Source organism: Halobacterium sp. NMX12-1 (assembly GCF_040435975.1).
GTDB classification, from domain to species: Archaea; Halobacteriota; Halobacteria; order Halobacteriales; family Halobacteriaceae; genus Halobacterium; species Halobacterium hubeiense.
Map to the genome: position 1 here is coordinate 1,037,491 of NZ_CP159204.1, position 106,831 is coordinate 1,144,321.

General features: G+C 70.1%; 119 protein-coding genes (2 of these 119 running past the window's edge). 61 read left to right on the forward strand and 58 right to left on the reverse strand.

Going from position 1 to position 106,831, the window contains the following annotated elements:
- Positions 1–1,711 carry the 3' portion of a DUF2070 family protein gene (locus ABSL23_RS06895; RefSeq protein WP_353635147.1) on the forward strand. The gene continues 155 nt to the left of window position 1, outside the view, so the window shows 1,711 of its 1,866 coding nt (coding positions 156–1,866); its start codon lies off the left edge, out of view; its stop codon occupies positions 1,709–1,711.
- A 56-nt stretch (positions 1,712–1,767) separates the two neighbouring features.
- On the opposite strand, the gene ABSL23_RS06900 is transcribed toward ABSL23_RS06895, so the two are convergent.
- The 6 genes from ABSL23_RS06900 to ABSL23_RS06925 form a co-directional block, all read right to left on the reverse strand.
- Entirely contained in the window at positions 1,768–2,019 is a 252-nt protein-coding gene (locus tag ABSL23_RS06900) for a DUF3194 domain-containing protein (protein ID WP_059055680.1), read from the reverse strand.
- A gap of 3 nt (positions 2,020–2,022) precedes the next feature.
- The gene (locus ABSL23_RS06905; protein ID WP_059055682.1) at positions 2,023–2,403 is read right to left on the reverse strand and encodes a prefoldin subunit beta; all 381 of its coding nucleotides are present in this window, start codon (positions 2,401–2,403) and stop codon (positions 2,023–2,025) included.
- Between the two features lie 85 nt (positions 2,404–2,488).
- The gene (locus ABSL23_RS06910) at positions 2,489–2,743 is read right to left on the reverse strand and encodes a KEOPS complex subunit Pcc1 (protein ID WP_059055684.1); all 255 of its coding nucleotides are present in this window, start codon (positions 2,741–2,743) and stop codon (positions 2,489–2,491) included.
- Between the two features lie 4 nt (positions 2,744–2,747).
- On the reverse strand, positions 2,748–2,882 hold the full coding sequence (locus ABSL23_RS06915; protein WP_059055686.1) for a DNA-directed RNA polymerase subunit P: 135 nt from the start codon (positions 2,880–2,882) through the stop codon (positions 2,748–2,750).
- Positions 2,882–3,196, reverse strand: a complete 315-nt coding sequence (locus ABSL23_RS06920; RefSeq protein WP_082687147.1) for a 50S ribosomal protein L37ae — start codon at positions 3,194–3,196, stop codon at positions 2,882–2,884. The genes ABSL23_RS06915 and ABSL23_RS06920 overlap by 1 nt, the downstream gene beginning before the upstream one ends.
- 169 nt (positions 3,197–3,365) lie before the next feature.
- Positions 3,366–4,088: a DUF2103 domain-containing protein gene (locus ABSL23_RS06925; RefSeq protein WP_059055690.1), complete on the reverse strand. Its 723-nt coding sequence runs from the start codon at positions 4,086–4,088 to the stop codon at positions 3,366–3,368.
- Between the two features lie 107 nt (positions 4,089–4,195).
- Between ABSL23_RS06925 and ABSL23_RS06930 the strand changes: the two genes are divergently transcribed.
- A complete protein-coding gene (locus tag ABSL23_RS06930; protein ID WP_353635148.1) occupies positions 4,196–4,528 on the forward strand; it encodes a hypothetical protein in 333 nt (110 codons plus the stop codon).
- Between the two features lies 1 nt (position 4,529).
- Here ABSL23_RS06930 and truD read toward each other — a convergent pair whose 3' ends face one another.
- A complete protein-coding gene (gene truD / locus ABSL23_RS06935) occupies positions 4,530–5,834 on the reverse strand; it encodes a tRNA pseudouridine(13) synthase TruD (RefSeq protein WP_353635149.1) in 1,305 nt (434 codons plus the stop codon).
- A 2-nt stretch (positions 5,835–5,836) separates the two neighbouring features.
- Positions 5,837–6,175 (reverse strand): peptidyl-tRNA hydrolase Pth2, encoded by a 339-nt coding sequence (gene pth2 / locus ABSL23_RS06940; protein WP_353635150.1) that lies wholly within the window; start codon positions 6,173–6,175, stop codon positions 5,837–5,839.
- Between the two features lie 90 nt (positions 6,176–6,265).
- On the opposite strand from pth2, the gene ABSL23_RS06945 reads away from it, so the two are divergent.
- The 3 genes from ABSL23_RS06945 to ABSL23_RS06955 are packed head-to-tail and all read left to right on the forward strand — an operon-like array spanning position 6,266 to position 8,400.
- Positions 6,266–6,880, forward strand: coding sequence for a YIP1 family protein (locus ABSL23_RS06945; protein WP_353635151.1), 615 nt, complete (start codon positions 6,266–6,268; stop codon positions 6,878–6,880).
- A 33-nt stretch (positions 6,881–6,913) separates the two neighbouring features.
- On the forward strand, positions 6,914–7,501 hold the full coding sequence (dcd, locus tag ABSL23_RS06950; protein ID WP_353635152.1) for a dCTP deaminase: 588 nt from the start codon (positions 6,914–6,916) through the stop codon (positions 7,499–7,501).
- Complete coding sequence (locus tag ABSL23_RS06955) at positions 7,498–8,400, forward strand: thiamine-phosphate synthase family protein (protein WP_353635153.1); 903 nt, start codon at positions 7,498–7,500, stop codon at positions 8,398–8,400. The genes dcd and ABSL23_RS06955 overlap by 4 nt, the downstream gene beginning before the upstream one ends.
- Here the strand turns inward: ABSL23_RS06955 and ABSL23_RS06960 are convergent.
- The 3 genes from ABSL23_RS06960 to ABSL23_RS06970 form a co-directional block, all read right to left on the reverse strand.
- Entirely contained in the window at positions 8,392–9,156 is a 765-nt protein-coding gene (locus tag ABSL23_RS06960) for a hypothetical protein (protein ID WP_353635154.1), read from the reverse strand. The genes ABSL23_RS06955 and ABSL23_RS06960 overlap by 9 nt on opposite strands.
- Positions 9,157–9,252: 96 nt before the next feature.
- Entirely contained in the window at positions 9,253–9,996 is a 744-nt protein-coding gene (locus ABSL23_RS06965) for a 4-phosphopantoate--beta-alanine ligase (protein WP_353635155.1), read from the reverse strand.
- A gap of 72 nt (positions 9,997–10,068) precedes the next feature.
- Positions 10,069–10,905 carry a pantoate kinase gene (locus ABSL23_RS06970; protein WP_353635156.1) on the reverse strand — a complete coding sequence of 279 codons (837 nt, stop codon included), beginning with the start codon at positions 10,903–10,905 and terminating at the stop codon, positions 10,069–10,071.
- A gap of 89 nt (positions 10,906–10,994) precedes the next feature.
- Between ABSL23_RS06970 and ABSL23_RS06975 the strand changes: the two genes are divergently transcribed.
- Both ABSL23_RS06975 and ABSL23_RS06980 read left to right on the forward strand, forming a co-directional pair.
- A complete protein-coding gene (locus tag ABSL23_RS06975; protein ID WP_059055713.1) occupies positions 10,995–11,297 on the forward strand; it encodes a UPF0175 family protein in 303 nt (100 codons plus the stop codon).
- Positions 11,294–11,812 carry a hypothetical protein gene (locus ABSL23_RS06980; protein WP_353635157.1) on the forward strand — a complete coding sequence of 173 codons (519 nt, stop codon included), beginning with the start codon at positions 11,294–11,296 and terminating at the stop codon, positions 11,810–11,812. Before ABSL23_RS06975 ends, ABSL23_RS06980 begins: the two co-directional genes overlap by 4 nt.
- A 43-nt stretch (positions 11,813–11,855) precedes the next feature.
- On the opposite strand, the gene aspS is transcribed toward ABSL23_RS06980, so the two are convergent.
- The 3 genes from aspS to ABSL23_RS06995 all read right to left on the reverse strand — a co-directional run bounded on the left by aspS (position 11,856) and on the right by ABSL23_RS06995 (position 15,013).
- Positions 11,856–13,160, reverse strand: coding sequence for an aspartate--tRNA(Asn) ligase (aspS, locus tag ABSL23_RS06985; RefSeq protein WP_353635158.1), 1,305 nt, complete (start codon positions 13,158–13,160; stop codon positions 11,856–11,858).
- Between the two features lie 81 nt (positions 13,161–13,241).
- Entirely contained in the window at positions 13,242–13,946 is a 705-nt protein-coding gene (locus tag ABSL23_RS06990) for a phosphoglycerol geranylgeranyltransferase (RefSeq protein ID WP_353635159.1), read from the reverse strand.
- 104 nt (positions 13,947–14,050) lie between these two features.
- The gene (locus tag ABSL23_RS06995; protein ID WP_058981163.1) at positions 14,051–15,013 is read right to left on the reverse strand and encodes a transcription initiation factor IIB; all 963 of its coding nucleotides are present in this window, start codon (positions 15,011–15,013) and stop codon (positions 14,051–14,053) included.
- A gap of 179 nt (positions 15,014–15,192) precedes the next feature.
- Here ABSL23_RS06995 and rnhA point away from each other — a divergent pair, with 179 nt between their 5' ends.
- Together rnhA and ABSL23_RS07005 are read left to right on the forward strand one after the other, a co-directional pair.
- A complete protein-coding gene (gene rnhA, locus ABSL23_RS07000) occupies positions 15,193–15,789 on the forward strand; it encodes a ribonuclease HI (RefSeq protein ID WP_353635160.1) in 597 nt (198 codons plus the stop codon).
- The gene (locus ABSL23_RS07005) at positions 15,782–16,363 is read left to right on the forward strand and encodes a rnhA operon protein (RefSeq protein ID WP_353635161.1); all 582 of its coding nucleotides are present in this window, start codon (positions 15,782–15,784) and stop codon (positions 16,361–16,363) included. The genes rnhA and ABSL23_RS07005 overlap by 8 nt, the downstream gene beginning before the upstream one ends.
- A gap of 54 nt (positions 16,364–16,417) precedes the next feature.
- On the opposite strand, the gene ABSL23_RS07010 is transcribed toward ABSL23_RS07005, so the two are convergent.
- A complete protein-coding gene (locus ABSL23_RS07010; RefSeq protein WP_059055725.1) occupies positions 16,418–16,768 on the reverse strand; it encodes a PadR family transcriptional regulator in 351 nt (116 codons plus the stop codon).
- A 106-nt stretch (positions 16,769–16,874) separates the two neighbouring features.
- On the opposite strand from ABSL23_RS07010, the gene ABSL23_RS07015 reads away from it, so the two are divergent.
- The 4 genes from ABSL23_RS07015 to ABSL23_RS07030 all read left to right on the forward strand — a co-directional run bounded on the left by ABSL23_RS07015 (position 16,875) and on the right by ABSL23_RS07030 (position 20,272).
- Positions 16,875–17,408, forward strand: coding sequence for an inorganic diphosphatase (locus ABSL23_RS07015; RefSeq protein ID WP_059055726.1), 534 nt, complete (start codon positions 16,875–16,877; stop codon positions 17,406–17,408).
- 134 nt (positions 17,409–17,542) lie between these two features.
- Positions 17,543–17,668 (forward strand): hypothetical protein, encoded by a 126-nt coding sequence (locus ABSL23_RS07020; protein ID WP_256943869.1) that lies wholly within the window; start codon positions 17,543–17,545, stop codon positions 17,666–17,668.
- A gap of 60 nt (positions 17,669–17,728) precedes the next feature.
- Complete coding sequence (locus ABSL23_RS07025) at positions 17,729–18,838, forward strand: bifunctional oligoribonuclease/PAP phosphatase NrnA (protein ID WP_353635162.1); 1,110 nt, start codon at positions 17,729–17,731, stop codon at positions 18,836–18,838.
- Positions 18,839–18,925: 87 nt separating this feature from the next.
- Positions 18,926–20,272 (forward strand): alkaline phosphatase family protein, encoded by a 1,347-nt coding sequence (locus ABSL23_RS07030; protein ID WP_353635163.1) that lies wholly within the window; start codon positions 18,926–18,928, stop codon positions 20,270–20,272.
- Here ABSL23_RS07030 and ABSL23_RS07035 read toward each other — a convergent pair.
- On the reverse strand, positions 20,269–21,342 hold the full coding sequence (locus tag ABSL23_RS07035; RefSeq protein ID WP_353635164.1) for a tubulin/FtsZ family protein: 1,074 nt from the start codon (positions 21,340–21,342) through the stop codon (positions 20,269–20,271). The genes ABSL23_RS07030 and ABSL23_RS07035 overlap by 4 nt on opposite strands.
- 79 nt (positions 21,343–21,421) lie before the next feature.
- On the opposite strand from ABSL23_RS07035, the gene ABSL23_RS07040 reads away from it, so the two are divergent.
- Genes ABSL23_RS07040 through ABSL23_RS07110 form a run of 15 tightly spaced genes read left to right on the forward strand, consistent with a single transcriptional unit; the run spans position 21,422 to position 35,952 of the window.
- Positions 21,422–21,895 (forward strand): hypothetical protein, encoded by a 474-nt coding sequence (locus ABSL23_RS07040; protein ID WP_353635165.1) that lies wholly within the window; start codon positions 21,422–21,424, stop codon positions 21,893–21,895.
- Positions 21,892–22,380 (forward strand): hypothetical protein, encoded by a 489-nt coding sequence (locus ABSL23_RS07045; protein ID WP_353635166.1) that lies wholly within the window; start codon positions 21,892–21,894, stop codon positions 22,378–22,380. The genes ABSL23_RS07040 and ABSL23_RS07045 overlap by 4 nt, the downstream gene beginning before the upstream one ends.
- A complete protein-coding gene (locus tag ABSL23_RS07050; protein ID WP_353635167.1) occupies positions 22,328–24,124 on the forward strand; it encodes a type II/IV secretion system ATPase subunit in 1,797 nt (598 codons plus the stop codon). Before ABSL23_RS07045 ends, ABSL23_RS07050 begins: the two co-directional genes overlap by 53 nt.
- Positions 24,117–25,694 carry a type II secretion system protein gene (locus ABSL23_RS07055; RefSeq protein ID WP_353635168.1) on the forward strand — a complete coding sequence of 526 codons (1,578 nt, stop codon included), beginning with the start codon at positions 24,117–24,119 and terminating at the stop codon, positions 25,692–25,694. The genes ABSL23_RS07050 and ABSL23_RS07055 overlap by 8 nt, the downstream gene beginning before the upstream one ends.
- 32 nt (positions 25,695–25,726) lie before the next feature.
- Positions 25,727–26,197 carry a hypothetical protein gene (locus ABSL23_RS07060; protein ID WP_353635169.1) on the forward strand — a complete coding sequence of 157 codons (471 nt, stop codon included), beginning with the start codon at positions 25,727–25,729 and terminating at the stop codon, positions 26,195–26,197.
- A complete protein-coding gene (locus ABSL23_RS07065; RefSeq protein WP_353635170.1) occupies positions 26,175–26,567 on the forward strand; it encodes a hypothetical protein in 393 nt (130 codons plus the stop codon). Before ABSL23_RS07060 ends, ABSL23_RS07065 begins: the two co-directional genes overlap by 23 nt.
- On the forward strand, positions 26,558–27,022 hold the full coding sequence (locus ABSL23_RS07070; protein ID WP_353635171.1) for a hypothetical protein: 465 nt from the start codon (positions 26,558–26,560) through the stop codon (positions 27,020–27,022). Before ABSL23_RS07065 ends, ABSL23_RS07070 begins: the two co-directional genes overlap by 10 nt.
- Complete coding sequence (locus ABSL23_RS07075; RefSeq protein WP_353635172.1) at positions 27,019–29,979, forward strand: hypothetical protein; 2,961 nt, start codon at positions 27,019–27,021, stop codon at positions 29,977–29,979. Before ABSL23_RS07070 ends, ABSL23_RS07075 begins: the two co-directional genes overlap by 4 nt.
- A gap of 51 nt (positions 29,980–30,030) precedes the next feature.
- Complete coding sequence (locus ABSL23_RS07080; protein ID WP_353635173.1) at positions 30,031–30,462, forward strand: DUF5791 family protein; 432 nt, start codon at positions 30,031–30,033, stop codon at positions 30,460–30,462.
- Entirely contained in the window at positions 30,462–31,364 is a 903-nt protein-coding gene (locus tag ABSL23_RS07085; RefSeq protein WP_353635174.1) for an SDR family oxidoreductase, read from the forward strand. Before ABSL23_RS07080 ends, ABSL23_RS07085 begins: the two co-directional genes overlap by 1 nt.
- 20 nt (positions 31,365–31,384) lie before the next feature.
- A complete protein-coding gene (locus tag ABSL23_RS07090; RefSeq protein WP_353635175.1) occupies positions 31,385–32,473 on the forward strand; it encodes an aldo/keto reductase in 1,089 nt (362 codons plus the stop codon).
- Positions 32,474–32,512: 39 nt separating this feature from the next.
- The gene (locus tag ABSL23_RS07095) at positions 32,513–33,712 is read left to right on the forward strand and encodes an MFS transporter (RefSeq protein WP_353635176.1); all 1,200 of its coding nucleotides are present in this window, start codon (positions 32,513–32,515) and stop codon (positions 33,710–33,712) included.
- Positions 33,713–33,738: 26 nt separating this feature from the next.
- Entirely contained in the window at positions 33,739–34,875 is a 1,137-nt protein-coding gene (locus tag ABSL23_RS07100) for a glycosyl transferase family 2 (RefSeq protein ID WP_353635177.1), read from the forward strand.
- Positions 34,872–35,312, forward strand: a complete 441-nt coding sequence (locus ABSL23_RS07105) for a hypothetical protein (RefSeq protein ID WP_059055749.1) — start codon at positions 34,872–34,874, stop codon at positions 35,310–35,312. Before ABSL23_RS07100 ends, ABSL23_RS07105 begins: the two co-directional genes overlap by 4 nt.
- 46 nt (positions 35,313–35,358) lie before the next feature.
- Entirely contained in the window at positions 35,359–35,952 is a 594-nt protein-coding gene (locus ABSL23_RS07110; RefSeq protein ID WP_353635178.1) for a CoA pyrophosphatase, read from the forward strand.
- A gap of 5 nt (positions 35,953–35,957) precedes the next feature.
- Here the strand turns inward: ABSL23_RS07110 and ABSL23_RS07115 are convergent, their stop codons facing one another.
- Positions 35,958–36,125, reverse strand: a complete 168-nt coding sequence (locus ABSL23_RS07115) for a hypothetical protein (protein WP_157533973.1) — start codon at positions 36,123–36,125, stop codon at positions 35,958–35,960.
- Between the two features lie 121 nt (positions 36,126–36,246).
- On the opposite strand from ABSL23_RS07115, the gene ABSL23_RS07120 reads away from it, so the two are divergent.
- Positions 36,247–37,380 carry an FAD-dependent oxidoreductase gene (locus tag ABSL23_RS07120; protein ID WP_353635179.1) on the forward strand — a complete coding sequence of 378 codons (1,134 nt, stop codon included), beginning with the start codon at positions 36,247–36,249 and terminating at the stop codon, positions 37,378–37,380.
- On the opposite strand, the gene ABSL23_RS07125 is transcribed toward ABSL23_RS07120, so the two are convergent.
- Positions 37,381–37,812 carry an Hsp20 family protein gene (locus tag ABSL23_RS07125; RefSeq protein WP_353635180.1) on the reverse strand — a complete coding sequence of 144 codons (432 nt, stop codon included), beginning with the start codon at positions 37,810–37,812 and terminating at the stop codon, positions 37,381–37,383.
- Positions 37,809–37,967, reverse strand: coding sequence for a hypothetical protein (locus tag ABSL23_RS07130; protein ID WP_169793380.1), 159 nt, complete (start codon positions 37,965–37,967; stop codon positions 37,809–37,811). The genes ABSL23_RS07125 and ABSL23_RS07130 overlap by 4 nt, the downstream gene beginning before the upstream one ends.
- 102 nt (positions 37,968–38,069) lie before the next feature.
- Here ABSL23_RS07130 and ABSL23_RS07135 point away from each other — a divergent pair, with 102 nt between their 5' ends.
- Genes ABSL23_RS07135 through ABSL23_RS07145 form a run of 3 tightly spaced genes read left to right on the forward strand, consistent with a single transcriptional unit; the run spans position 38,070 to position 41,848 of the window.
- Complete coding sequence (locus tag ABSL23_RS07135; protein WP_353635181.1) at positions 38,070–39,293, forward strand: glycosyltransferase family 87 protein; 1,224 nt, start codon at positions 38,070–38,072, stop codon at positions 39,291–39,293.
- 18 nt (positions 39,294–39,311) lie between these two features.
- Positions 39,312–40,118, forward strand: coding sequence for a DUF429 domain-containing protein (locus tag ABSL23_RS07140; protein ID WP_353635182.1), 807 nt, complete (start codon positions 39,312–39,314; stop codon positions 40,116–40,118).
- A gap of 35 nt (positions 40,119–40,153) precedes the next feature.
- A complete protein-coding gene (locus ABSL23_RS07145; RefSeq protein WP_353635183.1) occupies positions 40,154–41,848 on the forward strand; it encodes a radical SAM protein in 1,695 nt (564 codons plus the stop codon).
- An 18-nt stretch (positions 41,849–41,866) separates the two neighbouring features.
- On the opposite strand, the gene ABSL23_RS07150 is transcribed toward ABSL23_RS07145, so the two are convergent.
- The 4 genes from ABSL23_RS07150 to ABSL23_RS07165 form a co-directional block, all read right to left on the reverse strand.
- Positions 41,867–42,271, reverse strand: coding sequence for a TRAM domain-containing protein (locus ABSL23_RS07150; protein WP_353635184.1), 405 nt, complete (start codon positions 42,269–42,271; stop codon positions 41,867–41,869).
- 79 nt (positions 42,272–42,350) lie between these two features.
- The gene (locus tag ABSL23_RS07155) at positions 42,351–43,001 is read right to left on the reverse strand and encodes a YkgJ family cysteine cluster protein (RefSeq protein ID WP_353635185.1); all 651 of its coding nucleotides are present in this window, start codon (positions 42,999–43,001) and stop codon (positions 42,351–42,353) included.
- 142 nt (positions 43,002–43,143) lie between these two features.
- Positions 43,144–43,917, reverse strand: coding sequence for an MBL fold metallo-hydrolase (locus ABSL23_RS07160; protein WP_353635186.1), 774 nt, complete (start codon positions 43,915–43,917; stop codon positions 43,144–43,146).
- Between the two features lie 38 nt (positions 43,918–43,955).
- Positions 43,956–44,225, reverse strand: a complete 270-nt coding sequence (locus ABSL23_RS07165; RefSeq protein WP_353635187.1) for a helix-turn-helix domain-containing protein — start codon at positions 44,223–44,225, stop codon at positions 43,956–43,958.
- A gap of 213 nt (positions 44,226–44,438) precedes the next feature.
- Here ABSL23_RS07165 and ABSL23_RS07170 point away from each other — a divergent pair, with 213 nt between their 5' ends.
- Positions 44,439–45,143, forward strand: a complete 705-nt coding sequence (locus tag ABSL23_RS07170; protein ID WP_059055769.1) for a class I SAM-dependent methyltransferase — start codon at positions 44,439–44,441, stop codon at positions 45,141–45,143.
- An 89-nt stretch (positions 45,144–45,232) separates the two neighbouring features.
- The gene (locus ABSL23_RS07175; RefSeq protein ID WP_059055771.1) at positions 45,233–46,153 is read left to right on the forward strand and encodes a glycosyltransferase; all 921 of its coding nucleotides are present in this window, start codon (positions 45,233–45,235) and stop codon (positions 46,151–46,153) included.
- Positions 46,154–46,331: 178 nt separating this feature from the next.
- On the opposite strand, the gene ABSL23_RS07180 is transcribed toward ABSL23_RS07175, so the two are convergent.
- Genes ABSL23_RS07180 through ABSL23_RS07190 form a run of 3 tightly spaced genes read right to left on the reverse strand, consistent with a single transcriptional unit; the run spans position 46,332 to position 48,505 of the window.
- Entirely contained in the window at positions 46,332–47,150 is an 819-nt protein-coding gene (locus tag ABSL23_RS07180; protein ID WP_353635188.1) for an amidohydrolase family protein, read from the reverse strand.
- Between the two features lie 41 nt (positions 47,151–47,191).
- Positions 47,192–47,947, reverse strand: coding sequence for an SAM-dependent chlorinase/fluorinase (locus ABSL23_RS07185; protein ID WP_353635189.1), 756 nt, complete (start codon positions 47,945–47,947; stop codon positions 47,192–47,194).
- Positions 47,948–47,977: 30 nt separating this feature from the next.
- A complete protein-coding gene (locus tag ABSL23_RS07190; RefSeq protein ID WP_059055776.1) occupies positions 47,978–48,505 on the reverse strand; it encodes a nicotinamide-nucleotide adenylyltransferase in 528 nt (175 codons plus the stop codon).
- Between the two features lie 206 nt (positions 48,506–48,711).
- On the opposite strand from ABSL23_RS07190, the gene lonB reads away from it, so the two are divergent.
- Together lonB and ABSL23_RS07200 are read left to right on the forward strand one after the other, a co-directional pair.
- Positions 48,712–50,784 carry an ATP-dependent protease LonB gene (gene lonB, locus ABSL23_RS07195; protein ID WP_059055778.1) on the forward strand — a complete coding sequence of 691 codons (2,073 nt, stop codon included), beginning with the start codon at positions 48,712–48,714 and terminating at the stop codon, positions 50,782–50,784.
- A gap of 264 nt (positions 50,785–51,048) precedes the next feature.
- Positions 51,049–51,714, forward strand: coding sequence for a CPBP family intramembrane glutamic endopeptidase (locus ABSL23_RS07200; protein WP_353635190.1), 666 nt, complete (start codon positions 51,049–51,051; stop codon positions 51,712–51,714).
- Here ABSL23_RS07200 and ABSL23_RS07205 read toward each other — a convergent pair whose 3' ends face one another.
- Positions 51,715–52,170, reverse strand: a complete 456-nt coding sequence (locus tag ABSL23_RS07205) for an MGMT family protein (protein WP_353635191.1) — start codon at positions 52,168–52,170, stop codon at positions 51,715–51,717.
- Between the two features lie 124 nt (positions 52,171–52,294).
- On the opposite strand from ABSL23_RS07205, the gene trpC reads away from it, so the two are divergent.
- From trpC to ABSL23_RS07225, 4 genes are read left to right on the forward strand one after another with little or no spacing between them, the layout of a single operon-like run.
- On the forward strand, positions 52,295–53,050 hold the full coding sequence (gene trpC / locus ABSL23_RS07210) for an indole-3-glycerol phosphate synthase (protein ID WP_353635192.1): 756 nt from the start codon (positions 52,295–52,297) through the stop codon (positions 53,048–53,050).
- Positions 53,047–54,354, forward strand: coding sequence for a tryptophan synthase subunit beta (gene trpB, locus ABSL23_RS07215; protein ID WP_353635193.1), 1,308 nt, complete (start codon positions 53,047–53,049; stop codon positions 54,352–54,354). Before trpC ends, trpB begins: the two co-directional genes overlap by 4 nt.
- Positions 54,351–55,181: a tryptophan synthase subunit alpha gene (trpA, locus tag ABSL23_RS07220; protein WP_353635194.1), complete on the forward strand. Its 831-nt coding sequence runs from the start codon at positions 54,351–54,353 to the stop codon at positions 55,179–55,181. Before trpB ends, trpA begins: the two co-directional genes overlap by 4 nt.
- A 24-nt stretch (positions 55,182–55,205) precedes the next feature.
- Positions 55,206–56,000: a 2-amino-3,7-dideoxy-D-threo-hept-6-ulosonate synthase gene (locus ABSL23_RS07225; RefSeq protein ID WP_059055789.1), complete on the forward strand. Its 795-nt coding sequence runs from the start codon at positions 55,206–55,208 to the stop codon at positions 55,998–56,000.
- Between the two features lie 28 nt (positions 56,001–56,028).
- Here the strand turns inward: ABSL23_RS07225 and ABSL23_RS07230 are convergent, their stop codons facing one another.
- The gene (locus ABSL23_RS07230) at positions 56,029–56,328 is read right to left on the reverse strand and encodes a hypothetical protein (RefSeq protein WP_353635195.1); all 300 of its coding nucleotides are present in this window, start codon (positions 56,326–56,328) and stop codon (positions 56,029–56,031) included.
- A 112-nt stretch (positions 56,329–56,440) separates the two neighbouring features.
- Between ABSL23_RS07230 and ABSL23_RS07235 the strand changes: the two genes are divergently transcribed.
- Positions 56,441–57,607 (forward strand): 3-dehydroquinate synthase II, encoded by a 1,167-nt coding sequence (locus tag ABSL23_RS07235; protein ID WP_353635196.1) that lies wholly within the window; start codon positions 56,441–56,443, stop codon positions 57,605–57,607.
- Here ABSL23_RS07235 and ABSL23_RS07240 read toward each other — a convergent pair whose 3' ends face one another.
- The 3 genes from ABSL23_RS07240 to ABSL23_RS07250 all read right to left on the reverse strand — a co-directional run bounded on the left by ABSL23_RS07240 (position 57,608) and on the right by ABSL23_RS07250 (position 59,889).
- On the reverse strand, positions 57,608–58,072 hold the full coding sequence (locus tag ABSL23_RS07240; RefSeq protein WP_353635197.1) for a zinc ribbon domain-containing protein: 465 nt from the start codon (positions 58,070–58,072) through the stop codon (positions 57,608–57,610).
- Positions 58,073–58,119: 47 nt separating this feature from the next.
- The gene (locus tag ABSL23_RS07245) at positions 58,120–58,794 is read right to left on the reverse strand and encodes a type I 3-dehydroquinate dehydratase (protein ID WP_353635198.1); all 675 of its coding nucleotides are present in this window, start codon (positions 58,792–58,794) and stop codon (positions 58,120–58,122) included.
- Between the two features lie 141 nt (positions 58,795–58,935).
- On the reverse strand, positions 58,936–59,889 hold the full coding sequence (locus ABSL23_RS07250; RefSeq protein WP_059055800.1) for a transcription initiation factor IIB: 954 nt from the start codon (positions 59,887–59,889) through the stop codon (positions 58,936–58,938).
- 136 nt (positions 59,890–60,025) lie between these two features.
- Between ABSL23_RS07250 and ABSL23_RS07255 the strand changes: the two genes are divergently transcribed.
- Both ABSL23_RS07255 and ABSL23_RS07260 read left to right on the forward strand, forming a co-directional pair.
- Positions 60,026–60,742, forward strand: a complete 717-nt coding sequence (locus ABSL23_RS07255; protein WP_353635199.1) for a cobalamin-binding protein — start codon at positions 60,026–60,028, stop codon at positions 60,740–60,742.
- A gap of 24 nt (positions 60,743–60,766) precedes the next feature.
- Positions 60,767–61,267, forward strand: coding sequence for an inosine/xanthosine triphosphatase (locus tag ABSL23_RS07260; protein ID WP_353635200.1), 501 nt, complete (start codon positions 60,767–60,769; stop codon positions 61,265–61,267).
- Position 61,268: 1 nt separating this feature from the next.
- Here the strand turns inward: ABSL23_RS07260 and ABSL23_RS07265 are convergent, their stop codons facing one another.
- A complete protein-coding gene (locus ABSL23_RS07265; RefSeq protein WP_353635201.1) occupies positions 61,269–63,104 on the reverse strand; it encodes a flippase-like domain-containing protein in 1,836 nt (611 codons plus the stop codon).
- A 193-nt stretch (positions 63,105–63,297) separates the two neighbouring features.
- Here ABSL23_RS07265 and ABSL23_RS07270 point away from each other — a divergent pair, with 193 nt between their 5' ends.
- Positions 63,298–63,537: a hypothetical protein gene (locus tag ABSL23_RS07270; protein WP_059055807.1), complete on the forward strand. Its 240-nt coding sequence runs from the start codon at positions 63,298–63,300 to the stop codon at positions 63,535–63,537.
- A gap of 139 nt (positions 63,538–63,676) precedes the next feature.
- Here ABSL23_RS07270 and ABSL23_RS07275 read toward each other — a convergent pair whose 3' ends face one another.
- From ABSL23_RS07275 to pyk, 5 genes are all read right to left on the reverse strand, one after another.
- Positions 63,677–64,285 carry an ArsR family transcriptional regulator gene (locus ABSL23_RS07275; protein ID WP_059055809.1) on the reverse strand — a complete coding sequence of 203 codons (609 nt, stop codon included), beginning with the start codon at positions 64,283–64,285 and terminating at the stop codon, positions 63,677–63,679.
- A gap of 69 nt (positions 64,286–64,354) precedes the next feature.
- On the reverse strand, positions 64,355–65,539 hold the full coding sequence (locus ABSL23_RS07280; RefSeq protein WP_353635202.1) for an SPFH domain-containing protein: 1,185 nt from the start codon (positions 65,537–65,539) through the stop codon (positions 64,355–64,357).
- Positions 65,540–65,612: 73 nt separating this feature from the next.
- Positions 65,613–66,125, reverse strand: a complete 513-nt coding sequence (locus ABSL23_RS07285) for an NfeD family protein (RefSeq protein WP_353635203.1) — start codon at positions 66,123–66,125, stop codon at positions 65,613–65,615.
- 145 nt (positions 66,126–66,270) lie between these two features.
- Entirely contained in the window at positions 66,271–66,441 is a 171-nt protein-coding gene (locus ABSL23_RS07290) for a hypothetical protein (RefSeq protein ID WP_169793381.1), read from the reverse strand.
- 46 nt (positions 66,442–66,487) lie between these two features.
- Entirely contained in the window at positions 66,488–68,221 is a 1,734-nt protein-coding gene (gene pyk, locus ABSL23_RS07295) for a pyruvate kinase (RefSeq protein WP_353635204.1), read from the reverse strand.
- A 105-nt stretch (positions 68,222–68,326) separates the two neighbouring features.
- Here pyk and ABSL23_RS07300 point away from each other — a divergent pair, with 105 nt between their 5' ends.
- The gene (locus tag ABSL23_RS07300) at positions 68,327–68,614 is read left to right on the forward strand and encodes a GYD domain-containing protein (protein WP_059055817.1); all 288 of its coding nucleotides are present in this window, start codon (positions 68,327–68,329) and stop codon (positions 68,612–68,614) included.
- Positions 68,615–68,929: 315 nt separating this feature from the next.
- Here ABSL23_RS07300 and metG read toward each other — a convergent pair whose 3' ends face one another.
- The 5 genes from metG to ppsA form a co-directional block, all read right to left on the reverse strand.
- Positions 68,930–70,981, reverse strand: coding sequence for a methionine--tRNA ligase (gene metG, locus ABSL23_RS07305; RefSeq protein ID WP_353635205.1), 2,052 nt, complete (start codon positions 70,979–70,981; stop codon positions 68,930–68,932).
- 253 nt (positions 70,982–71,234) lie between these two features.
- Positions 71,235–71,807: a VTT domain-containing protein gene (locus ABSL23_RS07310; protein WP_353635206.1), complete on the reverse strand. Its 573-nt coding sequence runs from the start codon at positions 71,805–71,807 to the stop codon at positions 71,235–71,237.
- A gap of 26 nt (positions 71,808–71,833) precedes the next feature.
- Positions 71,834–72,907 carry a tyrosine decarboxylase MfnA gene (gene mfnA, locus ABSL23_RS07315; RefSeq protein WP_353635207.1) on the reverse strand — a complete coding sequence of 358 codons (1,074 nt, stop codon included), beginning with the start codon at positions 72,905–72,907 and terminating at the stop codon, positions 71,834–71,836.
- Between the two features lie 45 nt (positions 72,908–72,952).
- Positions 72,953–74,191: a M48 family metallopeptidase gene (locus ABSL23_RS07320; RefSeq protein ID WP_353635208.1), complete on the reverse strand. Its 1,239-nt coding sequence runs from the start codon at positions 74,189–74,191 to the stop codon at positions 72,953–72,955.
- Positions 74,192–74,279: 88 nt separating this feature from the next.
- Positions 74,280–76,529, reverse strand: a complete 2,250-nt coding sequence (ppsA, locus tag ABSL23_RS07325) for a pyruvate, water dikinase (protein WP_353635209.1) — start codon at positions 76,527–76,529, stop codon at positions 74,280–74,282.
- A gap of 163 nt (positions 76,530–76,692) precedes the next feature.
- Here ppsA and ABSL23_RS07330 point away from each other — a divergent pair, with 163 nt between their 5' ends.
- Positions 76,693–77,145 carry a hypothetical protein gene (locus ABSL23_RS07330; protein WP_059055830.1) on the forward strand — a complete coding sequence of 151 codons (453 nt, stop codon included), beginning with the start codon at positions 76,693–76,695 and terminating at the stop codon, positions 77,143–77,145.
- A 5-nt stretch (positions 77,146–77,150) separates the two neighbouring features.
- Entirely contained in the window at positions 77,151–77,471 is a 321-nt protein-coding gene (locus tag ABSL23_RS07335; RefSeq protein ID WP_353635210.1) for a DUF4188 domain-containing protein, read from the forward strand.
- Positions 77,472–77,503: 32 nt separating this feature from the next.
- Here ABSL23_RS07335 and ABSL23_RS07340 read toward each other — a convergent pair whose 3' ends face one another.
- Together ABSL23_RS07340 and ABSL23_RS07345 are read right to left on the reverse strand one after the other, a co-directional pair.
- On the reverse strand, positions 77,504–78,412 hold the full coding sequence (locus ABSL23_RS07340; protein ID WP_353635211.1) for a PhzF family phenazine biosynthesis protein: 909 nt from the start codon (positions 78,410–78,412) through the stop codon (positions 77,504–77,506).
- A 42-nt stretch (positions 78,413–78,454) separates the two neighbouring features.
- Entirely contained in the window at positions 78,455–79,831 is a 1,377-nt protein-coding gene (locus tag ABSL23_RS07345; protein ID WP_353635212.1) for an alpha/beta fold hydrolase, read from the reverse strand.
- A 129-nt stretch (positions 79,832–79,960) separates the two neighbouring features.
- On the opposite strand from ABSL23_RS07345, the gene ABSL23_RS07350 reads away from it, so the two are divergent.
- The 3 genes from ABSL23_RS07350 (at position 79,961) to ABSL23_RS07360 (ending at position 82,633) form a co-directional block, all read left to right on the forward strand.
- Positions 79,961–80,662, forward strand: coding sequence for a phosphoribosyltransferase (locus ABSL23_RS07350; RefSeq protein WP_353635213.1), 702 nt, complete (start codon positions 79,961–79,963; stop codon positions 80,660–80,662).
- A 321-nt stretch (positions 80,663–80,983) separates the two neighbouring features.
- A complete protein-coding gene (gene mtnP, locus ABSL23_RS07355) occupies positions 80,984–81,838 on the forward strand; it encodes an S-methyl-5'-thioadenosine phosphorylase (protein WP_353635214.1) in 855 nt (284 codons plus the stop codon).
- Between the two features lie 87 nt (positions 81,839–81,925).
- On the forward strand, positions 81,926–82,633 hold the full coding sequence (locus ABSL23_RS07360; protein ID WP_353635215.1) for a hypothetical protein: 708 nt from the start codon (positions 81,926–81,928) through the stop codon (positions 82,631–82,633).
- Here ABSL23_RS07360 and ABSL23_RS07365 read toward each other — a convergent pair.
- The 3 genes from ABSL23_RS07365 to ABSL23_RS07375 are packed head-to-tail and all read right to left on the reverse strand — an operon-like array spanning position 82,630 to position 87,481.
- Positions 82,630–83,607: a ScpA family protein gene (locus ABSL23_RS07365; protein ID WP_353635216.1), complete on the reverse strand. Its 978-nt coding sequence runs from the start codon at positions 83,605–83,607 to the stop codon at positions 82,630–82,632. The genes ABSL23_RS07360 and ABSL23_RS07365 overlap by 4 nt on opposite strands.
- Positions 83,600–87,172 carry a chromosome segregation protein SMC gene (gene smc, locus ABSL23_RS07370; RefSeq protein ID WP_353635217.1) on the reverse strand — a complete coding sequence of 1,191 codons (3,573 nt, stop codon included), beginning with the start codon at positions 87,170–87,172 and terminating at the stop codon, positions 83,600–83,602. Before smc ends, ABSL23_RS07365 begins: the two co-directional genes overlap by 8 nt.
- Before the next feature lie 18 nt (positions 87,173–87,190).
- Positions 87,191–87,481, reverse strand: a complete 291-nt coding sequence (locus tag ABSL23_RS07375) for a hypothetical protein (RefSeq protein WP_353635218.1) — start codon at positions 87,479–87,481, stop codon at positions 87,191–87,193.
- A 132-nt stretch (positions 87,482–87,613) separates the two neighbouring features.
- Here ABSL23_RS07375 and gatB point away from each other — a divergent pair, with 132 nt between their 5' ends.
- Both gatB and ABSL23_RS07385 read left to right on the forward strand, forming a co-directional pair.
- Positions 87,614–89,089 (forward strand): Asp-tRNA(Asn)/Glu-tRNA(Gln) amidotransferase subunit GatB, encoded by a 1,476-nt coding sequence (gene gatB, locus ABSL23_RS07380; protein WP_059055849.1) that lies wholly within the window; start codon positions 87,614–87,616, stop codon positions 89,087–89,089.
- Between the two features lie 55 nt (positions 89,090–89,144).
- Positions 89,145–89,549, forward strand: a complete 405-nt coding sequence (locus tag ABSL23_RS07385) for a GNAT family N-acetyltransferase (protein ID WP_353635219.1) — start codon at positions 89,145–89,147, stop codon at positions 89,547–89,549.
- Here ABSL23_RS07385 and ABSL23_RS07390 read toward each other — a convergent pair whose 3' ends face one another.
- The gene (locus ABSL23_RS07390; RefSeq protein WP_353635220.1) at positions 89,550–89,912 is read right to left on the reverse strand and encodes a hypothetical protein; all 363 of its coding nucleotides are present in this window, start codon (positions 89,910–89,912) and stop codon (positions 89,550–89,552) included.
- Positions 89,913–90,099: 187 nt separating this feature from the next.
- Between ABSL23_RS07390 and ABSL23_RS07395 the strand changes: the two genes are divergently transcribed.
- Positions 90,100–92,586, forward strand: a complete 2,487-nt coding sequence (locus tag ABSL23_RS07395) for a DNA topoisomerase I (protein WP_353635221.1) — start codon at positions 90,100–90,102, stop codon at positions 92,584–92,586.
- Between the two features lies 1 nt (position 92,587).
- On the opposite strand, the gene ABSL23_RS07400 is transcribed toward ABSL23_RS07395, so the two are convergent.
- Complete coding sequence (locus ABSL23_RS07400) at positions 92,588–92,725, reverse strand: hypothetical protein (protein ID WP_157533974.1); 138 nt, start codon at positions 92,723–92,725, stop codon at positions 92,588–92,590.
- Between the two features lie 220 nt (positions 92,726–92,945).
- On the opposite strand from ABSL23_RS07400, the gene nreA reads away from it, so the two are divergent.
- The 3 genes from nreA to ABSL23_RS07415 all read left to right on the forward strand — a co-directional run bounded on the left by nreA (position 92,946) and on the right by ABSL23_RS07415 (position 95,368).
- The gene (gene nreA, locus ABSL23_RS07405; protein ID WP_353635222.1) at positions 92,946–94,211 is read left to right on the forward strand and encodes a DNA repair protein NreA; all 1,266 of its coding nucleotides are present in this window, start codon (positions 92,946–92,948) and stop codon (positions 94,209–94,211) included.
- Between the two features lie 49 nt (positions 94,212–94,260).
- The gene (locus ABSL23_RS07410) at positions 94,261–94,476 is read left to right on the forward strand and encodes a hypothetical protein (RefSeq protein WP_353635223.1); all 216 of its coding nucleotides are present in this window, start codon (positions 94,261–94,263) and stop codon (positions 94,474–94,476) included.
- Positions 94,477–94,543: 67 nt separating this feature from the next.
- The gene (locus ABSL23_RS07415; RefSeq protein WP_353635224.1) at positions 94,544–95,368 is read left to right on the forward strand and encodes a type II CAAX endopeptidase family protein; all 825 of its coding nucleotides are present in this window, start codon (positions 94,544–94,546) and stop codon (positions 95,366–95,368) included.
- Between the two features lie 15 nt (positions 95,369–95,383).
- Here ABSL23_RS07415 and ABSL23_RS07420 read toward each other — a convergent pair whose 3' ends face one another.
- Both ABSL23_RS07420 and ABSL23_RS07425 read right to left on the reverse strand, forming a co-directional pair.
- Positions 95,384–97,141 carry a methyl-accepting chemotaxis protein gene (locus ABSL23_RS07420; protein ID WP_353635225.1) on the reverse strand — a complete coding sequence of 586 codons (1,758 nt, stop codon included), beginning with the start codon at positions 97,139–97,141 and terminating at the stop codon, positions 95,384–95,386.
- Positions 97,142–97,199: 58 nt separating this feature from the next.
- On the reverse strand, positions 97,200–97,487 hold the full coding sequence (locus ABSL23_RS07425) for a DUF5789 family protein (RefSeq protein WP_353635226.1): 288 nt from the start codon (positions 97,485–97,487) through the stop codon (positions 97,200–97,202).
- Between the two features lie 238 nt (positions 97,488–97,725).
- On the opposite strand from ABSL23_RS07425, the gene ABSL23_RS07430 reads away from it, so the two are divergent.
- Positions 97,726–98,631: a hypothetical protein gene (locus tag ABSL23_RS07430; RefSeq protein ID WP_353635227.1), complete on the forward strand. Its 906-nt coding sequence runs from the start codon at positions 97,726–97,728 to the stop codon at positions 98,629–98,631.
- On the opposite strand, the gene ABSL23_RS07435 is transcribed toward ABSL23_RS07430, so the two are convergent.
- From ABSL23_RS07435 to ABSL23_RS07450, 4 genes are all read right to left on the reverse strand, one after another.
- A complete protein-coding gene (locus ABSL23_RS07435; protein WP_353635228.1) occupies positions 98,632–99,069 on the reverse strand; it encodes a Mut7-C RNAse domain-containing protein in 438 nt (145 codons plus the stop codon).
- Positions 99,066–100,820 (reverse strand): DNA polymerase/3'-5' exonuclease PolX, encoded by a 1,755-nt coding sequence (gene polX / locus ABSL23_RS07440; RefSeq protein WP_353635229.1) that lies wholly within the window; start codon positions 100,818–100,820, stop codon positions 99,066–99,068. Before polX ends, ABSL23_RS07435 begins: the two co-directional genes overlap by 4 nt.
- Positions 100,817–101,251: a DUF5788 family protein gene (locus ABSL23_RS07445; RefSeq protein WP_059055868.1), complete on the reverse strand. Its 435-nt coding sequence runs from the start codon at positions 101,249–101,251 to the stop codon at positions 100,817–100,819. Before ABSL23_RS07445 ends, polX begins: the two co-directional genes overlap by 4 nt.
- Positions 101,252–101,677: 426 nt before the next feature.
- Entirely contained in the window at positions 101,678–102,280 is a 603-nt protein-coding gene (locus ABSL23_RS07450) for a DUF420 domain-containing protein (RefSeq protein WP_353635230.1), read from the reverse strand.
- Positions 102,281–102,410: 130 nt separating this feature from the next.
- Here ABSL23_RS07450 and ABSL23_RS07455 point away from each other — a divergent pair, with 130 nt between their 5' ends.
- The 3 genes from ABSL23_RS07455 to ABSL23_RS07465 are packed head-to-tail and all read left to right on the forward strand — an operon-like array spanning position 102,411 to position 104,787.
- Positions 102,411–102,827, forward strand: coding sequence for a cobalamin B12-binding domain-containing protein (locus tag ABSL23_RS07455; protein WP_059055872.1), 417 nt, complete (start codon positions 102,411–102,413; stop codon positions 102,825–102,827).
- 1 nt (position 102,828) lies between these two features.
- The gene (gene meaB / locus ABSL23_RS07460; protein ID WP_353635363.1) at positions 102,829–103,809 is read left to right on the forward strand and encodes a methylmalonyl Co-A mutase-associated GTPase MeaB; all 981 of its coding nucleotides are present in this window, start codon (positions 102,829–102,831) and stop codon (positions 103,807–103,809) included.
- Positions 103,810–103,851: 42 nt separating this feature from the next.
- Complete coding sequence (locus ABSL23_RS07465; RefSeq protein WP_353635231.1) at positions 103,852–104,787, forward strand: alpha/beta hydrolase; 936 nt, start codon at positions 103,852–103,854, stop codon at positions 104,785–104,787.
- On the opposite strand, the gene ABSL23_RS07470 is transcribed toward ABSL23_RS07465, so the two are convergent.
- The 3 genes from ABSL23_RS07470 to ABSL23_RS07480 are packed head-to-tail and all read right to left on the reverse strand — an operon-like array spanning position 104,764 to position 106,644.
- On the reverse strand, positions 104,764–105,159 hold the full coding sequence (locus ABSL23_RS07470) for a Zn-ribbon domain-containing OB-fold protein (RefSeq protein WP_353635232.1): 396 nt from the start codon (positions 105,157–105,159) through the stop codon (positions 104,764–104,766). The genes ABSL23_RS07465 and ABSL23_RS07470 overlap by 24 nt on opposite strands.
- A complete protein-coding gene (locus ABSL23_RS07475) occupies positions 105,156–106,322 on the reverse strand; it encodes a thiolase domain-containing protein (RefSeq protein ID WP_353635233.1) in 1,167 nt (388 codons plus the stop codon). The genes ABSL23_RS07470 and ABSL23_RS07475 overlap by 4 nt, the downstream gene beginning before the upstream one ends.
- A 46-nt stretch (positions 106,323–106,368) precedes the next feature.
- Positions 106,369–106,644, reverse strand: a complete 276-nt coding sequence (locus tag ABSL23_RS07480) for a hypothetical protein (protein WP_059055882.1) — start codon at positions 106,642–106,644, stop codon at positions 106,369–106,371.
- Positions 106,645–106,731: 87 nt separating this feature from the next.
- Here ABSL23_RS07480 and ABSL23_RS07485 point away from each other — a divergent pair, with 87 nt between their 5' ends.
- A protein-coding gene (locus tag ABSL23_RS07485; RefSeq protein WP_353635234.1) for a helix-turn-helix domain-containing protein crosses the window boundary here: on the forward strand, positions 106,732–106,831 show its start. The gene runs 245 nt beyond the window's last position; 100 of the gene's 345 nt are visible here — the first part of the coding sequence; its start codon is at positions 106,732–106,734; its stop codon lies off the right edge, out of view.

A 106,831-nucleotide genomic window follows, 5' to 3' on the forward strand; every position in this document is an offset into this window, starting at 1 on the left:
CGTGTTCTTCATCGGCGTGCCGACGGTCGTCGCGAGCCTCGGCACCACGCCCGTAGACCGCTACTTTGGCGGCCAGCTCACGTACAGCCGGTCGTCGCTTTTGGCGTTCGCCTGCGAGGTCGTGGTGGTGGTCGTGCTCGTCGCGGCGGGCGTCGTCGCCGCCGTCACCGGCCGGTTCGGGCAGAACTTCGTCTTCGACGCGCTCATCGCGGCGCTCGGGCTCGTGTTCGCGATACGGTTCCTCGTGGTGCTTGCGGTCTCCCGGGACTCCCCGCTGGTCGCCGCGATTCCCGCGAGCATCCAGACGGTGACCGCCGGCGTCCTGCTGTTCGTCTACAGCGGCACGATGAACTACCTCACGACCGGCGGCCGCCTCGTGAACGCCTACCTCTCCCGGCCCGCCGAGGCGCCGCCGGAAATCCAGTACGCGTTCGCGCCCCGCGACTTCGTCCTGCTGGTCTCGCTGACCGCGCTGTACGGCGTCGCCGCCTACGGGCTCGTCGTCGCCATCGACCGCCCGTGGAAGCGCAGCCTCGGCGTCAGCGTGCTGGACTTCGTCAGCGGCTTCATCGGCCACATCGCCGAGGGCACCCGCGAACTGGAGGACTTCTTCGAGCAGATCGGCGAGGAAGCCGTCGTCCCCGTGACGGTGCTGGCGTTCCGCAATCTCGACGACGGCGAGGAGAAAGCCCGGTTCGTGTTGCCGATGATTCACCCCGGCCCGATGGGGGAAATCGGCGGCGGGAACCTCCCGCAGCGGGTCGCCGAGTCCGCCACGGGGCTGGCGTTCCCGCCCCACGCCACCGCCGGCCACGACTTCAACCTCGTCACGGAGCGCGAGGTTGACACGCTCATCGACGCCGCCGAGCGCGCCCACGCGTCCATCGACTACGCCGACCGCGCGACCCCCGCGGTCCGCGTCCAGGAGGGCGAGGCGAAACTGCTCGGACAGGCGTTCGGCGACGACGCGCTGCTCGTCTCCACGTTCTCCCCGGAGTTCGCCGACGACGTCGAGTACGCGGTCGGGCTCTCCGCCACCGCGGAGGCCCGCGTCGAGGGCATGGACGACGTCCTGCTGGCCGACGCGCACAACTGCAACAACGGCCTGCAGGGCGACGACCTCGGGCACGTCTACCCCGGGAGCAAGCGCTCGTTCGACATGATTCAGGCCGCCGGCGAGGCCGCCCAGCGCCTCCGCGAGGCCGACGAGGACGTCCTCGAACTCGGCGTCGCGTGGGACCGCACGGCGTGGCGCCCCGAGGACGGCATCGGCCCGCTCGGCGTCCGCGTCGCCGTCCTCGACACCGGCGGCGACCGCACCGCGTACGTGCTCGTGGACGGCAACAACATGGAGCCCGGGCTCCGCGAGACCATCGTGGAGGCGCTCGACGGCGTCGACCACGCGGAAGTGATGACCACGGACACCCACATCGTCAACACCGTCGAGTCCACGAATCAGGTCGGCGGCGCCATCGACTGGGACGAACTCGTCGACCTCGTCGTCGGCCTCACGGAGGAGGCGGTCGCCGACCTCGAACCCGTCGAAGCCGGGATGGCCAGCGAGCGCGCGGAGGTCACCGTGTTCGGCAACGACCGCACGGAGACGCTCGCCAGCCACGCCAACGCCGTCATCGCGATGGGCGGCGCCATCGCCGGCCTCGCCGTGCTCGCCACCGTCGCCATCAGCGTCCTCATCTTCTTCCTGACGTAGCGGTTGCGGTCGCGACGGCTACCGCTGCGCGTTCGTGAAGCGAACGAGTGAGAAAACTACTCGTCCGCGAACAGGTCGTCGACGGCGCCGCGCGCCGCGAGCGCGGCGTCATCCGCGACCTGCTCAACGTCGGCGTCGGCGTCCGGCGCGTGGACGTAGACGTCCACGTCGAGTACGCCGTCCTCGAACGTGACAGTGACGTCGAGATCGTCGACGTCACCGGTCGCGAGCCGCGAGAACACGAGGCCTTCGGCGGCCTCGGCGGCGGCCTCCACGACTTCCTCGTCGGACGGTTCCTCGTCAGTCATCAGTTACGCGCTCGGGCCGCCCATCGGACCGCCGCCGCCGGCACCGCCGAGCATCTCCTGGAGCTCCTCCTGGAGGTCCTCGAACTGCTCCTGCACGCGCTCCTCCTGCTTCGAGAGGGTCTCGACGCGGACTTCGAGGTCGTCGACTTTCTCCTCGAGGTCGTCGGCGGCGTCGTCGTAGTCGGTCTCCACGAGGAGTTCGCCGACCTCGCGGTACATCGTCGCGTCCTCGTCGATGTCGTCGAGGGCGTTGAGGGCGGTCTCGGCGTCCGAGAGCTGGGTCTCGGCCTGCTGCTTCTGGGCCGCGACCGTCTGCGCTTTCTCCTGAAGGTCCTGTAGCTGCTCGAGCTTCTCCTGTGCTTCCGGCGGCAGATTGCCCTGCATACGTCTGGGGAGGCGCGCCCGACAGAAAAACCCCCGTATTACGCTCCGCGCAGCCAGCGCCGCGCGCTCGCCGGCCTCGGACGGCTCAGCGGTGCTGGCGGCCGGCGGCAGCGGCGCGCTCGGCGACCTCCACGAGCGTCAGCCACGTGTTGTTCCCCGCGCGCAGCGCGGTCAGGTCCGCGGCGTCGACGGTCACCGTGACGGTCGCGTCCTCGCGCTCGACGGCCGCCCGGCTACGGTCGCCCTCGATGTCGCCGGCTTCCACCGCGACGCTGCGCTCGACGGCGCGAGCGACCGCGGGAGAGTCGTACTCGAAAACCAGCTCCGTGGCGTGGTCCACCGGCCTAGCGAACGTCGACTTCCTTGACGTCGCGGCTCCGCTCTTTCAGGAGGACGCGGTGCCCGCAGTACGGACACCGAACCCCGCCGTACTCGTCGAGTTCGACGTCGCGCTTACAGCGGGAGCACTTGTACGCCATTATTCCTCGACGGCTTCGACGTCGGCTTCGGCGTTCGCTTCGCCTTCGTCCTCGCCGAGCGCCGCGCGGATGGAGCGGCTGACGGTGCGTCCGCCCGGCGTCTTGGGCTTGTACGCGCCGCCGGCGTACTTGTAGTCGCACTTCGAGCACTGCCAGATGCCGGTCCCCTGACGGGAGACGGCGTCGGAACCGCAGTCCGGGCAGGCGTGTTTCTCGTTCATCTCGTCCTCGATTTCGGAGACGCGACGCCGAGAGACGCGGCCGTAGCGCGCGCCGAATCGGCCGGCGCTCCCCGTGGAGCCCTTCTTAGCCATAGTGAACGCTTCTACCGTCGGGGCGCACATAAACGCTACGTTGCGTGGCCGACCGTCGGGAGGCCACGTCAATGCGAACGCGGAGCGCAGCGATGCGTGAGCAGCGTGGTCGAGCGAAGCGAGACCACGTTAACGCGAACGGCGAACGGAGTGAGCCGTGAGTCCCACGTCAGTCCCGCAGTTCTTCCTCGTCGAGCGCGTCGTTGAGGTCCGCGCGGACGCGCTCGCCGGTATCGCGGTTCATCGCCGTCGTCACGACGCGGTTCTCCTGCACGCTGGAGCCGTCGCGTATCAGCAGCCGGAGGTTGCCGTTGTCGTCGGCGCGCGTGACCTTCGCGCGGACGCCCGTCCGCGAGCCGGAGCCGCCGGCGTCGATGGGGCCGGGAATCACCTTCTTCACGTTGGGGTGGTCGGCGACGGTGCGAATCGCGCGCTGGCCGTCGCGGTCGCCGATGAGCGTGGAGTGGCGGCCGCCGATTTTCTCGCTTGCGGGCTCGTCCACGACGTCCAGCGAGCGGTCGCCGCGGCGTTCGACGACCGACTCCACGGGGTTCTCGCGGGGGACGCGGTAGACCTCGTAGTGGAGGTCCGCGCGCACCGCGCGAATCACGTCGTGGTCGCCCGCGACGAAGACGTCCTCGGGGCGCTTGCGCCGAATCTCGTCGGCGATGCGGCCGGCGAAGTTCCGGAGCTCGACGACGCCGGTCTCGCCGCCCTCCTCGGGGACGGTGGCGATGTCCGTCTGACCGACGACCTCTTCGTCGTCGAGGAACGTCAGGGTCGCGTGGTCGCGGTCGCAGGCGGCGACGACGGCGTCGCAGTTGGCGGTGTCGCAGACCAGGCAGTAGTCGCCCGGCTTCCGCAGGGGGGTGCCACACCGCCGACAGTCCATACTCGGGGAACGGCGTGGGCGCGCAAAAGCCCGGTGTTTCGCGCGGTGGCGGGGTTTCGTCGGGCCGCCAGTAGTTCTTTCAGCGCGGCGGCAGTACGGTCGGCGTGATGGCGCCCTCCAGAACGGCCGCGACGCACGGGCTGACCGTCGTCGTGGTCGCCGCGTTCGTCGGCGTGCTGGGCTGGCACCTCGGGCGGGCCGGGTACAGTTCGATGCGGCTGGTGCTGTTCACGGCGCTTGGCGCGAGCGCCATCGCGGGCGCGTCCGGCGTCGTCTCCGGGCGTCCGTTCGTGGCTGCCGGCGGCGCGTGCGTCCTGCTTCTGCTCGGCTTCTGGCAGGCCGTGCTCTGGCCGTACGTCTTCGCCGTCGCGGGCTTCCTCGTCGTCGCCGCCGCTGTACTCGCGGCCGAGCGCGGTGTGGACGCACCGGTCGCCGGGTAGCTCAGAGGTCCAGCGGGCTCGTCTTCAGGTACTCGCGCAGGACGACCGTCGCGTAGCTCCCGGAGGGGAGCGCGAACTCGAAGGTCAGGGGGTCGCGTTCGACCGTGAGGTCGGGGCGGAGCAAAATTGCGCGCCGCGTCCCCGCGGAGTCGAACTCGCCCGGGAGGTCGAAGTCCCCGGGTTCGAGGTCGAGTTCGCCGAGGACCGCGCGCTCGATTTCCCCGGGTTCTCCTTCCGCCAACTCGGTGTCGGTGCCGACCAGCGGCGCGGTGACGAACGCCCGGCCGCGGGCGCAGTGGCGCGCCATCACGTCCACGCGGTCGGCGGTGACGCGCTGCTGGCGGCTCGAATCCGGCCGGGCGACCCCTTCGGGCGCGTCCGACTCCGCGAACCACACCACGTCCCCCTCGACGGGCTCGTGGAACGGCAGCCCGCGCTCCATGCGCTCGGCGATCATCCGGTTGAACGCGTACGATTGGGCGGCGTGGACGAACAGCCGCTGGAGGTTCGACGGGAACGTCTCGACGGCGTCCCGGAAGCTCCCGCCGTCCGCCAGCTCGTGCAGCATCGTGCGCTCGTAGCGCAGCCGGTTCGGGAACTTCTCTAGGGCGGCCTCCCAGTCGCGGGTGTCCTCGACGAACCGCCGCGCGCGACTGCTATCCTCCGGTTCGTGCTCGCTGGGCGCGCCGAGGTACGCCATCGCGGCGCCCTCCCAGTCGCCGCGCAGGATGGCGAGCCCGACCTCGTGGGTGACCGGGCGCTTGCTGCCGAAGCGCTGCTGGCCGAAGAAGTTCGGAACGCCGGGCTCGCCGCCGCCGAACGCCGCGAGGTCCGCGGTGACGGCCTCCGCCTGCTCGGGGTCGTCGGGGTCGCGGACGACGACGCGGAACTCGTTGCCCGCGAGGTCGCCGAACTCCAGTCCGCGGCCCGCGCGCCCGACGACGTCGATGCCCGCGTCCGAGATGTCGGGGAGGTCCTCGGGCTCGATGTCGCGGACGGCGAACAGCTGGGTGGTAACCGCGTGGCGGTCTTTCGTCCCCGCCCACGTCACGCGCTCGCGGCTCATCTCCAGCCGGTTCGCGAGCTCGCGGGCGAAGTCGTTGGTGTCCCACGACGTCAGCGTCGCGCGCAGGACGAGCCACGGGTAGTCGCCGCGGTCGGCGTCCGCGGGCTGGGTGTCGAACTCCTCGATTTCCGTGACGCGGAAGTCCGACGGCGACTCCCGGAGCCGGCCGCCGGTGCCGTCGCTGTCGCTGGCGTAGTACCACATCCCGACCGCGCGCTCCAATTCGTGGGCCTCGCGCATTATCAGAACAGCGGGAGGTCGCCGGTAATCTCGTCCACGTCGGCGTCGGCCGCCGGCCCCACCGCGACGGCCGTGGGCGTCCCCGGCTCCAACTGCGTGTGGCCGGCGTCCTCGATGAGTCCGGACGGCAGCCCCTTGGCCTTCGCTTCCTCCGCAATCTGGTAGAGTTCGCGCTCGCCGCTGGCCTTCACGACGACCTTCTTCTGCCCCTGCTGTTTCCACTGACGCTGGGCGCGGTCGTCGGTGTGCTCGTAGGCTTTCAGGGAGGCGTGCGCGACCTGCGCCGCGAGCTTCCCCTGCCCCATCCCGATGTCCGTTCGGGCGGCGATGACCTGCTTCATGCTGGGGCGTAGCGGCGGCGCGGGCAAAGCGTTGGCTACTCGCGGCGACACGCCGACAAGCATTTGCCGGTGCCGCCGGCAGACCGCGACATGGCCCCGCGCACGCCGCTCTCCAGACCGCGCCGGTACTTCCAGCAACGCGGCTTCGACCTGTGGCCCGCCGTCGCCGCCGTCGGCGTCGCCGCGGTCGCGCTCGCCGCTGCCCTCTACGGATTCGCCGCGCTGTTCGTGCGCCGGCTCCGGCAGGCCGGCCACGGCGACGCCGCCAACGAGGTGTGGAGCCTGCTCTCCTCGGAAATCGTCGGGCTCGTGTTCGCGTTCTTCGTCGGTTGGGTCGTCGTCGCCGCCGTCATGCACGCGCTCGGCCGGCTCGTCATCGGCCACGACGGCGAGTTCCGCGAGACGCTCGTGGTCGCCGGCTGGGGGACCGTGCCGTCGATTCTCAACACCGTGTTCGCGTTCGCCGTGCTCGCGTTCGCGCTCCAGTCGGCCCCCCTCGACACGCCCGAGGCGTTCGTCCGCCAGTTCCGCTCGACAATCGGCTCGACCGGACTCCTCCGCGGCGCGTTCACGTTCGTCGTCGCGGGCTGGCAGACGTACGTCTACACGGAGGGGCTGTACGTCGAGTTCGACGCCGACGAGGGCAGCGCGCTCCTCGTCGCCGTCGTCGTCGCGTACGGCGGCTGGCTGCTCAGCCTGTTCTGAAACCTTTAGGCGCTCGGCCCACCACGACCCGGTATGATACTCTCCGACCGGGACATCCTCGCGCGGCTCTCCGAGGGCGACCTCGTCGTCGAACCGCTGGACGACGTGGACCTTCAGGTCCAGCCCGCGAGCGTGGACGTCCGGCTCGGCCGGCGCTTCCTGGAGTTCGAGCGCGCGAACGTCCCCTGCATCCACCCGAACAAAGAAGAGGAAGTCGAGGACTACGTCACCGAGACCGTCGTCGACGACGGCGACGAGTTCATCCTCCACCCCGGCGACTTCGTGCTCGGCACCACGAAAGAGCGCGTGGAGGTGCCGCCGGACCTCGTCGCGCAGGTCGAGGGCCGCTCTTCCTTGGGCCGGCTCGCCGTCGTCGTCCACGCCACCGCCGGCTTCATCGACCCCGGCTTCGAGGGGAAGGTCACGCTCGAACTCTCGAATCTGGGGAAGGTGCCGGTCGCGCTCACGCCGGACATGCGCATCAGCCAGCTGGTGTTCACGCAGCTCTCCAGTCCCGCCGACCGGCCGTACGGCGAGGAGCGCGGGTCGAAGTACCAGGACCAGGACGGGCCGCAGGCGTCCCGCATCCGCGGCGACCGCGAGTTCGGGGGCGACCAATGAAGTTCATCGAGGAGGTCGTCGTCGAGGAGTTCCTCCCCACCTTCCGCTCGCTGCTCGCGGCGGACCTCCGCGAGCGCGGGCTCACTCAACACGAGGTCGCGGACCTGCTCGGCGTCAGCCAGTCCGCGGTCTCGAAGTACGCCCACGGCGAGGTCACGGTCAACGACGCGGTCGCCGGCGACGAGCGCGTCCGCGAGACCGTCGAGCGCGTCGGCGAGGGACTCGCCAGCGGGGACATGTCGCAGGTGCAGGCGCTCGTCGAGGCGGAGGTGCTGATTCGGCGGCTGTCCGCGCGCGGCGACGTCGTCGCGGACCTCCACGAAGCGGCGATGCCCGCGCTCGCGGAGTACGACGGCGACTTCCGCGTCCACGACCCCGAGAGCGAAGTGCGCGTCCGCGAGCGCGTGCTCTCGTCGGTGCGCCGCGGCGTCCGCATCCTCGAACACGCCAGCGGGTTCGCGACGCTCATCCCCGCGGTCGGGTCGAACCTCGTGGAGTGCACGCCCGACGCCGACGGCGTCGAGGACGTGGCGGGCGTCCCCGGCCGGATTCTGGACGTGATGGGGCGCACGGAGATTCCCGCCGACCCCGAGTTCGGCGTCAGCGTCCACGTCGCGTCGGTGTTGCTGGCCGCCCGGGACGCCGGTAGCGACGCTCGCGCGTGCCTGAACGTCCACTACGACCCGGACGTCGTCGCCGAACTGGAGTCGCTCGGCTACGAGGCCGTCGAGTTCGACCCGGAGGGGGAGGCTTCCGCGGACGCGCTCCGTCCCGTCGTCCGGGACCACCCGGAGGCGGACGTGCTCTACCAGACCGGCGGCTTCGGCGTCGAGCCCATCGTCTACGTGCTCGCGGACAGCGCGCCCGCGGCCGCCGAGATGGCGCGCGAGCTACTGTGAGGGCGCGGTCGCCAGCCCCACGGGGCCGCCGTCGAGTCGCGCGCGGACGCCGTCGCCGGCGCGGTCGAAGGCGGGGTCGGCGTCCGGCTGCACCGCCAGCACGGCGATTGCCGCGGGGAGCGTGACGGCGGCGTCGGCGACCCGGACCGCGGGGTCGAACCGCCAGCCGTCGACGGTCTCCGCGGGCGCCTCGACGAGGTTCGCGCCCGCGACCCTCGCGAACGCGTCGCCGACGGTGGACGCGTCCGCCGCGAAGTCCGCCCGGCGCGCGGCGTCCGCGAGGACGACCGCCTGCTCGCGGGCCGAGAGCTCCTCGTCGAGCGTGCGCGCCGTACACCGCAGCAGGACGACGCAGAGGTCGTCGGGGTCGGTGGTGGCTTCCGCGGCGGCGAAGTACGCGTCCAGAATCGCGCGCTCGGCGTCCTCGTGGCCGGCCGCGCTCAGCGCCTCGAACACCGCGCCCGTGACGTCGTGGCAGGCGTCGGGCAGCGAGGGCGCGTCCGACGGCGGAACGGGCTCGGTGCGCTCGTGGACGACGAGGTCGTAGTGGGGCGCTCGCGGGTCGTAGCGCTCCAGCGTCCGGCGGTACTCGCGGGCCAACTCGGCGGCCTCGCGAGCGGTCTCGCGGTCCGCGAACCATAGCCCGCCGACCGGGAACGGGCGCTCGCCGGTCCGCGCGCAGGCGACGTAGAAGCGCCCGTCGTCGCTTGCGAGGCCGTCGAGGCGCTCGCGCATCGTGCGGAGGTCGTCGCCCATCACGTTCCCCTCCCCGCGTCGTCCGCAGCTAGTCGCTCGCACATACGTTTTAGGCTGGCCTAAAGAAAGAAAAAGCTACCGGGGCCCGCCGAGCGCTCAGTCGAGGTCGCCTTCCCGAATCCGCTTCTCCGCTGCTTCCAGCGCCGCCTCCCGGTCGAACCCCGCGACGATTTCCTCCAGTTCCTCGCGGGAGGCGTCCCGGAGGTTGCGGGCGTGCTCGGTAATCGACGGGAGCGCGCGAATGATGTTGTCTACGACGGGAACTGCGGCGGTCTGCGCGGACCGCGACATCGGGTTCAGGTCGATTACGAGCTCGGTCTTCCCCATCTCGGCGAGCGCCTCCGCGCGGTCGCCGTCTTCCAGCGGGACGAGCACCACGTCCGCGTCGTAGATGCCGTCGCGGTCCACCTTCGCGCGCTCGTGTTCGAGGCCCGGAATCCGCGCGTCCGCCTTCAGCCCCTTCACGTCCTGTGCGCCGTGCTCGCGGAGGTGCTCGGCAATGGCTTCCATCCGCTCGGCGGTGCGGTTGAAGAGGTTCACCTCGACGTCTGCGCCCACCACTTCCGCGAGCGCGACGACCTCGCCGGGCACGAGCGCCGCGACGTTCCCGTTCACCGACAGTACCGGGTGCTCGGCGAGCAGGAGGTACGCGGCCGCGACGCGCTCGGCATCGTTCGCGGACGGAATCGTTTCCTCGCCGAGCAAGTAGTCGAACGCCTCCCCGCGGCCCTGCGCGACCAGCCCCTGCTTCGACGTGATGCCCTTCTCCACGCCCGCCTCGATGCGGTGGCGGGTCACCAGCGAGTCGTGGCGCGGGTGGTCGGCGGGAATCTCGGCCATACTGTCTCTGGCGCCCCATCGCGCAAAAATCGTCCGCTTGCGGGTCGGTGCTGCTCGAAGACGCTCGCCCACTCAGATGTCCAGCGTCGCGCCCGCCGGATGCACGCGACACACCTCGGGGTCGTAGCCGGCGTCGGAGAGACCGGTCCCGAGCGCGAACACCGTCTCCCCCAGCATCGCCATCGCCGCCTCGCCGCCCGCGTCGGTGACCGCTTCCACGGCCGCTTCGACCTCCCCGTCGAGGAGGCCCGCGTCCCGGGAGAACTCCCGCGAGAGCGCCATGAACCGCGGGAGCGTCGGGTGCTCGCGGAGCGCCGCGAGCGCGTCCTCGCCGGCCGCCGACAGCGTCGCCGTGTCGCCGCCGATGACGTCGCTCGTCGAGAGGCCGCGGAAGGAGACGTACTCGACGCGGCCCGCGTCCGGCACGCCGTCGAGGCGACCGTGCGCGGGCGCGCCGGGTTCGACGCGAATCGGAACGCCGCCGCGGGCCTGCGCCACCACGTCCCCGAGTCCGGTGCCGGCTTCGACTTCCGCGGCGTGCGCGACGCTCACGAGGTCGTTCACGGACAGCCCCGCGTCGAAGGCGCTGTTCGCGGCGAGCGCCGTCCCGAGCGCCATCGCGCCGGAGACGCCGAACCCCGCGCCCAGTGGCAGCGACGTCTCCGCGGACACCGCCGCCGTCGCGTCGAGCGCGTCCAGCACGCGCGTCACGCTCTCGACGCCGACCTCGCGGCCGTTCAAGCGCACCTGTGTCTCGTCGCTGGGTTCGACGCGCGTCGTCACGCCCGCCGAGAGCGTGATACCCGCGCCCCGCGACCCCGTGCGCTCGGGGGTCTCGGTGCGCTCCACGCTGAAGAACCCGGTCACGTGGCCGGGCGCGAACGCCGTCGCCGCGTCGCCGTCGCTCATCCTCTCGGAGTCGGGGGTCGCGCGGATTAAGTGTTGCACTCTCGGCACGCGAACGTTCAAGTGTGTTTACGCCTAAGTACGACGTATACGTGCCCTCGATTAGCGCCCGCATCCCCGACGACGAGGAGGAAGCCCTCGCGGAGGTCGCCGACCTACTCGGCGAGGACAAGAGCGCCACCATCCGGAAAGCGCTCTCGGAGGGACTCCACGACCTCCGCGTGCGCGTCGCTGTCGAACGCTACCAGTCCGGCGACGTCTCCGTCAACGAGGCCGCCCGCATCGCGGACGTCAGCCTCGGCGAGTGGATGGAAATCGCGCGCGAACACAACCTCACCACTCAACTCTCGCCCGACGACCTCGAATCGGACGCCGACGCCGCGCTCGACGTATGAGCGATGTCGTGCTCGTCGACGCGACCACGCTCATCGCGCTCGGGAGCGTCGGCCGCGTCGACCTCTTGGCGAACTTCGATGGCGACGTTCTGGTTCCAGAGACTGTCGTCGACGAGGTAACGACCGAGCCAGCGAGGACGAACGTCTCGACGTTCCTCGACTCCCAGCAAGTCACCGACAGTGTTTCCGAGGAGGCCGTCGCGGACGCGCAGCGCCTGCTCGGTGACGAGTGCGTTCACGGTGACGTCGAACTCGTCGCTGGCGTGCGCTCCCACCACGCCGACGACCGTTCCGTCGCCGTCGTCTCCGACGACCGCCGCGTCCGTGCGGTCGCGGAGGGACTCGGCGCGACGGTCACCGGAACTGTCGGCGTCGTCGTTCGCGCGGTTCACGAGGGAATGGACCCGGAGAACGCCAAAGCGTTGGTTCGAGAAATCGACAGCCACGGCTTGCACATGACCGGGGAACTCCGCGAAAAAGCGTTCGAGTTAATCGACGACGCAGCCGGCGATTAGGGACTCAACCGCTGTCGGTCCTGTGAGACGCGCGGCGTCTCACCTATGGCGACAGCCGCTGCCGGTCGCGCGGGAACAGCACGGCTTCCCGGATGTTGTCGAGGTCGAGCATCGTCATGACGAGGCGCTCGACGCCGTACGCCCACCCGGCGTGGGGCGGCATGCCGTACTTGAACATCTTCGTGTAGTACTCGAACTGGTCGGGGTCCAGGCCCTGCTGCTCGAAGCCCTCGACGAGCGCGTCGTAGCGGTGCTCGCGCTGGCCGCCCGACACGAGTTCCATGCGCGGGTGCATCAGGTCGAAGCCCTTCGAGAGCTCGGAGTCGTCGTCGTAGTCCTGGATGTAGAACGGCTTGATCTCGCTGGGCCAGTCGGTGACGAAGTAGTGCCCGCCGACGTCGTCGCCGAGCGCCTTCTCGCCCTCAGTGGGGAGGTCGTCGCCCCAGACGAGCTGCTCGTCGAGTTCGCCGGTGGCGTTGATGCGCTCGATGGCCTCCTCGTAGGTGAGTCGCGGGAAGTCACCCGAGGGCGCCTCGAACTCGTCGGCGAGGCCGAGGAGTTCGAGTTCCTCCTGGCAGTTCTCCTCGACGGCGGAGTAGGCGGCCTTCAGCGTGCCCTCGCAGACGTCCATCGCCTCCTCGTGGTCGATGAACGCGGACTCGAAGTCGATCATCGTCGCCTCGTTGAGGTGGCGCGGCGTGTTGTGCTCCTCCGCGCGGAAGATGGGGCCGACCTCGAAGACGCGTTCGAGCCCGGAGCCCACCATCAGCTGCTTGAACAGCTGCGGGCTCTGGTTCATGAACGCCTCCTCGCCGAAGTACGTCACGGGGAACAGCTCCGTGCCGCCCTCCGTGCCGGTGGCGACGATTTTCGGCGTGTTGATCTCCGTGGAGCCGACGCTCCGGAAGTACTCGCGGACCGCGCGCAGCACTTCCGCGCGAATCTCGAAGATGGCCTTCGTCTCGGGCTTGCGGGCGTCCAGCGTGCGGTTGTCCAGCCGCGTCGAGAGGTCGGCGTCGACCTTCCCGGAGGGGTCCAGCGGGAGCTGGGGGTCGGCTTCCGCCATCACTTCGATGGAGTCGGGCGTGACCTCGACGCCGGTGGGCGCGCGCTCCTCCTCCTCGACGTCGCCGGTGACCTGGACGACGGACTCGCGCTGGACGTTGATGCCCGTCTCCACGAGCTCGTCGTCCATCTCGTCCTTCTCGAATTTAATCTGAATCTTCCCGGTCTTGTCTCGGAGGATGAGGAAGGCGATGCCACCGAGGTCGCGCACCTCGTGGACCCAGCCAGCGACCGTCGCGTGGTCGCCCGGCTCGGCGTCCGCTGTGAACGTGCGGTCCTTCATACCACCCGATTCGCGAGGACCGGCCTTAAACGCCGTCATTTCCGGCGTGGCCGAACCCGGTCGCGTCCCGGGGACGAGGGCTCACTCGTGGGCGTCGTTGACGCCGCGCACCGTCTCCGTGACGGCCTCGACGCCCTCGTCGTGGAGCAGGTCGCCGACGACGATGGTGTCCGCGTGCTCGCCCATCTCGTAGGCGGCGTCGTAGTCGCGGATGCCGCCACCGTAGAACAGCGTCGCGTCGTCGAGCGCGTCCTGGGCCGCGCCGACGACCTCGGTGTCGCCCAGCATCCCCGAGTACTCGACGTAGACGATGTCCTGGCCGAGCATCTTCTCGGCGACCTCCGCGTACGCCGCTACCTCGTCGGCGTCGAGGTCGCAGTCGGCGTCCGTGTACTCGGCGACGCTGGCCTCGTCGTTGAGGACGACGTACGCCTCGGTGGCGGTGCGCTCCCAGTCGAGGTCGCCGATGCGGACCCACTCCTTGTGCGCGCCCGTGATCCAGAACGGGTCGCCGGCGTTCAGCACGACCGGCACGAGGTAGCCGTCGAGGGCGTCGTCCTCGACGACGACCGCGGGATTGGATGGCTCCTGGTACAGCGGCACGTCGTGTTTCCGGCAGGCGTCGATAACCCGCCGCATCTTCTCGGTGGTCACGTCCATCGTGCCGCCGATTTCGATGGCGTCGGTGCCCGTCTTGGCGACGTCGTCGAACGTGTCGCCGTCGGTCAGCGACTTGTCCGGGTCCACCTTGAGCACGTGGTCCCAGTCGTCCCACGGGGTAGTCATGTGCCCCCATTAAAATGGCCCGGGCAAAACCCCTTCGATGCGGGTGGAGTGCCGCCAGCGGCGCCGCTGGGGAGGCTGAGAGCGGAACCGGAGGCGGGGACGGCCTAACTGTGGATGCCCATCGCCTCGATCTGCTCCTGGTAGCGGTTCCGGATGGTGACTTCCGTCACCTGCGCGACGTCCGCGACCTCGCGCTGGGTCTTCTTCTCGTTGCAGAGCAGGGACGCGGCGTAGATTGCGGCGGCCGCGTAGCCGGTCGGGGACTTGCCCGAGAGCAGTCCCTTCTCGGCGGTCGTCTCGATGATCTCGTTGGCTTTCGCCTGCACTTCCTCGGAGAGTTCGAGTTCCGAGCAGAACCGGGGCACGTACTTCTTCGGGTCGACGGGCTTCATCTCCAGTCCGAGCTCCTGAGAGATGTAGCGATACGTGCGACCGATCTCCTTGCGCTCGACCCGGGACACCTCCGAAATCTCCTCGAGGCTCCGGGGGATGCCTTCCTTCCGGCAGGCCGCGTACAGCGCGCTCGTCGCGACGCCCTCGATGGAGCGGCCACGAATGAGGTCTTCCTTGAGCGCGCGCCGGTAGATGACCGACGCGACCTCCCGCACCGACCGCGGGACGCCCAGCGCCGACGCCATCCGGTCGATCTCCGAGAGCGCGAACTGGAGGTTTCGCTCGCCGGCGTCCTTCGTGCGGATGCGCTCCTGCCACTTCCGCAGGCGGTGCATCTGCGAGCGCTTCTTCGACGAGATGGAACGCCCGTAGGCGTCCTTGTCCTTCCAGTCGATGGTCGTCGTCAGCCCCTTGTCGTGCATCGTCTGCGTGGTCGGTGCACCGACGCGGGACTTCTCCTGTCGCTCCTGGTGGTTGAACGCGCGCCACTCCGGACCGGGGTCGATCTGCTCCTCCTCGACGACGAGGCCGCAGTCGTTGCAGACCAGCTCCGCGCGGTCCGAGCTCTTCACGAGGTTGTCAGAGCCGCACTCCGGGCACTCCCGTACGCCCTCCTCGGACTCCTCCTGCTCTGTCGCCGTTTCTCGCTCCCGCTGGCGAGTGGACCGTGTCATCGCATTTTTATATTAGCGTTTCGCAAACGTTTAAATCCGTTGGCGGTTTGGAACCTCTCACAGACGACACAAGTAGCCGCTCGAACGCCGCTAAACCGCCGGTAGAGAGCACGAGGCGCCGCTGGACGCGCGTTCTCGGATAGTAACCCATATACGGGAGGGGAGGTGACTTCGACTCAATGCCGGTCGTAGAGTGCGACGTCGACGACGCGCGCGAACGACTCGACGCGGCGGGCGCGTCGTTCAGCGAGGGGAACTCCGAGTACGAGCGCTGGCACGCCGACCTCGGGGACGCCCACGCCGTCGCCTACGACGACAAGCTCGTCGTGCAGGGCGGCACCCCCACGGACATCACTGCCGTCGTCGAACCCGACCGCGGCGGCCGCGTGCACGCGTACTTCGACGGCGCGAGCCGCGGCAACCCCGGTCCCGCCGCTGTCGGCTGGGTGTTGGTCTCCGGTGACGGCATCGTCGCGGAGGGTAGTGAACGCATCGGCCGCGCGACCAACAATCAGGCCGAGTACGAGGCCCTGCTCGCCGTGCTGGAGGCCGCCGCCGAGTTCGGCTTCGACGAGATCGAGATTCGCGGGGACTCCCAGCTCGTCGAGAAGCAGGTCAAGGGCGCGTGGGACACCAACGACCCCGAACTCCGGGAGAAGCGCGTCCGCGTGCGAGAACTGCTCGGCCGCTTCGAGGACTGGTCGCTGACCCACGTTCCGAGAGAGGTAAACGACCGCGCCGACGAACTAGCCAACGAAGCCCTCGACGATGACTGACCTCCCCGACGACGTAGTCGACGAAGCCGAACGCCTCACTCGCCTCGCCCGCGACGCCGTGGACGACGCCGCGGCCGAAGCGTATCGCGAGCGCCGCGACGAACTGCTCGCCGACCACGGGTTCGTGCCGCGCGTCCGCGAGCGCGACGACACGCTCGTCTGTTACCCCGGCGACTGGCTCGACGACGACGGCCGCGTCCAGCTAGACGACGTCGAGGACACCGACCGCGCGGCCGAGGTGTCGCTGTCCGGCCCCGGCGAGCAGGGCGACTACGAGGCGGCCGCCGCGCGCAACGAGGAACTCGTCGAGCGCATGCGCGAGCGCCACGGCGACGTCCACGGCGACAACGCCGCGGCGTTCGCCGAGTTCATGAACAACTACTACGCGCGCCCGATGGACGCGGCCGACGACCGCGAGCGCGAGGAGTTCCTCGACGAGTACTTCCCGCGGAACGCGTGGCCCACCGACGAGCAGCGCGAGCGCGTCGAGGCGTCGCTGGACCTGATTTCCGAGGTCGCGGCCGAGGAGCGCGACGACTCGGAATCCACCGCCGACCCCGCGCCCGAGCAGTAGGCGGCGCTGCCGCTACGGAACTCGGCGCGTGAAAAGTTGTGTCTGGAAGAACCGTTAGTTCTCGGCGACGATGTCGCGGACCTGCTCCTTGCGGTCCTCGTCGGTGAGGAACTTCGAGAGCGTCCACTCGAGGTCGTCGAGGACGGCGTCGAAGCCGTCGTCGGTGAGTTCGTACTGGTTCGTGCGCTTGTCGAGCTCGGACTTCTCGACGAGGCCCTTGTTGACGAGGTCGTCGAGGTTCGGGTAGAGCCGACCGTGGTTGACTTCCTGGCCGTAGTAGTCTTCGAGTTCGCGCTTGATAGCGAGGCCGTAGCGGGCTTCCTCGGCGAGTACGGTGAGGATGTTCTTCTGGAACGCAGTCAGGTCGCGCACGTCCGTACGTGCAGCAGGTTGTGCCTCTGACATAGCTAACTGGAAGGCGCGCATACATTTAAACACTTCTCAATTGAGTGGAGTTTGCCCCGCTCGGGATGCGAAAAGCCTATTTCCGCCCGACAAACACCTGTGCGTCATGGCGAACCTCTGGGAAGACCTCGAGACCGGACCGGACGCACCCGACGTGATTTACGCGGTCGTCGAGTGCCTGAAAGGCGAGCGCAACAAGTACGAGTACGACAAGGACATCCCGGGCGTGGTGCTGGACCGCGTGCTCCACAGCAACGTCCACTACCCCTCGGACTACGGCTTCATCCCGCAGTCGTACTACGACGACGAGGACCCCTTCGACGTGCTGGTGCTCGTCGAGGACCAGACGTTCCCCGGCTGCGTCATCGAGGCGCGCCCGGTCGCCCTGATGAAGATGGACGACGACGGCGAGCAGGACGACAAGGTCATCGCGGTGCCCGACGAGGACCCCCGCTACGACCACATCGACGACCTCGAAGACATCCCCCAGCAGGAACTCGACGAGATCGAGGAGTTCTTCGAGACGTACAAGAACCTCGAGGCGGGCAAGGAGGTCGAGACGCTGGGCTTCGAGGACGCGGCGGCGGCGAAGGACGCCATCGAGCACGCCCAAGACCTCTACGACGAGAAGTTCGCGTAACGGCGTCGCCCCGATTCTCCGCTTTTTCGCGCCGACCAGCGGCGGCGATAACCACGGGGTATCAGGCGCCGCCCGGTCGATGTGTTATGCGCATGGGTAATTATTTCCGGTGGTGTGCCGTACAATCGAGCGTAATGGCCGCCAGCCACTCACAGTTCGGCGTTCGCCACGTCACCGTCGTCCCGACGAACTTCCAGTCCGCGGACAGCGACGACGAGGACGGGACAGCCGACGCGAGCGCGACCGACCCCTCCCACTGAGCCGACACCGCGGGCCGCCCGGGACAACATACTTAACGATTCACGTGGACTCTCGGCGTAATGCTCCCCGAGGTCGGCACGGTCTCGACGCCCGTGCTCGCGCTCGCGGCCGGGGCTGTCGCGGTCGGCGGCGCCGGCGCCTACGCCCTCACCGCGGTGCTCCGACGCCGCCGAACCGACACCGACGACGAGAACTTCACGCGGCTCCGCGACACCATCGCGAGCCTCGAATCCGTCGCGCTCGTCGTCCCCGAGAACCCCAGCGTGGACGCGCTCGCGGCCGCCATCGGGCTCCGCGAACTCTGCAACCAGTGGGGCGTCACCGCGCGCGTGTTCGCCGAGGACGACGTCACCAGCGACGACGCCAAGGCCTTCTGTAACCTCTTCGACGTCTCCCTGGACGTCGCCGGTAACTCCCTCGACGACTTCGACGGCGCGGTCGCCGTCGGCGGCGGCGGCACCGTCCCGTCGTTCGCCAACCGGCCGCCCGTCGTCGCCGTCGTCCGCCACCGGCCCGCGGCGGTCGACCACTCGCTGGTCCTCGACGGCGACGACGCCGGCGCCACCTCCACTATCGTCGCGCGGTTCGTCGAGCGAGCCGGTCTCACGCCCGAACAGGACGTCGCCACCGCGCTCCTCTACGGCATCCGCGCGGGCACCCGGGAGTTCCGGCGCGTGCGCTCCCGCGAGGACTTCCGCGCCGCGACGTTCCTCCAGGAGTTCGCCGACCAGGGCACCATCGACGCGCTCCGCGCGCCCGGCATGAGCGGCGAGACGTTCGACGTCATCGGGCACGCCATCAGGAACCGGGAGCGCCGCGCGAGCTTCGCGGTCACGAACGTCGGCTCCGTCCCGTCCGTGAGCGCGCTCGAAGAGGCCGCCGACACCCTCCTCCGGCTCGACGGCGTCTCCTCGGCGGCCGCGTTCGGCGTCCACGAGGACACCGTCGTCACCGCGTGTCGCGCCGACGACGTGCGCACGAGCGCGATGGACGTCCTCTCGTCGGCGTTCGACCAGACGGACGCGCTCGGCGGCGACGCCGACACCGCGACCGCGCGCGTCCCGCTGGGGCTGTTCAGCCGCGTCAGCTCCGACCAGCAGTCCACGCTCGACGAGCTCATCGACGCGAGCACGCGGAAGGCGCTGTTCTCGGCGTTCGAACAGGCCTGAGCTGGCAAACGTGGCTGGTGTCGCGGACACCGGCCAGTTGCCGCCGTAAGACGAACCCTTTTGTGCGTCAGCGGCGACGCGGACTGTATGGGTCTGTTCGACCGACTCCGCGGCGGCGACGGCTCGCGGGTCGCGTTCATCGGCATCGACGGCGTCCCGTACAGCCTGATTCGGGACGAGCCCGAGACGTTCCCGAACCTCCACGACGTCATCGAATCGGGCGGCGGCGGCGCCATCGACAGCATCGTTCCGCCGGAGTCCAGCGCGTGCTGGCCGTCCCTGACGACGGGCGTCAACCCCGGCGAGACCGGCGTCTACGGGTTCCAGGACCGCGAGGTCGGCAGCTACGACACGTACGTCCCGATGGGCCGGGACGTGCAGGCCGACCGCGTCTGGGACCGCGTGACCGACGCCGGCCGGGACGCCACCGTCCTCAACGTCCCCGTCACGTTCCCGCCCCAGCGCAACGTCCAGCGGATGGTCTCCGGGTTCCTCTCCCCGGGCATCGAGAAGGGCTCGCACCCCGAGTCGGTCGGCGACTACCTCGACTCCATCGGCTACCGCATCGACACGAACGCCAAGCTCGGCCACCAGGACGACAAGTCCGAGTTCATCGCGGACGCCCACGAGACCATCGACGCCCGACAGGAGGCGTTCCTGAACTACGTCCGGGAGGACGACTGGGATCTCTTCTTCGGCGTGTTCATGACGACCGACCGCGTCAACCACTTCCTGTTCAAGGACTACGAGCAGGACGGCGAGTACAAGCAGGAGTTCCTCGACTTCTACGAGAAGGTCGACGAGTACATCGGCGAAATCCGCGCGGAGCTGGACGACGACGTGACGCTGGTCGTCGCCTCCGACCACGGGTTCACCAGCGAGGACTACGAGGTCCACCTGAACCAGTGGCTCGAAGACGAGGGGTGGCTGTCCTTCGAGGACGAGGACCACGACAGCCTCGAGGATATCAGCGACGACACGACGGCGTACTCGTTCATCCCGGGGCGCTTCTACGTCAACCTCGAAGACCGCGAGCCCCGCGGGAGCGTCCCCGAGTCCGAGTACGAGGACGTGCGCGCGGAACTGAAGGAGGAACTGCTCGCGCTGGAGGGGCCGGACGGCCGGCCGGTCGTCGACCGCGTCGTCCCCAAGGAGGAGGCCTTCGACGGCGCCCACGACGAGATCGCGCCCGACCTCGTCGCCATCCCGAACCACGGCTTCGACCTGAAGGCGGGCTTCTCGGGCGCTGACGACGTGTTCAGCGTCGGCCCGCGAAACGGCATGCACTCCTTCGAGAACGCCACGCTGCTCTCGGACGCCGAGGACATCTCCGTCCCCGAGGGCACCGACCTCTTCGACGTCACGCCGACGCTCTTGGACCTCCTCGACGTGGAGTTCGACGCCCGCGAGTTCGACGGCGAGACGCTCGTCTAGAGCAGGTCGTCCAGCTCGTCGTTCTGGAAGTCCTCGGTGACCTGCTCCTGTTCGACGGTCTCGCTTGCCTCCTTCGCGCGCTCCATGAACTGCTCGATGCGCTCGGAGCGCGAGATGCCCGACAGCAACACCAGCACCGCGATCTTGTCCGAGTCCAGCGGGAAGTCACCGCCGCGGACCTGCATACTGCGGGTCTCCTCTTCGACCCACGACCGCGCCTTCTCGACGCCCTTCCGGGAGACGCGGTCGGCTTCGCCCGCGACCACTACGAGCGCCGCGCCCGCTTCGGTGGTCTCGGGCACGCTCATCCCCGTGAGCAGGGACTTCCGCGCGGTCGAGGTGACGACGTTGACGTTCTCGCCGGCGTCGGGGGCGGCGTCCGCGCTCGCGAACCCGACCGCGGACATGTTCCCGGACTTGAGCGTGTTGATGACCTCGCTGGAGTCGACGACGCTCTCCCCGACGCCCTCGACGTTCTCGCCGGCGGCCAGCAGGATGCCGACGCGGCGCGCGATGCGCTCGTTGATGGCGTCGAACGCCTCGGTGACGCTCCGCCCGGTCTCGCGCCACGCGTCGTTGTCCACGAGCAGCGTCGAGTCGGCCTCCCGGACGAGCGTCTTCAGCGACCGGCCGGCGTTGGCCTGATAGATGCCGCCTTCGTCCCGGCCGGGGAGGATGCCGAGCGCGTAGACGGGAATCTCGTGGACGCGCTGGAGTTCCTTCACGAGGACGGGCGCGCCGCCGGAGCCGGTGCCGCCGCCGAGGCCGGCGACGACGAAGATGGCCTCCGTCTGGGCGTCGATGACGCCGTCGAGCGCGCCGACGACCTCGCGGACGTCGCTCTGCATCACTTCTGCGCCGAGTTCGTTGTCGGCGCCGACGCCGTGGCCTTTCACGCGCTCCTGGCCGACGAGGATGGTGTCGATGTCAAGGGGTTCGAGGTCGGCTTTCGCGGTGTTGACTGCGAGTGCGCCACGGACGGCGCCGTAGCCGGCGCGGCGGTCTTCTGCGAGGAGGGCTTCGGTGACCTTTCCGCCGGCCTGGCCGACGCCGATGAGGGCGGCTTTCATACGCCGTTCATGACGGGGGGAGAGCATCAACGTTGCGCCGTCCCGACACTTAAACCGGAGGACGGGACCACCCACTGTCGTGTCCCGCGACGACCTCGACGAACGGCTGCGAGCGGTGGAACGCGCGATGACCGACGGCGACGCCGCGGTCAGCGACCTCTCCGAGGCGGCGGCCGTCCACGACCGCCTCGACGACGTCGAAGCGGAGCTGGCCGACCTCGCGGAGCGACTGGACGCCCTCGACGCGACCGTGCAGTCGCTGCACGGCTACGTCGGCGACCTCGAAGCCGTCAACGAGCGCGTCCAGCGGCGCGCGGACGCCGCCCGCGAGGCGGTCGAACGCCTCGAAGCCGAGCGGCGGCGCCCACCGCAACGCACCCCGGACGCGGAGCGTGCCGACGCCACCGCTTCGGGTGACGCTGCCGACGCGACTGCCACCGCCGCGACCGCCGACACTGCCACGCACCGCGACGAGACGACTGCCGACGCCGAGCGCTTCGAGGCGGAGACCGAGGACGACTCGCTGCTCGACCGCGTGCGAGAGTCGCTGTGAGCGTCCGCGTCGTGCTCGCCGTCGCGTTCGCGCTCGCACTCCTCACGGCCGCCCAGCCCGCCGTCGACCACGCGACCAGCACGCGCGACAGCGCGGCCGTCAGTGCGAGCGCCGACCGCGTCGCTGACGCCGTGGACAGCCTCTACCGCCGGAACGACCCCGGGGCGACGGTCGCAACTGCCCCGCGGCGCACCGTCCACCTCGACCTCCCGGACGGCGCGGCGCTCGCCGTCCGCGGGAATCCGCCGCGGCTCGTCTCGAAACTCCCGAACGGTCCCGAACACCAGCGCACGCTCCCCGTGCGCGTCGAGACGTGCGGCGACGACGCGACCCTCGATGGCCCGACGTCGCTGGCGTACGTCGAGCGCGCGGACGGACCAGTGGTCCTCGCGCTGCGAGGGTTTATCCGGGGGGACGCGACCACCGCCGCCCATGCGTGCGCTCCTCGACCGCCTCGCGGCGGACGACCCCGACTGCGGCTGTGACGCCACTCACGACGGCAGCGCGCTCCGCGTCGACGCCGACGGCTGTCCGGGCAGCGGCGACCTCACCGAACAGCAGGCGTGTCGCGCGGCGGTCGTCGCGGCGTGCCAGCGGGCCGACGCCGACCGAGTCGTCGTGGACGCGTCCGGGTTCCGCCGCGAGTACGGCCCGCACGCGGTCGCGCTGTTCACCGCGGCCGGCCGGTTCGCCGCGCGCGTCGCCGACCGCGACCAGCGACTCGCCGCTCGCGCCCGCGCCGACCCGCTCGCGGCGGCCGCGGAAGCCAGCGGGCGCGCCGGCCCGGTCGCCGAAATCGCCGCCGAAACGGGGTTCGCGGCCGCCGCCGGCGACCTCCCGGACTACGACGCGCTCCGCCCGCGCGTCGGCCCCGCGCTCGCCGACGCCCGCATCGAACCGACGCCGCCGCCCGACAGCCGGCTCCGGGACACGCGGACCCTCGAAACGGGCGCGACCGTCCGCGAGTACGCGGTTCCCGGCGACCTTCCGGTCTACCACGTCGTCCCCCCGGAGTACGAGTTCGCGCCCGCCGACTGCCGCGTGCTCGCCGACGCCCGGCGCCTGCTTGCGGACGGCTCGATTCCCGACGGCGAGGACGCACCCGGGCGCGCGGTCCGCGAAGCCGCGGGCGAGCACCGCGAACCGCTCGCGGACGCGCTCCGCAAGCACACGCGCGGGTTCGGCGTCCTCGAAGACCTCTTCGCGGACCCCCGCATCTCGGACGTGTACGCGAGCGCGCCGGTCGCCGACGGACCCCTGCGCGTGACTGTCGGCGGCGAGGACGCCCGGGCGAACGTCCGGTTCACGGACGCGGGCGTCGAACGGCTCGCCTCCCGGCTGCGCGCGGAGAGCGGGCGTCCGTTCTCCCGCGCGAACCCCACGCTCGACGCCGCAATCGACGGGCTCGGGGCGACTGGACGCGTCCGCGTCGCGGGCGTCACCGACCCCGTCAGCGACGGCACCGGGTTCGCGTTCCGCGCGCACGACGCCGACCCGTTCCGGCTCCCGGACCTCGTCGCGAACGACACCCTCCCGCCCCAAATCGCCGGCTTCCTCGTCGAAGCGCTCCGGCGCGGCGCGTCCGTCCTCTTCGCCGGCGCGCGCGGCGCGGGCAAGACCACGCTCCTCGGCGCGACCCTGTGGGGGCTCGCCGCCGGCACGCGCCTCGTCACTATCGAGGACACGCCCGAACTCCCCGTTCGCGCGCTCCGCGGCGACGGCCGCGACGTGCAGGCGCTGTACGCGAACAGCGACGGCGCGAGCGCGGACGTCTCGATGGCGGACGCGCTCCGCACCGCGCTCCGGCTCGGCGACGGCGCCATCGCGGTCGGCGAGGTCCGCGGCGAGGAAGCTCGCGTCCTCTACGAGGCGATGCGCGTCGGCGCCAGCGACGCCGCCGTCCTCGGTACGATACACGGGAAGGGCGCCGCGAGCGTCCGCGAGCGCGTCGTCTCCGACCTCGGCGTCCCCGCGTCGTCGTTCGCTGCGACCGACCTCGTGGTCACGCTCGCGGACACGGACGCCGGCCGCCGCGTCACGCGCGTCGAGGAAGTCACGGGCGACGGCGCAGCCGCGCTCTACGAGGACGACGGGTGCGGCGCCGAACCGACCGGCCGCGTCGCCCGCGGGAACAGCAGCGTGGTCGCCGACCTCGCGGCGCCCGGCGAGACGTACGCCGACGTCCGGGCGGCGATTCGGAACCGCGCCGACTGCGTGAGCGATGATTGAGCCCGCGAACCCGCGGCGGGCTCTCGCGACACTGGCCGCCACAGCCGCGGTCGCGCTTCCGGCCACCTACTGGAACCCGTACGCCGGTACTGCCGTCGCGTGCCTCGGCGTCACGACGGCCGCCGCGCTCGCGTACGGGCCGCACGTCCGCTCGGTCGCCGAGCGGTCGCGCGCGCTCGGAGCCGCGCCCGACGTCGTGTGTCTGGTCGTCCTCTCGCTGCGCCTCGACCCCGCGCTCGAACGCGCCACCGACTTCGCCGCCGAACACGGGAACGGCCGGCTCGCGGCCAGCCTCGCCGCACACGCCCGGGGGTCCCGTGGCACGCCCGGTGCCGGGTTCGCGTCGTTCGCGGCGACGTGGGACGACCACCTGCCGTCGCTGCGGCGCGCCGCCGCGCTCGCCGACGCCGCTGTCGACGCGCCCGCCGGCGAGCGAGAACGGCTCCTCGACCGCACGCTCGCGGTGGTCGTCGAGGGCGCACGGGAGCGCGCCAGCGAGTACGGCGACGCCGTCCACGGGCCGACGATGGGCGTCTACGCGTTCGGCGTCGTGCTGCCGCTCGCGCTCGTCGGCGTCGTCCCCGCCGCGGCGAGCGCCGGCCTTCCACTCACGCTCGGCGCGGTCGCGCTCGCGTACGGCGTCGTCCTCCCGCTCGCGGTGCTCGCGGTCGTCTGCTGGATTCTCGCACGCCGCCCCGTCGCGTTCCCGCCCGCGGCCGTGCCCGCCGACCACCCGGAGTTGGACGACCGCGCGCGGAACGCCGCGCTCGCGGCGGGTTGTGGCGTCGTCGCCGCGCTCGCCGCGTCCCGACTGCTCCCGTCGTGGGCGCTCCCCGTGTTGCTCGTCGGCTGGCCGGTCGGCGGCGCGCTCGTCTACTGGTACCGGCCCGCCTGTGAAGTCCGCGAGGACGCCCGGAACGTCGAGGCCGGGCTCGCGGACGCGCTCTCCGTGCTCGGCCACCAGCTCCGCCACGGCCGCGCGGTCGAAGCCGCCGTGACCGACGCCGGCGACACGCTCGACGGCCCCACTGGTGCCGTCTTCGACGAGGCGGCGCGCCGGATGCGGCGGCTCCGCGTGGGCGTCGAAGAAGCGTTCCTCGGTGAGCGCGGCCCGCTCGCGAGAACCCGGAGCCAGCGCGCCCGCGCTGCCGTCTCGCTGGTCGTCCACGCCGCCGACGCGGGACCGGCGGGCGGCCGCGTGCTCGTGGACGTCGCGGACCTCTTCGACGACCTCCGGGACCTTGACCGCGAGGTGCGCCGCGAGTTCGCCTCGACCACGCGCACGCTCCAGCACACCGCGCTCGTCTACGCGCCGCTCGTCGCCGGCGTCACGGTCTCGCTGGCGGGCCGCGTGAGCGGCCTCGACGGCGCGAGCGCGCTCCCCGCCGACCCGCTCGCGCTCGTCGTCGGCGCGTACGTGCTGTGGCTGGCGGCGGTGTTGCCGGCGCTCGCGGTCGGTCTCGACCGCGGACTGGACCGCGCACTCGTCGGCTACCACGCCGGCCTCGCGCTCGCGGCCGCCGCGACCGTCTACCCCGTCACCGCGCTCGCCGCCGGCCGCGTCCTCTAACTTTAAACCGGAGGCCGCGACCAACCCGCCCCATGTTCGACACGCTCGCCGACGTGCCGCCGCTGCTCGTCGCGCTCTCGCTGGTCAGCACGACGCTGCTCGGCGTCGCGCTCGCCGTGAAACCGACCGCGCAGGCGCGTGCCGCCCCGCTCGCGAGCACGGTCGATGCGGTCGCCAGCGCCGACCACGCGGGCGTCGAATCGCGCACCATCCACGCAGACGCGATTCGCCTCACCCGGCACGCAATCGAAGTCCGCGAGGGATCCGACGCGTCCCGAGAGCCGTACGCGTACGGCCCGGTCGTGCCCGTCCGACGCGACACGGTGCTCTGGCGCGTCCTCCACGGAACGCCGCCGGACGACGCGTTCGACGACGAGCGCGCTCTCGAGCGTGCAGTCGCCGACGCCAGCGACCGCGACGTTACGTGGCGCCGGGACCGCCAGCAGTTGACCGTTCGCCGCGTCACGTGGAGGGGTGTGGATGTCACGCTCGTCGGCGCGTGAGGCGCAAGTCGAGCCGCTGCCCGCGCTCGTCGCCGTCGCCGTCGTCTGCCTCGCTGTCGGCGCATTCGCGACGGTGCGTGCGGACGTACTCCCGGTCGGAGCCAGCGACGCGCCGACGGACGAGGTGCTGTCGGACGCCGTCGACGCGGCGTCACCCACTGGCTCCGTGGTCGTCTCGCCAGCACGACTCGACGCCGCCATTTCGCCCGACGGCTACGCGGTCAACGTGACCGTGACGGCGGACGACCGCGAGTGGACGGCTGGCGAGCAGCCACCGCCTGACGCGGCAAGTGCGAGCCAGCGTGTTCCCGTGCGCGTCGCCGACGGCCGAACCGAACCCGGGCGACTCACGGTGGCGGTGTGGTCGTGAACCGCGCCGTCAGCACCGTGCTCGACGCGTCGCTGGCCGTCCTCCTCGTCAGCGCGGCCGCCGTCGCGCTCGTCACGATTCCGGGTGGCGACCAGCGACCGCCCGACCCCGACGCGGCCGCCCGCACCGTGCTCGCGAGCACGACGACCGCCGAGTACCAGACCGCGAACGGCAGCGAGCGCGCGGTCTCGGGGCGCGTCGGCACGCTGCTCGCGCACGCCGCGGTCGCCGACGACCGTTCGACTCACTCCCGGTTCGCCGGCGCTGTCGAGGACGCCGTCGCGGACGTACTCAGGGACGCAGACGGCCGCATAGCCGTCGTCGCGATTGCGGGAGATGGCCGGGTTCGCGTCGGCGAGCAGCCGCCGCCGGGCGCGTCGGTCGCCGCGGTCTCCTACGAGGCCGTCGCCGAGAACGACTCCGTGGACATCACCGTTCGGACGTGGTCGCCGTGAGGTTCGCCGACGACGACCGCGCTCGCGTGCCGTTCGCGCTCGTCGGCGTGGTGTTGCTCGTCGCGAGCGCGACCGCAGCGGCCACGCTCGCCGGCCAATCGCCGGTCCCGTCGGAGACGCGCGCGGACCGCGCGGTCGAGCGAGCGCAGACGGGCGCGGACGCCGCACTCGCCAGCGGCGCTCGCACGGCGGCCGCGGAGGCCGTCCGGAACCCCGTCGTCGCAGCCGCGAACACCAGTTTCGGCGCGGCAATCGACGCCGACAGCCCGTTCCGCGACGCGCTAGCGCTGCGCGTGTACGCTCGCACGGAGCGCGCGCTCCGCGACCACGAGTCGGCTGCCGGCGCGGTGTCGGCGTCGGTGTCGCTGCCGCGCGTCGAAACCACCGCGGACGCCGAGCGCGCCATCGACCGCGTCTCGCTCGAACGCGTCGGCGACGACCTGATTCGCGTCACCCTCTCGGGCGTGCGCGTCGAGGTCGAGCGCGACGGCGAGGTCGTCTCGCAGTCGACGACGAACATCTCTACGACCGTCCACAGCCCCGCGCTGGCGCTCCGCGACCGCGTCCAGCGCTTCGAGCGGTTGCTGGACCGCGGCGCGTTCGCCGGCCCGGGGCTGGACCGCCGGCTCACGGACTACCTCCACCGCGTCGTCTGGCTTCGCGGGCCGCTGCAGTACGCCGGCGTCCCGATTTCGAACGTGCTCGCGAACCGCCACGTCGAACTGATGGCGAACCGCGCGCTGCTGGCCGTCCAGCGCACCGCGTTCGGCCGCGAGGACGACGCTGGCAGGGCGGCGTACGGCCGCGCGCTCGCTCGCGTCGGCCTCGACGACGTGCTCGCGGTCGTCAAAGCGGGCGCGAAGAAGCGCGCCGACGCCGTGCTCAGAGCGCCGGAGGCCTCCGAGACGCCCATGAAAGTCGGTCGTTCGTCCGCGCTCGACGCGGCTGACCGGTCCAGCCAGTCCGTTCCGGTCGGCGTCAACGCGACCGCCGACCGCGCGTTCCTCGGGTTCGTGGACGGCGACGGCGACACTTCGCTCGACGGGACGATGCGCGCCGCGTTCGCCGCGGACGCACGCCGGACAGTGGACGCAACGGTCGTCGACCGAGACCACTCACAGTCGGGGCGTGCGCCCGTGAACTGGACGTTCGTGGACGCGACGACCGACCGCGACGTCGACGTCGAAGGCGAGGTCGAACCGGACGCCGCGCTCGGCGGCGACCCGCGAACCGTCGAGACGTACGGCCGGCGCGTGGTCGTCACCGAGACCGAGACGCGCTATTACGCGAACGGCAACCGGACTCAGCGCGTCGCGGAGACGACCGAGACCACGTACCGCGTCTCGGTCGGCGTGAGCTACGACGTGCGGCCGTCGACGCGGGAACTCCCCGCCGCAGATGCCGAGCGCGTGCTCGACGCGCACGCGGCGACAGTCACGCCGGCCGTCCACGACCGCATCGCGGCCGCCGCGAAGCAGTCGCTCGTCAGAGACGCGGGCGGCGTCGACGCGCTCGCTCGACGTGCTGTCGCTGGCGACGACCTCACACGGACGGAGCGCGTCCACCCCAATCTCCCCGAGTCGGTCCGCGAGCGCGCGTACCGGGCGGCCGCTGCGCTCCGCGCGCGGAGTCGGAACGTCTCCGCAGAGGTCTCGACGCGCGGGCTCGCCAGTGGTCGCGTCCCCGTCGACGCGCTCCGGAACCGGGTCGTGGCGCTCCACGACGCCCGCGACGGCTACGACTCGGCGACCGACCGCGCCGTCGCCGCGGTTCGCGAGACGTACCTCGCACGGGTCGCCGGACGGCTCGGCGAGCGGCGCGCGGACGGCGCGCTCGGGTCGATAGGCGACGCGCTCGCGGACCGCGGCCTCGAAGCACCGCCGACGGACCACGGGAGCGAGCGCGAGGTCGGCCCCGTCGCCGCCGTGGAGGGCGCGCCAGCGTACCTGACGCTCGCGGAAGTGTCGCCACAGACCGCCGGCGCGAGCGAGGCGCGCTACCACCCGATCGCGGCGCGGAACGTGAACTGGTTCACGATTCCGCACGGCGACGCGGCGTCGGCGGTCGTGGACGCGGCGATGCCCGACCCGCCGCAGTCGGTGCGCATCGACACCGCCGCGCAGGTGCTCTCGGCGGCGAACCGGACGCTCTCGGTCGCGCCGAACCGCACGCTCGGCGACCGGCGCGCGGCGCTCCGGGCGGCGGTCGCGGACAGCGTGTCCGCGGCGGGGAGCGAGTACCGCGCCGTGCTCGCGGCGTCGCCGCGCTCGTTCACGGAGCGCGAACGCCGAACGGCGACGCGGCGCGCGTTCGAGCGCTGGGACTCCGTCCACGAGCGCGGGAGTGCGGTCGGCAACGGCTCGGCGGCGGCAGCGGTCGCGGCGGAGGCCGCTCGCGTCGCCGACGCCACGCCGCGGCAGCGCGACCAGTTGGCGACGCGGCTCCGAGCGGCCTCCACCGAGGTCGTGGACAGCGACGCCGTTCGCGTGGAGAGTCGCGTCGTGCAGGATACGGCTGGTCTCGCCCGCGACATCGGGAGCGCCATCGCGGAGAACGCGCTCTCGGAGGCCGGGTCGGTGGCGGCCGAGAAGGCCGCGAAGCGCCTCGGCGCGGCGGACGTCGGCGCGGTGCCGGCGGGCCTGCCGCTGGCGCCCGTGCCGGGGTTCTGGTACGCGACGGCGAACGCGTGGTCGGTCTCGGTGCGCGGGTCGTACGCCCGGTTCGCGGTCCGCGCCGACGGCGGCTCGCCGGTCGGCCCCGGCGACGGCACCGCGTACGTCCGGGAGGACACGAACGTCGCGTTCGACGTGGACGGGGACGGCGACGCGGAGCGCGTCGGGCGCAACGAGCGCGTGTCCTTCGAGGTCGAGGCGACGATTGGCGTGGTCGTGCCGGCGGGGCCGCGCGGCGTCGGCGACGTAGACGGGAACGCCGACGAGCAGTCCGCGGGGTGGTGAGCCGTCGCGGCAAGCGTAGCCTCCTTGAACGGCGAGCACGTACGGGAACGCGTGCTAGCCGACGAAATTCAGGACGCGGAAGCGGTGACCGCCGAGGACGTTCGCGCGGAGTACGAGGCGGCGCTGGCTCGCGTCGTCGAAGCGGAGGGCGTCGACGCCGTCGCCGAGGCGTCGGGCGTCGACGCAGAGCGACTCGCGGCGCTCGTCGACGGCGAGCCCGTCGAGTTCACCGTCGAGGAGGCCGCGGGCGTGTTCGCGGTCAGCGACGACTGGCCGGACGCCGAGGGCCTCCTGCTGGAGGTCCGGGACAACCTGATGCTCCAGATGAGTTCGGCCGTGCTCGACGTGGAGGCGCTGGCCAGCGGGCTCGACGACGAGTTCGACCCGAAGGAGATTCAGCAGAAAATCGAGGGCCGTCAGCCGATGACGCTCGGCGAGTACGCCCGCATCTACCACCACGTCGCCAGCGAGAACCCCTACTGATGGACGTCGCGATTCTGGGCTGCGGGTACGTCGGCGTCGAACTCGGCCGCCAGCTCGCGGCCGCCGGTCACAGTCCCGTCGGCGTCCGGCGCTCCGAGGACGGCCTCGCGGCGATTCGCGACGCGGGCTTCGACGCGGTGCAGGCGGACGTCACCGACGCCGATTCGCTGTCCACAGTCCCGGACGTGGACGCCGCGGTGTTCGCGGCGAGTTCGGGCGGCCGCGGCGCGGACGCCGCTCGCGAGGTGTACGTCGAGGGCCTGGAAACGGCAATCGAGCACTTCGGCGGCCGGGAGCAATCCCCGGAGCAGTTCGTGTACACGTCGAGCACGGGCGTCTACGGCGACCACGACGGCGACTGGGTGGACGAGGAGACGCCGCTGGACCCGACCACGGAGAAGACGGAGGTGCTCGTGGAGGCCGAGCGCGTCACCCGCGAGCGTGCGTCCGACTTCGGGATGGACCCGACCGTCGTGCGGTTCGCCGGGCTCTACGGCCCGGACCGCTACCGCCTCACGCGCTACCTCGACGGCCCCGTCACGGAGGGCTACCTGAACATGGTCCACCGCGAGGACGCGGCGGGCGTCGTGCGGTTCGCACTCACCGACGACGCGGCCGCCGACAGCGAGGTGCTGCTAGCGGTAGACGACGAACCAGTCTCGAAGTGGAAGTTCGCGGACTGGCTCGCCGACGAGGCCGGCGTCGAGCACCCCGAGAAGCAGACCGTCGAGGAGCGCCTCGAAGCCGGCGACCTCTCCGAGCCCGCCGAGCGCCGCCTGCGCACGAGCAAGCGTTGCTCGAACGACCGCCTCCACGAGCTGGGCTACGAGTTCGCGTACCCGACGTTCCGCGAGGGGTACCGAGCGGCCGTCGAGGCGTTCCGTCGCGGGGAGTACAAGTAACGCGGCGGCGAAGGCCCGGTATGGCTACTGCTGACGGGACGTTCCAGTACAAGGAGCGCTTCAGCGAGGACAAGGCGCGGACGTACTTCCGGAGCGTCCGCGACCGCGCGGTCTCCAGCGTCGGGCTCGGCACCTATCTCGGCGAGCCGACCGACGACGTCGACGACGCCTACTACGAGACGATTCGCGCGGCCGTCGAGGGCGGCTGCAACGTCGTGGACACGGCCATCAACTACCGCCACCAGCGCAGCGAGCGCGTCGTCGGCCGCGCGCTCGCCGACGCCGACGTGGACCGCGAGGAAGTGTTCCTCGCGACGAAGGGCGGGTTCGTGCCGTTCGACGAGTCCCGGCCGGAGGACCCCGGGGAGTTCGTCGCCGAGGAGTACGTCGACAGCGGAATCGTGGACGCCGACGACCTCGCGCACGGCAGCCACGCCATCGCGCCCGGCTTCATCGAGGACCAGCTGGACCGATCGCTGCGGAACCTCGGCGTGGACAAAATCGACCTCTACTACGTCCACAACCCCGAGACGCAGCTTGACGCGCGGCTCTCCGGCGCGGTCTACGATCAGCTGGAGGCGACCTTCGAGCGGCTGGAGGAGCGCGTGGCCGCGGGCGACATCGAACACTACGGCGTGGCGACGTGGGAGGCGTTCCGCGTCCCGCGCACCCACGACCACTTCCTCGACCTCGGGGAAATCATCTCGCGGGCGCGGTCGGCCGCCAAGACCGCCGGGAACACGGCGACGCACCTGCGCGCGATTCAGGTGCCGTTCAACGTCTTCATGGCGGACGCGTTCACCGTCCAGTCGCAGGAGGGACCGGAGGGCGACCAGAGCGTGCTGTGGTACGCCCACGAGGCCGGCCTGAACGTGTTCACGTCCGCGAGCCTCGCGCAGGGACAGGTGCTGGAGGGCATCCCGGACGAGGTGGACGAGAAGCTCGACGGGGACACGCCCGCACAGCGCGGCCTGAACTTCGCGCGCAGCGCGCCCGGCGTCACGTCCGCGCTCGCCGGGACGACCAGCCCCGAGCACGTCCGCGAGAACGTCGCCGCGGGGACGTTCGAGCCGCTGGGCGCGGACGCCTTCGACGCGGTCTTCGAGTAGAACCGTAAGAATTGACCCCGCGAGCCGTCAACTCCGCCCGTGTCCGGTACGTCCGTCAGTGACGCGCGCCGCGTCCGGCTGTTCGGCTCGCTGTGCGCGCTCGTGTTCCTCGTGAACTTCGGGCGCGTCGTGTTCGCGCCGCTGGTCGCGCCCCTGCAGGCCGACTTCGTGACCAGCGACGCCGCCGTCGGGCTGGTGGCGACGCTGGCGTGGCTGGGGAGCGCGCTCCCGCGGTTGCCGACCGGCTGGCTGCTGACGCGCGTCGACCGCCACCACGTCGTCCTCGGCACGGGCGCGCTCCTCGCCGTCTCCTCGGCGGGGATGACGCTCGCGCCGTCCATCGAGTTCGTGATGGCGGGCGCGTTCCTCGTGGGGGTCTCGTCGGGCGCGTACTTCGTCGCCGCGAACCCCCTCATCAGCGAGCTGTTCCCCGAGCGCGTCGGCCGCGTGGTCGGCGTCCACGGCACCGCCTCCCAGTTGGCGGCCGCGCTCGCCCCCGTGCTCGTCGGCCGCATTCTCCTCGAAGCGTACACCTGGCGCGCGCCGTTCTACCTGCTGTCCGCGGCCGCGGTCGTCGCGACCGCCGCCATCTACGTGCTCGCCGGCCGCACCGACCTCCCGGAGGCCGGCGCCGCGGACCGCGACCTGCTCGGGGCGATTCGCCGCCAGTACCGCGTCGTCGTGCTCGGCGTCGTCATCGTCGGCGTCGCGGGCCTCGTCTGGAACGGCTTCTTCAACTTCTACATCAAGTACCTCACCGAGACGAAGAACATCCCGAGCAGTACCGCCGAGACCCTGCTCACGGTGGTGTTCGCGGCGGGCGTGCCGGCGTTCTGGTACACCGGCCGGCTCGCCGACCGGTTCCGCCACGTGCCGCTGATGCTCGCGGTGCTGGGCGGGTTCGTCGCGTCCCTGCTCGCGATGACGGTCGTCGACAGTGTCGTCGGCGTCGCCGCCGTCTCGGTCGTGCTCGGGTACGCCGTCCACAGCCTTTTCCCCGCCATCGACACGTTCCTGCTGGACAGCCTGCCGGACAGCGACCGCGCGAGCGCGTACGCCGGCTACAGCTCCGTGATGATGGTCGTGCAGGCGATGGGGAGCGTCGTCGTCGGGACGCTGGTCGGCGCTGGGTTCGGCTACGACGGCGTCTTCCGCGTCTCGGGGGTCGCGCTCGCGGTGCTGGTCGTCGCGCTGGTCGCGCTCTACCGCGGCGGGCGGCTGCCCGCTGGCGCAAGTTAGTTGCCGCCGCCGGCCCGAGCGGGGGTATGGACTACACGCAGGAGCGCGTGGCGACGCTCCACGACTACGGCGGCGCCGACCCGGCCGCGCCGACGGGCCGGGCGGCCGTCGTCGTCCCGATGACCGACCGCGAGTACGCCGGGCTCGCCCCGGAGCGCGTGTTCTCCGAGCTGGAGCGCGTCGACCCCGCGGAGGTCGTCGTGCCGCTGCGCGCGCCCGCCGAACGCGTCCCCGAGTTCCGCGACTGGCTCGCCGACTTTGACGTGCCGCTGACGGTGCTGTGGTGCGACGGCCCGCGCGTCGAGGCACTGCTTGACGACGCGGGACTGGCGGGCGAGCGCGGGAAGGGCCGGGACGTCTGGCTGGCGCTCGGCGTGGCCGCGCGCCACGACTACGTTGTCGTCCACGATGCCGACACGACCACGTACGAGGCCCGCGACGTGCGGAAGCTCCTGTTCCCGCTCGCGGACGGGTTCGAGTTCTCGAAGGCCTACTACGCGCGCGTCGAGAACGACCGGCTGTACGGCCGGCTCTTTCGGTTGTTCTACGAGCCGCTCGTGGACGCGCTCGCCGACAGCCACGACCACGAGGTGCTGGACTTCCTCGGGGCGTTCCGGTACGCGCTCGCCGGCGAGTGCGCGATGACCGCGGAGCTGGCGCGCGGCCTGCGCGTCCAGCGACGCTGGGGGCTGGAGGTCGGCACGCTCGGCGAGGCGTTCCGACTCGCGGGCACGGACGGCGCCGCGCAGGTCGATTTGGGGCGCTACGAGCACGACCACCGCGCTGTCTCCGGGCCGACGGGCCTCTCGGAGATGAGCGAGGGCGTCGGCGCGGCGCTGTTCCGCGCCGTCGAGGACGCGGGCGTGGACGTAGATTACGACGCGCTCGCCGAGCGTTATCTCGACGCGGCCGACCGGTTCGTGCGGGCGTACGGCGCGGACGCCGCGTTCAACGACCTCGACTACGACGGCGAACAGGAGCGCGACCAGACCCGGACGTACGCCGACGCCATCGCCGAACCCGGCGCGGACACGCGGTTGCCGGCGTGGACCGACACCAGCCTCGACGCCGACGAGGTGGCCGCCGCGGCCGCCGCGGACGTCGAGGAGGCCGCCGCGCGGGCGGGAGGTTCAAGCGACTCCGCGACCGACGGGGAGCCGTGAACGGCGATGAACTCGCTGGCGTCGTGGACCTCTTCGGCGCGCTCACCCGCGACGAACTCCACGACGCGCTCGAAGAACTGGCGTTCAAGCGCGGCGACGACTTCGACGCCGACGCGGCCGACGAGACCGTCATGGACGCGCTCCGCGACTACTACCTCGTGGCCGTCGACCGCGAGGGCGGCGACCGCGTGCTCGTCCCCGGGCCGGTCGCGTTCCCGGAACTCCCCGAGAACGCGGTGGACCTCCCGCACATTCTGGACGTCGAACCCCGCGACCTCGACCGCGAGACGCTCGCCGCGGCGGTGCGTGCGCGCCTCGAATCGGACGCCGCCGACGCCGACGACGAGCGCGCGCGCTACCTCGTGGACGTGACCTACGACGCGGAGGCGTGGGCGCCCGTGGACCTCGCGGACGTCCGCGAGTCGCTGACCGAGTGAGCGGGACTGCGCGTGAGTTAAGAGTGTCGCGGTGCTTCCCCCGGGCATGGACCTGTCGCGGGTGGCCGCCCACGAGCCGGAGCGGGTCACCGACGAGGACCGCGACGCCGCGGTGCTCGTCCCCGTCGTCGAGCGCGAGGACGGCCCGGCGCTGGTGTTCACGAAGCGCGCCGACCACCTCGGCGAACACCCCGGGCAGATGAGCTTCCCGGGCGGCGGCCGCGAGCCCAGCGATGACGACCTCCGAGAGACGGCCGCCCGCGAGGCGTACGAGGAAATCAGCCTGCTGCCCGAGGACCTCTCCTACGAGGGGCAACTCGACGATATCGCCACCATCACCGGGTACTCCGTGACACCGTTCGTCGCGCGCGTCCCGGACCGCGAGTTCGTCCCCGACGAGCGCGAGGTCGACGAGGTCGTCGTGCTCTCGCTTTCGGACCTCACGGACCCCGCCAACTACGAGGTCGAGAAGCGCATCCACCCCTCCTACGGCGAGGCCATCGTCCACTTCTTCCACGTCGACGGCTACACGGTCTGGGGGGCGACCGCGCGCATCCTCGTGCAGTTCCTCGACCTCGCGTGCGGGTGGACGCCGCCGGACCGCGAGCCCGAGGTCGTCGAGGTCGAGCCGGACGACTGACGCTCCTACTCGACGGTGACGAGGAACGTCTTCCCGCCGCGGCGCTCGATGAACGCCTCCTCGTGGGTGTCCGCGTAGGCGGCGACGCCGGCGGCGGTCATCTCCGAGACGTCGATGCGGCGCTCGGGGCTATCCGCGGTCGACTGCGAGCGGCGTCGGTGCTGCAGTGCCATACCCGGAGTGTCGGCCGCTACCCGCTTGAACCCCACCCGTGCGCGGTGAAAGTGAAACTGACGGACTGCGCCGGCCTCCGCGGTCCGCGGCAGTTATGCCGGTCGCGGTGCATCCGCCGGCATGGACGAGTTCAGCGACGCCGACGACGACCGCGGCGCGGGCCGCTCTATCGCGGTCGTCGGCGCCGGCGCAGTCGGCCTGACCGCGGCTCACGACCTCGCGGCGCGCGGCGCAGCCGTCACCGTCTACGAGCGCGGCGACGTTGCGGGCGAGAGCACGGGCCGCGCCGCGGGGATTCTCTACGACGCGTACGCCGAGGACGTGGACGCGCGCATCGCGGGCCGCGCCATCGAGCGCTTCCGCGCGCTCTCGGGCACCGGCGGCTTCGAGTTCCGGGAGACGCCGTACGTCTGGTTCGTCACCGAGCCCGGCCGGAAGGCCGACGCCATCCGCCAGCAAGTCGACGGAATGGTGCGCAACGACCGCCGCGTCGAGCGCGTGGACGCCGACGACCTCGCCGCCGAGTACCCCGCGCTCCGCACCGAGGACGTGGTGGAAGCCGCCGTCTCCCGGAACGCGGGCGTCGCGGACACCGCGGCGTACGCCGACGCCGTCGCGGAGTTGGCGGTCGCCGAAGGCGTCGAACTGCGCGAAGGGACGGCCGCGAGCGTCGCGCTCGATCCGCCGCGCGTGAACGGTGACGCCTACGACGCCGTGCTCGTCGCCGCCGGCGCGCACACCGCCCGCGTGCTCGCGGACGCCGGCGTCTCGGTTCCCCTGAAGCCGTACCGCGTGCAGGCGCTCACCGCCGGCTTCTCGGGGGAGATTCCGACGCTGTACGACGCCACGGAGGGCTACTACGCGCGCCCACACCCGGAGGGCGTGCTCGCCGGCGACGGCACCGAGGAGGTCGAAGCCGACCCCGAGGCGTACGACCGCGACGGCGACGACTGGTTCGTGGACGCGATGCGCGAGCGGCTCGCCGACCGCCTCCCCGGCTTCGAGCCCGACGTGCACCGCGCGTGGGCGGGCCTCTGCACCGCCACCCCGGACCGCGACCCGCTGCTCGGCGAACTCGCCGACGGCCTCTACGTCGCGGCCGGCTGGCAGGGCCACGGCTTCATGCGCGCGCCAGCGACCGGGGAAGCAATCGCAGCAGAAATCCTGGGCGGGGAGGGCGTCCCCGCGTTCGACCCGACGCGCTTCGACGGCGACGAGGTCTTCGAAGTCGTCGAAGGGATGACCGTCGAGTAACTACTCGTCGTCTTCGTCGTCCTCGGGCGTCGTCACGTCCACGTCGGTGCCCGCGGATTCGTCCTTCGGGAGGAAGACGTACAGCGCGCCGTTGTCGCGCAGTTCCGCGCGCGCCGCGTCGGCGTCCACGACGGCGTCCGCGGGGAGTTCCGCGCGCCCGTCGAGCTTGAGGCCGCGGCCCGGGAACACCATCTCGAACTCCTCGCGGAACTCCCGGAACCGGTCCACGCGGACCTCCACGGCGCCGTCGACGTAGTTCACCTGCACGTCGCTGGCGGTCGCGCCCGGCGCGTCGAACACCACGAGGTACTCGTCGTCGCTCTCCAGCACGTCCACCGGGAGCGGCGACTCCTCCTGCATCTGGGAGGCCGCCCGGCCCAGCCGCTCGAAGACGGCGTCCCCGACGTCCTCGGCGAACTCGCGGACCGTCATAGCTCGATTCGCTCTAGGCAGTCGGTCCCACCACACAGCGGGCACTGGAGGTCCTCGATAGTGAGGTCCTCGCTGACGTCGTACGTGTAGTGGTTCTCGAACATGTCGAGCTCGCAGTCGTCGCTGGTGCACTTCAGTTCCTCGGTGGCGGGCATACCCGGTGGTTGGGGCGGCGAGTGCAAAAAGGGGCGGGCCGCGGTGAGAACGACTGCGGGCACACCCCAAGACGAAAGTACTGCGGCGTCGGTGCGTGAGCCATGGCCTCGGTTCGCGCGCCGCGACTCGTCCTCCTCGCCGGCGTGCTCGCGGGCGTCGCGAACACCGCCCTGTTCCCGCTCCGGAACCCCGAGCAGGTCGCGCTCGCCACGGACGTCTACTACTACTCGGCGCGCGCCGCGCTCCGCGGGGCGGACGTCTACGCCGTCAACCCGCTCGGGCAGACCGGCTTCGTCTACCCGCCAGCGGTCGTGCTCGCGTTCGTCCCGCACGCCGCGCTCGGCGACCCCCTGCTCGCGTACGCGCTCCAGTGGCTCCTGAACCTCGCCGCGCTCGCCGCGCTCGCCGTGCTCGTCGTCCGCGCCGTCGAGCGAGCGGGTGTCGCGCTAACCCGCTTCGACCGGGTGCTTCTCTCGGCCACTGTGTTCCTCGTCGGCCCCGTCGGCGTCAACCTCGTGATGGGACAGGTGAACCCGCTGCTCGCGCTCGGTCTCGCGGGCGGCGCCGTCCTCCTCGAATGCGACCGCGGGACCGCCGCCGGCGCGGCGTTCGGTTTGGTCGCGCTCGTGAAACTGTTCCCCGCGCTCGTCGGCGTCTGGCTGCTCCGCCAGCGCGCGTGGCGCGCCGTCGCGGCCGCGACTGCGACGGGACTCGCGGGCCTCGCCGTCGGCCTGCTCGCCTTCGGCCCGGACGCCTCGGTCACCTACTTCACGGAGACGCTCGCCGGCGAGAGCGCGGTCGCGTCGTTCGCCGACGGCACCGACCCGACGGCGCCGTACGCCACGATTCGACGGCAGTTGGCCGCGCTCGCGCCCGAGCTGCCCGCGTCGTGGCTGCTGCCGGTCGGCGCGCTCGTGCTCGCGCCCGTCTTCGCCGGCGTGAACCGCGCGGTCGGTGACTTCCGGAGCCGGCTCGTCGCGCTCCAAGGCACGCTGCAGGCCACGCTGTTGCTGCTCCCGCTGGAGCCGTTCTACGTGATTCTCGTCCTGTTCCCGCTGCTCGCGCTGTTGTACGCGCTCGGCGACGGCTGGCCGCGCCGGCTCCTCCTCGCTGGCGCGCTCCTGCTGTTGGTCCCTATCATGTGGCCGACCGTCACCACCGCGATAGCCGTCCTCCCGGCGGGTGCCGCGAGTATTCTCCGCGACGCCGCCACCGGCCTGTTCTCGTTCGTCCTCCCGCCGACGGTCGGCGCGTGGCTCGTGCTCGCGGGCTGCCTGCTCTACCAGCACCGGGCGGCCGCCGAGCGGGCGAACGGTTTTGCGTGACGGGTGTCAGTTCGCGGTATGGGATTCGAGACCGTCTACGGCGTGGACTTCAGTGCTCACGGAAGCAAATCCGGGTATCGGACGTGGGTGACGGAGGCTATCCCGAGGGAAGATAGCTTGGAGGTTCGGCAGTCCCGATGTGCATTCGACTTCTTCGAGGACAATCCCTCCAGCAGAGCTGAGACGCTCGAATCGCTCGTTCAGTTCTTCGCGGACGAGGACGACGCTATCGTCGGCCTCGACTTCCCGTTCAGCCTGCCGGAAGCCGTCGCCGACGAGTATTTCGAGGTGAGCGACTGGCGCGCGTTTGTGACGGAGTTCCCCGGGGAGTGGGAATCGCCGTCCGAGATGTTCCACGCTGTCAACGACGCCGAAGGATTCGAGGGCAACGTGGTGCGAGCGACTGACGAGGAACACGACGGGCAACCGCCCACTGGCTGGCGAATCAAGACCCAGACGTACTACGGCATTTCGGGCGTCCTCGCTCCGCTCGTCGGCGAACACGACGCTCGCGTCGCGCCGTTCTTCACGGACGACGACGGCGTCTCGCTTCTCGAAACCTACCCTGCCGGGTCGTTCGACGAACTGGGCTTGCATCGGAATGGGTACAAAGACGTCCCAGAAGCGAGCCGAGCCCGCCGCAAACAGAACGTTCGCGGGCTCCAGAGCGAAGGCGTGTCGTTGCCCGACGAGGCAGCGTGTGTCGCGATGCACAACGACGACGCGCTCGATTCGGTGGCTGCAGCGTACGCCACTTGGCGAAATATAGACGCGTTCTCCACGGACGGTGCCGACAGCGGCGTCGAGGGCCGCATCTACGTGTAGTTACGTTCTTACGCGTCGAAGCCCAACGCCGGTGTATGACTGACCCCGCGGAGTTGGACGTGACGCTCGTGGACGGCTACGTCGACGAGCCGGCGCACTTCGGTGTGCCGCCGTACATCTCCACGTATCCGCGGTACGCGGCCGGCGCGCTCGTGGACGCCGGCGTCCCCGAGGACCAGATTACGTACCACACCATCGACGAGCTCCGCGAGGAGAAGTCGAAGTTCAACGACGTCGCGGACGCCGACCTCTTCGTCTACGTCGGCGGGATGACCGTCCCCGGGAAGTACGTCGGCGGGACGCCCGCCGAGCCCGACGAGGTCCGGGAGATGGCGTGGCTCGCGGACGGCACGAGCATCATGGGCGGGCCCGTGCGCTTCGGCGTCGGCGAGGAGAACGCGGGCGCCCAGGAGATGGAGCGCCAGGACCTCGACTTCGACTTCCTCGCGATGGCGGACGTCGAGGCCGCGGTCTACGACCTCGTGAACAACGGACTGGAGGGGTTCGAGGACCGCTACCGCGACAACGAGGAAATCGACCGCTGGGGGGCGAAGGGCGCGTTCGTCGTCGAACAGCACCCGAACTACCCCGACTACCTCATCTGCGAGATGGAGACCTCGCGGGGCTGCGCGTACCGGTGTTCGTTCTGCACGGAGCCGATGTACGGCGACCCCGGATTCCGGAGCGCCGAGAGCGTCGTGCGGGAGGTCGGGAACCTCTACGACCACGGCGCCCGGCACTTCCGGCTCGGCCGGCAGGCGGACATCCTCGCGTTCGGCGGGGACGGCGAAGCCCCGAACCCGGACGCGCTCCGGCGGCTCTACGGCGGCATCCGGGAGGTCGCGCCCGAGTTGGAGACGCTGCACCTCGACAACATGAACCCGGTGACCATCGTGGACTACCCCGAGAAGTCCCGGGAGGCCATCCGCATCATCGCCGAGCACAACACCGCCGGCGACACCGCGGCGTTCGGCCTCGAATCCGCGGACCCCGTGGTGCAGGAGGAGAACAACCTCCTCGTGTCCGCCGAGGAGTGTCTGGAGGCAGTTCGGGTCGTCAACGAGGTCGGCGGCTGGCGTCCCGGCGAGTCACCCGAGGTCGCGCCCACGTACGGTGACGAGGCCACCAACCGCCTGCCGAAGATTCTACCCGGCATCAACCTCGTGCACGGCCTGACCGGCGAGCGCGAGGAGACGTTCGCGCACAACAAGCGCTTCCTCCAGAGCGTTTTGGACGAGGGCCTGATGCTGCGCCGCATCAACATCCGGCAGGTGATGGCGTTCGAGGGCACCGACATGGCCGAGACTGGCGCCCAGCTCGCCGAGGACCACAAACAGCAGTTCAAGCGCTACAAGCAGGACGTCCGGGAGAACATCGACAACGCGATGCTGAACCGCGTGGTGCCGCCGGGCACGCTCCTGAAGGACGTCCACCTGGAGTACCACCAGGACGGGAAGACGTTCGGCCGCCAGCTCGGGACGTACTCGCTGCTCGTGGGGATTCCCGGCGAGCACGAACTCGGGCGGACCATCGACGTCGCGGTCACCGACCACGGCTACCGCTCGGTCACGGGCGTCCCGCACCCGCTGAACGTCAACGAGGCGTCGATGGACGAACTCACCGCGATTCCCGGCATCGGCAAGAGCACCGCCGGCGACCTGCTCGTCGACCGCCCCCACGACTCCGCGCCGAGCGTCGAGGACGCGGACCTCGCGAAGTTCACGCGGTAAAAGACGGCTGTAGCGCGTTCAGTACTCGTCTTCGATGATTTCGCCGACCGCGAAGTTCGACTTGACTTCGGTCACTTCGATTTTCACGCGCTCGCCGATTTCGGCGTCCGGCACGATGATGACGTAGCCGCGTTCGACGCGCGCGATGCCGTCGCCCTGCTTGCCGATGTCCTCGATTTCCACGTACCGAATCTCGCCCTCCTCCACGGGGGGCTGGGGTTCGGATTCGGCGGGTTCGCTGGTCGCCTCGGTCTCGGTCCCGGTCTCGGCGTCGGCCTGCGAGATGAGCGCGACGCGGTAGACGTCGCCGGGGTCGACGGAGCCGGCTTCGACCTCGCTCCGCGGGATTTCGACGACGTACTCGTCGTCTTTGACAGTCACTTCCGCACTGAACAGACAGAGGAGTTGGTCAGAGATTTCCATGACAGGCCTCCATTCGTGCGTGTCGGCCCCGTGACTTAATCGTTGCCACGGTCGCGGCCCCGTCGCGCGACGACCCCGTTCAGCCCTCGTAGGCCGTCCCGTCCGGGCGCTTCGCGCCCTCGGAGTCGTGGACGACCGTCTCGCCGGGACTGGGGTCGGCGGGCTCGTAGTTATCCCGGACGGCAATGGCCTCCTCGATGTCGCGGACGGCGCGCTCCTTCAGCGCTTCCGCCAGCGACTCGGCGTCCTCGCGGGAGATGTCCCGGCCCAAGCCCTCGCACTCGTGGGCGCGCACCATCCCCGACTCGTCTACTGCTTCGCCCATCGGCTGGCTCGTCCCGCCGAGCGCGACGCTGAACGGGTACGTCTCGCAGATGAGCGGGCGGCTGTCGTGGACCGTACACGCGCCGGTCCCGTCCTCGTCCTCCTCGTAGAACGTGCAGTCCCCGCAGGCAGCGGTCTGGAGCGCCCACTCGAACGTCTCGCCCGTGCCGTCCTCGTCGAGCCCGTACGGCATCGGGCGCGCGACCTCGCGCCAGTCCCGGTCGGTGGCGTCCTCCAACTCCCGGACTTCGCCGGGGAACACGGTCGCCGTGTGCGGGTCGTCGTCCTCGCTCTTGCAACAGGCCCCACACCGCGTGCACTCGAAGCCGATGGCCTCGATGGCGTCCGCGAGGTCGGCCACGTCGAGGCCCCGAGCGCGTTCGAGTTCGACTTCGAGCTCCTCCATGCTCGTGGATTGGCAGTGGGTGCGGAAAAGATTCGCGGGCTAGGTATCGGTCGGTCTATCCCTCCGTCGGGCTCCGGCTACGACACCTCGAAAGCCTCCTCCGGTCGGCCCCTTTCGTCCTCCCTACCGGCTGGTTCGCCGGCTACTGCTCGCCGGCTGGCGGGCGGGCGCGGTCGCCGTCCCACTGGACGTGGCCTTCGACGGCGAGCTTCTGGAGGTGCGCGCGGACGACCTTCGCGGCGAGGCTGCGAGCGTCGCCGAGCGCCTTCTCGTAGGCGGCGTCGAGAATCTCCTCGACGGTTTCGGCGCCGGCTTCGACGGCCGCGCGGACGCTGCGCTCGCGGTCGCGGCGGTGGAAGTACGTCTCGCGGATGCGCTCGCTGGGGTTCTCGATTGGAGCGCCGTGGCCGGGGTAGATGGCGTCGAAGTCGCGCGCGAGCAGGCGGCGCAGGGACGCGAGGTACGTGCGCACGTCGCCGTCGGGCGTGCCGACGACGACGCTCCCCTCGGCGAACACGAGGTCGCCGGTCACGGCTTCGCCGTCCGCGACGAACGCGACGTGGTCGGGAGCGTGGCCGGGCGTCGCCAGCACGGAGATGTCGGTGTCGGCGATGGTGTCGCCGGGCCGGAACAGCCGGTCGGGTTCGACGCCGGTCGCGTCCGCGAAGCGCTCGGCGAACGACGCGTGCGCCCAGACGGTCGCGTCGGCTTCGTCCGCGTAGTCGGCGACTGCGCCGACGTGGTCGGGGTGCGTGTGCGTGACGGCGACGTGGTCGATTCCGGCCGCGGCGTCGTCGAGGGCGGGCGTGCGGGCGGCGGGGTCGACGAGCAAGCGCTGGTCGTCACCGAGGACGGCGGCGTTCGTCGCGCCGCCGGGCACCGGCAGCTCCACTGGAACGGCGTAGCGCGCTATCACGGGTCCAGAGAGGAGCGCCGCGAGGAAAAGTCGGCGGTCTAGTCGTCGAGGAAGTACACCTGCTTGCGGGCGTCCTGGAAGCTGTACCGGGAGCCGACGAGGTCCGCGTCGTCGAGGCGGTTGAGCGCGTACCGGACGGTGCGGTCCGGCAGCAGCGACTCCTCGGCGAGCTGGCCCTGCGAGAGCGGCGCGTCGATTTCGAGGACCTTCGCGACGAGCTTCGCGCTCGGCGGGAGTTCGCGGAGGCGCTCGCGGAACTCTTCGTCGTCCTGAATGAGTGACTGGTGCTCCGTGGCGGACGTGCTCATGGAACTCCCTCACATACTGAGGGGGGTAAAGGTTGTCTACCCGTGGGACTATACACCTTATATCGTATAATGGCGGCGTGGGCGAATCTGCCGCCCGCCAGCGCCTCGTCGCCCCGAATCATCGCGGGCGCACGTCGGGCCGCGGCAGCGGCGTTCGTCGCGTGGTTTCCAGTACGGTTTTAACCACCCGCCTCCGAAGTGCAATCGAGAAGCGTGAAGGGACAGGAGTGGTACCAGGCCACGGAGGTCGCCGAGGAGTACGACGAGAAGCGGTTCTCCCGTGGCGGCCGGCTCATCGACCGACGGGAGAAGGAGGCCGTCCTCGACGCGGTGGGGCCGGTCGAAGACCAGCGGGTCCTCGAAATCGCGTGCGGTACCGGCCGGTTCACCGTGATGCTCGCCGAGCGCGGCGCCGACATCACGGGGCTGGACATCTCCGGGCCGATGCTCCAGGAGGGCCGCGAGAAGGCCCAGCGCGCCGGCGTCGAGGACACCATCGAGTTCATGCGCGGCGACGCCGGCCGGCTCCCGTTCCCGGACGACCACTTCGACACCGTGTTCGCGATGCGGTTCTTCCACCTCGCGGACACGCCGACGAAGTTCCTCACGGAGATGGCCCGCGTCTCCAAGGACACCGTGTTCTTCGACACGTTCAACCGGTTCAGCACGCGCTCGCTGTACAACTGGCTGCTCCCGATGGGGTCGCGGCTGTACGGCGACAGCGAGGTCCGCCGGCTCGTCGACGAGGCGGGGCTGGACCTCGTGAACGACGAACACGACTTCCTCGTCCCCTACGGGTTCTACCGGAAGGTCCCGGACTGGATTGCCGGTCCCGTGCGGAGCGTCGACACCGCTCTCGGCGCGACGCCCGCCGGCAAGCCGCTATCGTCGGTCTCCTACTGGCAGACGACCGTCTGACGGAAACCCGCGGCTCGTGTGAGTTCGCGGACGATTTCGCCGGATTTCGACCCGGGACGTTTTTACCACCGCGCAGACTCGTGTAGGCTATGGACCTCTCGGTAGTGGTGCCCACGCTCAACGGCCGCGACGTGCTCGCCGCGTCGCTGGACGCGCTCGCGGCCCACGCACCCGACGCCGAGGTAATCGTGGTCAACGGCCCGTCCGTGGACGGAACCTCCGGGATGGTGCGCGACCACGACGCAGTCGACCTCCTTCTGGAAGTCTCCGAGCGGAACCTCAACGCCTCCCGGAACGCCGGCATCGCCGCCGCGGACGGCGACGTCGTCGCGTTCGTCGGGCAGGACTCCCAGATTCGGGAGGGCTGGGTGGCCGCCGTCGAGGCGGCGCTCGACGACGGCGCCGACGCGGTGACCGGTCCCGTCCACCGCCGCGTCGAGGGCGGGGTCACCACCGAGTCCGTCGAGACCGCGTCGGTCGCGGGCCGCCACGTCACGTTCTTCGACGGCGGCAACGTCGCGTTCGTCCGCGACGCGCTCGACGCGCTCGACGGCTTCGACGAGTACCTCCAGACGGGCGCCGCGCGGGACGCCGCCCACCGGCTCGCGGGCATGGACCGCGAGGTCGTCTGGGGCGCGGACGCGGTCGTGCTGCGCGAGGCGAAAGACGACATCCGCCACCGGCTCCCGGAGGACGCCGAGGAGTCCGCGTGGGGGCTGAAGTACCGCTCGCTGGCGTACCGGCTCGTGAAGAACTACGGGTTCGGCGCGCGCATCGCCGCTCGCATCGTGAAGTACGCGGTCGGGGACGCGTTCTCCGTGGGTGGGGACGTACTCCGCGGCGACGCGAAGCTCTCGGAGTGGGCGGCCGCCGGCAGCGCCGTCGTGCCGAACGTCTGGACCGGCAGTCAGGACGGGATGTCCGCGCGGATGGCGGACCGAACTTCTCGACGCAACCCGAACGGCGTCTCCGCCCGCATGGACCGCACGATGGTCCGCCACGACTGCTGACCGCGCCGCTGTGCGCGCTACCGGTGGACCAGTTCTGCGAGGAACGACCCGAGGTTGACGACGGTGTACGCGCCGTACAGCAGCAGCCCGACGGAGACGGCGAGTATCACCAGCCACTCTAACTGTCCGTTCACGACTGCTGACACTCCCGCCGGCGGAATAGGTCTTCTGTCGGTTCTCACTCCCGGTCGAGGCCGGGGACGACCCGCACGGCGTTCTTCCCGAACACCTTCCGCATCGCGTCCTCGGTGACGTCCAGCGTCAGAATCTCCATGACCGCGACGTTCGGGTGGGTGGCGGGCGCGCCGCTCCCGAAGACGACGCGGTCGGGGTGTTCGACGATGGCGTGTTCGAGGAGTTCGCGGTACCGGACCGCCGCGGTGTCCAGATAGAGGTCCTCGTAGGAGTCGAGCAGCGAGACGGCCTCGTGCATCAGCTCGCGGTCGAGCGGGTGGCCGCCGAAGTGCGCCAGCACCACGGGGAACTCGCGGTCGAGCAGCGTGTCCTCCAGCGTGCTCGGCGGGAAGCCCTCGCCGCCGTGGACGAGCACCGGGAGGCCGACGTCGTCGAGCACGTCGAGGACGTCTGGCTCGGGGAGGCCGTCGCGGGTCGGGTCGAGCTTGAAGCCGTGGAAGCGGTCGTCGTAGGCGTACTGTTCGACGTCCTCCGGGGAGGTCTGCCAGTCCGAGCGGTTCGACCGGAGGTTCTTCAGCCGCGAGGCCGCGCCGTCCCCCGGGTCGCGGGGGCCGTCGATGCGCGCGAACGCGATGAACGGGCGCTGGACGGCCTGCCGGGCGACCGCGTTGTTCGCGCGGAGGTAGCCCTGTTCGCCCTTCCGCGGCCCGGGGAAGACCACCGAGCGGACGACGCCGGCCTGGTGCATCTCGCGTTCGAGGTCCTCGCCGTCGATGGTGCGGCCCCGGACTGGGCGCCCCGGGCCGGCGTGGAGCCGCGCGTGCAGGTCCACAATCCGGAACCCGTGCTCCAGTTCGAGCATACGCGTAGGTCGCCGGCCGGGTATTTCGGTGTGACGGTGCCCTACAGGGAGAGTTCGATGGGGCTGCCGGGGTCCACGCCGAACGCGTCGTCGCCGCGCCCGCGGTTCACGGCGAGTTCGACGTTCCCGTGGCTGCCGACCGTCACGACGCGCTCGCCGGGGTCCACGTGCGCGTACGAGGGCTCGACTCGCACGCGGTCCCGGTTCACGCGCACGGAGTCACCGAAGCGGTCCTCGACGACGCGCCCCGGGAGGTTCGTGATGGCGTTCCCGAAGCCGTCCACGACCAGCACCTCGCCGCGCAGCACGTCGCCCGTGAGGTCCGGGTCGGGGAACTCGACAGTCGCGTAGTCCTCGAGCGGCTCGTAGCCCGGGTAGTCGTCGAACACCTCGACGCCGCGCTCGTGGACGTCCGCGGCGGCGGGCGCGAACACGTCCCGGCCGTGGAACGTCGAACTCGCGGGGTCCTCGACTTCGATTTCGAACACCTCCACGTCCTCGGCGAGCCGCCGCGCCGCGGGAATCGCGACGCCGTTGTCCGGCACGACGATTGCGTGACGGCCGGCGCGCACGACCACCGCCTTCCGGTCGGTGCCGACGCCCGGATCGACGACGACGAGGTGGACCGCCGGCGGGAAGTACGGCAGCACCTCGCGCAGCCAGAACGCCGTCGCGCGCACGTCCTGCCGCGGGAAGTCGTGCGCGACGTCCACGAGGCGCGCGTCCGTCGACTGGAGGACCACACCCTTCATCGCCGCCGGGTACGGCGTCCCGAAGTCGGAACTCAGCGTTATCATGTCTCGGGCTTGCGGCGCCGTCGTTGAAAACTACTCGGCGGGGGTGTCGCCCGCGTCCGTGTCGCTGACCTTCTGGATGCGGTCGACGCCGTCTATCTCGTCGATGACGTCCGCGACCGGCTTCGGGACGAGCTCGCGCCAGTCGCCGCCCTCCGCCATCCGGCGCCGAATCTCGGTGCCTTCGAGGACGTCGCGCTCGAACATCGGGGACTGGCGGACCTCGATGCCGGCCTCGTCGAACAGCCGGATGACGAGGGGGTTGTTCGAGTACGCCACGTCGAAGTTCGGGCTCATCGACTGGACGTGGCTCACCCAGACCGCGTTCCGGTCCAAGTCCTCGATGGGGACGGCGTACGTCACGAGGTCGAAGTCCACCAGGGACTTCGTTATCATCATGATGCGCTCGCCCGCGGTGAACGGGTTCCGGGTGCTGTGGGAGTCGCCGGCGCTCCCGATGCCGACGACGAGCTCGTCGACCTCGGTGGCAATCTGCTCGACGACGCGGTGGTGGCCGTTGTGGTACGGCTGGAAGCGACCGATGTAGAACCCGCGGGTCATTGCCTCACCTCGAAACACCCCGTCAGCGCCCATAAGAATGGCGAGTTCGGCGCCGCCGGCGGGACGGCCGCGCTGGCGCCGCTCGCCGAAACCCTGTTCCCGTGATTGAGGCCTCGAAACCGGGTAATACGGCCGGTTAAGCGTTCCATCGAGGGAGAAAGTATATCAGTCGCCCGTCCGTGTTTTCACGTGTCGAAACCACTTCTATGAGCAACGAATCGACTGACGACGAGCCCCACCACGACGACCCGGACGCCGACGCCCCCGAGGAGGGCGAGGAGTCGGCGCCCGAGCCTGCCGAGCCCCTCGACGAGCTCGACGACCTCGGCAGCGAGGTCGGCGTGGAAGGCGACGTCTCGATCAACGAGGACGACGCCGAGGACGACCTGCTTGGCGGCCTCGAAATCCCGGACACCTCCGCCATCGAGGTGCCCGACCGGCTGGTCGACCAGGTCATCGGTCAGTCCGAGGCCCGCGACATCATCATGCGGGCGGCCAAACAGCACCGCCACGTGATGATGATCGGCTCCCCGGGGACGGGGAAGTCGATGCTCGCGAAGGCGATGAGCCACCTCCTCCCGAAGGAGAACCTCCAGGACGTTCTCGTCTACAACAACCCGGACGACTCCAACGAGCCGAAAGTCCGGACCGTCCCCGCCGGGAAGGGCGAACAGATCGTCGAAGCCCACCAGGAGGAAGCCCGCAAGCGCAACCAGATGCGGTCGTTCCTCATGTGGATCATCATCCTGCTCGTCGTGGGCTACGCGCTGTTCATGGCCCACAACGTCCTGCTGGGCGTGCTCGCGGCCGGCGTCATCTATCTGGCGTTCCGCTACACCGACCGCGGCGGCGACGCGATGGTGCCGAAGCTCCTCATCAACAACGCCGACAGCCAGACCGCGCCCTTCGAGGACGCCACCGGCGCCCACGCCGGCGCGCTGCTCGGCGACGTCCGCCACGACCCGTTCCAGTCCGGCGGCATGGGGACGCCGAGCCACGAGCGCGTCGAGGCCGGCGCCATCCAGAAGTCCCACAAGGGCGTGCTGTTCGTCGACGAGATCAACACGCTCGACGTCCGCAGCCAGCAGAAGCTCATGACGGCGATTCAGGAGGGCGAGTTCTCCATCACCGGTCAGTCCGAACGCAGTTCGGGCGCGATGGTGCAGACCGAGCCCGTGCCGTGTGACTTCATCATGGTCGCGGCCGGGAACATGGACGCGATGGAGAACATGCACCCCGCGCTGCGCTCCCGGATTCGGGGGTACGGCTACGAGGTGTACATGGACGACACCATCGAGGACACCCCGGAGATGCGCCGGAAGTACGCGCGCTTCGTCGCCCAGGAGGTCGAGAAGGACGGCCAGCTCCCGCACTTCGACGACGACGCGGTCCGGGAGCTCATCCTCGAGGCGAAGCGCCGCGCCGGCCGCAAGGACCACCTCACGCTCGAACTGCGTGACCTCGGTGGGCTCGTGCGGGTCGCCGGCGACATCGCGCGCTCGAAGGGCAACGAGCTCACGACCCGCGACGACGTCCTGCAGGCGAAGAAGCGCTCGCGGTCCATCGAACAGCAGTTCGTGGACAACTACATCGAGCGCCGCAAGGACTACGAGCTGGGAACCTCCGAGCAGGAGGCCGTCGGCCGCGTGAACGGCCTCGCGGTCATGGGCGGCGACTCCGGCATCATGCTGCCCGTGATGGCCGAGATTACGCCCGCCCAGAGCCAGGAGGAGGGCCGCATCTACGCGACCGGCCAGCTCAAGGAGATGGCCGAGGAAGCCGTCGAGAACGTCTCCGCCATCATCAAGAAGTTCAGCGACGAGAACATGTCCGAGAAGGACGTGCACATCCAGTTCGTCCAGACCGGCGAGGGCGGCGTCGACGGCGACTCCGCCTCCATCACGGTCGCGACGGCGGTCATCAGCGCGCTCGAAGACATCCCCGTCGCGCAGGACCTCGCGATGACCGGGAGCCTCTCGGTCCGCGGGGACGTGCTGCCGGTCGGCGGCGTCACGCACAAGATCGAGGCCGCCGCGAAGGCCGGCTGCAAGCGCGTCATCATCCCGAAGGCCAACGAGCAGGACGTGATGATCGAGGACGAGTACCGGGAGCAGATCGAGATCATCCCGGTCTCGCACATCAGCGAAGTCCTCGACGTCGCGCTCGTCGGCGAACCCGAGAAGGACTCGCTGGTCGCCCGCCTCAAGTCCATCACCGGCAAGGCCCTCGAAGGCCAGACGGAGTCCGGTACGACCGGCGGCTCGCCCAGTCCGCAATAGGACCTTTTTGCTGCACTCGTTCGGGCGCTAACGCGCCCTCACTCGTCTGCTCACGGGCGCGTAGCGCCCGTTCGCACGGCCAGCGGGACCTTCGGTCCCGCTCGGCTGGCAAAAAGCTACGCTAAAAAGCCTCGCGGCTCCAGTCGCGCACCTTCGGTGCGCGGTAGTCGCCGCTCGCCCCGCTCGCTCACTCCGTTCGCTCGCGGTGGGTGTTCTCGCTGCTGACCGCCACTTTTCTACGCGCGTCCCGCGTGCGCCGACGTGATGGCGTACTGGGTCGCGTTCGCGGCGTTCGCGCTGCTTGTGACGGCCGGTCTCGTCGCGCTCACGCGGGCGTCGGCGGGCGTCGTCGGCGAGGGGACCGACGACCTCGCGGCGGGCGAACTGTTGTTGCAGACGACGCTCTCGCAGGCTGTCGTCGGCGCGCTGCTCGTGGTCGCGGTGTGGCTCGCGGGGATTCCCGTCGCCTCGCTGGGCGTCGCGGCTTCGGTCGAACTCGCCGCCGCAGGGGTCGCCGTGGGGCTCGTGCTCGCGCTCGGGAACGAGGCCGCGATGCGCGTGCTCGACTCGGCGGGACTGGGCTACGACGAGGCGCTCCGGGAGACGCTGACGCCCGAGGAGACCCGCGGCTGGCTGATTCTGTGCTGCGTCGCGCTGCCCGTCGTCGCGGGCTTCGAGGAGCTGTTGTTCCGCGGGATTCTCGTCGGCGCGCTCTCCGCTGGCTTCGGCGTGTCGCCGTGGGTGCTGGCGGCCGCGTCGAGCGTCGTGTTCGGGGCGGCGCACACCGCGCAGGGCGCGACCGGCGTCGTCGTCACGACGCTTTTGGGGTTCGCGCTCGCCGCGGCGTACGTCCTCACGGGGAGCCTGCTGGTGGTGTTCGTCGCGCACTACGTCGTGAACGCCGCGGAGTTCGCGGCGCACGCCCGGTAGTCAGGACTCCAGCGCGCGCAGGCGGTCCACGACTTCCGGGGGTGCGCCGCTGGGGCCGTCGCGGACGCGGTGGTCGGGGACGAACAGCGGGACGGGGTTGCTCGCGAGCGCTTCGCGCGCGGTCTCGCGGGCGTCGCTGTCCTCGGGGTCCGTGTCGGGCACCATCGAGAGGACGCGCTTGACCGTGACGCGCTCGCCGTACGGAATGTTGCGGACGGCTTCGAGGACCTCGCGCTGCTTGGTTGGCACCGTCAGACCGACCTCGACGTCGTCGAAGTCGTCCTCGGCGCCGTCGAAGTACGCGTCCACGCGGTCGAGCAGCGGGTGGTCGGGGTCGGCGTCAGCGGGCGCGCTCTCGGGGAAGGAGACGCTGATGACGCGGTCGCCCGCGACGCCGAGCTGGACGGCTCTGTCGAGATACGACGACTCGCGCGCGTAGATGCCGGCCGCAGCCATGTGTCCACGCAGGGGCGACACGGCCTTGTACGTTCGGCCACCGGTGAGTCGGGCGGTCTCCGGGCGGCCCGACGGCCCCACCGACGCAAGGCTTATGTGCAAACTAGTGCATTAATGCACAATAATGGACGAAAGTGACGGGCTCGCGCCGGCGGTGCAGTCCATCCTCGACGCGGCCCGCGAGCGAGAACCGGCCGGCGGCCGGGTGTCGGTGTCGCCGCGGTCGCTGCCGGACGCGCTCGCGGCCGCCGAGGCGGACGGGCGCGCGCCCACGATTGCGGAAGTGAAACCGACCAGCCCCACCACGGAGGGCGAGCGCGAGGACGACCCGGTCGCGCTCGCCGAGCAGATGGTCGCGGGCGGCGCGGCCGCGCTCTCCGTGCTCACCGAGCCCGAGCACTTCGGCGGCAGCCCCGCGAACCTCCGCGAGATTCGGGACGCCGTGGACGTGCCCGTGCTCCGCAAGGACTTCCTGCTGCGGGAAGCCCAGTTGGACGCCGTGGAGGCCGACGTGGTCCTGCTCATCGCGCGCTTCCTCGGCGACGACCTCGAACCGATGCTGGCGGCGGCCCGCGAGCGCGGCTTTCAGGCGCTCGTGGAGGTCCACGACCGCGCGGAACTCGACCGCGCGGTCGAAGCGGGCGCGGACGTCATCGGCGTGAACAACCGCGACCTCGCCAAACTGGAGGTGGACCTCTCGACGTTCGAGGACGTGGCGCCCCACGTCCCCGAGGACGTGACGCTGATTGCGGAGAGCGGCGTGAGCACGCCCGCGGACGTCCGGCGGATGCGAGAGGCGGGCGCGGACGGCCTGCTCGTCGGAAGCGCCATCATGGACGGCGACGTAACCGAGAACACACGCACACTGGTGAACGCATGAGTGGAAATCAGGAGTCGACGACGGGCGCACAGTCGGGGACGCGGGCCGGGAAGTTCGGCGACTACGGCGGCCAGTACGTCCCCGAAGTGTTGATGCCGGCGGTCGAGGAGCTGGCGGACGCCTACCAGCGGTACGTCCTCGACAACGAGGACGGCTTCGTGGACGACTTCCGCCAGCGCATCCGGGAGTTCGGCGGGCGACCCACCCCCCTCTCGCACGCCGAGAACCTCTCGGAGCGCTACGGCTTCGACGTCTACCTCAAGCGCGAGGACCTGCTGCACGGCGGCGCACACAAGCTCAACAACGCGCTCGGACAGGTGTTGCTCGCGAAGTACATGGGCAAGGAGCGCATCGTCGCCGAGACCGGTGCGGGCCAGCACGGCACCGCGACCGCGATGGCGTGCGCGTACCTCGACATGCCCTGCGAGATTTACATGGGCCGCACGGACGTCAACCGCCAGCGGCCGAACGTCTTCCGGATGCGCATCCACGACGCCGAGGTCAACCCCGTTGACGTCGGGTCGGGCACGCTCAAGGAGGCAATCAACGAGACGATGCGGGACTGGGCGACGAACGTCGAGGACACCCACTACGTCATCGGCTCCGTGGTGGGGCCCCACCCGTTCCCGGCGATGGTCCGGGATTTCCAGTCGGTCATCAGCGAGGAGATGCGCGAGCAGTCCCGCGAGAAACTCGGCGGCCTCCCGGAGGCGGTCATCGCGTGCGCGGGCGGCGGGTCGAACACGATGGGCGCGTTCTCCGCGTTCGTCGGCAGCGCGGAACTCCCGGGTGCGCCCGAGGGGACGCACGAGCCCGCGCCGGACGTGGACCTGCTCGCCGTCGAGGCCGGCGGCTCCAGCCTCGGCGTGGACAGGGCGGAGGGGTACGCGCCGAACTCCGCGAGCCTCTCGACGGGGACGGAGGGCGTGCTCCACGGCGCGCGCACGAAGCTCCTCCAGACGGAGGAGGGCCAAATCGTGGAGTCCCACTCCGTGAGCGCGGGGCTGGACTACGCGGGCGTCGGCCCGGAGCTGGCGCACCTCGTGGACGAGGGCCGCATCGAGCCCGTGAACGTCGACGACGACGCCGCGCTCGAAGCGTTCCACCGGCTCTCCCGCGAGGAGGGCATCATCCCCGCGCTCGAATCGAGTCACGCCGTCGCCTACTTAGAGGAGTACGAAGGTGACGGCCCCGTCGTCGTGAACGTCTCCGGGCGCGGCGACAAGGACCTCGACACGGTCATCGAGGAGTCCACCGCGCGCGACGTCGACGGCGCGCCCACGATGGAGGTGTTCGAGGAGTGACCCGCAGCGAGATTCGCGACGCGTTCGCCGACGAACCCGCGCTCGTCTCCTACGTCGCCGCCGGCGACCCGAGCGCGGAAGCCACGAAGGAGTACGTGCAGGCGCTCGTCGAGGGCGGCACGGACGTCGTCGAACTCGGGCTGCCGTTCTCGGAGCCGGTCGCGGAGGGCACCACGATTCAGAACGCCATCAAGCGCGCGCTCGACGCCGGGATGACGCCGGACGCCTACCTCGACCTCGTGCGCGAGCTAGACGTCGAGGTGCCGGTCGTCTGCATGACGTACTACAACCTCATCTACCAGTACGGTAGCGAGCCCGGCCCCGAGGAGTTCGTCGAAGCGGCCGCGGACGCGGGTATCTCCGGGTTCGTCGTCCCCGACCTCCCGGTGAACGAGTCCGAGGCGATGTACGAGGCGTGCCGCGAGCACGGTCTCGACCTGATTTTCATCGTGGCGCCGACGACGACGCCCGAGCGCCTCGAATCGATGCTCGACCGCACCACCGGGTTCGTCTACGTGCAGGGGCGCCTCGGCACGACGGGCGCCCGCGACGAGGTGAGCGCGGACACGCCGGAGGCGCTCGAACGCCTGCAGGACGCCGACGTCCCGAAGGCCGTCGGGTTCGGCATCTCGTCGGGCGAGCAGGCCCGCGAGGTCGTCGCCAGCGGCGCCGACGGCGTCATCGTCGGGAGCGCGTACGTGGACATCATCGCCGAGGGCGTGGAGGACGACCTCTCCACGGCGGAGGTCGCCGAGCGCCTCGAAGCGCTCGCCGCAGAGCTGAAGGCGGGGGCGCGGAAGGGCCTGCCCGAACCGGAACGCAAATAGCCGACCGTTTGCTACTCACTACCAATGACACCAGGGAAGACAGCGCGACTCGACCGCATCGGCCGGGATGGCCGATTCGTCACCATCCCGATGGACCACGGAATCACACTCGGCGCGGTAGACGGCCTCGTCGACATCGAATCCACCATCGACGACGTCACGAGCAGCGGCGCCGACGCCGTCCTCACCCAGAAGGGCATCGCGCCCCGCGTCCACGAGAACAACAACGACGCCGGCTACATCGTCCACCTCAACGCCTCCACGTCTATCGGCCCCGACTCCAACGACAAGCGCATGACCGGCACCGTCGAGGAAGCGGTGCGGGCGGGCGCCGACGCCGTCTCCTTCCACATCAACGTCGGCAGCGACCACGAACCCGACCAGATTACGCAGCTCGCGGAAGTCGTCGACGACGCCCACGACCTCGGGATGCCCGTGCTCGCGATGGCGTACGCCCGCGGCCCGGGCGTCGACGAGCACGACGCCGAGAGCCTCGGGCACGCCGTCCGGCTCGCGGAGGAACTCGGCGCGGACCTCGTGAAGACCGCCTACTCGGGGAGCCGCGAGAGCTTCGAGCGCGTCGTCGAGTCCACGAGCAAACCGGTCATCATCGCCGGCGGCAGCCCCGACGGCGACCGCGAGACCCTCCAGGACGTCCGCGACGCGATAGACGCCGGCGCCGCCGGCGTCTCCACTGGTCGCACTGTCTTCCAGCACGACGACCCCGGCGCGATGACCGCCGCCATCGCCGCCGTGGTCCACGAGGACGCCACGCCCGACGAGGCGCTCCGCGAGGCCGGCCTCCCCATCGAAGCCTGATAGCTCGCCGCTCTCGTTTTCCTCGCGTTCAGACGTCGGCGTACGCGACCTGCCACGCCGCCGGGAGGGCGTCGAGGGCGCTCCGGAATTCCGCGGTGGCGAGCCCGTAGAACTTCTCGCGGCCGACCGCCGTCCGCACGCGCACGACGACCGTGTGGTCGGTCGCCTCGAAGGCGGTCAGCGAGCCGCCGCCCGCGCGTTCCAGGTGCGCGCACTCGGGCTTCCGGTCGACGAGTTCGCTCCCGAGGTCCCAGCTGAGCGATTCCGCGGCGTCCAGCGGGAACGGGACGCGCTCGCTCATGAAGCGGCCCTGTCCACTCGTTGCCATACCACGACCTCCGTAGTTCAGCAGTATAAATCGTGTCATATCGGCACACGCGCCGCCAGCAAGTACGGGGCGCTCCGGTACGCTTTAGGCCGCACCACGTCTCCATCCGGCAATGACACGGTCCGTCTGGCTGAAAGCCGACGACGCGGTCGGAGACTGGGAGACGCGCAAGCGACGCATCACGGCCGGCCTCGAAGCCGGCGTCGACTGGGTGCTCGTCGACGCTGCGGACGTCGAGCGCGTGCGCGAACTCGGGTCGGTGAACGTCGCGGCGTTCCGCACGGACGACGGCGACGTCATCGAGGAGGCCGACAGCGAGGCGGCCGCCGAGCCGGACGCGTACGTCGTCGGGAAGGACGGCGAGGGCGACGGCACGGTCGACCTGCCGGAGGACTTCTCCGGGAGCGCGGACCTCTCGGCGGTCCGCCGCGGGAACGCCGACGCCGCCTACGTCCGCATCCTCGACGAGCGCTACGAGGCGTTCGCCGAGGAGGCCGCACAGGACGCCGAGCACACCATCGTCGTCGGCGAGGACTGGACCATCATCCCGCTGGAGAACCTCATCGCGCGCATCGGCGACGAGACCACGCTCGTCGCGGGCGTCGAGTCCGCCGCCGAGGCCGAGACCGCCTTCGAGACGCTGGACATCGGCGCCGACGCCGTACTGCTGGACAGCGACGACCCCGACGAGATTCGCCGCACCGTGCAGGCGCGGGACGCCGCCGAGCGCGAGCGCCTGGACCTCGCGTGGGTCACCGTCACAGAAGTCGAAGAGGCCGGGAGCGCGGACCGCGTCTGCGTCGATACGGGCAGCCTGATGGACGACGACGAGGGGATGCTCGTCGGCTCCATGAGCCGCGGGCTGTTCTTCGTGCACGCCGAGACCGCCGAGTCGCCGTACGTCGCCTCGCGGCCGTTTCGCGTGAACGCCGGGGCCGTCCACGCCTACGTGCGGACGCCCGACGGCGGCACGAAGTACCTCGCGGAGCTCTCCAGCGGCGACGAGGTGCAGGTCGTCGACCGCGAGGGCCACACGCGGACCGCGGTGGTCGGGCGCGCGAAAATCGAGAAGCGGCCGATGTTCCGCGTCGAGGCCGAAACCGAGTCCGGCGACCGCATCGAGACGCTGCTCCAGAACGCCGAGACCATCAAGGTCTCCACGCGGGAGGGCCGCACCGCCGTCACGGACCTCGACGAGGGCGACGAGATCCTGGCCTACCTCGAAGAGGGCGGCCGCCACTTCGGCGAAGCCATCGACGAGCGCATCATCGAACAGTAGTCACGCGGAGTCGGCGTCGTCGGGGGCGTCGAACCGCGTCGTACACCACGGACAGAAGTCGAGGTCGCTGTCGAGTTCTTTGCCGCACTCCGGACACTCCGCTGGTTCGCCGGCAGCGTCCGCGCCGGCGGCCGCGCCGTCGCTCCCCGGCGTCGGGATGCGCTCGGCGACGGCGCTCGCCGTGTCCCGGACCGCGACGAGGTACGCGTCGACGACGTTCAGCACGCGAATCACCAGCAGGCTGAGCGTCACTTCCGGCCCGAGGTTCTCGCTGGCCTCCATCAGGCCCGCGAGGCCGTCGGTCTGGAACGCCTGGTACGCCGACTCGGGCACGACCAGCGCAGCCGTCACGAGCGCGAGCAGGAACCACGAGATGGCGCGCACCCAGCGCCGCAGGTAGACGTGTCCGAGGCCGGGGTAGACGAAGCCGAGCACCGCCGCGATGACGCCGCGTCGATTGACCACAGTTACCGGGACTCGGGGCCGCGCGCTCCTAAAGCCACCGAAGCCGGCTACCGGAGGTTGTCCACGAGCGTGCGCAGCGTCGCGGCGTCGTACTGGCCGGGCGCGGTCGCGTTCTCGGGGTCGGCGGGCGCGTACCCGATGCGGGAGCCGTACAGCGGCGCGACCGCGCGCGTGTGCCGGCCGGCCTCCCCCATCGCCATCGTCGCGACGGGCGCGTCCACGGCGTTGAACTCGTGGGTGACGCGCAGCAGGTCCAGCGCGTCCCCGCCGTCCTCGGCGGTGACCGCGAGCTTCCCGACATCCCCCAGCGAGCACGCCTCGCCCAGCAACTCCGCGAGCACGCCCATCTCCGGCGTCCCCTCGAAGTCGTGGACGGAGACGATGGTCGCGGTGTCCTCGGCGCGCGCGGCCGCCAGCGCCTCCGCGCCCTCGCCGTCCGCCTCCGTGAGCGCCGCGAGCTCGACGTCGATGGCGGCCACGAAGTCGGTACGCGCGGCCTCCGCGAGCGCGTCGATGCGGCCGTCCTCGTCGGCCTCGCCGCCCTCCCACTCCGCGCGGTTCGTCGCGATGACCGGGAGCTCGCCGTCGTAGTCGTCCAGTCCCGACAGCGGGTCCTCTGCGAGGTCCATCCGGAACTCGACGGCGTCGGCGTGCTCGCGGGCGGCCACCTCGTCGTCGAGGTCGGAGACGGGCGCCGCCAGCACGAACTCCTCGAAGTCCATGGAGTGTCCTGCGTGGGCCGCCTGCAATACGGTTTCGGAGTCCGCAACGATAGGCAGCGTGCGACGAGCCACTGCCGAGCGCTGCGGCTGTCGGCTCGGAAAACGCGGAAAACGGGCTGTCGCGCGTCGCGCGTCGAGCGCTCAGACCGGAATCGTGTCTTCGGCTTCGAGCAGCTCGTGGTAGCGGTTGCGAATCGTGACCTCGGAGATGTCGGCGACCTCCGAGACCTTCGCCTGCGTCGTCTTCTCGTTCGTGAGGAGGGCGGCGGCGTACACCGCGGCGGCCGCCAGTCCCACGGGGCTCTTGCCGGAGTGGACGCCCTTGTCCTTCGCGGTCTTGAGGAGTTCGCGGGCGCGGTGGGCGGACTCGTCCGAGAGTTCCAGCGAGGACGCGAACCGCGGGACGTAGCTCTCGGGGTCGGCGGGCGCGACTTCCAGACCGAGTTCGCGGACGACGTAGCGGTACGTGCGCGCGATCTCGGACTTCTCGACGCGGGAGACGTCCGCGATTTCGTCGAGGCTGCGCGGGACGCCGGCCTGTCGGGCGGCGGCGTACACGCAGGAGGTCGCGACGCCCTCGATAGACCGACCCGGAAGCAGGTCGTCTTCGAGCGCGCGGCGGTAGATGACCGACGCGGTCTCGCGGACGTTGTCCGGGAGGCCGAGCGCGGAGGCCATCCGGTCGATTTCGCCGAGCGCCTGCTTGAGGTTGCGCTCTTTGGCGTCGCGCGTGCGGAAGCGCTCGTTCCACTTGCGCAGGCGCTGCATCTTCTGGCGCTGATTGCTGGACAGGGAGTTGCCGTAGGCGTCCTTGTCGCGCCAGTCGATGTTCGTCGAGAGCCCTTTGTCGTGCATCGTGTTCGTGGTGGGGGCGCCGACGCGGGATTTCTCGTCTTTCTCTTTGGAGTCGAACGCGCGCCACTCGGGCCCGCGGTCGATGCCGTCCTCCTCGACCACGAGGCCGCAGTCGGCGCAGACCGACTCGCCGTGCTCTTCGTCCTGGACGACGAGACCGCCACACTCCGGGCAGCCGTCGGTCGTCTCTTCTTCGTCCGTGCGCTCCTGCTCTCGGGAGCGCATGCGTGCATCTGTCATTAGCGTGAAATCACCGGAAAACCCGGGTGAGTCGTAGCCAATCGGTTGGTGCAAAACGTACTTAACCGTTGCGCTATTCAGACGGGGGGAGTCGCCGATCGCGTCGGTTTTTACCACGGGGACCGAACCCACGGGTATGCGCGTCGTCTCGCTCGCACCGAGCGCCACCGCCACCGTCGCCGCCCTCGGCGGTAGCGACCGCCTCGTCGGCGTCACCACGCACTGCCCGGACGTCGACGCCCCGGCTGTCGGCGGCTGGCTGAACCCCGACTTCGACCGGGTCGCCGACCTCGACTCGGACGTCGTTCTCACGAGCGACGCCCTCCAGCGCGAGGTCCGGGACGACCTCCGCGACCGCGGGTTCGACGTCCGCCACGTCGAACCGGCGACGCTCGACGACGTCCTCGCCTCCTTCGCGGAAATCGGCGAGGCTGTCGGTCTCCCCGACGCGGGCGCCGAACTGGAAGCACAGAGCCGCGAGCGCGTCCGAGACGTCCGCGAAGCCGCACCCGAGGACGGTCCGGTCGTCTACTGCGAGGAGTGGTCGGACCCACCGATGGCGGCCGGGAACTGGGTGCCCGACGTGGTCGAAGCCGCGGGCGGCCGCTACCCGTTCGTGGACGCCGGCGAGCGCTCCCGTGAGGTCGAAGCGAGCGCCGTCGAAGCCGCCGACCCCGAGCACGCCGTCGTTCACGTCTGCGGGAAGGGCGACAGCGTCGACCCGGACTTCGCGGGTCGGGGCTGGGAACTGGACGCCGACGTCCACGTCGTCGACGACAGCCTCCTCAACCAACCGAGCCCCCGACTGCTCGACGGCCTCGAAACGCTCGCCGAGAGAATCCGCGGCGACTAAGGCGCGGGCCGTCCGCGTCCCGGTATGCGAGTCGCAGTCGGCTCCGGGAACCCGGTGAAGCGCGACGCGGTCGCGGCCGCGCTCCCGGACGCGACAGTCGAATCGGTCAGCGTCGCCAGCGGCGTCCCCGAACAGCCGTGGGGCGACGACGAGACAGTCGAGGGCGCACAGAATCGAGCCGAACGCGCGCTCGAATCCGCGGACTACGACCTCGGCGTCGGACTAGAGGGTGGTGTAGCAGAGCGGGATGGCGATTTGTTCCTCATCATGTGGGCGGCCGCGAGCGACGGCGAGCGCGTCGAAATCGGTGCCGGCCCGCGACTGCGCCTCCCGGACGACGTGGCCGCGCGGCTGCACGATGGCGCGGAGCTCGGTCCCGTGATGGACGACTTGCTGGACACCTCGGGCGTCGCGGAGAATCAGGGCGCGGCGGGTGTACTGACCGGTGGCATCACGAACCGAACGGAAGCGCTGCGAACGGCGGTCGCGGGCGCGCTCGGGCCGTTCGTCACCGACTACTACTGACTCACTCCTCGACGGGGGCCGCGTCCGCGGAGAGGTCCGCCTCCTCGCCCTCGACGGCTTCCGTCAGCGAGACGTTCAGCCACGTCATCGACGCCGCGCCGCCCGCGACCGTCACGACGTTCTTCACGATGTGGTCGACGATGGCGACGCCGAGCGCGAGGCCGAACGAGACGGGCAGCAGCGTGGAGACGATGGCCGCGAACGCCGCTTCGTAGATGCCGATGCCGCCCGGCGGCCCCGGGATGACTTTCGCGAGGTTGCCGACGCTGACGGCGAAGAACCCGACCGCGAGCAGGCTCACGAGCGCCACGTCGAGGCCGAACGCGAGGAAGACGAGCAGGGCGGTCGCGACGTCGATAGTCCAGATGACGATGCTCGTCGCGCCGATGCGCGCGAACGCCCGGCCGTCCGCGGCGACCCGCTGGATGTCGCCGACGAACTGCTCGAAGACGCTCGCCACCAGCTCCGTGTAGGAGTCGTCGCTGGCCCACTCGACGACCCCCCGGACGTAGTTGGTGTCCGAGCGCGCCGACCAGACGATGGCGACGACCGCGGCGACCGCGATCACGCCCACGGCGGAGGCGACGACGACGGCCTGCTGGACGGCCTGCGACTCCTGACCGGCCAGCCCCTCGCCCGCTGCTGTTGCGGCGAGTTCCGCGACCGTGTCGGGCGCGAACGCGGTGAGCGCCACGAGGACGCCGCCCGCCAGCACCGTGATGGTGAGCAGGTCGTAGACGCGCTCGACGGTCAGCGACGCGAACCCCGTCGTGTAGGGGATGCCGCGGCGGGCTTTCACGACGTACGCGCGGATGGCGTCGCCGGCGCGCGCGGGAATCACGAGGTTCCCGGTCTGACTGATGAACACCGCGCCCGTGAGGAACCACGTGCTCTCGCGGTACCCCAGCTCCGCGAGGATGTCGCGGTAGCGCAGGCCGCGCAGCGGCCACGACGTCAGGTAGACGACCGCGCCCGCCGCGACCAGCGCGGGGTCGGCGTCCCCCACCGCGTCCACGAACGCGCCCACGTCGATGTAGACGAACATCAGCGCGAACGCCACAACCGACAGCAGGACGCCGACCACGGTGCCGGTGCGGCGGTTCGCGTACGGGCTCACGTTGAACTCCCAGAAGCAGCGCAGAATCTGGCTGCCCATCCCGAAGACGTCCCGCACCAAGTCGACCTTCGAGTCGCCCTTCGGCGTCCACTCCACGGGGAACTCCTCGACGGTGAACCCGCGGCGCTGGGCGCGCACCAGCATCTCCGTGTCCCAGAACCAGTGCTCGTCCTCGACCTCCTCGACGAGGCTCTCGAACGCCTCGCGGCTGAACGCCTTGAAGCCGCACTGGTGGTCGCGCAGCTCCGAGCCCAATAGCCCCCGCACCGCGAGGTTGAACCCCCGCGAGGGGATGCCGCGCTTGGCGGGGCGGTCGGCGCGCTCGCCGGGAATCCACCGCGAGCCCGTCGCGAGGTCGGCGTCCCCGGAGCGCACGCTCTCGACGAGCTGTTCGAGGTGGCGCATGTCCGTCGCGAGGTCCGTGTCGAAGTACGCCAGCGTCTCCCCCTCGGCCGCGCGGAACGCGGCGTTCAGCGCGCCGCCGCGGCCCAGGCGCTCGTCGCTGTGGAAGTGGCGGACGCGGTCGTCTTCTGCGGCGAGCCGCGCGGCGATTTCCGGCGTCTCGTCCTCGCAGCCGTCCTCCGCGACGATGACCTCGTAGCTGCCCGCGGGGAGGAAGGCGTCGAGCGTCTCCAGCGTCGTCCGGACCGTCTCCTCGATGGTGTCGGCCTCGTTGTACGCGGGGAGGACGACGCTCACCTCGACGCCCGGCTCTGTCATTGTCCGGAATTTCGGCCGTGACCGGGTAAGAACTTTCTGTCTCGATGCGGCCGCCGGGGCCGTTAACCGCGCCTACCAAAACGCGCGCTCCCGGTGACTACCCGGCACGCCCAGCGCCGTAAAACCGCAGGGCGGCGGCCGATTTACCGCGCGTACCAAACCCCTCTTGGGGTGGCCGCGCCACTGTACTGGTATGAGCGCGACAGCCGCGGCGAGTCAGGCACTCACCCCGAAGCAGCGTCGCATCCTCGACTACCTCCGCGACCACGCCGACGACCGCACGTACTTCAAGTCGCGGCTCATCGGCGACGAACTCGACCTCTCCGCGAAGGAGGTCGGCGCCAACATGCCCGCCATCGAGGCCGGCGAGTTCGACGTCGACGTCGAGCGCTGGGGGTACTCCTCCTCGACGACGTGGAAGGTCGAGGCCTGACTCCGGTTCGGCCCGTGCGGCCTCGTCATCCACCCGCGCGGACTTGCGTTCTCCCTGGCTCTGCCGGGAATCCAGTGTCTGCCGCAGTCCCGCTGGGACTGCACTCGTTCGCTTCACGTAGCGACGGCGCCACGGCCGTTCAGGGTTCGTAGGAGAGCAAGTCGGCGGCCTCGCCGGCGAACTCCGCGGCGTTCGCGTCGAAGGAGTCGGCGTACCGCACGAGCAGCGTGATGAGGGTCTCCGGGCGCTCGACGGCGTAGCCGTCCGCCCGCGAGAGCACGCCCGCCTCCTCCAGTTGCGCGGCGTACTTGCTGACGGTCGCCGGCGAGACGTCCAGCGACTCCGCGAGGTCGCCGGCGGTCGCGTCCGGGTTCCGTAGCAGTTCGACGACCATCCCGCGCGGGGTCTCCCGGCGGAGGTAGCCGAGCGCGCGCTTCTCGAACGGCGAGAACCGCTCGGCCGGATAGAAGCGCTTGTAGTCGCCGTCGCGCTCGCTTTCGACGGCGGACTCGTCGAGCAGCCGCCGGAGGTGGTGTTGGGTCTCCCCGGTGCCCAGCTGGAGGTCGTCACGGAGCTTCGAGAAGTGCGCGCCCGGCGTCGCCGTCACGTAGCCCGTGATGGCGTCGCGGACGTCGCTGTCGCCGCCCTCGCCGTCGCCGTCACCGCCGGCGAGCCGGGTTAGCGGGCTGGCTGCGCCGACGGCGGCGAAGCGGCGGAGCGTCGAGCGCTTGTCCTCGTCGATGCCCATTCACGCGCTCCTACGCGGTCACCCGAGAAAAACGTTCGGTACCGGATAGCACGCCAGCGCGGCGCCCCGTTACGCGCTCTGGTTGTCGTCGTCGCCGGCGTCACTGGCGTCGCCGCCACCACTGCCGTCAACTGGGGCGTCGCCGGTGTCGAGTTCCTGGTCCATCTCCTCGATGACCTCGTCCGTCGACGCCAGCCCGGCGTCCTCGCCGCGCTGGACGGCCTCGGCCTGCTCTTCGAGCTTCTCGGGGTCGATGTCGGCCTCCTGGCTGATCTGGTTGAGAATCTCGTCGATGTCGTCGAGACCGATGAGCTCGCGGGTCTCAGCGTCGAACTCGAGGCTGTCGAGTTCCGTGCCGCCGTCGGAGACGTCGCTTCCCGCGAGGTGTTTGCCGTAGCGGCCGACGAGGCTGGTTAGCTCCTGCGGGAGGACGAACGTGTTGGACTCGCCGTCGCCGATGCCCTCCAGCGTCTCCATGCCCTTCTCGATGATGGCGCGCTCGCCCATCGACTCGGCGGACTTCGCGCGGAGGACGGTGGAGATGGCGTCACCCTGCGCTTCGAGAATCTGGGACTGCTTCTCACCCTGCGCGCGGATGATGTTCGACTGCTTGTCACCCTGCGCGTTCTCGATGGCGGACTGCCGCTCACCCTGCGCCTCCAGAATCATCGCGCGGCGGCGGCGCTCGGCGCTGGTCTGTTGCTCCATCGCCTTCTGGACTTCCTGGGAGGGGTTGACCTCGCGGACCTCAACGCTCTCCACGCGGATACCCCACTCGTCGGTGGGCTCGTCCAGTTCCGTGCGGATGCGGGCGTTGATTTCCTGGCGCTTGTTCAGCGTGTCGTCCAGCTCCATGTCGCCCAGCACCGCGCGCAGCGTCGTCTGCGCGAGGTTCGAGACGGCGGTCTTGTAGTGGTCGACCTCGAGGAACGCCCGCTTGGCGTCCCGCACGCGGATGTACACGACGGCGTCGGCGGTCACCGGCGAGTTGTCGCGGGTGATGGCTTCCTGCCGGGGCACGTCGATGGTCTGCGTGCGCATGTCGAAGGGGTACGTGCGCGCGACGAACGGCGGCACGATGTTGATACCGGGTTCGAGGAGGCCGCGGTACTCCCCGAACACCGTGAGGGCTTTCTTCTCGTAGGCGTCCACGATTTCGACGGCCTCGTAGACGACGACGGCCAACAGCAGCAACAACAGCAGCCCGACTGCCGGTATCACTGCGCCGCCCGTCTGTAGCGGGGTCAACTCCATGCGTGAACGTTCGGCGAACGGACAATAAGTGTTGGTACGGTTCGCGGCCGCGGCGACCGCTCGCGGCCCGGACTCAGGCGCCGTCGGCGTCCCGGTCCAGTTCGCGGTCGATGTCGTCGGCGCCGTCGACGGCCTCCACGGTGACGACGTTCCCCCCGCCCGGGTCCACGACCACGACGTTCGTCCCCTCGGAGATAGTCCCGGAGATGCTCCGGGCGGCGTACGACGAGTCGAACCCGCCGGACTCGAGTTTCACGCGCCCCTCTCGGGGCGTGACCTCCTCGACGACGTACCCCCGCGAGCCGCGGAGGTCGTCGGAGTCGCGGGTCTGCCCGCGGCCGGTCCCCTGGTAGAGCTCGTAGTTGCGGTACAGGTACAGGGAGACCAGCCCGACGCCCAAGACGAGGCCCGCGAGCACGAACGGGGTCGCGGCCGCCGGCACGAACAGCCCGATGAGGCCGGCGGCGAGGAGCGCGACGCCGAGGACGATGAGGTGCGCGCCCGGCGCGAGCGCCTCCATGACGCACAGCGCCGTCCCGGCGACGACGAGCAGGAACGACAGCGACTGTCCGAACAGTTCGGCCATGCCCGGGAGTTAGGGCGGCGGTGGGAAAACCGTTTACCCGCGTGCTCGACCGACGCGAGAGCACGGAACGGCGAGCGGCGAACGGAGTGAGCCGTGAGCGGAGTAAGCCGCGAGCCGCGTGGCCAATCCGAAAGCGGTCGGCCTCTCAGAACAGCAGGAGCGCGAGCACGCCGACCATGGCGGCGACGCCGAGCAGGAAGAACGCGACGTTCTCCGGGTCCGGCGACCCGGGTTCGATGGCTCGCACGTCGGGTTCGGCGTCCGGGCCGACCTCGTCGACCTCGTAGCGCCACGCGCGCTCGTCGTTCTCGGCCATGTCAACGTCTACCCCGTCGAGGCGGAAAAACGCGCGGGTTCGGGGTTCAGGACTCGCTGGCGTAGACGACGCCGCGCTCGCCGTCCACCGTGACGGTGTCGCCGTCTACGATGTCGTCGAGGTCGGCGTCCCCGACCATCGGCACGTCGAGTTCGCGCGCGACCATCGCGGGGTAGCCGGTCATCCCGGACTGGGCGCTGACGATGCCCGCGATCTTCGAGAGGTCGCCGTGGAACTCGTCGTCGAAGTCCGGGCCGAGCACGACCACCGCGCGCTCGGGAATCCCGGAGAGGTCGCCGTCGTCGAGGACGGCGACGGGTGCGGTGACGCGCCCCTTCACGACGGACTGCCCGACCGTCAGCGTCTCCGCGGCGACGTGGACTTTCAGCGTGTTCGTCGTGCTCGCGCCTTCGAGGTCGGTCATCATGCCGACGAGCACGACCACGGTGTCGCCGCTCTCGACGAGGCCGGACTCGACGGCCGCCTGCACCGCGTGCTCGACGACCGTCGTCGCGTCGCCCTCCGCGACCGCGGCGTACTCGGCGTGGACGCCCCAGTTGAGCGCGAGTTCGCGGCGCACGCGGTGGGAGGGCGTCGCACAGACCACTGGGACGCGCGGCCGGAACTTCGCGGCCTTCCGCGCGGTGTAGCCGGACTCGGAGGCGACGACGACCGCGCTGGCGTCGATGTCGCGGGCGAGGTAGCGCGCGGAGCGCGCGAGCGCGTCAGTCTTCGCCGTGCCGTCCGCGGTCGGGACGCGTTGCTCCTGTAGCTCGGCGTACTCGCCGCTGGACTCGACTTCGCGCACGATGCGGTCCATCGTCTCCACGACCCGCGTGGGGTTGTCGCCGACCGCGGTCTCCGCCGAGAGCATCACGGCGTCCGTGCCGTCGAGGACGGCGTTCGCGACGTCGCTGGCCTCCGCGCGCGTCGGCCGGCGCGCGTGTACCATCGAATCCAGCATCTCTGTGGCCGTGATGACAGGGACGCCGGCGTCCCGGCACTGCCGGATGATGCGCTTCTGAATCATCGGCACGTCCTCCATCGGGCACTCCACGCCGAGGTCGCCGCGCGCGACCATCACGCCGTCGGCGGCCTCCACGATGCTGTCGAGGTTCTCGACGGCGCCCGCGCGCTCGATTTTCGCGACCACGGGGATGTCCGCGCCGACCGATTCGAGCACGCGCTCGACTTCCAGTACGTCTTCGGCGTCCCGCACGAAGCTCGCGGCGACGTAGTCGACGCCCTCCTCCGCAGCGAGTTCGAGGTCGCGGCGGTCCTTCTCGGTGACGACGTCGAGGTCGAGGTCAACGCCCGGGACGTTGACGCCCTTCCGGCTGCCGAGCTCGCCGCCGGACTCCACGCGCGCGGTGACGACGTCGCCGTCTACCGACTCGACGACCGTCTCGATGCGCCCGTCGTCCAGCAGCACGCGGTCGCCGGGCTCGGCCGCCGCGACGCTCGTCGAGAGCCCGATGGTCTCGCCCGTCGTCTCGCCGTCCGGCACGAACTCCACGAGCGTCCCGGCTTCGACGTGGACGGGCTCGTCGGTCTCGGCCGTCCGGACCTCCGGCCCCTTCGTGTCCAACATCACGGCGACCGGCTTCTCTGTCAGTTCGTCGACCCGCCGCGCCGTCCCGATTAGGTCGCGGCGGTCGTCGAGGTTGCCGTGGCTCGCGTTGATGCGCGCGACCGACATCCCCGCGTCCACCAGCGACCGTATCGAGGACTCGTCGTCTGTCGCCGGCCCCAGCGTACAGACGATTTTCGCGTTTCTCATACGCCGCGGCTACGACGCCGGCACGCAAAAACGTACGTGATTAACTCGGCGACGAGTAACCGAACCGCCACAGCGACTTTGCCGGAGCCGACACAACACCGGTCTATGCCGACGTACGCTGCCATCGCCACCATCGAGACCGGTCAGTTCCAGAACGCCCAAGAGCTCGCCGCCATCTGGGGCGACGTCCGCGCCGACCTCGAAGCCCAGGACTGCGACCTCCAGGACGCCTACGTCCTCCTCGGCGAACGCGACGTCCTGCTCGTCTTCGACGCGCCCGACCGCGAAGCCGCCCTCCAAGCTTCTATCGCCGCCGAACGATACGGCATCGACATGCAGACCATGGAAGCGATGGACGTCGAGAAACTCGGCGACGTCGTGCAGGACCTCTAAGACGACCTTTTGCGCTGCGGGTCGCCGGAGGCGACCCTCGGCAAAAGCTCGGCCAAAAGCGCGTCGTCCTCCCTGCGGTCGTCCTCGCGCCTTCGCTCCCTTCGGTCGCGGAGTGAACCGCGTCGCTCGGGTCCTCCGGACCGCTCGCTCGCGGATGCTTATCTGCCGGTTTCTCGGCTGGCAAGGATACTACTCCCTGCGTAGATTCAAGTAGGGAGCCGGGACCAACCCGGCGGGTGATCTGACTGTAGGCTGGTGCGCCAGGAATCGGAACGGCGGCAGCGCGCACCGGAGTCGGTTCGCCGCCTGCAAGCCCTACTTGATCTTCGTGCCCGGTTCGCTGTCCCCGTGGGTGGTGAGGAGGTCGGCGTCCTCGCCGGCGGCGAGAATCATGCCGTTGGACTCGACGCCGAACAGCTCGGCCTTCTCGAGGTTCGCGACGATGACGACGCGCTTGCCCGGGAGCTCGTCGAGGTCGTGGAGCTGCTTGATGCCCGCGACAATCTGGCGGGTCTCGTGGCCGATGTCGACTTCGAGGCGCGCGAGGTCGTCCGCGCCCTCGATGCCCTCCGCGGCCTCGACTTCGCCGACGCGCAGGTCCAGCGCCTGGAAGTCCTCGAAGCTGACGCGCTCGTCGGCGAGCGGTTCGAGTTCTATCTCTGAGTCGTCGGTCACGTCCTCGCCGTCTCCCTCGTCGCTACTAGCGGCTTCGATTTTCTCCTGGAGCTTCGCGTCGAGCTCCTCGACGCGCTCGTCCTCGACCTTCGTGAACAGTTCGTCGGGCTCGCCGAACTCGGCGGGCGGCGCCTGCAGGCAGTCGCCGATGGTGGCGTCCGCCACGGAGCCGTCCTCCTCGATTTGCGCCCAGATGTCGTCGGCCTTCTCCGGAATGAACGGCTGCAGCAGCACCGCAACCGCCTTCACGAGCTGCACGCAGTCGCGGATGACCGGTGCGGCCTCCTCGTCGTCGAGCTTCCAGGGCTCGTTGCGCTGGATGTACTCGTTGCCGTAGCGGGCGAGCGCGACCGCGCGCTCGCCGGCGGACTTGAGGTCGTAGTAGTTGAGCGCGTCCTCGTAGTCGTCCATCGCCGCCGCAATCTCGGTCTCGACGTCGTCGGAGACCGCGGCGTCGGGTGTCCCGTCGAAGTTCCGGGTCGCGAACAGCAGCGCGCGGTAGACGAAGTTCCCGACGACGTCCGCGAGTTCGCTGTTCACGCGCTCGGCGAAGCGGTCCCACGAGAAGTTCACGTCGCGCTCGAACCCGCTGGCGGTCGCCATGTAGTACCGCAGCAGGTCCGGGTGGAACCCCTCGTCGAGGTACTCCTCGGCCCAGATGGCGCGGTTCTTCGACGTCGAGAGGCCCTTGCCGTCGATGTTCACGAACCCGGTCGCGCAGACCGCGCGCGGCTCGGCGTAGTCGGCGGCTTCCAGCATCGCCGGCCAGTAGACGGTGTGGTGCTGGATGATGTCGCGGCCGATGACGTGGACGATCTCTCCGTCGCCGTCCTTCCAGACGGACTCCCAGTCGAAGTCGCCGGTGCGCTCGCTGTACTGCTTGGTGGTGGAGACGTACTCGATGGGGGCGTCCACCCAGACGTACAGCACGAGGTCCTCGGAGCCCTCACCCGGATAGTCGATGCCCCAGTCCATGTCGCGGGTGATGCAGAAGTCCTCCAGTTCGCCCTCGATCCACTCGCGGGGCTGGTTCTGGGCGTTGCTCGTGCCTTCGAGGCGGTTGATGAACCCCTGGAGGTGCTCTTGGACGTCCGAGAGCCGGAGGAACTTGTGGTCGCGCACGCGGTACTCCGCGGGGTTGCCGGTGAGCGCGGAGACGGGGTCCTCGATTTCGCCGGGTTCGAGGTGGCGCTGGCAGCCCTCGTCGCACTCGTCGCCGCGGGCGTGCTCGCCGCAGTACGGGCACGTGCCCTCGACGTAGCGGTCGGGGAGCCACTGGTCGGCCTCGGGGTCGTAGGCGACGTTGATTTCCTTCTCGTAGACGTGGTCGTTGTCCTCCCACGCGCGGACGAACTCCTTCGTGAGTTCGGTGTTGGTCTCGTCGTGGGTGTGGCCGTACTGGTCGAAGTCGACGTTGAACTTCGGGAACGTCTGTTCGTACTGTTCGTGGTGGCGGAGCGCGAACTCCTCGGGGCTGACGCCCTCCTCGGCGGCGTTGACGGCGATGGGGGTGCCGTGCATGTCGCTGCCGGAGACGTAGATGGCGTCTTGGCCGAGCTTTCGGAGCGCGCGGGTGAACGCGTCGGCGTTCACGTAGCTGCGCAGGTGGCCGATGTGGAGGTCGCCGTTGGCGTACGGCAACCCCGCCGTGACCACCGCCTGTTCGTCGGTCGGGAAGTCCTCGTAGGTCATGGTTGCTCGTTGTTCTGGCGCGGGCCTAAAGCCCGCTGGTTGTGTCGCGACGTTCCGGTTCCGTGGCTGTTGCTGGCGTGGTGCTCGCGGAGAACCGGAGTTCGCGTCCGCCCGGCGGCCGCATGAAGGCCCGGGGGCGGACGGTCCACCCGTGGACGGCGCTACCGCTGCATGCGCATCGCGCGGACTCGCGGGCAGCGCCTCGGAGTCACGAATCGTCGTTCGCTGCGGGCCGGCAAAAGTGTTTCCGCGCTCAAGCGAGGAACAGCACGCCCTCGAAGAGCGCGATGGTGACGAGAAGCCGGCCGACGCCGCCCGCGAACGTCGCGACCGCGAACCGCCGGTGGTCCTTCTCGACGACGGAGAACGCGTACAGCGAGATGGTGTCCGGGAAGAACGGCACGCTGAGCGCGACCGCCATGCCGTAGTAACCGTACGTCTGGACGAGCTCGACCATGCGGTTCTTCGACCACTTGACGGGCTCGAAGCCGAGCCGCCGGAGCGCGCGCACGACGGCGCCGGAGTGGCTGGCGCCGTGGCCGATGGACAGCGCGATGACGCTCCCGAGGGCCTTCCCGCCCGCGCTCACCACGACGACGAGCGCGACGATGACGGGCTCGGAGACGCCGAGGCCGAGCGTGACCGCGCTCCCGCAGACGTAGCCGGCGGGACACAACACCACCTCGCTGGGCAGCGGGAGGACGAACGCGATGAGAAACGAGTAGACGAAGATGATGCCGAGTCCCGGCCAGCCGGTCGCCGCACGGACCGCTCCTTCGACGGCGCTGAGGTCGACGGAGAGCGCGAGCAGGGCGGACGAGAGCACTATCTGTGTGGTGGACTGGCGCGGGATTAAACGTTACCGACACCGGACAGCGCCGCGAGGAAGTCGTCGAGCATCTCGCGGGTGACGTGGGGCATGCAGACGACGCGGAGTTCGCCGGTGGCCGTGCGGGAGATTCGCCAGCCGTCCTCGCGGAGCGCCTCGAACTCGGCGTCCGGGAGGTCGGCGGCGACGAGCGGGAGCACGGGGTCGACGACGTCGTCGACCCCGTGCTCGCGGAGTTCCGCGGCGAGGTAGTCGGCGTTGGCCTGCGAGCGCTCGTACTGGTCGCGGTAGCCCTCGGGCCAGAGCGCGTCGAGGGCGGCGTGCGTGCCGGCGACACCGGCTCCGGAGCGCGTGCCGCCGAGCGTCGGCTGCGTGTCGGATTCGAGGTACGGCGTGTCGATGGCGAGCGCGTCCAGCGTCTCGGCGTCCCGCGCGAGGAAGCCGCCGGCGGGAATCGGCGCCTGCCCCATCTTGTGGGGGTCGATGGTCATCGTGTCCACGGGGGCGTCCGCGAAGCTCCAGTCGTGGTCGGTGAACGGGAGGACGAACCCGCCCCACGCGGCGTCCACGTGGAGGCGCGCGTCCACGTCCGCGGCGACGTCGGCGAGCGCGGGAATCGGGTCTACCCGCCCGTACTCGGTGGTGCCGGCGACGCCGGCGACGAGCGCCGTGTCGTCGTCCGCGAGGTCGGCGACCGCGTTCACGTCCGCGCGGTGGTCGTCGTCCGTGGGCGCGAGCCGGAGTTCGACGCCGAGCACGTCGGCGGCCTTCTGGAAGCTGAAGTGCGCGCTCTCGGGCGCGACGACGTTCACGTCGCCGTCGGCGAGGTTGCGCGCGGCCCTGACGGCCTGAATGTTCGCTTCGGTGCCGCCGGAGCCGACGTAGCCGTGCGGGTCGTCGAGCCCGACGACCTCGCCGAGCGCGTCGATGGCTTCGGTTTCGAGGTCGGCGACTGCGGGGTAGGTCGCGGGGTCGCCGGGGTTGTCCGCGAGGAACGCCACGGCGGCCTCGCGGGCGGCCGGGTGGGGTTCCGTGCACATCGAGGAGAGCACGCGGTCGAAGTCCTGCGGGGCGGGCGTCGGCTCCGCGCGTGGCATACTGTCTGCCAGTCGAAGCAGCGATTTAGCGGTTCCGCTCTCGGGTCAGTCCTCCGTGAGGTAGCGGATGCGCTCGGGGACCGGCGGGTGCTGGTAGTGGAACGTCTCGTACAGCGGGTGCGGGAAGGGGTTGCCGAGGTTCTCGCTGGTGAGCGCGGCGAGCGCGCCCGCGAGCGGCCGGCCGCCGTCCATCACGTCCACGGCGAACGCGTCGGCCTCGCGCTCGTTGGCGAGCCAGAGCCTGTTCGAGAGCGGGCTGGCGAACTGGCTCACGGGTTCGACCCACAGCGCCGCCAACAGCAAGCCCGCAGCCGGGACTTCGGGCGCGCGGAACATCGCGTACAGCCACGACGACTCCACGAGGAACTGCGCGACGAACAGCAGGACGCCGGCCTGCACGACGCTGGCGGCCATCCCCTGCCAGATGTGCCCCTTCTTCCAGTGCGCGAGTTCGTGCGCGAGCACGCTCTGAAGCTCGGTCTCGTCGAGCTGGTCGACGAGCGTGTCGAAGAGGACGACGCGCTTGGTCGCGCCGAACCCCGTGAAGAACGCGTTCGAGTGCCCCGAGCGCGAACTCGCGTTCATCACGTAGACGTCGTCGCAGGTGAAGCCGGCGCGCTCGAAGACGTCGTCGACGGCCTCGCGCAGACTCGAATCTTCGACCGGCTCGAAGTCGTAGAACAGCGGGAGGAACACGCGCGGCACGATGATTTGGGTGGCGAGCAGGAAGACGCCGACGACGCCGGTGGCGGCGAGCCACCACCACTCGGGGAACGTCTCCACGACGAACAGCACGGCGGCGCCGAGAGCGGCGACGAGCACGACGGTGAACGCGGTGCTGACGAGCTTGTCGCGGACGAACAGCGTCGGGGACTGCTCGTTGAAGTCGAAGGCGTCCTCGACGGCGAACGTCTCGAAGGCGTCGAACGGCACCCGGAGGAGTTGGAACGCGAGCGCGGCGCCGACGAACACTGCGACGCCCGCGAGCAGGTCACTCCCGATGGCGTCGTAGGCCGCGGCGACGGCGTCGCCGAACAGGCCGGTGTAGAGCACGAGCAGGACGACGGCGAGCACGACGACGCTCTGCAGTTGGCTGGCGGCGGTCGTCAGCCGGTGGTAGTCCAGCAGGCGCTCGGGGTCGTCGAGGCCGACGGTGTCGGCCAGCCACTCCGTGCGCTCGCGGACGGTGCGGTCGGCGTGCCGGACGTTCAGCGCGGCGAGCGCGACGAAGAAGCCGGTCGACCCGGCGACCAGCAGCAGGAAGGCGGCGTGGTACGCGAGCATACTCCGGGAGAGGAACTCGGCCGTGAAAACGTCTGTCGTGTCGGCGAGCGGACCGGAGGAGGGGACGGGGGTGGGGCGAAGTGAGCGGTCAGTCCCGCACGGAGTCGAGGATGAGCCGCTGTTCGACGCGCTTGACCTCGTGTTGGACGTCCCGCACCGCGTCGATGTTCGCGGAGATAGAGGAGATGCCGGTCTCCACGAGGAAGTTCACCATCTCGGGCTTCGAGCCGGCCTGCCCGCAGATGCTGGTGGCGACGTCGTGCTCGCGGCACGTCTCGATGGCGGTCTCGATGAGGTCCAGGACGGCGGGGTGGAGTTCGTCGAAGCGGTCGGCGACGTTGCCGTTGTTCCGGTCGACGGCGAGCGTGTACTGCGTGAGGTCGTTCGTGCCGAACGACGCGAAGTCGATGCCCTCGGCGGCGAGTTCCCCGACGGAGAGCGCGGCCGCGGGCGTCTCGATCATGGCGCCCCACGTGCGCTTCTCGGTGTCGAGGCCGACCTCGGTCATGAGCTCGCGGGCCTGCCGCACGTCGTCGGCGTCGTTCACGAGCGGGAACATGATTTCGACGTTGTCGTAGCCCATCTCGTACAGCTCCTTGAACGCCTCCAGCTCGTGCTTGAACACCTCGGGGCGGTCGAGGCTGCGGCGGATGCCGCGGTAGCCCAGCATCGGGTTGTGCTCGTGGGGCTCGTCGCTGCCGCCCTCCAGTTGCCGGAACTCGTCGGTCGGCGCGTCGAGCGTGCGCACGCGGACGGGCCGCGGGTAGAACTCCTCGGCGACCTCGCGCACGCCGGAGACGAGTTCGTCCACGTAGGCGTCCTCGCCGTGGTCGGCGATGTAGCGCTCGGGGGTCTTGTTCGTCGAGAGAATCATGTGCTCCGTGCGGAGCAGACCGACGCCGTCGGCCCCGGTCGCGGCGGCGCGCTCGGCGGCCTCCGGAATCGAGACGTTGACCTTGACCTCGGTCGCGGTCATCGGCTTCACGGGCGTCGTCGGGCGCGCCTCCTCGATGGGGTTGCGTTCGGACTCCTCCTGCGTGCGGCCCTCGGTGACGGTGCCGCGGTCGCCGTCGAGCGTGATAATCTGGTCGTCCTGGAGCACGTCCGTGGCGTTCGTCGCGCCGACGACAGCGGGACAGCCCAGTTCGCGGGAGACGATGGCGGCGTGGCTGGTCATGCCGCCCTCGTCGGTGATGATGCCGGCGCCGCGCTTCATCGCGGGCACCATGTCCGGCGTAGTCATCTCGGTGACAATGATGTCGCCCTCGCCGACTTTGTCGAGCTGGTCGAGCTTGGTGACGACGCGAGCCGGGCCGGACGCGATGCCGGGGCTGGCGCCGAGTCCGTGCACGAGTTCGTCGCCGGTGTCGCCGTTCTCGGTCATCTCTGTGTCCTCGTCGATGGTCGTGATGGGGCGGGACTGCAGCATGTAGATGTCGCCGTCAGTCATCGCCCACTCGACGTCCTGCGGTTCGCCGTAGTGGTCCTCGACGCGCTCGCCGATGGCGACGAGGTCCAGAATCTCCTCGTCGGAGAGCACGCGCTGTTCGCGCTTCTCCTCGGGGACCTCGCGCTCGACGGTCTCGCCGGTCTCGGGGTCGCGGACGCACATCACCTTCTTGTCCGCGACCGAGACCTCCTCGACGGTGCCGGTGTCGCGGTCGACGTGGTAGTTGTCCGGGGAGACCGAGCCGGAGACGACGGCCTCGCCGAGCCCCCACGCGGCCTCGATGATGGCCTCGTGGGCGCCCGTCGAGGGGTGGCTGGTGAACATCACGCCGGACTTCTCGGCGTCGACCATCTTCTGGACGACCACCGCGATGTCGACGTCGCGGTGCTCAAAGCCCTGTTCCTCGCGGTAGTAGATGGCGCGCTGCGTGAAAAGCGACGCCCAGCAGCGCTTCACGCGGTCCACGAGGTCCTCGCGGGTGATGTTGAGGAACGTCTCCTGCTGGCCGGCGAAGCTCGCGTCCGGGAGGTCCTCGGCGGTCGCCGACGACCGCACCGCGACCGACGCCTGCCCGTCGTCTAAGTCGTCGTACGACGAGAGGATGTTCTCTCGGATGTGCTCGGGGAGTTCGGTGTTGAGGATGATGTCTTTCGCGGCCGCTTCGGCGTCGGCGAGCGCGCCGGAGTCCTCGGGGTCGACTTCGACCGCGTCGAACAGCTCGTCGTCGATGTTCGCGTCCTCGATGAACGAGCGGTACGTCCCCGCGGTCACGACGAACCCCGGGGGGACGGGGAGCCCGGCGTCCGTGAGTTCGCCGAGCGACGCGCCCTTGCCGCCGACACTGTCGATGTCGTCGGCGCGTACGTCTTCCAGCCATCGAACAGCCATTGACAGGTAGATACACCGCAACTGCTCATAAGAAGGTTGCGAACGTCTCAGACGCAAGAATTGCGTACTCGGTTCCGAGTTGTGATTGCTCGGGTGGCGGGCGGCCGCGCTGGTCGCTCGCGCCAACGGAGGATTTTAGCCGGCGGCTCGTCTCCACCCGGGCATGGACGCGAAACGCGCAGCCGTTCACGCGGGCAAGTACTTCCTGTTCACGTCCGCGTTCGCGGTCGTCGGCCTCGCCCTCGTCGGCGGCGGCGTCGCGCTCGGCGGACTCGAAGCGTGGGACATCCTCTCGGCGGACTCCTCGGCGACCGGGCAGGCGCTGTCGGCGGCCGCACCCGGCATCGCGCTCGCCGTCGCTGGCCTGCTCGTCTACCGCTTCGGGAAGGCGTGGTCGCTGTACAAGACGTTGACCGCCGCCAACGAGGACGCGCTCTCGGACACCTTCGACACCCAGCACGTCAAAAGCGACATCGTGAGCGTGCTCGACGACCGCCTCGCGGACATGCAGAACGATCTCCAGTCCGTGAACCGCGAGCTCCGCAAGCTCAAAGACGACGACGCCTTCGACTTCTCGCAGTCCGACGACGCCGAACCGCCGAACCGCGAGCCGTAGCCCCGATGTACCTCGTCACCTTCCGCCTCGACCCCGGCGAGTACGACGCGGAGTTCCACGAACTGAACGACGCGATTCAGGCCGCCGCCGAAGCCATCGACGGGTACCTCGGCAAGCGCACGTGGCACGGCCCCGACAGCGAGGACGTGCTCGTGGTGTACTACTGGGAGTCGCTCGACGCGCTCGACGAGTTCGGCGCGCACCCCGACCACGAGCGCGCGAAGCGGCGGTGGACGGAGTGGTACGACGCCTACGAAGTCACCGTGACGGAAGTGCTGGACGCGTACGGGAGCGGCTTCGGCGCCGACGCCGACCCGCCCCAGTAGGCGGCGTCGCTGTCGTGCGGCCGCGTCGGCGACTACGCTTCCAGAATCTCGTCCTCCTCGACGGGTGGGACTTCGAGCGTGCCGTCCAGCGTCTCGACGGCCGTGCCGCCGACTTTCGGCGCGCCGCCGTCCTGCACGCGTACCCGGACGCGGCCCGGGCGGTCCACGAAGTGCCCCTGCTCGAAGGTCATCTCCTCGGCGACGTCGCCGCCGAACGCCGCGTAGTGTTCGAGGTACGCGCCCGTCGCGCCGCTGGCCGTCCCCGTCACGGGGTCCTCGTTGACGCCCGCGCCCGGAACCCACGCTCGGCCGTGGAGCGTCGAGTCCCTGTCCAGCGCGTCGAACGAGAACGCGTACACGCCGGCGGCGTCCACCTCGTCGGCCAGCGCCTCGACCGCGTCGAAGTCCGGGTTCGCGTCGCCCAAGTCCGAGAGGTAGGTCACGGGCGCGACGAGGAACGGCAGCCCCGTGGAGGCCACCGCCAGCGGCAGGTCGTCGCTCGCCCCTCGGAGCGCCTCCTCGTCCAGTCCCGTCGCAGCCCCGACGCGCTCGTAGCTCACGTCTACCTCCCGAATCTCGGGGCGGTTCTGGGTCATCCACACCGTGCCGTCGTCCTCGACTTCGATATCGAGTACGCCGACGTTCGTCTCCAGCGTGTGCGCGCCCGCCTCGATGGCGCCGTCCGCGAACAGGTGCGCGTGGCTCGCGATGGTCGCGTGCCCGCAGAGGTCCACTTCCGTCGTCGGCGTGAAGTACCGAATCCGGCGGTCTGCGTCGCCGCTCTCGCGGACGAACGCCGTCTCGCTCGCGCCGAGCTCGGCGGCGATGGCCTGCATCTGTCCGTCCGTCAGGTCGTCGGCGTTCGGCACCACGCCGGCCGCGTTCCCCGCGCACGGCTCGTCGGTGAACGCGTCCACGAGGAGCGCTCGCGTCGCTGTCATGGGCGCGGCTTCTCGCTCCCGCGTGTTGCGTGTTTTCCTTCCCTACCCGAGCCAGCCCGCGAGGTCCGTCACGACCGCCTCGGCGACGTTCCCCGGCTGGAAGTATTCGCTCGGGTTCGGGTCGCCCTCGCCCGCCACGAACAGGTGGTTCAGGTCGTCGTACAGCCGAGCGTGTTCCTCGCCGAGCGCGTCCCGCCACGCGGGGAAGTCCTCGGTCGCGCTCACTTGGTAGTCGCGGCCGCCCTGCAGCGCGTACACCTCGCGGTCCAGTTCCGTCGCGGTCGCCACCGGGTCGTACTCCGCGACCGCGCGCCAGAACGCCGCGCTCCACGCGAAGCCGCCGCCCTCGTAGTTCCCGTTCGCGAGCCGCTCGGCGGTCGCTTCCGCGTCCTCGATGCGCGCCCGCTCGGCCTCGGTCACGGTGCCGTCGAGTTCCGAGAGGTACTGCAGTTGGTCGGGGACGAGCTCGTACAGCGGGCGCGACGGCGCGGCCAGCAGGGACGCCGCCGCGTCGCCGTCCCGCTCGGCGATTTCGGGCGCGGCGTACCCGCCGAGGCTGTGCCCGACGACCGCCGCGCTGGTCACGTCGGTCTCGACGCGCAGGCGGTCGAGCGCGGTCAGCGCGTCGTCGGCGACGAGCGCGTCGAACCCGAGGTCGCCCGCGGACACGTCGCAGGCGTACGTGCGCTTGTCGTACCGGAGGACGGCGACGCCCTCGGTCGCCAGCCCCCACGCGAGGTCCTTGAAGGGCTTGTTCGGGCCGATGGTCTCGTCGCGGTCGTTCGGCCCGGAGCCGTGGACGAGCACGACGCCGGTGTCGGCGCCGTCCGACGGCACGGTCAGCGTCGCGCCGAGGTCGCAGGCCGGCGAGGACAGCGACAGTTCGCGCTCCTCGAAGGCGGACTCGTCGGCGTACGCGGGCGGCGAGTACGCGTCCCCGAGCGGCACGAACTGCAGTCCCTCAATGGACGCGCCCTCGAAGGCCACCTGCACGCCGAGTACGCCCGCCTCGAACTGCGCCTGAACCACGACCACCTCGTAGCCGCCCGTCGGCTCCCGGGTCGTCCCCGAGACACCCTCGAAGCGGCCGTAGTCGGCCGTCGTCTGCGTCCAGTCGCGTTCCAGTCGAGCGGCCGAATACTGACTGCGGACGGTCTCGGAGAGCATCCCGAACGCCGCCTCGTACTTGCCGGCGGCCAGCCGCTGCACGAGTTCGGTCGCTGTCTCGCGCTGGCTGGCCTCGCTGACGGTCGTCTGCGCGGTCGTGGTCGATTCGGCCGTCGTCTGCGTCGGCGCGGTCGTCGTACCGTCGTCGCCGCCCGAACAGCCGGCGAGGCCCGCGAGCGCGACGGCGGCCGCGGACTGTAGGACTCGACGGCGGCGCGGGTTCGACGGCGCGTCGTTGGAGGGCGTTGTCACGTTCACCCGTTCAGCCACGCGCAGCTTGAAAGTTTCCCGCGCGGCGTGTGACCGCACTGCTGACACGTTCAGCCGGCCGAGCGCACCTGTAAACCGTTAAGTAGCGAGGTGCCCGAGAGCCCACACGTAATGAGCGACCTCCCGGACGAGTTCAAGTGCACTATCACCAACTGGGAGTACATCTACGGTCTCTGCCGCGACGTCAGCGACGACGTCAAAACCTCCGAGTTCGAGCCCGACGTCGTGGTCGCGCTCGCCCGCGGCGGCTGGTTCGCGGGCCGGTGTCTCTGTGACTTCCTCGGCCTCGACGACCTCACTAGCCTCAAGATGGAACACTACGTCGGCACCGCCGAGAAGGCCGACGAGCCCGAGGTCCGGTACCCGATGCCGGAGGGCTCCGTCGAGGACAAGGACGTCCTCATCATCGACGACATCGCCGACACCGGCGGCTCCATCGAGCGCGCCCACGAGTACGTCGCAGACCGGGACGCCAACGAGATTCGCACCGCGACCCTCCAACTGCTGGGCACCAGCGAGTACGACCCCGACTACGTCGGCGAGTACCTCGACGAGTGGGCGTGGGTCGTCTACCCGTGGAACTTCATCGAGGACATGATAGACCTCATCTCCGGCGTCATGGAGAAGGACGGCGACGGCCCCTACACGCGCGAGGGCATCCAGAACCTCCTCTCGGCGTACCACGACGTCGAGCGCATCGAGATGGAAATCGCCCAGCCCGACCGCCTCGACGAAGTGCTGGAGGAGATGGTGCGCCGGGACGTGCTCGTGAAGGCCAGTCCCGAGGAGTGGAAGCTCCGCGTCGACGCCTAGCCTGTTCTCGCTGGCTTGCTGCGCTCTATTCGAGGCGCGACGATTCCACCCGAAAGCCCTCGGCCCGCTCGCGGTCGCTCGCTGGCATATCCGCTCCCGGTGGTCGCGGATAGTGGCCAGCGAGACGACCAGGCAAGCGCGAGCGGCCCTCGCCCTTTCAGTCCGCCGTAAATCGGAGATTTCCGAGGTCTTGAGCGAGCTTCGCTCTCTCGGCGACCGCCAGGGCTATCGGTCGTCGAGTCGGCTGAACCGTCCACCTGACGGAGTTGGGAGCAACTCCGACCCGAGTCCTTTACGGCGCTGCCGGCACACCTCCGGGACATGATCGGCTTCATCGGCGGCTCCGGCATCTACGAAGCGCTCCCCCTGAACGACGTCCGCGAGGAGGACGTGACGTCCCCGTACGGCGACCCGAGCGCGCCCGTCACCGTCGGCGAGTTCGGCGACACGGGCACGGAGGTCGCGTTCCTGCCGCGCCACGGCCCCGACCACCAGCGCTCGCCGACGAACCTCCCGTACAAGGCGAACATCTACGCGCTCAAGCAGCTCGGCGTCGAGCGCATCCTCGCGTCGAACGCCGTCGGCAGTCTCAAGGAGGAGCTGCCGCCGCAGACGCTGGTCGTCCCCGACCAGACTTTCGACCGCACGAAGCACCGCGACTCGACGTTCTTCGGGGACGGCATCGTCGTCCACGAGCCGTTCGCGGACCCGTACTGCCCGCACATGGTCGAACACCTCCACGAGTCCGCCGAGGAAGCCACCGACGCGGAGACCCAGGAGGGCGGCACGTACGTCTGCATCGAGGGCCCGCAGTACTCGACGCGCGCGGAGTCGGAGTTCTACAAGTCCCAGGGCTGGGACCTCGTCGGCATGACCGCCATCCCGGAGGCGAAGCTCGCGCGGGAAGCCGAGATGTGTTACGCCACGGTCGCGGGCGTCACCGACTACGACGTCTGGAAGGCCGACAGCGAGGTCACGCTCGAAGAGGTGCTGGAGAACGCCGCGGCCAACGAGGAGGCCATCAAGCGTACCGTCGAGCACGCCATCGAGACGCTGCCCGAGGAGCGCGACTGCGACTGCGGGCACGCCCTCGAAGGCACCGTGAACACGCCCACCGAAGCCATCCCCGAGGAGACCCGCGACCGCGTCGACGCGCTCGTCGGCGACTACCTCTGAAGCCGGCGGACGACGGGGTAACGCGGTAAGATTCGCGACCGCGGACCCAAAATGTAAATACTATTCTCCCGTTCGTTAGGTCGTACTATGGGGGGGCACGCCGACGCGGAAGCGTTCTCGACCGAGCTCGCCGCGCTGAAGCGGGACGGCTGCAACGTCCTCGTCGTCAGCGACGCGGCCGGCCGCGACGCCGCCTGCCAGCGGCTGCTCGGCGCCCCCGAACTCGACCGCCGCCACGTCTTCCTCGAAACCGCGTCCGGGGTCTCCGAAGTGCTAGACCGCCACAGCCCGCGCCGCACCGACGCCTCGACGCTCGCCGTCGTGGACGCCACGCCCGCCGCGCGCGCGCGCTCCGCGGCCGCCGCAGCGTCCGCGTCCGACGACTTGCCGACGCCGCTGGGCGAGTGGTACGACCGCGTCGACGACCCCACCGACTTCGCGGCGCTCACCGCGGCCGTCACCGACGCCCTCGACCGCGTCGCCGCGCCCGCCGACAACCCCAGCGAACTCCGGCTCTGCGTCGACGGCCTCGATCCCTTCTTCGACGCCGTGCGCGCCGGCGACGTCACCGAGGAGCGGCTGTTCCGCTTCCTCCACCTGCTCACGAGCTCCGTCCGCGACGCCGACGGCATGGGCCACTTCCACGTCGCCGCGAGCGCCGACGACGCGTTCCTCGCGACGGTCGAACCGCTGTTCGACGCGACGCTCTCGGTGGAGACCGGCGACGACGGCACCGTCCGGCAGCGCTGGCGACTCCACGATTCCGGGCACGTCACCGACTGGTTCGCGTTCTAGGCCGCGTCCGTCGCCGCGTTCTCGCAGACCCAGAGGTCGCCGAACAGGTCGTCCTGTTCGAGCGTGACGGCGCCGCGGTGCGCCAAGAAGAGTAGCGCGAGGAATGTCTGCACCCGGGACTCGCCGGCGTCCGCGACCTCCTCGTAGAGGACTTCCGTGCGGCCGCCGCCGTACTGCTCGTCCAGCACCGCGCGGACGTCCTCGATGGTCGCCTCGATGTCCTCCTCGTGGGCGTTCCCGAGCGCCTCCTCGGCGGTCGGCTCGTCGTCCATCCGGAACTCGTCCCCGGAGTGGTAGTCCAGCTCTTGGACGCCGCGCCGGAACCCCTTCGGGGAGTCGCTGGTGTCGTACTCTCTGGACTCCTTCCACCACGACCCGCGCTCGGCCTCCCGGAGGTCGCGGACGAGTTCGTCCAGCGTCTCCGGGTTGCCGCGGGCGTGCTTGCGCTCCAGCCGGCGGTCCATCTCGGATTCGAGCGCGTCCACGGGATCGTAGGCCGGGCGGCCGTCTTCGTTAGCGTCGGCCGGCGGCGCCTCCCACGGCGGGCGCTCGACTTCCTCCTCCTCTTCGGGCTCGTCGTCGCCGTCGTCCAGCATCGCGTCGCTTTTCATCCGCAGGAGGACGCTCGCGTAGAACAGCGCTCGCCCCGACGTCCGCAGGTCCGCCTCGTCGAGCGCTTCCAGGAACTTGTCCGTCACCGCGACGATGTCGATGTCCCACGGCTCGATTTCGCCGTCCTTCGCGAGCTGCACGAGCAACTCGACGGGCTCGACCTCGTCGTCGGGGTTCGCCTCGGGGTCGGCCGGCGACTCCGCGATGAGCTCCGCGGCGCTGTCGGGCGTGCCGTCGGTGTCGTCTCCGGGCGCGTCCGCGGTCGTCAGCCCGCCGTCGGGCGCGCTCTCGCCCTCGCGTTCCGCTTTCCGGTCCTCGTGGCCCGTGATGTCAAGCGGGACGTCGTCGGATTCGTCAGTCATCCGCGGTCGCCCCCGGCGCGGAGAGGTCGATGCCCGTGACGATGCTGCGGTTGTCCTCCTGCATCGTGACGCCGATGGCGCGCTCGGAGCGGTCGAGCATCGCCGAGCGGTGGCTGACGACGACGAACTGCGCGTCCCCGGCGAGCTCGTCGACGAGTTCGCCGACGCGGTCGGCGTTGACGGCGTCGAGGAACGCGTCCACCTCGTCGAGCGCGTAGAACGGCGCGGGGTTGTGCCGCTGGATGCCGAAGATGAACGCCAGCGCGGTCAGCGACTTCTCCCCGCCGCTCATCGCGTCCAGCCGCTGGACGGGCTTGTCCGCGGGCTGGGCCTTCATCGTCAGCCCGCCCTCGAAGGGGTCCTCGGGGTTCTCCAGTTCCAGTTCGCCCGTGCCCGCCGAGAGCCGGGAGAAGATGCGCTGGAACTGGTCGTTGATGGCGTCGAAGGCGTCCATGAACGTCGACTTCTTCTGCTCGTCGTACTGGTCGATGCGCTCCTGGATGCCGTCCCGTTCCTCGACGAGCGTCTCCCGCTTGTCCTCCAAGTCATCGAGGTCGGCTTCGACGTCGTCGTACTCCTCGATGGCCTTCATGTTCACCGGCTCCAGGGCCTCCATCTGCCGTTCGAGGCGCGCGACGTTCTCCTCGACCTCGTCGAGGTCCGGAATCTCGTCGGGGTCGTAGTCGCCGACGGCGTCTTCGAGGGCTTCGATTTCCTCGGCGAGCCGCGACTCGGCTTTCCGCAGGCTCTCCAGGCGGTTCTGGACTCTCTCGACTTCGCTCGCCTGCTCGTCGCGGGCCGCCTTCGCCTCCTTGAGGTCCTCTTTGAGGTCCTCGCGCTCGCTCTTGAGGTCCGCGAGCTCCTCCTCCAGTTCGGCGACGGCCTCCTCCTTCTCGGCGAGTGTCTCCTCTTTGGCCTCGATTTGCTCGCGGAGGTCGCCGATGCGTTCCTCCTGTTCGGCCTTCTCGTTCTGCGCCGCCTCGATGTCGTCGTGGAGGTCCTCGACGGCGTCCTCCGCGTACTCCTTCTCCAACTGGAGGCTGTTCAGCTCGCCGTCGAGGTCGTCCACGCGCGCTTCGAGGTCCGCGATGTCGGCCTCGATATCCTCCTTCTCTGCGGTGAGCTCGGGAATCTTCGAGTCCGCGAGCTCCGCTTCGAGTTCGTCGATGTCGTCTTTGAGGGCCGCGATTTCGTCCTGCTTGGCGGAAATCTGGGACTTGATGTCCTGCATCTCCTCGTCGACGTCCTCGCGCTCGCCCTGCAGCTCCTCGATTCTCGCTTCGAGGTCGTCGATCTCGTCCTCGACGTCCTCGCGCTCGCTCTCGGCGTCCGCGACGTCGTTCTGGAGGGACTGCACCTGCTCGCTGGCGTCCTGCCGGCGGTCGCGGGCGTCCTCCAGCCGGTCGTCGATCTCGCGGACGTCCTCCCGGATTTCGGCGCGCTCGTCTTCGAGGCGCTGGATGCGCTCGGCGACCCGTTCCAGCTGGCCTTTGCCGGACTTCGAGAACGAGTACCGCGAACCCGACCGCGACCCGCCGGTCATCGCGCCGGACTTCTCCACGAGCTCCCCGGAGAGCGTGACGAGCCGGTAGTCGCCCATCAGGTCGCGGGCGGTCTCCATGTTCTCCACGACGAGCGTGTCCCCGAGCACGTACGAGAAGATGGGCGCGTACTGCTCGTCGAAGTCAACGAGGTTGTACGCGAAGTCCACCACGCCCGGCATGTCGGGCGTGCTCGGGAGCGAGCGGTGGCGCATCTTCGTGATGGGGAGCATCGTCGCGCGGCCGGCGTTGCGCTGCTTGAGGTACTCGATGCAGCGCTGGCCGACGCCGTCGTCGTCCACCACGACGTTCGCCAGCCGGCCCCCAGCAGCCGTCTCGCACGCGGTCGCGTACTGCTCGCTGACGCCGCCGAGCTGGCCGACCGTCCCGTGGACGCCCTCCACGTCGCTGTTCAGAATCGTCGTGACGGCCTTCCCGTACGAGGAGTCCCCGGACTGGTCGGCCTGCGCTTCCAGTCGCGCGTACTCCTCCTGCGCGGCGGAGAGGTCGTCCTCGACGTCCTCGAGGTCGTCCTGGCGCTCGCGCTTCTCCTGCTTGAGGTCCTCGACGACCTCCACGATTTGCTCGCGGTTGCGCTTTGCCTTCGCGAGCTCGTCTTCGAGGTCGTCCAGCACCGCGTCCAGTTCCGGGAGGCGCTCGCGGGCGTCCTCGAGGTCGGACTTCGCCTCGTCGACGGCCTCCGAGCGGCGCTTGGCCTCGTCAAGCAGGCGGTCCTGCTCGCGCTGGAGGTCGTTGCGCTCGCTCTTGGCGTCCTCCAGCTGTTCTTTCTTTTCCGCGAGTTCGGCCTTCAGCTCGTCGAACTCCGTGTCCACGGACTCGATTTCCGCTTCGACGTCCGCGAGGTCGGCCTCCCGGCTCTGGATGTCCGCCTTCACGGAGGCCTTCTCGACTTTCAGGTCCTTGATGTCGCCCTCCAGGTCGTCTATCTGCTCCTGCTTGCGGTCGATCTCCACGAACGCCTGCCGGCGCTCGTTCTCCGCGTCCTCGATGCGCTCCTCCGCGGCCTCCACCTTGTCTTCGAGCCGCGAGATGTCGCCTTTCACCTCCTCCATCTCGCGCTTGATCTCCAGTTGCTCGTCCTCGCCCTTCCGCTCGATTTCGGCGTTCAGGTCTTCGAGATCCTCTTCGAGGCGGAGGACGGCGCCGCGGCGCTCGTCCAGTTCCTCCTGGAGTTCCTCGAGTTCGGCCTCGCGTTCGCTGATGTCCGCGCGCGTGGCGTCGAGGTCGTCGCGCTTCTCCTCCAGTTCGGCGGCCTTCGCGTAGCTCTCGTACTCCTGTTTCTCGTCGCGGAGGCCCTGGTATTCGAGGGCGGTCTCGCGCTCGTCCTCGAGCTGTTCGAGGCGCTCGCGCTTCTCGTCGATGCGCAGGTCCGCCTCGTTGATGCGCTCCTCGACGACCTCCAGCTCCGCGTAGGCGTCCCCCTTCTTCGCGTCGAACTCCGCGACGCCCGCGATTTCGTCCACGATTTCGCGGCGCTCGCCCGGCGTCATGTTGATGATGCCGGTGACGTCGCCCTGCATCACGACGTTGTACCCCTCGGGCGCGACGCCCGCCTGCGCGAGCAGGTCGCGGATGTCCGAGAGGTTCACCGAGCGCTCGTTCAGGTAGTAGTACGAGTAGTAGTTGTCGTCCGTGCGCTTCACGCGGCGCTTGACGGTGATGGTGTCCACGTCGCCGACCTTCTCCGAGCCCGCGGCGGCCTCCACCTGCGAGCGCGAGAGCGTGCCGTCCTCGTTGTTCAACACGACCTCGACGCTGGCCTCCTTCGGGCCGGCGGCCTCGTCGTCGCCCTCGTGGCTGGGGTTGTAGATGAGGTCCGTGAGCTTCTCCGCACGCATCCCCGAGGTGCGCGCGAGCCCGAGCGCGAACAGCACCGCGTCGATGATGTTCGACTTCCCGGAGCCGTTCGGCCCGCTGATCGTCGTGAAGTCCTCGTAGAACGGGATGCGCGTCGTCCCGGCGAAGCTCTTGAAGTTCTGGAGGACGATTTCGTCGATGTACATGCTGGGGAGGGGAGCGGCCTACGCGACGATGATGTCGTCGAGGCCCGACTCCTCGTTGTCCTCTGCCTCGCCGTCCACAGGTTTAGTCGCTTCGTCTGCCTCGGTGTCGGCGTCGTCGTCGCCGGGCTCGATGACGCCGCCCTCGCGGGATTCGCGGAGCTCCTCCGTGCTCGGCGTGCGGTCGAGTTCGGCTTCCAGCGTGCGGATGCGCTCGCTGGCGTCCACGAGTTCCTCGGTGAGACCGCGGACCGTCGCCTCCAGTTCTTCGACGCGCTGTTCGAGTTCCTCGATGTCGGTGTCGTCAGTCATACGTTCTGGACGGAGCGCGAGACGGATAAGTATAGGTCGGACGCGCGTCAGACATCTTCGAGTCAGTACCGCGGGCCCGCCCCCGTGGCCCCTTCGTTAGTCCTAAGCGGCCGCCCCTCGAATCGTGGCGCAATGAGTACGCAGGCCGCCACGGAGGACCTCGCCGCGGTCATCGGGCTGGAGGTCCACGTGCAACTGGAAACGGACACCAAGATCTTCTGTGGGTGTTCGACCGACACCGGCGACGCGGAGCCGAACACGCACACGTGTCCGGTGTGTCTCGGGCTGCCGGGCGCGCTCCCCGTGCTGAACGAGGGCGCCGTCGAGGCCGCCGTGAAACTCGGGAAGGCCATCGACGCGGACATCCCCGAGCGCACCCGCTTCCACCGGAAGAACTACTTCTACCCCGACCTGCCGAAGGGGTTCCAGATTACGCAGTACGACGCCCCCATCTGCCAGGACGGCGAGCTCGCGGTGGCCGTCGAGGACGAGCGCCGCGAAATCGGCATCGAGCGCGCGCACCTCGAGGAGGACCCGGGGAGCCTCCAGCACGTCGGCGGCAGCATCGACACCGCCGACTACACGCTCGTGGACTACAACCGCGCGGGCACGCCGCTGATGGAAATCGTCACGGAGCCGGACTTCCGGAGCGCCGACGAGACGCGCGCGTTCCTCGCGAAGCTCACCGACGTCCTCGAGTATCTGGGCATCTTCGACGCGGAGCGGGACGGCAGCCTGCGCGTGGACGCCAACATCTCGATGGTCGAGGCCGCCGAACTGGAGGGCGGCATCAGCGACGAGGCACTCGAAGCCGCGAACCGCACCGAGGTGAAGAACATCTCCAGCCACCGCGCCGCCGAGAAGGCGCTCTCCTACGAGATTACGCGCCAGCGCAACCAGATTCAGCGCGGCCGCGAGGTCGAACAGGAGACCCGCCACTGGGACGAGTCCCGGGGCATCACGGTGTCGATGCGCTCGAAGGAGGAGGAGAAGGACTACCGCTACTTCCGGGAGGCGGACATCCCGCCGCTGGAGGTCTCGGACTGGAAGGAGGAGATTCCGATTCCGGAACTGCCGGACGCGCGCCGCGAGCGGTTCCGCGAGGAGTACGACCTCGGCGCCGAGACCGCCTCCAAGCTCACGTCCCGGAAGGCCGTCGCGGACCTCTTCGAGGAGCTCGCGGAGGAGTACGACCCCGGCTTGGCGGCGACGTGGGTGGCGGACAACGTGCTCGGCGAACTCAACTACCGCGGGCTGGAGGTCGGGGACATCACCGACCGCATCGACGAGTTCGCGCGCCTCGTGGAGCTCGTCGCCGAGGACGAGATCACGGCGAAGAACGCCGAGGAGGTCGTGCTCCGGGAGATGCTCGACGAGGGCCGCGAGCCCGACGAAATCGTCGAGGCCGAGGACCTCGGGAAGACCACGGGCGGCGAGGTCGAGGCCGCGGTCGCGGAGGCCATCGAGGAGAACCCCGACGCCGTCGAAGACTACCACGCCGGCGAGGGCGGCGCGCTGAACTTCCTCGTCGGGCAGGTGATGGGGAAGACCGGCGGGAGCGCCGACCCCGGGCAGGTGAACGAACTGCTGCGCGAGCAGTTGGAGTAGCGACGCGCGCTGTCGGCACCGACACGGCTTTCCTCTCGCTTCCGTCACTCCCGGTATGAGCTACGAACTCCGCGAGGAACTCCCGACGCCCGAGCGCTTCCGGGAACTCCGCGCGGCCGCCGGGATGGCCGAGCGCTCCCGCGAGGGCGTCGAGCGCGGTCTCCCGAACTCCGTGTACGGCGTGACGATAGTCGAGCAGTCCTCCGGCGAGACCGTCGGCATGGCCCGCATCGTCGGGGACGGCGGTTCCGTCTACCACATCTGCGACATGGCCGTCCACCCCGACCACCAGCGGCAGGGACTGGGCTCCCGGCTGATGGACGCGATAATGCGCTACGTCGAGGAGAATGCCCCGGAGAGCGCGTACGTGAACCTGATGGCGGACGTGGACGGCTTCTACGAGCAGTGGGGCTTCGAGGAGACGCGACCCGCGTCGAAGGGGATGTTCTACCGCACGTAGCTACGGCTCGGTGTCGAAGGCGTCGTGCTCGACGACGTAGCCGACACCGATTACCGCGAGCGTGAGGCCGCCCACCGCGACGAGCGCGGCGTACGCGAGGTCGCCGGTTCCCGACTGGTCGCCGAGCGTCTCCGTCCCGGAGACGACCAGCGAGAGGCCGAGCGCGACGTTCCCGACGCCAGCGAGCAGCGACCAGCGCACGCGGTCGGTGACGCCGGCGGCGACGAACAGCGCGCCGGCGACGGCGAGCAACGTCATCTGGACGCCGAGCAGCAGGGACGGCAGGAACGTCAGAGCGAGGCCGCCGACGCCGACGACAAGCAGGAACACACCGACCCAGCGGTTCACGCGGCGTTGGACCATACCCCCACTCGTGTGGCGTCGCGGTTAGTCGTTGCGCGTGCTCGCACGCCGCGCGAGCACCCGCACTCGCGGGCAGGCACGAGCGCGCCTTGTCCCGCCGCTTGCTTGCGGTTCTCGGTCCCGAAATCTTTACCCGCGGTTGCGGCGTATCCGTCTCCAAGACCACCCCGGCGGGTGGAGGTACACCGTGGAACTCATCGTCACAGAGAAGAACAACGCCGCGCGACGCATCGCCGACATCCTCTCGGAGGGAGGGGCAACCACCGACACGACCGCTGGCGTGAACGTCTACGAGTGGGGCGGCCGCCGCTGCATCGGGCTCTCCGGCCACGTCGTCGGCATGGACTTCCCGCCCGAGTACAGCGACTGGCGGGACGTCGAGCCCGCCGAACTCGTGCACGCCGACGTCGTCAAGGAGCCCACGCAGGAGGACATCGTGAACGCGCTCCAGCGGCTCGCCCGCGAGGCCGACAGCGTCGTCATCGCGACCGACTACGACCGCGAGGGCGAACTCATCGGGAAGGAGGCCTACGAGCTCGTGCGCGACGTTAACGAGGAGGCGCCAATCCAGCGGGTGCGCTTCTCCTCGATTACGGACAACGAGGTCAAGTCCGCGTTCGCGGACCCCGACGACGTGGACTTCGACCTCGCGGCGGCGGGCGAGGCCCGCCAAATCATCGACCTCGTGTGGGGCGCCGCGCTCACGCGGTTCCTCTCACTGTCCGCCCGGCAGATGGGCGAGGACTTCATCTCCGTGGGCCGCGTGCAGTCCCCGACGCTGAAGCTCATCGTGGACAAGGAGCGCGAGATAGAGGCGTTCGAGCCCAACGACTACTGGGAGCTGTTCGCCGACCTCGCGAAAGACGGGACGGAGTTCGAGGCCCAGTACTTCTACGAGGGCGAGGACGGCACCGAACAGGAGCGCGTCTGGGACGAGGACGCCGCCGAGCGCGCGTTCTCGGTGCTCCGGGAGGCCGGCGAGGCGGTCGTGCAGTCCGTCTCGCGGCGCACCCGCAGCGACGACCCGCCGGCGCCGTTCAACACCACGCAGTTCATCCGCGCCGCGGGCTCCCTTGGCTACTCCGCGGGCCGCGCGATGAGCATCGCCGAGGACCTCTACACGGCGGGCTACATCACGTACCCGCGGACGGACAACACCGTCTACCCCGAGGACTTGGACGAGCGCGAACTGCTCGGGGAGTTCGAGCAGACCGTCTTCGGCGACGACGCCGAGATGCTGCTCGAAGCCGACGACCTCTCGCCGACGGAGGGCGACGAGGAGACGACCGACCACCCGCCGATTCACCCGACGCCGGACTTCCCCGACCGGAACCAGCTCTCCGAGGACGAGTGGGAGGTGTACGAGCTGGTCGTGCGGCGCTTTTTCGCGACGCTCGCCGAGCCCGCCGTCTGGGAACACCTGCGCGTCGTCGCGGACGCCGACGGCGAGTCGCTGAAGGCAAACGGCAAGCGCCTCCTCGAGGAGGGCTACCACGCGGTCTACCCGTACTTCAACACGAGCGAGAACTACGTGCCGGACGTCGACGAGGGCGACCACCTCGACCTCACCGACCCGCGGATGGAGGCCAAGCAGACGCAGCCGCCGCGGCGGTACGGGCAGAGCCGGCTCATCGAGACGATGGAGGACATGGGCATCGGGACGAAGTCCACGCGCCACAACACCATCGAAAAGCTCTACGACCGCGGCTACATAGAGGGCGACCCGCCGCGGCCGACGACGCTCGCGAAGGCGGTCGTGGAGGCCGCCGAGGAGTACGCCGACCTCGTGGTCAGCGAGCAGATGACCAGCGAGCTGGAGGGCGACATGACCGCCATCGCCGAGGGCGAGAAGTCACTCGACGAGGTCACGCGCGAGTCCCGCGAGATTCTGGACCGCGTGTTCGACGAGCTCACCGAGTCCCGCGAGGAAATCGGCGACCACCTCCGCGACTCCCTGAAGGCGGACAAGACGCTCGGGGAGTGCCCCGAGTGCGGCGACACGCTACTCGTTCGGCGCTCGCGGACGGGCTCGTACTTCGTGGGCTGTGACGGCTACCCCGAGTGCCGGTTCACGCTCCCGCTGCCCTCGACGGGCGAGCCGCTCGTCTTAGAGGAGACCTGCGACGAGCACGGGCTCCACGAGGTGAAGATGCTCGCCGGCCGGGACACGTTCGTCCACGGCTGTCCGCTCTGTGCGGCCGAGGAAGCCGAGGAGAGCGAGGACCGCGTCATCGGCGCGTGTCCCGAGTGCGGCGACGAGGAGGGCGGCGAACTCGCCATCAAGCAGCTCCAGACCGGCAGCCGGCTCGTCGGCTGCACGCGCTACCCGGACTGCGACTACTCGCTGCCGCTCCCGCGCCGCGGCGACATCGAAGTCACGGACACCTACTGCGACGAACACGACCTCCCCGAGCTCGTCGTCCACGACGGCGACGACGACGAGCCGTGGGAACTGGGGTGTCCCATCTGCAACTACGAGGAGTACCAGCAGCGCCAGCGCAAGCAGGGCGTGGAGGCGCTGGACGGCATCGGCCCCGCGACGGCGGAGAAACTCGAAGACGCGGGCATCGAGGACGTCGGCGACCTCGCGAGCGCGGACGCCGACGAACTCGCGGAGTCGGTGTCGGGCGTGAGCGCGGAGAACGTCCGCGAGTGGCAGGCGCAGGCAGACTGAATCAGGTTTCTCTGAACTCGCCGCTCCCGCAGGCGGGACAGTTCAGCCGCTGGCGCTCGTAGCGCGCCGCGCAGATCCCGCACTCGAATTCGGTTGGCGAGTCCTCCACGCGCTGTCGAAGCTCCTCCACGACGCTCATGATACAAGTTACCACACACCGCATACGTAAATAGATTTTGGCGAACGACGGCAATCGAGACACAGAAGTGGATATACAGATATTTACCTCTACCTAGTTGGTTGTACAGGTACTATTTAGTCTATTATCGAAACATCTGATTACTGCGACTCTGTTCGGTCGCGGGACGTGGCGTGCGCGCGGCGAAGCGGGTAAGTGGACGCCCGCGCAAGTAACGGGCGTGCGTCTCGACGACTACATCGAGGGACTCCAGCCCGACGAGGACGTCCAGCGGCGCCAGCTCGCCGAGGAGAAGTCCTACGAGGTGCTGGAGTACCTCGACGACGTCGAATCCGGGTTCGAGTCCGCCGTGCAAGGGGACACGCTCGTCGGCGCGACCGCGCCCTCCGTGTTCGTCGGGCGGTCGTCGTACCCGAACGTCTCCGCGGGCATCCTCTCGCCGGTCGCCGGCGGCGCCGACCCCGAGGAGTACGCGACCAGCGGCGAGTGGTACCAGCAGGGCCTGGACATCGACAACGTCCTCCAGTACCGGACGGGCCTGCTGAACTCGCGGCGCTCCGCGAACGTGAACGTCCACGACGTCTGGGACGGCTTCGTCGGCACGCAGCGCGAGGTCGCGATGGCCGGCCGGCCCGTCGACGTCGAAATCGGGCTCTCGGACACGCCGGACTTCGACGCCACCGAGTACACGAACCCCGCGGCGAACGCGCCGTCGGGCCCGAACGCCAGCGCCGAGTCCGCGGCGCTCACCGAAAACCCCCACGTGCCGCGGTACGTCGAGAAGACCCTGGAGGACGACGACTGGGCGGCGGAGGGCGCGATGACGTACCTCTACCGCCGCGGCTTCGACGTCTACGACATCAACCGCGTGCTCTCCGTGGGCGCGCTCGGGCAGGCCGACCACCGCCGGCTCGTCCCGACGCGGTGGTCGATCACGGCCGTCGACGACACCATCGGGCAGTTCCTCCGCGGGCGGATTCGGGACAACCCCAGCGTGAATCGCGTGACGGTCCACGTCAACGAGTACATGGGCAACCGCTACTGGGTGGTGCTGGCGCCCGGCTCGTGGGAGTACGAGCTCGTGGAGATGAAGGCCCCCGGTAGCATCTGGAACCCCGACCCGGCGGGCGACATCTGGATGGCGTCGGCGAGCGAGGGCTACGAGGGCCGCACGGGCTACGTCGACGAGACGGCGGGCGCGTACTACGCCTCGCGGCTCGGCGTGCTCGAACACCTTGACAGCATCGGCCGGCAGGCGAAGGCCCTAGTGCTCCGCGAGGTCAGCGATGACTACTGGGCGCCCGTCGGCGTCTGGCAGGTGCGGGAGAGCGTCCGCAACGCCTTCGACAGCGAGCCCGGCGAGAGCGAGTCGTTCCACGGCGCCGTCCGGGAGGTCGTCGACCACCTCCCCGTCTCGCTGGCCGCGCTGCGTCGCAAGTCCAGCATGGTCGCGGGCGTTCAGAGCGACCTCTCGGAGTTCTCGTAGCCCGCGGTTCGGGAGTTCGTTTATGCGGTTGGCGGACGAACGAGCCGCTATGCTCCCCGCATTCCTCGGCGGCCTCCCCGGTGGCATGGAGTTCGCAGTCATCTTCCTGAACGTCGTCATCCTCGTCGCCGTCGGCTACGTCGTCCTCAGCGTCGTTCGCGCCGTCGGCGGCTCCTCGCGGCGTGACCTCGAAGACCGCGTCGCCAACCTCGAAGGCCAAGTCGAGGTGCTCCGCGAGGAACTCCGGGAGCGCGACGACGAGTAGCCGGCGACGGGCGCCGCGAACTACCCACACCCCGGGGTTTTTCGACGCCCGCGACGAACGCCCGTGCATGGACTCGCTCTCCACTGACGCGGACGCCTCCTCGCCGTCCGCCGGCGACGGCGACGCGACTTCGTCCGGCTCGAAACCTCGCGCCGTCCTCGTCGCGTTCGGCGTCGCAATCCTCGGCTTCGTCGTCGGCCTCGCCGTCTCACTGGTCCTGATGGGCGTCTGGGTCGCGCTCGGCTTCGAACCTACGACGTCCGCGGTCCTCGTGCTCGGGCTCGTCGGCCTGCAGGGCATCGGCTTCGGACTGGTCGCGTACGCCTACGTCCACTTCTCGGGGCTCTCGTTCGACTTCGTCCCCGTCTCCGTGCCGTCGCTTCGGGACGCCGGCTACGTGGTCGGCGGCTACCTCTCCGCGTTCGTCCTCGTGCTCGCCGCGCTCGCCCTCGTCACGACCCTGTTCACGACCGAGCCCGCGACCAACGAGGGCGCGCAGGCCGCCGCCGACAGCGGCCTGCTCGTCTGGATGATTCCCCTCTCGATTCTGCTCATCGGCCCGGGCGAGGAGCTGCTGTTCCGCGGTATCATCCAGGGGTCGCTGCGCCGCCACTTCTCCGCGGCCGGCGCCATCGTTCTCGCCACCGCGATGTTCGCGCCCGCCCACATCCTCTCGCTGTCCGGGAGCCTGCAGGCGGCCGCGCTCACCATCAGCGTCCTCTCGGTGCCGAGTCTCGTCTTCGGGTTCGTCTACGAGCGCACCCGGAACATCGCCGTCCCCGCGCTCTGCCACGGCCTCTACAACGCGACGCTGTTCGGCATTCAGGCGGCTGCCCCCACCAGCACCGAGAACGCCAGCGGCCTCCTCGCCGTGCTCGCCGCGCTCCTGTAGCGCGCGTCGAGCGGACTACTCGTCCGCCCAGTCGAAGGCCGTGTTCTGGCCGCCGTCCGTCGCCGTCGCGCCCGCTCGGCCGCGGTCCTCGGCGCCGACCTCCGCTTCGTCAGCGCGGTCGCCGCCCGCGCTCTCCGGCACGTCGAACTCGTCCAGCAGCGCGGCGAGTTCCTCCGTGCGGCCCGCGAGGTCGTCCATGCGGTCCGCGACCTCGTCAGTCGCCTCGGTCTGCTCGCTGGCGCTGGCCGCGACCGTGTCCGCCTCGGCGGCGGTCTCCTCGCTGACGCTCGCGATTTCGTCGACCATCCCGACGGCGTCGGTCACCGACTGGGCGCCCTCGTCGGTCGCCTCCGAAATCTCCTGGACGGAGTGGTTGACGTTCGCGACCTCGTCCACGATGGCGTCGAAGTCCCGGAGCACGCCCTCCGCCCGGTCTATCTTGCGCTCGACCTCCGCGTCCACCTCCGCGATGGCGGTGGAGGCGTCCTCGGCGCGCTGCGTGACGGTCTCGACGAGCTCGGAGATGTCCGCGGCCTGCTCGCGGGTCTCCTCTGCGAGGCCCTTCACCTCGTCGGCGACCACCGCGAACCCGTCGCCGTCCTCGCCGGTGCGCGCGGCCTCGATGGACGCGTTCAGCGCGAGCATGTTCGTCTCCTCGGCGATGTCGTCGATGAGCTCCGTGATGCCGTCGATGCGGTCGACCTCCGCCGCGAGCTCCTCGACGGTGTCCGCGACGGCCTGACTCTGCTCGCGGAGCCCCCGAAGCGCCTCGATGGTGTCCTCGACCTCCGCCCGGCCGTCCTCCCCGCGGTCGGCGGCCGCCTGCGCGGTCGCCGCGACGTCGTCGGCGCTCGCCGCGATTTCCTCGACGGTCGCGGACACCGTGTCCATCTCCGCCGCGATGTCGTTCAGCCGATTGGTCTGCTGGTTCGCGCCCGCCGCAATTTCGTCGACGCTCGCGCTCACCTCCGCGCTGTGCTCGGCGACCTCCTCGACCCGCGACTCCGTCTCTGCGGACACTTCGAGGACGTCCTCGGAGAACGACTGGATGTCCGCGATGGTGTCTCCCAGCGTCCGCAACAGGTCGTTGAAGTCCTCGACGACCGCGCGGTGTTCGGCGGCCACGTCGAGGTCGTCGGGGTCGAGGAGCGCCGTGAGGTCGCCGTTGCGCGCCGCGTCGGTCGCCGCCGACAGCGCGTCCACGAGCCGTTCGAGCTGCTCGGACTGGCGCTCCAGTTCGGCCTGCTTGGCTTCCAGCTGTTCGGTGTGTGACTGGAGGCTGTCGGCCATCGTCGCCATGCTCTCCCCGAACCGGCCGGGGACGTCGGCGTCCAGCGCCGTGTCCTCGAAGTCCTGTCGGGCGAGCGCGTCGGCCTGCCGGGACGCCGTCGCGAGGTTCGCCTGCATCCACTGGAACGACGCCACCAGCCCCGCAATCTCGTCGTCGCGGTCGGTCGCGGGGATGTCCGCGCGCTGGAACTCGCCGGCGGCGATGTCGTCGGCCGCCGTCTCCAGTTCGACCAGCGGCTCGACGAAGTCACGCTCGGCGACGAGGTACGTGTTGAAGAACGCGACCACCGACAGCGCCAGCGTCGCGCCGACGCCGACGATTTGCAGGGCGCCCGCGGTGAACAGCGCGAACGCCGCCATCGCGACCGCGCCGAGGAACTGGAGGCCGACCGCGGCCAGCATCTTCCGCTCGACCGACCCGTCGGCGCCGGCCAGCGCTATCGACCGCCAGAGAAGCGACTCGTACGACGAACGGAGGCTCATGCACGCCGGTTCGCGCGACCACGTAAAAGGGACCGGCGGCGTTTCCCAGAACCCTGTACTACTCGGTCGGCACGGGGCCGGTGCCGACGACCTCGCGGACCGAGTCCTCGAACTCGCGGCGCGTCTCGAAGTACGTGATGTCGACGTCCTCGAGCAGGGATTCCAGCGTCTGCGGGCCGTCGGGCGTCCGGACGACCGAATCGCCCTCCTTGCGGACGACCTCGCTCTTCTGCTGGGCCCACGTCAGTCGGGACGCCACGCGCGCCAGCGGTGCGCCCTCCACGGGTTCACCCTCACCGAGTTCGACGGCGGGTTCTTCCTCCTCTTCGTCGGTCTCGTCAGCCATACCCGGCGATTCGCCGGGGCGCGGATTCAACCTTTCGGAGCGTGGCCGAGCGCAGCGAGGCCACGTTGTGGCGAGCGGGGAGCGAAGCGATGCGTGAGAAGCGTGCTCGACCGCAGGGAGAGCACGGAACGGCGAACGGCGACCGAAGGGAGCCGCGAGCAGCGCGCTCGACCGCCGCTCGCGCGCGCCATCGAACGTCTGACGTACTGTTTTTACCCTGCGCGTCTAACAGGGACGCATGACCAGTCTGGGGGAGACCTACGACCGGCGCGCGGGCGAGGCCAGCCAGCGGCGCGTCTACCTCGGCACCGGCCTGTTCGCCGCGGGCGCGCTGCTCGTCGTCGGCGGAATTCTCGCCGGCGGGACGGGGCTCCTCATCAACAACGGCTTCGGGCAGTACGAGAGCCGCGAAATCGCGGTGCTGCTCGCGGGACTGGGCGTTCCGTCCGTGCTCGTCGGCATCTTCACGGTGCTCCCGGCGAACCGGCTCCAGCGCGCGGCCGCCGCGGTCGGCGCGGGTCTCACCGTCCTCGGCGTGATGCTGTTCCGCGCGACCTACCCGGTCATCTACGTTCCGGGGTCGGGCGGCGTCCCGTCGACGGCGACGCTGGCGTTCATCCTCGTCTACGCCGCCGGCATCATCACGACGATGTGGTGTCTGTTCACCGCGGTCGCGACGTTCAAGACGCGCAACGACCCCGGCGGCACGGTGACGCTCACGGTGACGAAGGACGGCGAGACCCACACCGTCGAGGTACCAGCCGACGACGTCGAGAGCGCCCGCGAGAAGCTCGCCTCGGGGAGCTTCGGCGGCGTCGGCGTCTTCGGCGGCGTCGAGGACCCCGACGAGCGCACTCGCGCGAACGCGTCCGAGCCGAAGCCGTCGTCCCCGGCCACGCAGACGGCGGGGACGGCGGGCGCGTCCCCGTCCGTCTCGGACGGCGGCGCGACCACCGACGACATCTCCTCGCCGCTGAACGACGCCGCGCCGTCGGCGGGCGGCCCGACGCCGGACAAGTACTGCGGGAACTGCGCGCACTTCGAGTACGTCGGCGACGACGGCATGCAGCCGTACTGCGGGCTCTACGAGGAGGAGATGGACGACATGGAAGCCTGCGAGTGGTGGGAGCGAAACGACCAGTAGTCACAGCGCTTCGAGCCGCTTCTCGACGTCCGTCCAGTGGCTGCCCTCCCAGAAGTACTGCCCGCAGTCCTCGCACCACCAGACGGGCGAAGCGTCGTCGGGGACGTACTCCGGGCGTTCTGTCTCTTCGTCGACTTCGCGGAGTTCGCCGTTGCACGCGCCACAGCGCTCGCCCGGCGTCGGCGTCAGGTCCACGCCCGCGGCGGCGAGTTCGCGCAGTTGGTGGTCGACGTCCTTCGATTCGACGAGGATGCTCTCGGGCGCTCGCTGGGCCAGCTCGCGGTCGCGCGTGATGACGACGCGGTCCTCGCGGGCGGCGAGGTCGAGAATCGCGTCGTCGGCTTCGATACCTCTGTCGAGGCAGTACGCGGCGTCGTGGCCACACATTCGCAGAATGCGCGCGAGGCTCCCGAGCATCGCGTCCAGCAGGAACGTCACGAGTCGAGGAACTCGCGGACGCCCTCGGGGTCGCGGGCGTTCAGCACGTCATTAGGTTCCGCCCAGCCGCGGCGCGCGGTGTGGACGCCGTACTCGACGTTCGCGTACTCGGCGGTGGAGTGGGCGTCCGTGTTCACCGCGATAGTCGCGCCCGCCTCGACGGCCGTCTGGACGACGCTCCCCCAGAGGTCGAGGCGATGGGGGTTGCTGTTGATTTCGAGCGCGGTGCCTGCGTCGGCCGCGGCTTCCGCGAGCGCCTCGGGGTCGAACTCCATCGCGGGGCGGTCGTTGATGAGCCGGCCCGAGGGGTGGCCGAGAATATCGACGTGGGGGTGTTCGACGGCCAAAATCAGGCGCTCGGTCTGGTCGCCGCCGTCCTCGCCGAGGCCGCTGTGCGGGCTCGCGACCACGACGTCGAGGTCCGCGAGCACGTCGTCGCTGACCTCGACGACGTTCCCGTCGGCGTCGACGTTCGCTTCGACGCCGTGGAAGACGGTGATATCCGCGTCTTCGCGGGCGGCTTCGATTTCGTCGGCCTGCTCGCGGAGGTCGGCGTCCGAGAGCCCGCTGTCCCCGAACACGCCCGGGCCCTCGGCGTGGTCGGTGATGGCGACGTAGTCGTGGCCGAACTCTGCGGCCCCTTCGACCATCTCACGGACCGTGAGGTCGCCGTCCGACCACTCCGTGTGCGCGTGCAGGTCGCCGCGCACGTCGCCCTCCTCGATTAGCTCGGGGAGGTCGCCGCTGGCCGCGGCCTCGACCTCGCCGCGGTCCTCGCGTAGCTCCGGCGGAATCAACGGCAGGCCGAGTGCGTCGTAGACGGCTTCCTCGGTCTCGCTGGCGAGCCGCTCGCCCACGCGTTGGCCTGCGTCCGGGTCATCGACCTCTGAAACGTCGAAGACGCCGTACTCGTTGACCTTCTTGCCCTGGTCGATGGCGTGGTTGCGCACCCTGACGTTGTGGTCCTTGCTGCCCGTGAAGTACTGCAGCGCCGCGCCGAACTCCTCGTCGACCACCACGCGGAGGTCGATGCGGACCCGGTTCGACCGCACGCTCGTCTTCGTCGGCCCCAAGTCCAGCGTCTCGTCCACGCGGTCCCACTCGGTCAGCGCCTCCCCGACCGTCTCGCCGGCGTCGCTGGCGACGAGCACGTCCACGTCACCGATGGTCTCGCGCCACCGCCGCGTCGACCCCGCGACCTCCACGCGCTCGACGGCGTCGAGGTCCGCGAGGAACGAGCGCACGTCCTCCGCGATGGGACGGCCGTTCCCGAGCAGTTCCCGCTCCTGGGCCTGCCGCGCGAACCCGATGTGGTCGAGGATGTTCTGCTCGGTCTTCGGCCCGAACCCCTCGACCTCCTGAATCTCGCCCGCTCGCGCCGCTTCTTCGAGGTCGTCCAGCGTCTGTACGCCGAGCGCGTCGTAGAGCTTCTTGACGGTCTTCGGCCCGACCCCCTCCACCGAGGTCAACTGTTCGATGTCCACCGGGAGCTTCTCGCGTTCCGCCTCCAGCTCCTCGATTTCGCCGGTCTCGACGTACTCCACGACCTTCGACGCGATGGCGTCGCCGACGCCCTCGATGCGCTGGACTTCATCCGCGCCCTCCGCCGCGAGGTCCTCGACGGCCGCCGAGTGGTCCCGGATGTTCGACGCCGCGCGGCGGTACGTGTTCGGCTTGTAACTGACGTCCTGGGCCTCCAGCAGGTCGGCGTACGCTTCGAGCACGCTCGCGACCTCGTTGTTCCGGCTCATCGCTTGATGCCCTCGTTGTCGTCGTGGCCGAGCGCCTCCTTCAGGAACGAGAACCACCGCTTGCGGTCCGCGCGCTCGCTGGCCTCGATTTCCGCTTCGATGTTCGTCGTCCCCAGCGACTCCAGCGCGTTCAACGCCCGCTCGATGCCGATGATGGCCTCCACGAGTTCCTCCCCCTCCTCGCGGCTGATGTCCGCCTCCTCCAGTCGCTCGCGGCGCTGCAGGCGCTCCCGGCGCAGCGACTTCTTCGCGTCCTCGACGTCCTCGCGGCGCTCGGCCGGCACCGCGTCGAGCTTCTTCACCTCGAAGACGAACTCCCGCAACTCGAACTCCTCGCCCTGTACGTCGAGCGTGTCGGGAATCGACGCCCCCACCGTCGCCGCCTCCCGGTCGACGCGCTCGAGGAGCTGCTTCCGCTCGAACTCGCGCATACTCGTTGTACCGCCGGCTCCCGCAAAAGCCCCCCGGCTACGTCGACTCGAACTATTCGGCTCTGGATTTGCTTACATCCCGGTGTAGAAAGCCCCGGAGCTGGAGACTCGGGAGGCTCGTTGCGCTCCTCGCTCGCTACGCTCGCTGCGGTGCTTACGTCGCCTGCCTTCGTCTACTGGGCGGTCGGCTCTGCCGACCGCCTCATACCGTGGCGGCGAAGCCGCCACGCGAGCTCCGCCCCTTTCATCTCCACCCGCTACCGGCTGACCAACAGGCTTGGGCGGGACTGAAAGGGGCGGCGCGCTGAACCGTCCGCGGCTCGCTGCGCTCCAGTCGGTGCTTGCTTCGCCGGGGCCGGGTTCAGCGCGCCGGGGCTTTCGAGGAAGCGCAGACGACAGAGCGTTCGACAGCGCCGAGAAGCGAACCTAGCGCGGGACCCACGAGTAGACGTGGTTGAGCATCCAGTACGTGACGACGCCGAGGAACAGCGACAGCGACCACGCGGCGACCGCGATGCGGCCGTACTTGGCGTGGCTGGTCTCGCGGAGTTCCGCCGGTGTGTGGGTGAGTCCGAGCGTGATGGCGTAGAGGACGACGGGGACGGCGACGACGGAGAGGAAGATGTGGATGGCGAGCATCAGCAGGTACAGCGGTTCGACGACGCCGGCGTACTGGGCGAGGAACTGGCCTTCCTCGATGACGATGGACTTCTCGAAGCCGCCGCCGACTTTCCAGAGGTAGAGCACGAGGAACACGCAGATGAGCGCGAACGCGGTCAGCATCGCGGCGCGGTGTTTCTGGACGTCACCGCGCTTGATGAATGCCGCGCCCGCCAGCAGGCTGGTGAGCGCGAGCGTGTTCACGACGGCGATGGCGTCCGAGAACAGGAGGACGGTGTCGTCTGAGAGCGGCGGGAACAGCGGGACGACGCCGGAGAAGGCGGCGGCGACGAGCGCGTAGCCGACGACCGAGAGGACGACGGTGACGCGGCGCGGGTTCGCTCGCGCGTACTCGGAGACGGAGGTCATGGGCGGACGTTCGACCCCATCCGCAAACCCGCTTTCGCTTCTCGCGGGAACAACCGGAGTTTGGGTAGCGCAAGCAGGACTGTAATAGAAGTCCGTTAAAGTGAAACACGCATGTGGCAAAATCCCGGGCATGAGCCACGAATCCCAGCGGAACATCCGGTGTCTGGTGGCCAAAGTCGGACTCGACGGCCACGACCGGGGCGCCCACGTCATCACGCGGGCGTTCCGGGACGCCGGCTTCGAGGTCATCTACTCCGGGCTCCACAAGGCCCCCGAGGAAATCGTGCAGGCGACGGTGCAGGAGGACGTCGACGTGCTCGGCATCTCCATTCTCTCCGGCGCGCACAACACGCTCGTCCCGAAAATCGTCGAGGGCCTGCAGGAGTACGACGCCTTCGAGGACACGCTCATCATCGTCGGCGGCATCGTCCCCGACGAGGACCGCGAGGGGCTGAAGGAGGCGGGCGTGGACGCCATCTTCGGGCCGGGGACGCCGATGGAGGAGACCATCGAGTTCATCCGGGAGAACGTGACGCGGCGTGACTGAGATGGCCGCCCAGGACGCCCCCGACCTCGTCGAGGAGTTGCTCGCCGGGAAGCACCGGGCGCTCGCGCGCACCATCACGCGCATCGAGAACCGGTCGCCGGGCTACCGCGACCTCGTGTCGGCGCTGTACCCCCACACGGGGAGCGCGGACGTCATCGGCATCACGGGCAGCCCGGGCTCCGGGAAGTCGACGCTCGTAGACAAGATGGCGAAGGCGTACCGCGACCGCGGGCTCACCGTCGGCGTCATCGCCGTGGATCCCTCCAGCCCGTTCACGGGCGGCGCGGTGCTCGGGGACCGCATCCGGATGGCGTCCACCGCGACCGACATGGACGTGTTCTTCCGGTCGATGTCCGCTCGGGGCAGCCTCGGCGGCCTCTCGACGGCGACTGCGGACGCCGTGAAAGCCCTCGACGCGTTCGGGAAGGACAAGATAATCATCGAGACGGTGGGCGCCGGGCAGAACGAGGTGGACGTGGTGAAGACCGCGGACACGGTCGCCGTGCTGGTGCCGCCGTCGTCGGGCGACGACGTGCAGATGCTGAAGGCGGGCATCCTCGAAATCGGGGACGTCTTCGTCGTGAACAAGGCCGACCTCGCGGGCTCGGACAAGACCGTCACCGAACTGAAGAACATGCTCGACATGCGCGAGGGCGAAGAGGGTGACTGGGACCCCGAGGTCGTCGAGACGGTCGCGAACAGCGGCGAGGGCGTCGCCGAGTTCCTCGACGTGCTCGACGCGCACGCCGACTGGCTCGACGCGTCGGGCCGCCGCGAGGCCAAGCGCCACCAGCGCCACGCCGAGGAACTCCGGAACCTCCTGCGGGAGGACGCCAGCGAACTCGTCGAGGAGGAGCTGGCGGCGCGCGGCGGCGTCGAGGAACTCGTCGAGCGCATCGACGCCGGCGAGACGACGCCCTACGAGGTCGCCGACGACGTAATCGAACCGCTCGCGGACTGCCTCGACAGGCAGCGCGAGTGAGCCGTCACAACGGCTAAGCGACTGGCGGCTGAACTATCCGGTATGCGACTTCGCAGACTCCTCGCTGGCGCCGCCGGCACCGTCGCGGCCGCGGACCTTCTCGACCGCGGCCTCCGCGCGAAAGCCGGCGAGCTGCCGCCGGCGCTCGCGGGCGCACAGGACACCTACCGGTGGCGCGGGTTCGACGTGGCCTACACCGAGGCCGGCGACTCCGACCGCCCGGACGTGGTCTGCCTGCACGGGGTCCACGCCGCCGCCTCCAGTCGCGAGTTCGCGGGCGTCTTCGACGCGCTCGCGGAGGACTACCACGTCATCGCGCCCGACCTCCCGGGGTTCGGGCGGACCGACCGCCCGCCGGTCGCGTACACGTCCTCGCTGTACGAGGAGTTCGTCGCGGACTTCGTCTCCGACGTCGCGGACGACCCGGTCGTCGTCGGGAGTTCGCTCTCGGGCGCGTGGGCGGCGATTGCTGCGAAGGAGGCCGACGTCTCGGGCCTGCTGCTCGTCTGCCCGACCGCCGACACCGGCCCGCGGCGGCCGTGGCTGCGCGCGCTCCTCCGCTCGCCCGTCCTCGGCGCAGCGGCGTTCGACGCGCTGACCGCGAAGCCCTCCCTCCAGTACTTCGACGAGCGCGACGCCTTCTACTACCCCGAGCGCGTCCCCGAGGGGCTCGTGGACTACCAGTGGCAGACCGCCCACCAGGAGGGCGCGCGGTTCGCGCCTGCGTCGTTCGTCGGCGGCTACCTCGACGCGGACGTCGACCTCGGCGCCGAACTCCGCGAGCGCGACTGCCCGGCGACGCTCGTCTGGGGCCGGGAGGCCACCATCTCGACGCTCGCAGCCGGCCGGGACGTCGCCGAGGACGCGGACACGCGGCTGGTCGTCGTCGACGAGACGCGCCTGCTCCCGCACGCAGAACAGCCCGAGGTGTTCCTCGACGCGGTCCGCGAGGACCTACCGCGGCTCGAAGACCACTAGCTGGTCGCCCCGCGTCTCCGTCTCGCCGACCGCCGGCTCGACTTCTCGCCCGATTTCGACGTCCTCGACGGCCGCCAGCACGTGCCCCGTGAGCCGCACGGGACCGAAGTCCACGACGGCCGTGACGTAGGGCGCGTCGTCGGCGAACGACGGCGCGGGTACGTGGACCTTCGTGTACGTCGCCACCTCGCCGGACTCGGGGAGCGGCGTCTCGCGGAGGTCGGCGCTCCCGCACTCCGGGCAGACGCGCCGCGGCGGCAGGCTCCCGTGGCCGTTCGCGCACTCCACGTAGTAGCCCTCGCCGTCGGCGAGCGCGTCGAGGAACTCGTCGAAGCCCGCGTCGCCGACCGACTCCTCGCCGTCTCCCGTCATTCTGCCACCTCCAGAACGTGAACGACGGCACTCGCCACCGTTCCACCGGCGTTGTGCGCGACGCCGACCCGGGCGTCGGGGACGTGCTCGCTGTTGACGTGGTCGCCGCGCAGCAGTTTCGTGAGTTCGGCGACCTGACTCGTCCCCGTCGCGCCCACGGGGTGGCCTTTCGCCTTCAGCCCCCCGGAGAGGTTCACGGGGAGGTCGCCGTCCCGCGTCGTTTTCCCGTCGCGGGCGGCCGTGACGCCCTCTCCCTGCTCGAAGAACCCCAGCGACTCCAGCGCGAGCACTTCCGCGATGGTGAAGCAGTCGTGGACCTCCGCGACGTCCACGTCGTCGGGCGTGACGCCGGCGTCCGCGTACGCCTCCTCCGCGGCCTCGGTGGCGGCGGGCGACGTGGCGACGTTCTCGCGGTCCTGCAAGGCCATCCGGTCGCCGCCCTGCCCGGTCCCGGTAATCGCGACGCCCGCGTCGAGGTCGTGGCGCTCGGCGTAGTCCTCACTGACGAGGACGACCGCGCTCGCGCCGTCTGTGACCGGACAGGCGTCGTAGAGGTGCAGCGGGTCCGCGACCGCCGGCGAGTCCAGCGCCTCCGCGACCGTGATCTCGCGCTGGTACTGCGCGCGGTCGTTGCCCACCGCGTTCGCGTGGTTCTTCACCGCGACGTGCGCGAGGTCCTCGCGCGTGCCGCCGAACTGCTCGAAGTACGCCGTCGCCATCATCGCGTACGCCCCGGGGAACGTGACGCCCGCGCGCACCTCGTAGAGCTCGTCCGCGGCGATGGCCAGCGCCTCCGTGGACTCCGCCGTCGAGAGGTTCGTCATGCGCTCGGTGCCGCCCGCTACCAGCACGTCCGCCTCGCCGTTGCGCACGTCGCGGACGGCCTGCCGGAGCGCGACGCCGCTGGACGCACAGGCGCTCTCGTAGCGCGTCGCGGGCGCCTGCACGCCCAGCGCCTCCGCCGCGAGCGGGCCCTGGTGGCCCTGGTGCTCGCTCAGCTCGCCCATGAAGTTGCCGTAGTAGACGCCCTCGACGTCCTCGCGGGCGACGCCCGCGTCCTCGACGGCGGCGCGGCCCGCCTCCGCGAACAGGTCGCGGCTCGTGCGCTCGGGGAAGCTACCGAACTCCGTCATGCCGGCGCCGGCCACGCGAACCTTCGTCATACCGTATCATTGTTCGACCGGGGTCAAAAGGCGTGCGGACCCCCGCTCACATCCCCATGTCGGCGGCGGCCTCCGGCACTGGGAGGGCGTTGGGGTCCGCGCCGAGCAGTTCCGCGGCGTGGTCCAGCGCCATGTCGAAGCCGTAGTAGCGCTCCAGCTCGTCGCCGTCCGCGGTCGGCCGCACCTTCAGCATCGCGTACCCCTCGACGTTCTGCGCGACGGCGGCCGTCCGCCCGTCGCGCTCGAACTCCAGCACGCGCTCGGTGTCGGTCTCGTAGTAGCGGGCGGTGACGCCGTCGGCCTCGGCGGTCTCCTCGGTCATCGTCGGCAGTTCGGCCGGCCGGCGGAAAAACACGGTGGGTCTGTACGACGGCGGGACTTATGCCGGCGGCGCGACCACGACCGACTGATGGCGATTCCACGCTGGACGTGGCCCGACGACGACCCGGCGACCGCCGCGGCGCTTCGGGACGCGACGGCGGCGTTCGACGCGCTCTCGGACCCGACGC

Excerpts from the sequence above, each read along its gene's own strand:
- ABSL23_RS06900 (WP_059055680.1), bottom strand. The coding sequence starts at position 2,019 with ATGACTGACGAGGAACCGTCCGACGAGGAAGTCGTGGAGGCCGCCGCC.
- ABSL23_RS06905 (WP_059055682.1), bottom strand. The coding sequence starts at position 2,403 with ATGCAGGGCAATCTGCCGCCGGAAGCACAGGAGAAGCTCGAGCAGCTA.
- ABSL23_RS06915 (WP_059055686.1), bottom strand. The coding sequence starts at position 2,882 with ATGGCGTACAAGTGCTCCCGCTGTAAGCGCGACGTCGAACTCGACGAG.
- ABSL23_RS06920 (WP_082687147.1), bottom strand. The coding sequence starts at position 3,196 with ATGGCTAAGAAGGGCTCCACGGGGAGCGCCGGCCGATTCGGCGCGCGC.
- ABSL23_RS06925 (WP_059055690.1), bottom strand. The coding sequence starts at position 4,088 with ATGGACTGTCGGCGGTGTGGCACCCCCCTGCGGAAGCCGGGCGACTAC.
- ABSL23_RS06930 (WP_353635148.1), top strand. The coding sequence starts at position 4,196 with ATGGCGCCCTCCAGAACGGCCGCGACGCACGGGCTGACCGTCGTCGTG.
- truD (WP_353635149.1), bottom strand. The coding sequence starts at position 5,834 with ATGCGCGAGGCCCACGAATTGGAGCGCGCGGTCGGGATGTGGTACTAC.
- pth2 (WP_353635150.1), bottom strand. The coding sequence starts at position 6,175 with ATGAAGCAGGTCATCGCCGCCCGAACGGACATCGGGATGGGGCAGGGG.
- ABSL23_RS06945 (WP_353635151.1), top strand. The coding sequence starts at position 6,266 with ATGGCCCCGCGCACGCCGCTCTCCAGACCGCGCCGGTACTTCCAGCAA.
- dcd (WP_353635152.1), top strand. The coding sequence starts at position 6,914 with ATGATACTCTCCGACCGGGACATCCTCGCGCGGCTCTCCGAGGGCGAC.
- ABSL23_RS06955 (WP_353635153.1), top strand. The coding sequence starts at position 7,498 with ATGAAGTTCATCGAGGAGGTCGTCGTCGAGGAGTTCCTCCCCACCTTC.
- ABSL23_RS06960 (WP_353635154.1), bottom strand. The coding sequence starts at position 9,156 with ATGGGCGACGACCTCCGCACGATGCGCGAGCGCCTCGACGGCCTCGCA.
- ABSL23_RS06965 (WP_353635155.1), bottom strand. The coding sequence starts at position 9,996 with ATGGCCGAGATTCCCGCCGACCACCCGCGCCACGACTCGCTGGTGACC.
- ABSL23_RS06970 (WP_353635156.1), bottom strand. The coding sequence starts at position 10,905 with ATGAGCGACGGCGACGCGGCGACGGCGTTCGCGCCCGGCCACGTGACC.
- ABSL23_RS06980 (WP_353635157.1), top strand. The coding sequence starts at position 11,294 with ATGAGCGATGTCGTGCTCGTCGACGCGACCACGCTCATCGCGCTCGGG.
- aspS (WP_353635158.1), bottom strand. The coding sequence starts at position 13,160 with ATGAAGGACCGCACGTTCACAGCGGACGCCGAGCCGGGCGACCACGCG.
- ABSL23_RS06990 (WP_353635159.1), bottom strand. The coding sequence starts at position 13,946 with ATGACTACCCCGTGGGACGACTGGGACCACGTGCTCAAGGTGGACCCG.
- ABSL23_RS06995 (WP_058981163.1), bottom strand. The coding sequence starts at position 15,013 with ATGACACGGTCCACTCGCCAGCGGGAGCGAGAAACGGCGACAGAGCAG.
- rnhA (WP_353635160.1), top strand. The coding sequence starts at position 15,193 with ATGCCGGTCGTAGAGTGCGACGTCGACGACGCGCGCGAACGACTCGAC.
- ABSL23_RS07005 (WP_353635161.1), top strand. The coding sequence starts at position 15,782 with ATGACTGACCTCCCCGACGACGTAGTCGACGAAGCCGAACGCCTCACT.
- ABSL23_RS07010 (WP_059055725.1), bottom strand. The coding sequence starts at position 16,768 with ATGTCAGAGGCACAACCTGCTGCACGTACGGACGTGCGCGACCTGACT.
- ABSL23_RS07015 (WP_059055726.1), top strand. The coding sequence starts at position 16,875 with ATGGCGAACCTCTGGGAAGACCTCGAGACCGGACCGGACGCACCCGAC.
- ABSL23_RS07020 (WP_256943869.1), top strand. The coding sequence starts at position 17,543 with ATGGCCGCCAGCCACTCACAGTTCGGCGTTCGCCACGTCACCGTCGTC.
- ABSL23_RS07025 (WP_353635162.1), top strand. The coding sequence starts at position 17,729 with ATGCTCCCCGAGGTCGGCACGGTCTCGACGCCCGTGCTCGCGCTCGCG.
- ABSL23_RS07030 (WP_353635163.1), top strand. The coding sequence starts at position 18,926 with ATGGGTCTGTTCGACCGACTCCGCGGCGGCGACGGCTCGCGGGTCGCG.
- ABSL23_RS07035 (WP_353635164.1), bottom strand. The coding sequence starts at position 21,342 with ATGAAAGCCGCCCTCATCGGCGTCGGCCAGGCCGGCGGAAAGGTCACC.
- ABSL23_RS07050 (WP_353635167.1), top strand. The coding sequence starts at position 22,328 with ATGCGTGCGCTCCTCGACCGCCTCGCGGCGGACGACCCCGACTGCGGC.
- ABSL23_RS07055 (WP_353635168.1), top strand. The coding sequence starts at position 24,117 with ATGATTGAGCCCGCGAACCCGCGGCGGGCTCTCGCGACACTGGCCGCC.
- ABSL23_RS07060 (WP_353635169.1), top strand. The coding sequence starts at position 25,727 with ATGTTCGACACGCTCGCCGACGTGCCGCCGCTGCTCGTCGCGCTCTCG.
- ABSL23_RS07065 (WP_353635170.1), top strand. The coding sequence starts at position 26,175 with ATGTCACGCTCGTCGGCGCGTGAGGCGCAAGTCGAGCCGCTGCCCGCG.
- ABSL23_RS07085 (WP_353635174.1), top strand. The coding sequence starts at position 30,462 with ATGGACGTCGCGATTCTGGGCTGCGGGTACGTCGGCGTCGAACTCGGC.
- ABSL23_RS07090 (WP_353635175.1), top strand. The coding sequence starts at position 31,385 with ATGGCTACTGCTGACGGGACGTTCCAGTACAAGGAGCGCTTCAGCGAG.
- ABSL23_RS07100 (WP_353635177.1), top strand. The coding sequence starts at position 33,739 with ATGGACTACACGCAGGAGCGCGTGGCGACGCTCCACGACTACGGCGGC.
- ABSL23_RS07110 (WP_353635178.1), top strand. The coding sequence starts at position 35,359 with ATGGACCTGTCGCGGGTGGCCGCCCACGAGCCGGAGCGGGTCACCGAC.
- ABSL23_RS07115 (WP_157533973.1), bottom strand. The coding sequence starts at position 36,125 with ATGGCACTGCAGCACCGACGCCGCTCGCAGTCGACCGCGGATAGCCCC.
- ABSL23_RS07120 (WP_353635179.1), top strand. The coding sequence starts at position 36,247 with ATGGACGAGTTCAGCGACGCCGACGACGACCGCGGCGCGGGCCGCTCT.
- ABSL23_RS07125 (WP_353635180.1), bottom strand. The coding sequence starts at position 37,812 with ATGACGGTCCGCGAGTTCGCCGAGGACGTCGGGGACGCCGTCTTCGAG.
- ABSL23_RS07130 (WP_169793380.1), bottom strand. The coding sequence starts at position 37,967 with ATGCCCGCCACCGAGGAACTGAAGTGCACCAGCGACGACTGCGAGCTC.
- ABSL23_RS07135 (WP_353635181.1), top strand. The coding sequence starts at position 38,070 with ATGGCCTCGGTTCGCGCGCCGCGACTCGTCCTCCTCGCCGGCGTGCTC.
- ABSL23_RS07140 (WP_353635182.1), top strand. The coding sequence starts at position 39,312 with ATGGGATTCGAGACCGTCTACGGCGTGGACTTCAGTGCTCACGGAAGC.
- ABSL23_RS07145 (WP_353635183.1), top strand. The coding sequence starts at position 40,154 with ATGACTGACCCCGCGGAGTTGGACGTGACGCTCGTGGACGGCTACGTC.
- ABSL23_RS07150 (WP_353635184.1), bottom strand. The coding sequence starts at position 42,271 with ATGGAAATCTCTGACCAACTCCTCTGTCTGTTCAGTGCGGAAGTGACT.
- ABSL23_RS07155 (WP_353635185.1), bottom strand. The coding sequence starts at position 43,001 with ATGGAGGAGCTCGAAGTCGAACTCGAACGCGCTCGGGGCCTCGACGTG.
- ABSL23_RS07165 (WP_353635187.1), bottom strand. The coding sequence starts at position 44,225 with ATGAGCACGTCCGCCACGGAGCACCAGTCACTCATTCAGGACGACGAA.
- ABSL23_RS07175 (WP_059055771.1), top strand. The coding sequence starts at position 45,233 with ATGGACCTCTCGGTAGTGGTGCCCACGCTCAACGGCCGCGACGTGCTC.
- ABSL23_RS07180 (WP_353635188.1), bottom strand. The coding sequence starts at position 47,150 with ATGCTCGAACTGGAGCACGGGTTCCGGATTGTGGACCTGCACGCGCGG.
- ABSL23_RS07185 (WP_353635189.1), bottom strand. The coding sequence starts at position 47,947 with ATGATAACGCTGAGTTCCGACTTCGGGACGCCGTACCCGGCGGCGATG.
- ABSL23_RS07190 (WP_059055776.1), bottom strand. The coding sequence starts at position 48,505 with ATGACCCGCGGGTTCTACATCGGTCGCTTCCAGCCGTACCACAACGGC.
- lonB (WP_059055778.1), top strand. The coding sequence starts at position 48,712 with ATGAGCAACGAATCGACTGACGACGAGCCCCACCACGACGACCCGGAC.
- ABSL23_RS07200 (WP_353635190.1), top strand. The coding sequence starts at position 51,049 with ATGGCGTACTGGGTCGCGTTCGCGGCGTTCGCGCTGCTTGTGACGGCC.
- ABSL23_RS07205 (WP_353635191.1), bottom strand. The coding sequence starts at position 52,170 with ATGGCTGCGGCCGGCATCTACGCGCGCGAGTCGTCGTATCTCGACAGA.
- trpC (WP_353635192.1), top strand. The coding sequence starts at position 52,295 with ATGGACGAAAGTGACGGGCTCGCGCCGGCGGTGCAGTCCATCCTCGAC.
- trpB (WP_353635193.1), top strand. The coding sequence starts at position 53,047 with ATGAGTGGAAATCAGGAGTCGACGACGGGCGCACAGTCGGGGACGCGG.
- ABSL23_RS07225 (WP_059055789.1), top strand. The coding sequence starts at position 55,206 with ATGACACCAGGGAAGACAGCGCGACTCGACCGCATCGGCCGGGATGGC.
- ABSL23_RS07230 (WP_353635195.1), bottom strand. The coding sequence starts at position 56,328 with ATGGCAACGAGTGGACAGGGCCGCTTCATGAGCGAGCGCGTCCCGTTC.
- ABSL23_RS07235 (WP_353635196.1), top strand. The coding sequence starts at position 56,441 with ATGACACGGTCCGTCTGGCTGAAAGCCGACGACGCGGTCGGAGACTGG.
- ABSL23_RS07245 (WP_353635198.1), bottom strand. The coding sequence starts at position 58,794 with ATGGACTTCGAGGAGTTCGTGCTGGCGGCGCCCGTCTCCGACCTCGAC.
- ABSL23_RS07250 (WP_059055800.1), bottom strand. The coding sequence starts at position 59,889 with ATGACAGATGCACGCATGCGCTCCCGAGAGCAGGAGCGCACGGACGAA.
- ABSL23_RS07255 (WP_353635199.1), top strand. The coding sequence starts at position 60,026 with ATGCGCGTCGTCTCGCTCGCACCGAGCGCCACCGCCACCGTCGCCGCC.
- ABSL23_RS07260 (WP_353635200.1), top strand. The coding sequence starts at position 60,767 with ATGCGAGTCGCAGTCGGCTCCGGGAACCCGGTGAAGCGCGACGCGGTC.
- ABSL23_RS07265 (WP_353635201.1), bottom strand. The coding sequence starts at position 63,104 with ATGACAGAGCCGGGCGTCGAGGTGAGCGTCGTCCTCCCCGCGTACAAC.
- ABSL23_RS07270 (WP_059055807.1), top strand. The coding sequence starts at position 63,298 with ATGAGCGCGACAGCCGCGGCGAGTCAGGCACTCACCCCGAAGCAGCGT.
- ABSL23_RS07275 (WP_059055809.1), bottom strand. The coding sequence starts at position 64,285 with ATGGGCATCGACGAGGACAAGCGCTCGACGCTCCGCCGCTTCGCCGCC.
- ABSL23_RS07280 (WP_353635202.1), bottom strand. The coding sequence starts at position 65,539 with ATGGAGTTGACCCCGCTACAGACGGGCGGCGCAGTGATACCGGCAGTC.
- ABSL23_RS07285 (WP_353635203.1), bottom strand. The coding sequence starts at position 66,125 with ATGGCCGAACTGTTCGGACAGTCGCTGTCGTTCCTGCTCGTCGTCGCC.
- ABSL23_RS07290 (WP_169793381.1), bottom strand. The coding sequence starts at position 66,441 with ATGGCCGAGAACGACGAGCGCGCGTGGCGCTACGAGGTCGACGAGGTC.
- pyk (WP_353635204.1), bottom strand. The coding sequence starts at position 68,221 with ATGAGAAACGCGAAAATCGTCTGTACGCTGGGGCCGGCGACAGACGAC.
- ABSL23_RS07300 (WP_059055817.1), top strand. The coding sequence starts at position 68,327 with ATGCCGACGTACGCTGCCATCGCCACCATCGAGACCGGTCAGTTCCAG.
- metG (WP_353635205.1), bottom strand. The coding sequence starts at position 70,981 with ATGACCTACGAGGACTTCCCGACCGACGAACAGGCGGTGGTCACGGCG.
- mfnA (WP_353635207.1), bottom strand. The coding sequence starts at position 72,907 with ATGCCACGCGCGGAGCCGACGCCCGCCCCGCAGGACTTCGACCGCGTG.
- ABSL23_RS07320 (WP_353635208.1), bottom strand. The coding sequence starts at position 74,191 with ATGCTCGCGTACCACGCCGCCTTCCTGCTGCTGGTCGCCGGGTCGACC.
- ppsA (WP_353635209.1), bottom strand. The coding sequence starts at position 76,529 with ATGGCTGTTCGATGGCTGGAAGACGTACGCGCCGACGACATCGACAGT.
- ABSL23_RS07330 (WP_059055830.1), top strand. The coding sequence starts at position 76,693 with ATGGACGCGAAACGCGCAGCCGTTCACGCGGGCAAGTACTTCCTGTTC.
- ABSL23_RS07335 (WP_353635210.1), top strand. The coding sequence starts at position 77,151 with ATGTACCTCGTCACCTTCCGCCTCGACCCCGGCGAGTACGACGCGGAG.
- ABSL23_RS07340 (WP_353635211.1), bottom strand. The coding sequence starts at position 78,412 with ATGACAGCGACGCGAGCGCTCCTCGTGGACGCGTTCACCGACGAGCCG.
- ABSL23_RS07350 (WP_353635213.1), top strand. The coding sequence starts at position 79,961 with ATGAGCGACCTCCCGGACGAGTTCAAGTGCACTATCACCAACTGGGAG.
- mtnP (WP_353635214.1), top strand. The coding sequence starts at position 80,984 with ATGATCGGCTTCATCGGCGGCTCCGGCATCTACGAAGCGCTCCCCCTG.
- ABSL23_RS07360 (WP_353635215.1), top strand. The coding sequence starts at position 81,926 with ATGGGGGGGCACGCCGACGCGGAAGCGTTCTCGACCGAGCTCGCCGCG.
- ABSL23_RS07365 (WP_353635216.1), bottom strand. The coding sequence starts at position 83,607 with ATGACTGACGAATCCGACGACGTCCCGCTTGACATCACGGGCCACGAG.
- smc (WP_353635217.1), bottom strand. The coding sequence starts at position 87,172 with ATGTACATCGACGAAATCGTCCTCCAGAACTTCAAGAGCTTCGCCGGG.
- ABSL23_RS07375 (WP_353635218.1), bottom strand. The coding sequence starts at position 87,481 with ATGACTGACGACACCGACATCGAGGAACTCGAACAGCGCGTCGAAGAA.
- gatB (WP_059055849.1), top strand. The coding sequence starts at position 87,614 with ATGAGTACGCAGGCCGCCACGGAGGACCTCGCCGCGGTCATCGGGCTG.
- ABSL23_RS07385 (WP_353635219.1), top strand. The coding sequence starts at position 89,145 with ATGAGCTACGAACTCCGCGAGGAACTCCCGACGCCCGAGCGCTTCCGG.
- ABSL23_RS07390 (WP_353635220.1), bottom strand. The coding sequence starts at position 89,912 with ATGGTCCAACGCCGCGTGAACCGCTGGGTCGGTGTGTTCCTGCTTGTC.
- ABSL23_RS07400 (WP_157533974.1), bottom strand. The coding sequence starts at position 92,725 with ATGAGCGTCGTGGAGGAGCTTCGACAGCGCGTGGAGGACTCGCCAACC.
- ABSL23_RS07410 (WP_353635223.1), top strand. The coding sequence starts at position 94,261 with ATGCTCCCCGCATTCCTCGGCGGCCTCCCCGGTGGCATGGAGTTCGCA.
- ABSL23_RS07415 (WP_353635224.1), top strand. The coding sequence starts at position 94,544 with ATGGACTCGCTCTCCACTGACGCGGACGCCTCCTCGCCGTCCGCCGGC.
- ABSL23_RS07420 (WP_353635225.1), bottom strand. The coding sequence starts at position 97,141 with ATGAGCCTCCGTTCGTCGTACGAGTCGCTTCTCTGGCGGTCGATAGCG.
- ABSL23_RS07425 (WP_353635226.1), bottom strand. The coding sequence starts at position 97,487 with ATGGCTGACGAGACCGACGAAGAGGAGGAAGAACCCGCCGTCGAACTC.
- ABSL23_RS07430 (WP_353635227.1), top strand. The coding sequence starts at position 97,726 with ATGACCAGTCTGGGGGAGACCTACGACCGGCGCGCGGGCGAGGCCAGC.
- polX (WP_353635229.1), bottom strand. The coding sequence starts at position 100,820 with ATGAGCCGGAACAACGAGGTCGCGAGCGTGCTCGAAGCGTACGCCGAC.
- ABSL23_RS07445 (WP_059055868.1), bottom strand. The coding sequence starts at position 101,251 with ATGCGCGAGTTCGAGCGGAAGCAGCTCCTCGAGCGCGTCGACCGGGAG.
- ABSL23_RS07450 (WP_353635230.1), bottom strand. The coding sequence starts at position 102,280 with ATGACCTCCGTCTCCGAGTACGCGCGAGCGAACCCGCGCCGCGTCACC.
- ABSL23_RS07455 (WP_059055872.1), top strand. The coding sequence starts at position 102,411 with ATGAGCCACGAATCCCAGCGGAACATCCGGTGTCTGGTGGCCAAAGTC.
- meaB (WP_353635363.1), top strand. The coding sequence starts at position 102,829 with ATGGCCGCCCAGGACGCCCCCGACCTCGTCGAGGAGTTGCTCGCCGGG.
- ABSL23_RS07465 (WP_353635231.1), top strand. The coding sequence starts at position 103,852 with ATGCGACTTCGCAGACTCCTCGCTGGCGCCGCCGGCACCGTCGCGGCC.
- ABSL23_RS07470 (WP_353635232.1), bottom strand. The coding sequence starts at position 105,159 with ATGACGGGAGACGGCGAGGAGTCGGTCGGCGACGCGGGCTTCGACGAG.
- ABSL23_RS07475 (WP_353635233.1), bottom strand. The coding sequence starts at position 106,322 with ATGACGAAGGTTCGCGTGGCCGGCGCCGGCATGACGGAGTTCGGTAGC.
- ABSL23_RS07480 (WP_059055882.1), bottom strand. The coding sequence starts at position 106,644 with ATGACCGAGGAGACCGCCGAGGCCGACGGCGTCACCGCCCGCTACTAC.